Source organism: Roseomonas mucosa ATCC BAA-692 (genome assembly GCF_000622225.1).
GTDB lineage: Bacteria > Pseudomonadota > Alphaproteobacteria > Acetobacterales > Acetobacteraceae > Roseomonas > Roseomonas mucosa.
In genome coordinates this window covers 1-103,126 of sequence record NZ_JHWD01000009.1, presented here as the reverse complement: position 1 = coordinate 103,126, position 103,126 = coordinate 1, and the positions used below count along the sequence as shown (strand labels likewise).

At 71.5% G+C, this 103,126-nt stretch carries 91 protein-coding genes; 35 read left to right on the top strand and 56 right to left on the bottom strand.

Translation table 11 applies throughout. The annotated features are described in order from the left end of the window. Positions 1 to 99: 99 nt before the first annotated feature. On the top strand, positions 100 to 1,254 hold the full coding sequence (metX, locus tag BT98_RS0111380) for a homoserine O-acetyltransferase MetX (protein ID WP_026033184.1): 1,155 nt from the start codon (positions 100 to 102) through the stop codon (positions 1,252 to 1,254). A 356-nt stretch (positions 1,255 to 1,610) separates the two neighbouring features. Here the strand turns inward: metX and BT98_RS0111375 are convergent, their stop codons facing one another. Then, on the bottom strand, positions 1,611 to 2,510 hold the full coding sequence (locus BT98_RS0111375) for a pyruvate, water dikinase regulatory protein (protein ID WP_051004831.1): 900 nt from the start codon (positions 2,508 to 2,510) through the stop codon (positions 1,611 to 1,613). A 315-nt stretch (positions 2,511 to 2,825) separates the two neighbouring features. Here BT98_RS0111375 and hemE point away from each other — a divergent pair, with 315 nt between their 5' ends. From hemE to BT98_RS0111355, 4 genes are read left to right on the top strand one after another with little or no spacing between them, the layout of a single operon-like run. Continuing rightward, positions 2,826 to 3,875 (top strand): uroporphyrinogen decarboxylase, encoded by a 1,050-nt coding sequence (gene hemE, locus BT98_RS0111370; protein ID WP_019461113.1) that lies wholly within the window; start codon positions 2,826 to 2,828, stop codon positions 3,873 to 3,875. Further along, on the top strand, positions 3,875 to 5,581 hold the full coding sequence (locus BT98_RS24125) for a DUF4118 domain-containing protein (protein WP_019461112.1): 1,707 nt from the start codon (positions 3,875 to 3,877) through the stop codon (positions 5,579 to 5,581). The genes hemE and BT98_RS24125 overlap by 1 nt, the downstream gene beginning before the upstream one ends. 34 nt (positions 5,582 to 5,615) lie before the next feature. Beyond that, the gene (locus BT98_RS0111360) at positions 5,616 to 6,650 is read left to right on the top strand and encodes a trypsin-like peptidase domain-containing protein (RefSeq protein WP_037250599.1); all 1,035 of its coding nucleotides are present in this window, start codon (positions 5,616 to 5,618) and stop codon (positions 6,648 to 6,650) included. Between the two features lie 7 nt (positions 6,651 to 6,657). Continuing rightward, positions 6,658 to 7,650 (top strand): hydroxyacid dehydrogenase, encoded by a 993-nt coding sequence (locus BT98_RS0111355; protein WP_019461110.1) that lies wholly within the window; start codon positions 6,658 to 6,660, stop codon positions 7,648 to 7,650. A gap of 192 nt (positions 7,651 to 7,842) precedes the next feature. Here the strand turns inward: BT98_RS0111355 and efeO are convergent, their stop codons facing one another. The 4 genes from efeO to BT98_RS0111335 all read right to left on the bottom strand — a co-directional run bounded on the left by efeO (position 7,843) and on the right by BT98_RS0111335 (position 13,141). Next, complete coding sequence (efeO, locus tag BT98_RS0111350) at positions 7,843 to 8,706, bottom strand: iron uptake system protein EfeO (protein ID WP_019461109.1); 864 nt, start codon at positions 8,704 to 8,706, stop codon at positions 7,843 to 7,845. 41 nt (positions 8,707 to 8,747) lie between these two features. Then, positions 8,748 to 10,007: an iron uptake transporter deferrochelatase/peroxidase subunit gene (gene efeB, locus BT98_RS0111345; protein ID WP_019461108.1), complete on the bottom strand. Its 1,260-nt coding sequence runs from the start codon at positions 10,005 to 10,007 to the stop codon at positions 8,748 to 8,750. A gap of 33 nt (positions 10,008 to 10,040) precedes the next feature. Further along, complete coding sequence (gene efeU, locus BT98_RS27610; protein ID WP_019461107.1) at positions 10,041 to 11,903, bottom strand: iron uptake transporter permease EfeU; 1,863 nt, start codon at positions 11,901 to 11,903, stop codon at positions 10,041 to 10,043. A 161-nt stretch (positions 11,904 to 12,064) separates the two neighbouring features. Next, positions 12,065 to 13,141, bottom strand: a complete 1,077-nt coding sequence (locus tag BT98_RS0111335) for a hypothetical protein (protein ID WP_019461106.1) — start codon at positions 13,139 to 13,141, stop codon at positions 12,065 to 12,067. Positions 13,142 to 13,499: 358 nt separating this feature from the next. Here BT98_RS0111335 and BT98_RS0111330 point away from each other — a divergent pair, with 358 nt between their 5' ends. The 7 genes from BT98_RS0111330 to BT98_RS0111300 all read left to right on the top strand — a co-directional run bounded on the left by BT98_RS0111330 (position 13,500) and on the right by BT98_RS0111300 (position 21,125). After that, positions 13,500 to 14,447, top strand: coding sequence for an MYG1 family protein (locus BT98_RS0111330; RefSeq protein WP_019461105.1), 948 nt, complete (start codon positions 13,500 to 13,502; stop codon positions 14,445 to 14,447). A gap of 373 nt (positions 14,448 to 14,820) precedes the next feature. Beyond that, the gene (locus tag BT98_RS24115) at positions 14,821 to 15,819 is read left to right on the top strand and encodes a DNA/RNA non-specific endonuclease (RefSeq protein ID WP_019463099.1); all 999 of its coding nucleotides are present in this window, start codon (positions 14,821 to 14,823) and stop codon (positions 15,817 to 15,819) included. Between the two features lie 62 nt (positions 15,820 to 15,881). After that, positions 15,882 to 16,139: a hypothetical protein gene (locus BT98_RS0111320; RefSeq protein WP_019463100.1), complete on the top strand. Its 258-nt coding sequence runs from the start codon at positions 15,882 to 15,884 to the stop codon at positions 16,137 to 16,139. A gap of 177 nt (positions 16,140 to 16,316) precedes the next feature. Next, on the top strand, positions 16,317 to 17,480 hold the full coding sequence (locus BT98_RS0111315) for an ABC transporter substrate-binding protein (RefSeq protein ID WP_019463101.1): 1,164 nt from the start codon (positions 16,317 to 16,319) through the stop codon (positions 17,478 to 17,480). 83 nt (positions 17,481 to 17,563) lie between these two features. Continuing rightward, positions 17,564 to 18,601 (top strand): branched-chain amino acid ABC transporter permease, encoded by a 1,038-nt coding sequence (locus tag BT98_RS0111310; RefSeq protein WP_019463102.1) that lies wholly within the window; start codon positions 17,564 to 17,566, stop codon positions 18,599 to 18,601. Between the two features lie 2 nt (positions 18,602 to 18,603). Continuing rightward, positions 18,604 to 20,391 (top strand): branched-chain amino acid ABC transporter ATP-binding protein/permease, encoded by a 1,788-nt coding sequence (locus tag BT98_RS0111305; RefSeq protein WP_019463103.1) that lies wholly within the window; start codon positions 18,604 to 18,606, stop codon positions 20,389 to 20,391. Beyond that, on the top strand, positions 20,388 to 21,125 hold the full coding sequence (locus BT98_RS0111300; protein WP_019463104.1) for an ABC transporter ATP-binding protein: 738 nt from the start codon (positions 20,388 to 20,390) through the stop codon (positions 21,123 to 21,125). The genes BT98_RS0111305 and BT98_RS0111300 overlap by 4 nt, the downstream gene beginning before the upstream one ends. A gap of 10 nt (positions 21,126 to 21,135) precedes the next feature. Here BT98_RS0111300 and fabI read toward each other — a convergent pair whose 3' ends face one another. The 5 genes from fabI to BT98_RS0111275 all read right to left on the bottom strand — a co-directional run bounded on the left by fabI (position 21,136) and on the right by BT98_RS0111275 (position 27,377). Beyond that, positions 21,136 to 21,915, bottom strand: coding sequence for an enoyl-ACP reductase FabI (gene fabI / locus BT98_RS0111295; protein ID WP_019463105.1), 780 nt, complete (start codon positions 21,913 to 21,915; stop codon positions 21,136 to 21,138). Beyond that, on the bottom strand, positions 21,912 to 23,114 hold the full coding sequence (locus BT98_RS0111290) for an acetate/propionate family kinase (RefSeq protein WP_019463106.1): 1,203 nt from the start codon (positions 23,112 to 23,114) through the stop codon (positions 21,912 to 21,914). The genes fabI and BT98_RS0111290 overlap by 4 nt, the downstream gene beginning before the upstream one ends. Then, positions 23,111 to 24,514 (bottom strand): bifunctional enoyl-CoA hydratase/phosphate acetyltransferase, encoded by a 1,404-nt coding sequence (locus BT98_RS0111285; RefSeq protein WP_019463107.1) that lies wholly within the window; start codon positions 24,512 to 24,514, stop codon positions 23,111 to 23,113. Before BT98_RS0111285 ends, BT98_RS0111290 begins: the two co-directional genes overlap by 4 nt. Positions 24,515 to 24,518: 4 nt before the next feature. Then, on the bottom strand, positions 24,519 to 26,894 hold the full coding sequence (locus BT98_RS24110; RefSeq protein ID WP_019463108.1) for a DUF3141 domain-containing protein: 2,376 nt from the start codon (positions 26,892 to 26,894) through the stop codon (positions 24,519 to 24,521). A gap of 111 nt (positions 26,895 to 27,005) precedes the next feature. Beyond that, the gene (locus BT98_RS0111275; protein WP_019463109.1) at positions 27,006 to 27,377 is read right to left on the bottom strand and encodes a hypothetical protein; all 372 of its coding nucleotides are present in this window, start codon (positions 27,375 to 27,377) and stop codon (positions 27,006 to 27,008) included. A 220-nt stretch (positions 27,378 to 27,597) separates the two neighbouring features. Here BT98_RS0111275 and phbB point away from each other — a divergent pair, with 220 nt between their 5' ends. Together phbB and BT98_RS24105 are read left to right on the top strand one after the other, a co-directional pair. After that, positions 27,598 to 28,320 carry an acetoacetyl-CoA reductase gene (phbB, locus tag BT98_RS0111270; RefSeq protein ID WP_026033563.1) on the top strand — a complete coding sequence of 241 codons (723 nt, stop codon included), beginning with the start codon at positions 27,598 to 27,600 and terminating at the stop codon, positions 28,318 to 28,320. A gap of 111 nt (positions 28,321 to 28,431) precedes the next feature. Next, a complete protein-coding gene (locus BT98_RS24105) occupies positions 28,432 to 28,989 on the top strand; it encodes a TetR/AcrR family transcriptional regulator (RefSeq protein WP_051544276.1) in 558 nt (185 codons plus the stop codon). Between the two features lie 89 nt (positions 28,990 to 29,078). Here BT98_RS24105 and BT98_RS26120 read toward each other — a convergent pair whose 3' ends face one another. Further along, positions 29,079 to 29,663, bottom strand: coding sequence for a septal ring lytic transglycosylase RlpA family protein (locus tag BT98_RS26120; RefSeq protein WP_019463405.1), 585 nt, complete (start codon positions 29,661 to 29,663; stop codon positions 29,079 to 29,081). Between the two features lie 315 nt (positions 29,664 to 29,978). After that, positions 29,979 to 30,491, bottom strand: a complete 513-nt coding sequence (locus BT98_RS0111255; protein WP_019463404.1) for a YbaK/EbsC family protein — start codon at positions 30,489 to 30,491, stop codon at positions 29,979 to 29,981. Positions 30,492 to 30,650: 159 nt separating this feature from the next. Here BT98_RS0111255 and hemW point away from each other — a divergent pair, with 159 nt between their 5' ends. Further along, the gene (gene hemW / locus BT98_RS0111250; protein ID WP_037250582.1) at positions 30,651 to 31,814 is read left to right on the top strand and encodes a radical SAM family heme chaperone HemW; all 1,164 of its coding nucleotides are present in this window, start codon (positions 30,651 to 30,653) and stop codon (positions 31,812 to 31,814) included. 362 nt (positions 31,815 to 32,176) lie between these two features. Here hemW and ccmI read toward each other — a convergent pair whose 3' ends face one another. The 7 genes from ccmI to BT98_RS0111215 form a co-directional block, all read right to left on the bottom strand. After that, complete coding sequence (ccmI, locus tag BT98_RS0111245; protein WP_019462116.1) at positions 32,177 to 32,968, bottom strand: c-type cytochrome biogenesis protein CcmI; 792 nt, start codon at positions 32,966 to 32,968, stop codon at positions 32,177 to 32,179. Continuing rightward, the gene (locus BT98_RS24095) at positions 32,965 to 33,477 is read right to left on the bottom strand and encodes a cytochrome c-type biogenesis protein (RefSeq protein ID WP_019462117.1); all 513 of its coding nucleotides are present in this window, start codon (positions 33,475 to 33,477) and stop codon (positions 32,965 to 32,967) included. Before BT98_RS24095 ends, ccmI begins: the two co-directional genes overlap by 4 nt. Continuing rightward, complete coding sequence (locus BT98_RS24090) at positions 33,474 to 34,142, bottom strand: DsbE family thiol:disulfide interchange protein (protein WP_019462118.1); 669 nt, start codon at positions 34,140 to 34,142, stop codon at positions 33,474 to 33,476. The genes BT98_RS24095 and BT98_RS24090 overlap by 4 nt, the downstream gene beginning before the upstream one ends. Continuing rightward, positions 34,139 to 36,109 (bottom strand): heme lyase CcmF/NrfE family subunit, encoded by a 1,971-nt coding sequence (locus BT98_RS0111230; protein ID WP_027297215.1) that lies wholly within the window; start codon positions 36,107 to 36,109, stop codon positions 34,139 to 34,141. The genes BT98_RS24090 and BT98_RS0111230 overlap by 4 nt, the downstream gene beginning before the upstream one ends. A 383-nt stretch (positions 36,110 to 36,492) precedes the next feature. Next, positions 36,493 to 37,005: a cytochrome c maturation protein CcmE gene (ccmE, locus tag BT98_RS0111225; RefSeq protein WP_026033562.1), complete on the bottom strand. Its 513-nt coding sequence runs from the start codon at positions 37,003 to 37,005 to the stop codon at positions 36,493 to 36,495. A gap of 2 nt (positions 37,006 to 37,007) precedes the next feature. Further along, positions 37,008 to 37,154: a hypothetical protein gene (locus tag BT98_RS27265; RefSeq protein ID WP_155985201.1), complete on the bottom strand. Its 147-nt coding sequence runs from the start codon at positions 37,152 to 37,154 to the stop codon at positions 37,008 to 37,010. After that, on the bottom strand, positions 37,151 to 37,969 hold the full coding sequence (locus BT98_RS0111215) for a heme ABC transporter permease (protein WP_019463097.1): 819 nt from the start codon (positions 37,967 to 37,969) through the stop codon (positions 37,151 to 37,153). The genes BT98_RS27265 and BT98_RS0111215 overlap by 4 nt, the downstream gene beginning before the upstream one ends. A gap of 91 nt (positions 37,970 to 38,060) precedes the next feature. Here BT98_RS0111215 and BT98_RS0111210 point away from each other — a divergent pair, with 91 nt between their 5' ends. Genes BT98_RS0111210 through BT98_RS0111200 form a run of 3 tightly spaced genes read left to right on the top strand, consistent with a single transcriptional unit; the run spans position 38,061 to position 39,148 of the window. Then, positions 38,061 to 38,354: a YciI family protein gene (locus BT98_RS0111210; protein ID WP_019463096.1), complete on the top strand. Its 294-nt coding sequence runs from the start codon at positions 38,061 to 38,063 to the stop codon at positions 38,352 to 38,354. 1 nt (position 38,355) lies between these two features. Then, the gene (locus BT98_RS0111205) at positions 38,356 to 38,787 is read left to right on the top strand and encodes an EVE domain-containing protein (RefSeq protein ID WP_019463095.1); all 432 of its coding nucleotides are present in this window, start codon (positions 38,356 to 38,358) and stop codon (positions 38,785 to 38,787) included. 10 nt (positions 38,788 to 38,797) lie between these two features. Continuing rightward, a complete protein-coding gene (locus BT98_RS0111200; RefSeq protein ID WP_019463094.1) occupies positions 38,798 to 39,148 on the top strand; it encodes a Rieske (2Fe-2S) protein in 351 nt (116 codons plus the stop codon). 481 nt (positions 39,149 to 39,629) lie between these two features. Here the strand turns inward: BT98_RS0111200 and BT98_RS0111195 are convergent, their stop codons facing one another. The 7 genes from BT98_RS0111195 to BT98_RS0111165 form a co-directional block, all read right to left on the bottom strand. After that, on the bottom strand, positions 39,630 to 40,553 hold the full coding sequence (locus BT98_RS0111195; protein WP_019463093.1) for an ABC transporter substrate-binding protein: 924 nt from the start codon (positions 40,551 to 40,553) through the stop codon (positions 39,630 to 39,632). 74 nt (positions 40,554 to 40,627) lie between these two features. Next, positions 40,628 to 41,668, bottom strand: coding sequence for an ABC transporter permease subunit (locus BT98_RS0111190; RefSeq protein ID WP_019463092.1), 1,041 nt, complete (start codon positions 41,666 to 41,668; stop codon positions 40,628 to 40,630). Positions 41,669 to 41,700: 32 nt separating this feature from the next. Further along, a complete protein-coding gene (locus tag BT98_RS0111185) occupies positions 41,701 to 43,212 on the bottom strand; it encodes a sugar ABC transporter ATP-binding protein (protein WP_115359306.1) in 1,512 nt (503 codons plus the stop codon). A gap of 745 nt (positions 43,213 to 43,957) precedes the next feature. After that, entirely contained in the window at positions 43,958 to 44,704 is a 747-nt protein-coding gene (locus BT98_RS0111180) for a DeoR/GlpR family DNA-binding transcription regulator (protein ID WP_026033561.1), read from the bottom strand. A 145-nt stretch (positions 44,705 to 44,849) separates the two neighbouring features. Beyond that, on the bottom strand, positions 44,850 to 45,890 hold the full coding sequence (pdxA, locus tag BT98_RS0111175; protein ID WP_019463089.1) for a 4-hydroxythreonine-4-phosphate dehydrogenase PdxA: 1,041 nt from the start codon (positions 45,888 to 45,890) through the stop codon (positions 44,850 to 44,852). Next, complete coding sequence (locus tag BT98_RS0111170) at positions 45,887 to 47,212, bottom strand: four-carbon acid sugar kinase family protein (RefSeq protein WP_019463088.1); 1,326 nt, start codon at positions 47,210 to 47,212, stop codon at positions 45,887 to 45,889. The genes pdxA and BT98_RS0111170 overlap by 4 nt, the downstream gene beginning before the upstream one ends. A gap of 8 nt (positions 47,213 to 47,220) precedes the next feature. After that, positions 47,221 to 48,243 (bottom strand): 2-keto-3-deoxygluconate permease, encoded by a 1,023-nt coding sequence (locus BT98_RS0111165; protein ID WP_019463087.1) that lies wholly within the window; start codon positions 48,241 to 48,243, stop codon positions 47,221 to 47,223. Positions 48,244 to 48,642: 399 nt separating this feature from the next. Between BT98_RS0111165 and BT98_RS0111160 the strand changes: the two genes are divergently transcribed. The 5 genes from BT98_RS0111160 to BT98_RS0111140 all read left to right on the top strand — a co-directional run bounded on the left by BT98_RS0111160 (position 48,643) and on the right by BT98_RS0111140 (position 54,498). Further along, complete coding sequence (locus tag BT98_RS0111160; RefSeq protein ID WP_019463086.1) at positions 48,643 to 50,481, top strand: ABC transporter ATP-binding protein; 1,839 nt, start codon at positions 48,643 to 48,645, stop codon at positions 50,479 to 50,481. A gap of 105 nt (positions 50,482 to 50,586) precedes the next feature. Then, positions 50,587 to 52,146 (top strand): glutathione ABC transporter substrate-binding protein GsiB, encoded by a 1,560-nt coding sequence (gene gsiB, locus BT98_RS0111155; protein ID WP_237719424.1) that lies wholly within the window; start codon positions 50,587 to 50,589, stop codon positions 52,144 to 52,146. Next, a complete protein-coding gene (gsiC, locus tag BT98_RS0111150; RefSeq protein WP_019463084.1) occupies positions 52,146 to 53,066 on the top strand; it encodes a glutathione ABC transporter permease GsiC in 921 nt (306 codons plus the stop codon). Before gsiB ends, gsiC begins: the two co-directional genes overlap by 1 nt. Next, positions 53,063 to 53,959 (top strand): ABC transporter permease subunit, encoded by an 897-nt coding sequence (locus BT98_RS0111145; RefSeq protein ID WP_019463083.1) that lies wholly within the window; start codon positions 53,063 to 53,065, stop codon positions 53,957 to 53,959. The genes gsiC and BT98_RS0111145 overlap by 4 nt, the downstream gene beginning before the upstream one ends. 251 nt (positions 53,960 to 54,210) lie before the next feature. After that, positions 54,211 to 54,498: an SWIB/MDM2 domain-containing protein gene (locus BT98_RS0111140; RefSeq protein ID WP_019463082.1), complete on the top strand. Its 288-nt coding sequence runs from the start codon at positions 54,211 to 54,213 to the stop codon at positions 54,496 to 54,498. Between the two features lie 354 nt (positions 54,499 to 54,852). On the opposite strand, the gene BT98_RS24085 is transcribed toward BT98_RS0111140, so the two are convergent. Next, positions 54,853 to 58,194 (bottom strand): ABC transporter ATP-binding protein, encoded by a 3,342-nt coding sequence (locus BT98_RS24085; RefSeq protein ID WP_019463081.1) that lies wholly within the window; start codon positions 58,192 to 58,194, stop codon positions 54,853 to 54,855. Positions 58,195 to 58,528: 334 nt separating this feature from the next. Here BT98_RS24085 and BT98_RS0111130 point away from each other — a divergent pair, with 334 nt between their 5' ends. Further along, positions 58,529 to 59,440, top strand: a complete 912-nt coding sequence (locus tag BT98_RS0111130) for a LysR substrate-binding domain-containing protein (RefSeq protein WP_019463080.1) — start codon at positions 58,529 to 58,531, stop codon at positions 59,438 to 59,440. A 369-nt stretch (positions 59,441 to 59,809) separates the two neighbouring features. Here the strand turns inward: BT98_RS0111130 and BT98_RS0111125 are convergent, their stop codons facing one another. The 24 genes from BT98_RS0111125 to rpmI form a co-directional block, all read right to left on the bottom strand. Beyond that, positions 59,810 to 60,265 carry a flavodoxin domain-containing protein gene (locus BT98_RS0111125; RefSeq protein WP_019460485.1) on the bottom strand — a complete coding sequence of 152 codons (456 nt, stop codon included), beginning with the start codon at positions 60,263 to 60,265 and terminating at the stop codon, positions 59,810 to 59,812. A gap of 23 nt (positions 60,266 to 60,288) precedes the next feature. Continuing rightward, positions 60,289 to 60,882, bottom strand: coding sequence for a pentapeptide repeat-containing protein (locus BT98_RS26115; protein ID WP_019460484.1), 594 nt, complete (start codon positions 60,880 to 60,882; stop codon positions 60,289 to 60,291). Then, positions 60,879 to 62,141 carry an FAD-dependent oxidoreductase gene (locus tag BT98_RS0111115; protein ID WP_019460483.1) on the bottom strand — a complete coding sequence of 421 codons (1,263 nt, stop codon included), beginning with the start codon at positions 62,139 to 62,141 and terminating at the stop codon, positions 60,879 to 60,881. Before BT98_RS0111115 ends, BT98_RS26115 begins: the two co-directional genes overlap by 4 nt. 4 nt (positions 62,142 to 62,145) lie before the next feature. Next, complete coding sequence (locus tag BT98_RS0111110; RefSeq protein ID WP_019460482.1) at positions 62,146 to 63,621, bottom strand: aldehyde dehydrogenase; 1,476 nt, start codon at positions 63,619 to 63,621, stop codon at positions 62,146 to 62,148. 14 nt (positions 63,622 to 63,635) lie between these two features. After that, entirely contained in the window at positions 63,636 to 64,457 is an 822-nt protein-coding gene (locus BT98_RS0111105) for an aspartate dehydrogenase (protein WP_019460481.1), read from the bottom strand. A gap of 2 nt (positions 64,458 to 64,459) precedes the next feature. Continuing rightward, positions 64,460 to 66,160 carry a thiamine pyrophosphate-binding protein gene (locus BT98_RS0111100; protein WP_019460480.1) on the bottom strand — a complete coding sequence of 567 codons (1,701 nt, stop codon included), beginning with the start codon at positions 66,158 to 66,160 and terminating at the stop codon, positions 64,460 to 64,462. An 11-nt stretch (positions 66,161 to 66,171) separates the two neighbouring features. Beyond that, on the bottom strand, positions 66,172 to 66,957 hold the full coding sequence (locus BT98_RS0111095; RefSeq protein WP_019460479.1) for an SDR family oxidoreductase: 786 nt from the start codon (positions 66,955 to 66,957) through the stop codon (positions 66,172 to 66,174). Positions 66,958 to 66,962: 5 nt separating this feature from the next. Continuing rightward, positions 66,963 to 67,919 (bottom strand): VOC family protein, encoded by a 957-nt coding sequence (locus BT98_RS24075; protein ID WP_019460478.1) that lies wholly within the window; start codon positions 67,917 to 67,919, stop codon positions 66,963 to 66,965. Then, positions 67,889 to 68,713, bottom strand: a complete 825-nt coding sequence (locus BT98_RS24070) for an IclR family transcriptional regulator (protein WP_019460477.1) — start codon at positions 68,711 to 68,713, stop codon at positions 67,889 to 67,891. The genes BT98_RS24075 and BT98_RS24070 overlap by 31 nt, the downstream gene beginning before the upstream one ends. Then, the gene (locus tag BT98_RS0111080; RefSeq protein ID WP_019460476.1) at positions 68,710 to 69,498 is read right to left on the bottom strand and encodes an alpha/beta fold hydrolase; all 789 of its coding nucleotides are present in this window, start codon (positions 69,496 to 69,498) and stop codon (positions 68,710 to 68,712) included. Before BT98_RS0111080 ends, BT98_RS24070 begins: the two co-directional genes overlap by 4 nt. Continuing rightward, complete coding sequence (locus tag BT98_RS0111075; RefSeq protein ID WP_019460475.1) at positions 69,495 to 70,241, bottom strand: SDR family oxidoreductase; 747 nt, start codon at positions 70,239 to 70,241, stop codon at positions 69,495 to 69,497. Before BT98_RS0111075 ends, BT98_RS0111080 begins: the two co-directional genes overlap by 4 nt. Positions 70,242 to 70,245: 4 nt before the next feature. Beyond that, positions 70,246 to 71,295: an aromatic ring-hydroxylating dioxygenase subunit alpha gene (locus tag BT98_RS0111070; RefSeq protein ID WP_019460474.1), complete on the bottom strand. Its 1,050-nt coding sequence runs from the start codon at positions 71,293 to 71,295 to the stop codon at positions 70,246 to 70,248. A 29-nt stretch (positions 71,296 to 71,324) separates the two neighbouring features. Beyond that, on the bottom strand, positions 71,325 to 72,167 hold the full coding sequence (locus BT98_RS0111065; RefSeq protein WP_202801181.1) for an ABC transporter permease: 843 nt from the start codon (positions 72,165 to 72,167) through the stop codon (positions 71,325 to 71,327). Positions 72,168 to 72,169: 2 nt separating this feature from the next. Next, on the bottom strand, positions 72,170 to 73,174 hold the full coding sequence (locus BT98_RS0111060) for an ABC transporter substrate-binding protein (protein ID WP_019460472.1): 1,005 nt from the start codon (positions 73,172 to 73,174) through the stop codon (positions 72,170 to 72,172). A gap of 23 nt (positions 73,175 to 73,197) precedes the next feature. Next, on the bottom strand, positions 73,198 to 73,989 hold the full coding sequence (locus tag BT98_RS0111055) for an ABC transporter ATP-binding protein (RefSeq protein WP_019460471.1): 792 nt from the start codon (positions 73,987 to 73,989) through the stop codon (positions 73,198 to 73,200). Further along, positions 73,970 to 74,230 (bottom strand): recombinase-like helix-turn-helix domain-containing protein, encoded by a 261-nt coding sequence (locus BT98_RS24065; RefSeq protein WP_019460470.1) that lies wholly within the window; start codon positions 74,228 to 74,230, stop codon positions 73,970 to 73,972. The genes BT98_RS0111055 and BT98_RS24065 overlap by 20 nt, the downstream gene beginning before the upstream one ends. Before the next feature lie 455 nt (positions 74,231 to 74,685). Then, positions 74,686 to 75,675: a Bug family tripartite tricarboxylate transporter substrate binding protein gene (locus tag BT98_RS0111045; protein WP_019460469.1), complete on the bottom strand. Its 990-nt coding sequence runs from the start codon at positions 75,673 to 75,675 to the stop codon at positions 74,686 to 74,688. Between the two features lie 73 nt (positions 75,676 to 75,748). Further along, positions 75,749 to 77,359, bottom strand: a complete 1,611-nt coding sequence (gene mdlC / locus BT98_RS0111040) for a benzoylformate decarboxylase (RefSeq protein WP_019460468.1) — start codon at positions 77,357 to 77,359, stop codon at positions 75,749 to 75,751. A 43-nt stretch (positions 77,360 to 77,402) separates the two neighbouring features. Further along, complete coding sequence (locus BT98_RS0111035; protein ID WP_019460467.1) at positions 77,403 to 77,945, bottom strand: MarR family winged helix-turn-helix transcriptional regulator; 543 nt, start codon at positions 77,943 to 77,945, stop codon at positions 77,403 to 77,405. A gap of 140 nt (positions 77,946 to 78,085) precedes the next feature. Then, positions 78,086 to 79,570 carry a hypothetical protein gene (locus BT98_RS0111030; RefSeq protein WP_147292453.1) on the bottom strand — a complete coding sequence of 495 codons (1,485 nt, stop codon included), beginning with the start codon at positions 79,568 to 79,570 and terminating at the stop codon, positions 78,086 to 78,088. A gap of 409 nt (positions 79,571 to 79,979) precedes the next feature. After that, complete coding sequence (gene pheT / locus BT98_RS0111025; RefSeq protein ID WP_019461135.1) at positions 79,980 to 82,475, bottom strand: phenylalanine--tRNA ligase subunit beta; 2,496 nt, start codon at positions 82,473 to 82,475, stop codon at positions 79,980 to 79,982. 6 nt (positions 82,476 to 82,481) lie between these two features. Next, complete coding sequence (gene pheS, locus BT98_RS0111020; protein ID WP_026033190.1) at positions 82,482 to 83,567, bottom strand: phenylalanine--tRNA ligase subunit alpha; 1,086 nt, start codon at positions 83,565 to 83,567, stop codon at positions 82,482 to 82,484. Between the two features lie 204 nt (positions 83,568 to 83,771). Beyond that, positions 83,772 to 84,134: a 50S ribosomal protein L20 gene (rplT, locus tag BT98_RS0111015; RefSeq protein ID WP_019461133.1), complete on the bottom strand. Its 363-nt coding sequence runs from the start codon at positions 84,132 to 84,134 to the stop codon at positions 83,772 to 83,774. A 12-nt stretch (positions 84,135 to 84,146) separates the two neighbouring features. Further along, positions 84,147 to 84,353, bottom strand: coding sequence for a 50S ribosomal protein L35 (gene rpmI, locus BT98_RS0111010; protein WP_019461132.1), 207 nt, complete (start codon positions 84,351 to 84,353; stop codon positions 84,147 to 84,149). A 332-nt stretch (positions 84,354 to 84,685) separates the two neighbouring features. Here rpmI and BT98_RS0111005 point away from each other — a divergent pair, with 332 nt between their 5' ends. The 6 genes from BT98_RS0111005 (at position 84,686) to BT98_RS0110980 (ending at position 90,814) form a co-directional block, all read left to right on the top strand. Further along, entirely contained in the window at positions 84,686 to 85,975 is a 1,290-nt protein-coding gene (locus tag BT98_RS0111005) for a serine hydrolase domain-containing protein (protein WP_019461131.1), read from the top strand. A 105-nt stretch (positions 85,976 to 86,080) separates the two neighbouring features. Continuing rightward, positions 86,081 to 88,246, top strand: a complete 2,166-nt coding sequence (locus BT98_RS26110) for a glycosyltransferase family 4 protein (RefSeq protein WP_019461130.1) — start codon at positions 86,081 to 86,083, stop codon at positions 88,244 to 88,246. Continuing rightward, positions 88,243 to 89,277 carry an NAD-dependent epimerase/dehydratase family protein gene (locus BT98_RS0110995; RefSeq protein ID WP_019461129.1) on the top strand — a complete coding sequence of 345 codons (1,035 nt, stop codon included), beginning with the start codon at positions 88,243 to 88,245 and terminating at the stop codon, positions 89,275 to 89,277. The genes BT98_RS26110 and BT98_RS0110995 overlap by 4 nt, the downstream gene beginning before the upstream one ends. Positions 89,278 to 89,428: 151 nt before the next feature. Continuing rightward, positions 89,429 to 89,653, top strand: a complete 225-nt coding sequence (locus BT98_RS0110990; RefSeq protein ID WP_147292454.1) for a hypothetical protein — start codon at positions 89,429 to 89,431, stop codon at positions 89,651 to 89,653. Positions 89,654 to 89,786: 133 nt separating this feature from the next. Next, positions 89,787 to 90,338 carry an NUDIX hydrolase gene (locus BT98_RS0110985; protein ID WP_019461127.1) on the top strand — a complete coding sequence of 184 codons (552 nt, stop codon included), beginning with the start codon at positions 89,787 to 89,789 and terminating at the stop codon, positions 90,336 to 90,338. After that, on the top strand, positions 90,335 to 90,814 hold the full coding sequence (locus BT98_RS0110980) for a hypothetical protein (RefSeq protein WP_026033187.1): 480 nt from the start codon (positions 90,335 to 90,337) through the stop codon (positions 90,812 to 90,814). The genes BT98_RS0110985 and BT98_RS0110980 overlap by 4 nt, the downstream gene beginning before the upstream one ends. A 16-nt stretch (positions 90,815 to 90,830) precedes the next feature. Here the strand turns inward: BT98_RS0110980 and ftsY are convergent, their stop codons facing one another. The 5 genes from ftsY to BT98_RS0110950 form a co-directional block, all read right to left on the bottom strand. Further along, complete coding sequence (gene ftsY, locus BT98_RS28650) at positions 90,831 to 91,718, bottom strand: signal recognition particle-docking protein FtsY (RefSeq protein WP_051004832.1); 888 nt, start codon at positions 91,716 to 91,718, stop codon at positions 90,831 to 90,833. A 1,044-nt stretch (positions 91,719 to 92,762) separates the two neighbouring features. Further along, the gene (gene dapF, locus BT98_RS0110965) at positions 92,763 to 93,578 is read right to left on the bottom strand and encodes a diaminopimelate epimerase (protein WP_019461124.1); all 816 of its coding nucleotides are present in this window, start codon (positions 93,576 to 93,578) and stop codon (positions 92,763 to 92,765) included. Positions 93,579 to 93,716: 138 nt separating this feature from the next. After that, complete coding sequence (locus BT98_RS0110960) at positions 93,717 to 93,914, bottom strand: heavy-metal-associated domain-containing protein (RefSeq protein WP_019461123.1); 198 nt, start codon at positions 93,912 to 93,914, stop codon at positions 93,717 to 93,719. Continuing rightward, a complete protein-coding gene (locus BT98_RS0110955; RefSeq protein ID WP_019461122.1) occupies positions 93,911 to 94,294 on the bottom strand; it encodes a MerR family transcriptional regulator in 384 nt (127 codons plus the stop codon). The genes BT98_RS0110960 and BT98_RS0110955 overlap by 4 nt, the downstream gene beginning before the upstream one ends. Beyond that, positions 94,281 to 96,518, bottom strand: a complete 2,238-nt coding sequence (locus tag BT98_RS0110950) for a heavy metal translocating P-type ATPase (RefSeq protein WP_037250554.1) — start codon at positions 96,516 to 96,518, stop codon at positions 94,281 to 94,283. The genes BT98_RS0110955 and BT98_RS0110950 overlap by 14 nt, the downstream gene beginning before the upstream one ends. Positions 96,519 to 97,033: 515 nt before the next feature. On the opposite strand from BT98_RS0110950, the gene BT98_RS0110945 reads away from it, so the two are divergent. The 5 genes from BT98_RS0110945 (at position 97,034) to BT98_RS0110925 (ending at position 102,761) form a co-directional block, all read left to right on the top strand. Continuing rightward, entirely contained in the window at positions 97,034 to 98,080 is a 1,047-nt protein-coding gene (locus BT98_RS0110945; RefSeq protein ID WP_019461120.1) for an ABC transporter ATP-binding protein, read from the top strand. Positions 98,081 to 98,191: 111 nt separating this feature from the next. Then, entirely contained in the window at positions 98,192 to 99,493 is a 1,302-nt protein-coding gene (locus tag BT98_RS0110940) for an ABC transporter substrate-binding protein (protein WP_019461119.1), read from the top strand. Positions 99,494 to 99,624: 131 nt separating this feature from the next. Beyond that, the gene (locus BT98_RS0110935; RefSeq protein WP_019461118.1) at positions 99,625 to 100,911 is read left to right on the top strand and encodes an ABC transporter substrate-binding protein; all 1,287 of its coding nucleotides are present in this window, start codon (positions 99,625 to 99,627) and stop codon (positions 100,909 to 100,911) included. A gap of 36 nt (positions 100,912 to 100,947) precedes the next feature. Further along, positions 100,948 to 101,865: an ABC transporter permease gene (locus tag BT98_RS0110930; protein ID WP_037250551.1), complete on the top strand. Its 918-nt coding sequence runs from the start codon at positions 100,948 to 100,950 to the stop codon at positions 101,863 to 101,865. Beyond that, positions 101,862 to 102,761: an ABC transporter permease gene (locus BT98_RS0110925; RefSeq protein WP_019461116.1), complete on the top strand. Its 900-nt coding sequence runs from the start codon at positions 101,862 to 101,864 to the stop codon at positions 102,759 to 102,761. The genes BT98_RS0110930 and BT98_RS0110925 overlap by 4 nt, the downstream gene beginning before the upstream one ends. Positions 102,762 to 103,126: the final 365 nt, after the last annotated feature.

Genomic DNA, 103,126 nt, shown 5'->3' with positions numbered 1-103,126 from the left:
TGGAGCGGAACGGCCAAGGGAAACCGCCGGGGCGCATGGGACGGAGATGCGCGAGAGCATCCATTCCGCCGCCCGGCGATCTGGTCTAATCCATCGGCCGTGAGCGACACCCTGGCCCCTCTCCCGAGCGTGGAACACCAGCGCGCCGTCTTCGCGGACGGGCTGGCGCTGGATTGCGGCATGACCATCGCGCCCATGGCGGTGGCCTATCGCACCTATGGGCGGCTGAATGCCGACGCTTCCAACGCGATCCTGATCTGCCATGCCCTGACCGGCGACCAGTATGTGGCCGAGCCGCATCCGGTGACCGGCCGCGATGGCTGGTGGAAAGGCGTGGTCGGGCCGGGCGACGCGATCGACACGGACCGCTTCTTCGTCATCTGCGCCAATGTGCTGGGCGGCTGCATGGGCTCCACCGGCCCGCGCGAGGAGATGACGGATGCTGAGGGGCGCAGGCTGGGCCGGCCCTGGGGCACGGATTTTCCCGCCGTCACCATCCGCGACATGGTGCGGGCCCAGGCCAGGCTGGTCGAGCATCTGGGGATCACCCGCCTCCTCGCCGTGGTCGGCGGCTCGATGGGCGGGATGCAGGCGCTGGAATGGGCGGCGACCTTCCCCGGGCGCGTCTTCGCCTGCGTGGCCATCGCCACCGCCGCGCACCACTCGGCGCAGAACATCGCCTTCGACGAGGTGGGCCGCGCCGCCATCCATTCCGACCCGGACTGGAAGGGCGGCCGCTACTGGGAGGATGGCCGGATTCCGGCGCGTGGCCTGAGCGTGGCGCGCATGGTGGCGCACATCACCTATCTGTCCGAGGCCGCGCTGGCCCGGAAGTTCGGCCGCCGCCTCCAGGGCGCCAAGGCGCTGACCTTTCTGGAGGACGTGTTCCAGGTGGAAAGCTACCTGCGACACCAGGGTTCGACCTTCGTGCGCCGCTTCGACGCCAATTCCTACCTGACCATCACCCGGGCGATGGACTACTTCGACCTTTCCGCGGAACATGGCGGGGACCTGTCGCTCGCCTTCCAGGGCACGCAGACGCGCTTCCTGCTCACCTCCTTCACCTCCGACTGGCTCTTCCCGACCGAGGAAGCGCGCGAGATCGTGCGGGCGCTGAACAAGGCGGCGGCCAATGTCTCCTTCCTGGAGATCGCCTCCGACAAGGGCCACGACGCCTTCCTGCTGGACGAGCCCGAGTTCCGCCACACGCTGCGCGGCTTCCTCCGCGGCGCGGCGGAGCGGCTCGGCGTCTGATACGCCCGGCGGCCATCGCCTGCTGGCTTTGGCGTTGTACCCGTGGCGACCCCCGGGGGAGGCTCCGCCTGCCCCCGGAACCCCTACCGCTGGGGGAATAGTATTCCCCCAGACCCCGCCTTGGGTTGGCCCGGGGTGGCAAGGTGAGCCTTCCGCCCAATCCGTTGGCGCAGGTGGATCGGCGGGGCTCCCGAAAAGAGGAAAAGACACCGTGTCCGCGCTGGTGACACCGGCGTCAGACAGAACCAACGAAAACGGGTCCAGGGCACGCAGTGTCCTGGCGGAGTGGGGGTTTGGGGGCGAGGCGGAGCCTTGCCCCCGAAGGACGCCGGAACCCATGGCGAACCGGCCGAGGTTCAGCCTCCCGGCCGGCCCATGACCTCCGCCGCCGGGTCCTGCGGCTTGGGGGGCGTGGCGGCGGCCCGGGCGCGGCGGGTGTGCCAGGCTTCCATGAGCTGCATCACCGTGGCGGCGGTTTCCTCGATGGAGCGGCGGGTAACATCGATCACCGGCCAGCCGCGCGAGGTGCAGAGGCGGCGCGCCGCCAGGATCTCGGCCTTCACCGCCTCCTGGTCCACATAGTCCGTGCTGTCCTGCCGCACCCCGGCGCCGCCGATCAGCTTGAGGCGGTGGCGTCGGATCTCGATCAGCGAATGCACGTCTATGGTCAGGCCGATCACCGGGCAGGGCGGGTCGCCCAGCTCCTCCGGCAGGGGCGCGCCGGGGACGATGGGAACGTTGGCGGCCTTGATGCCCCGGTTGGCGAGGTAGAAACAGGTCGGGGTCTTGGAGGAGCGGGAAACGCCCACGAGGCAGACATCGGCCTCGTGGATGCCCGCCGTGCCCTGCCCGTCGTCATGCGCCAGCACGTAGTGCATCGCGTCGATGCGGCGGAAATAATCCGCGTCCAGCACGTGCTGGGCGGCCCGCTTCTCCCGCGCGTGCTCGCCGATCTCCGTCTGCAGGAGCTCCAGCGTCTGGTCCAGCACGGACAGGCTGCGCACTCCCAGCCGACCGCAGAACTCCTCCAGGCTGTGCCGGATGGAACGGTCGGCGATGGTGAAGAGCACCGGGCCGGGCTCGGCCTGGATGCCTTCCAGCACCTGTTCGAGCTGGAAGCGGGACCGGACCAGGAACCAGCGGTGCTGGAGGCAATGGGGGTCCTCGAAGCGTGCCAGGGTGGCGCGGGCCATGGAGGCCAGCGTCTCGCCGGTGCTGTCGGAAACCAGGTGCAGGTTGATGGCGCGGGTGGGCATGGACCCCACTGTGAAGCGGTGGAGGGAAGCGGGGAAGATGGTGCATCCGGTGGAAAACTTTCCGTTCCGACTCATGCCCTGGGAGAGTCGGGGATGGCGAGTCACATTCCATGCCGGGGAGGACGAATGAGTCAGAGGCGTGGTGTGACTCCGGGACCGAGTCAGCGACTCGCCCTGACTCGGCGAGTCACGCTGACTCGGCGGCTGTGGAAAACTCCGCCGTGAGTCTGTGGACGCCCTGCATCCCCTTTATCCACAGGCCCTACAGACCACCTCATCTCTTCTCTGACTCCTATTTTCGAGTGAGAAGGAGCCATGGACATGCCGGACAAGCCCTTCCTCCGAGCCCTGGCTGGCGAAGCCGTCTGGCCGCCTCCGCTCTGGCTGATGCGCCAGGCCGGCCGCTACCTGCCCGAATACCGGGAGGTCCGGGCCCTGGCCGGGGACTTCGTGAGTCTCTGCACCAACCCTGAACTGGCGACGGAGGTGACCCTCCAGCCGCTCCGGCGCTATGGCTTCGACGCGGCCATCCTGTTCAGCGATATCCTGATGGTGCCCTGGGCGCTGGGGCAGCCGCTGCGCTTCGCCGAGGGCGAGGGCCCGCTGCTGGAACCGCTGCGCGATGCCGAGGCGATCGCCGGGCTGCGGCCGGAAGGCTTCCTGGAGCGGGCGAGGCCCATCTTCGAGACGGTCGCGCTGCTCAGCGCCACCCTGGCGGTGCAGCACCAGCGCACCGCCCTGATCGGCTTCGCCGGGGCGCCCTGGACGGTCGCCTGCTACATGGTGGAGGGCCGCGGCGGCGGCGAGTTCGTCCATGCACGCCGCATGGCCTTCGGCGATCCGCTGCTGTTCGGGCGACTCATCCGCACCCTGACCGAGGCGACGGCGGAATACCTGCTGGCCCAGGTCCGGGCCGGGGCCGAGGCGCTCATGCTCTTCGACAGCTGGGCCGGCCTGCTGCCGCCCTCGCAGTTCCGCCGCTGGGTGATCGAGCCGACGGGCGAGCTGGTGCGGCGCCTGCGCAAGCAGCTTCCGCCCGGCTTCCCGATCATCGGCTTTCCGCGCATGGCCGGGCCGATGCTGGTGGAATACGCCGCGCGGGCCGGAGTGCAGGCGGTCGGGATGGACACGGCCATGGACCCGCGCTGGGCGGCGGCGAACCTGCCGCCGGGGCTGGCGCTGCAAGGCAATCTCGACCCGCAGGCCCTGGTCGCGGGCGGGGCGGCGCTGGAGGCTGAGGCGCGCTCCCTGATGGCGGCGATGCGGAACAGGCCCTTCGTCTTCAACCTCGGACATGGGATCGTGCCGCAGACGCCGCCGGAGAACGTGGCCGCCCTGGTGCGCATGGTGCGCGCCGCCGTCTGATGCCCGAACGGCTCCTTGTCCTGGAACGCTGGGTGCTGGAGCGCTGGCGTGGCCGGCCCCTGCTGGTCTGGGGCACCAGCCTGCTGCTCGTCGCGGCCGGGCTGGGGCTGCGGCTGGCGCTGAACGGCGTCATGACGCCGGGCAGCTATCCGCTCGTCACCTTCCTGCCGGCGGTGCTGATCGCCGCCATGATGGGCGGCTTCTGGCCCGGCCTGACCGCCACGGCGCTGTCCTGCCTGCTATCCTGGTTCTTCCTGCTGGACCCGGTGGGCAGTTTCCGGATCCTGGACACCGAGCACGTGCTGGGGCTGGTGCTGTTCTTCGCTGTTTCCCTGCTGAACAGCATCCTCGTAGAGCTGCTGCACCAGAGCCTGAGGACCGCGCAGGCGGCGCGGCGGAAGGCCGAGGCACTGGCGGCGGAACTGGAGCGCCGCGTCGCGGAACGGACACAGGCGCTGGAGGCCGAGCAGCAGGACAGGCGGCGTGCCGAGGAGGCTCTGGCCCAGGCGCGGCACATGGAGTCCCTGGGCCGGCTGACCGGCGGGATCGCGCACGACTTCAACAACCTGCTGACCGTGGTGATCGGACAGGCGGACCGGATCATCGCCGCGACGCCCGACGAGCGGCTGCGCGGCATGGCCCGCCTGGCCCGCCGGGCGGCCGAGCGCGGGGCGGATCTGACGCGGCAGCTCCTGGCCTTCTCGCGCCGGCAGGTGCTGCAGCCGCGTTCCCTCGACATGGCACAGGTCCTGCCGGCGCTGCGGGAACTGATCGCCCGCACCATCGGCGATACCATCGCCGTGACGGCGGAGGCGGCACCCGGACTCTGGATGGTGCGGACCGACCCGGCGCAGTTCGAGAGCGCGATCCTGAACCTCGCCATCAATGCCCGCGACGCCATGCCGGAGGGCGGCACTCTGCGCCTGCGGGCCGCCAACCTGCCGCTCGCCGCGCCGCAGGCACGGGAGCTCCGGCTGGAGCCCGGCAACTACGTGGCGCTGCAGGTGACGGATACGGGGCATGGCATGGACGAGACGACCCTCGCCCATGCCTTCGAGCCCTTCTTCACGACCAGGCCGGTCGGAAGCGGCAGCGGCCTCGGGCTGGCGCAGGCCTATGGCTTCGTGCGCCAGTCGGGCGGGTCGATCACCATCGAAAGCCTGCCCGGGCGCGGCACCAGCCTGACCCTCTACCTGCCGTGGGCGGACGGAACGGAGACAGCGGAACCTCCGTCCGGACCGGGCGAGGCCGGCCCGGCCCCAGCTGGGGAACAGGTGCCTGCCGCATCCCTCCAGCCCATGCGCGGCGGGCGCACCGTCCTGCTGGTCGAGGACCAGTCCGACCTGCGCCGGATGATGGAGGAAACCCTGCACGAGGCCGGGTGGCGGGTACGGGCCGTGGCCGATGGCGCCGGGGCGCTGGAAGCCCTGCGCTCCTTTCTCCCCGACCTGCTGCTGACCGATATGGCCCTGCCCGGCGGCGTCAGCGGGACCGAGCTGGGGCGCTATCTCTGCGGCCGCTGTCCCGGAGCCCGGGTGCTGCTGATGTCGGGCCTCCAGGACCGTGACGTGGAGGGCACGGGCTTCCCCTTCCTCCGGAAGCCTTTCGGCCGTGATGAACTACTCAGGGTTGTTTCTATTGTCTTGAATGACGCATTGCGGGAAACTCCCCCCAATGGGGATTTCTCTGCCACGACAGCCGATTGACCGTCCGGGCGGTGTGGATGACATCCTCGTCGCCATGCGAAACACCCTGCTCCTTTCCCTGGCGGGACTGGCCCTCCTCCTGTCCCCCGCCAATGCCCAGACGGGTTCCCAGCCGGCGGCCCCGGCCGAGGCCGGCTCTCCCTTCCGCATCGTCAACCGCACCGGCGCGGAGGCCACGCAGCTCTTCGCCGTCCGCTCCGGCCGTCCCGACTGGGGCGGCAACCTGCTGAAGGGGCCCCTGGCACCCGAGGCCGCCTATACGCTGCGCCCTGCCGCCGCTGCGGGCTGCCGCTTCGACATCCGGCTGGTGGCGCCCGATGGCCGGGAAGCGGTCCAGCGCGGCCAGGACATCTGCGCCGGCGACCGCACCGTCACCCTGTCCGGCCTCGCCAGGCCCGCCGCCCCGACCCCACCCGAGGCACAGCCCAAACCCGGCGCACGGGCCTCCTCCGGCACGGGCTTCCTGGTGGCACGGGAGCGGGTGATGACCAACCGCCACGTCATCAACGGCTGCGACCGCGTGCTGGTGCGCGCCCCCGACGGCCGCAACTTCGCCGCGGTGCCGCCAGCCAAGGTGGATGCGAAGCTGGACCTCGCGCTGATCGCCGTGCCGGGGCTGGACGGTCCCCCCATCCGCTTCCGCACCGAGCCGGTGCGGCGGGGGGATGGCGTCGTCGCCTACGGCTTCCCGCTGACCGGCCTGCTGTCCTCCGACCCCAAGCTCACGCGCGGCGAGGTCAACGGGCTGAACGGCCTGGGCAACGACCCGAACCAGTTCCAGATCAGCGCGCCGGTGCAGCCGGGCAATTCCGGCGGGCCGCTGCTGGACATGCGGGGCGAGCTGCTGGGCGTCGTCGTCTCCAAGCTGAACGCCGAGGTCGTGGCCAAGCGCACCGGCGACATCGCGCAGAACATCAACTTCGCCGTGAAGGGGGAGCGGGCGGCCGCCTTCCTCCAGGCTTCCGGCATCGAGCCCCTGCGCGGCGAGGGTGGCCCCGACCGCGGCGTCGCGGATGTGGGCGAGATCGCCAACCGTTCCACCGTCTTCATCCGCTGCGAGAAAGGCTAGAGGCAAGATGCCCCATGTGCTGATCATGCGTCCCATCCACGACGATGCCATCGCGCTGCTGGAAGCGGCGCCGGGCGTGACCGTGGAGGTCGTCCACAAGCTGACGAAGGAAGCCATGGACGCGGCGCTGCCGCGGGCCAACGGCATCATCGTCCGCACCAACGTGGTCGACGGGGCCATGGCGGCGCAGGCGCCGGGGCTGCGGATCGTGGCCCGCCACGGCGTGGGCTACGACCTGATCGACATCCCCGGCATGACCCAGCGCGGCGTGGTGGTCACCATCACGCCGGAGGCCAATGCCGGCAGCGTGGCCGAGCATACGCTGATGCTCATGCTCGCCTGCGCCCGCCGCACCGTGCAGTACGATGCCCGGGTGCGCGACCTGAACTGGGGCGTGGTGCCGGAACTGCCGACGCATGACATCGCCGGGCGCACCGTGCTGATCCTGGGCTTCGGCCGCATCGGCACCCGCGTGGCGCGGCTCTGCGCCGCCTTCGGCCTGAACGTGCTGGTCTACGATCCCTTCATCCCCGTCGGCACCATCCGGGGCTCCGGCTACGAGGCGGTGGTGGACCTCCGCGACGGGCTGGCCGTGGCGGATATCGTCACGCTGCACTGCCCTTCCTCCGCCGAGACGCGGGGCCTGGTGAATGCGGATTTCCTTGGCGCCATGAAGCGCGGCGCCTTCTTCATCAACGCCGCGCGCGGCAAGCTGGTGGAGGAAGCGGCCCTGGCCGAGGCCCTGCGCAGCGGCCAGGTCGCCATGGCCGGCATCGACGTGCTCTACGACGAGCCCGTCTCGGCCACCAACCCGTTGCTGGACGCGCCGAACTGCATCTTCTCGCCCCACACCGCCGCCAGCAGCCACGAAGGCACCCGCCGCATGGCCCTCTCGGCCGCCCAGAGCGTGCTCGACTGCTTCCACGACCGCCTGCCCGCCGACGTCATCGTCAACCCCGAGGCCCTGCAACGCCGCCCGGCCCTGGCGGTCGCGGGCTGAATGATCGGACCGGGGCCAGAGGGGCTCTGCCCCTCTGGACACCCCGCCAAGGGACATCAGTCCCTTGGCACCCTGTGAGCGCTCCGCGAGGAGGGGGAACAGGAGCCGGTCGCCGGATGGTATGACGGCGGTCGAAGCCCCCTCCTTCAGCAAAGGGTCCGGGAGGCAGCGCCCCCCGGTTCCCAGCTCCGATCACCCCAGCCCGAGCGTGCCGCGAAGGCGGGACAGGTCCTCGGCCAGGGTGGTGATGGGGGCCTGGAGGGCGTTGCGGTCGGCGGGGGTGAGTTTCTCGTAGTTATCGAAGCCGCCATCCTTGGTGCGGTACTTGGCGAGGATGGCTTCCACCTGCGTGAAGTTGGCATCGACCTTGGACAGCAGGGCGGGGTCGGCCTTCTTCAGCTGCGGCGTCAGCAGCTCCACGATCTTGCGGGCGCCTTCGACATTGGCGTTGAAGTCCCACAGGTCCGTGCCGCTGTAGCGGTCCTCCTCGCCGGAAATCTTGGTGGCCGCGACCTCCTCGATCAGCGCAGCGGCGCCGCCCACCACTTTCTCGGGCGGGGTGGTCAGGCCGCGGATGCGGGTTTCCAGCTCCTGCACATCGGCGAGCAGCTTGTCGGCGAAGGGCGCCAGCCCCTCGGTCGAGTTCTTCGCGAAGAGGCCGTACTCCAGGCGGTGGAAGCCGGTGAAGCCCGTGTCCTTCTCGCCCTCGTCATGGTCGTCGGCACGGGAATCGATGCTCTTGTCGAGGTCGTCGAAAAGCTCCGCGATCGGCTCGATGCGCTCGTAATGCGCGCGGGCCGGCGCATAGAGGGCGCGGGCCTTGGCGAGGTCCCCGGCCTTGATCGCCTCGGTGAAGCTGCGTGTCTGGCGGATGAGCTGCCGCACCTCGCCCAGCACATAGATCTTGTACTGCGCGATCGGCTCGGCGAGGTCGAGCGGCGAGGCCGGCGGGGCTGCCCGGGCGGCGTGCGACAGGCCCGGCAGGGCCAGGGGCAGGGCCAGCGCCATGGCGGTGGCAAGGAGGCGGCGCCGGGTGGGAACGGCGATGGGCGGCATGGTCCGGAATTCCTCGGTTGAGCGGGGGATGGATGGCGGCGTCAGGCAGCTTCGATCAGCCCCTGGCCGAGATACCGGCCGGGGTCCGGCACGCCGGGCAGGGCGAAGAAATAGCCGCCGCCGGTGGGCTTGATGTATTCCTCCAACGGCTCGCCGTTCAGGCGTTCCTGCACGGCGATGAAGCCGCGCCTGAGGTTGCGCTGGAAGCAGATGAAGAGCAGCCCCATGTCGAGCTGCCCGGCGCGCGTGACCCCCCGGTCATAGTTGAAGGGCCGGCGCAGGATCAGGCTGTCGGCGGTTTCCGGCGTGCGCGGATTGGCCAGCCGGATATGGGCATCGAGGGGGATGCGCTTCCCCTCGGCATCTGCGGCGTAGTCGGGGATGTCATGCTCCCGCTCCAGGCCGAGTGGCGCGCCCTCCCGCTTGTCGCGGCCGAAGATCTGCTGCTGTTCCTGCAAGGGGGTGCGGTCCCAGCGCTCCACGAAGTTCCGGATGATCCGCACCACCTGGTAGCTGCCGCCCCGCGCCCAGGCAGGCTCGCCATCCTCCGGCCCCACCCAGATATGGCGCTCCATGAGGGCGGGGTCGGTGGGATCGAGGTTGGCGGTGCCGTCCTTGAAACCCAGCAGGTTGCGCGGCGTCTGGCGTGGGGCCTGGCCACCGCTGGCGGGCGGCAGCGTGCCGTCGAGCCTCCAACGCAGGCGCAGCAGGTCGGGCGCCGCCTTGATGATGTCGCGCAGGGCGTGGATCGTACTCTGCGGCGTGTTGGCGCAGACCTGCAGGAGCAGGTCGCCATGGCACCAATCGCGTTCCAGCGCGTCATTGGGGAAGCGCCGCATGACCTCCAGATGCACGGGCTTCCGCGCGGCGAGGCCATAGCGGCCGTCGAAGAGCGAGGCACCCAGCGCCACGGTGACGGTCAGCCCATCCGGAACGATCTCCGGTCCCAGGATTCCGGAATCCGCCGGCGGAAAGCGTGGGTCGGCCTCGGGCGGCATGCCGCCTGCCATCAGGAAGGCGATCCGTCCCGTCAGCAGGCGGAAAAGGCGCTCCAGCCCGGCGCGGTCGGGTGCGAGCACGTCGAAGGCGGCAACCATGCCGGCGGCAGGCGGCGGGTTGAGGATGCCCGGCTGGTGCGACCCGTGGAAGCCGACGGCCTGCCGTGCCTCGGCCGCGTCGCGCCCGGGCGGCTCCTGCATCAGCGGTGCCGCGACAGCCGTGGTCGCGAGCCCGGCACCGCCCGCCAGCCCCAGAAGCAGGCCGCGCCGCCCGGCGGCAAAGGGGCAGGAATTCCGTGTCATGCCGGTCCCATCCGGTCTGCGTGAAACTGCATCTCAGTCGGTCTCCAGCTGCCGGCCCAGCCTTTCGAGATCTGCGGCCAGAATGGGAAAGGCGCTCCGGTTCCCCTTCCCCGCCTCGGCAAGCGAGCGGTCGAGGCTGGCCTGTAGCTCCGGGTCCAGCCGGATGGCGAGCGGCCGCAGCAGGGAAACGACGCGCCCGACACCATCCAGCGAGGCGGGTGTGATGGCGTCCGGACCGCGCAGCGACCGTGATGCTCCCGCCGCCATGGACGCGGGCGTGATGCGGGCGTCGCCGATCCGTGCGGAGAGGGCCTCGCTATCCGCTCGCAAGCGCGCCAGTGTTTCACGTGGGACATCGGCGCCACCCGATCCGGCAACCGGCAGTGAGGCCGTCAGCCGGGCAAGCCCGCTCGACACCGAGGCCAGAGCTTCCCGGGCCTCGGGCAGAAGCTGGAGGGCCGACAGGAGCTGGTCGCGGGCCTGGCCTGCCTCGGCGATCAGCCGCCCGGCCTGCGCCGTGTCGCCCTTGTCCAGCGCCTCGCCCAGGTCCTCCACAGCCTCCTGCATGGCCATGACCTGGAGGGTGACATGGACCTTGTACTCGGCCATGGGGGCGAGCAGGTCGCGGGGCTCCGGGCGCCAGGGTGCGCTGGCCGCGGCGGGCAGCGCGGTCAGCCGGCCGCGCGGATTGCTGAGGCGGCCGCAGGTGATGGCATAGGTGCCCGGCTCCAGCCGCGCCGTCAGCCCCTGGGTGAGCCCGGGAGCGATGTTCTCCCGCTCCTCCAACACCATCACGCCGTCCAGGATCTCCCATTCCAGGGCACGGTCGCTGCGGTTGACGATGCGGAAGGCAGTGCGTCCGGCGGGAATGCTGAACTCGCCGGGCTCGCAGCCCCGCTCCGTGATGGCCACGGTGATGCTGTGCGCCTCCCCTGCCCCGGCCTCGCGGCGTTCCAGCCGCAGCGAGGCGGCGCCGAGGACCAGCACCGCCAGGGCCAGCAGGGCCATGAGGCCCAGCACGGGCTTCAGCCGTGGCGGCGCCGGGGCCACGCCAGCCGGCACGGCCTGCCGCGCAGGCGAGGGAATGGCGGGAGCACCGGCCATGGGCCTCAGGAAGAGCGGCAGGGTGACAGCGAGGAAGACCAGATAGACCAGCACCTCTCCCAGGGCCGGGCGGTCGCTGTAGCCGAGCAGACCGGCCAGCACCGACCCTGCCACGCCATCGGCGGGCAGGATGTCGCTCAGGTCGAAGACCGTCGCCTGGAGGCCGTTCCACAGCCCGGCCTCGTGCAGCGCGCGCAGCGAGCCCGCCAGGAGCCCGGCCGCCACCAGCAGGATCAGCACGCCGCTCCAGCGGAAGAAGCGCCGCAGGTCGAGCCGCAGTCCGCCCCAGGTGATGGCGACGCCCACCGCGACGGCGAGCAGCAGCCCGGCCAGGGCGCCGAGGGGCGCGGCCGGGCCGGGGCTCTGCCGCATGACGGCGAGCAGGAAGACCGCTGCCTCCAGCCCTTCCCGTGCCACGGCCAGGAAGACCATGGCCAGCAAAGCGAAGCCACGCCTTTCCCCCATCAGCGCGGCGTCGATGCGATCCTGCATCTCCGCCTTCACCGAACGGGCGGCCCGCCTCATCCAGAAGACCATGGCGGTGAGCATGCCGACGGCGGCCAGGCCCACCACGGCCTCGAAGATCTCCTGACCGCGCTGCGGGAACTCGGCGCTCAGCAACTCCAGCGCCAGGCCCGCTCCCAGGCTGACCAGCACCCCTGCCCCGATGCCGAGCCAGACCAGGGGCAGCCATTCCCGCCGCCCCGTACGGCCGAGATAGCCGGCGACGAGGCCGATGATCAGGGCGGCTTCCAGCCCTTCCCGGAACATGATGAGGAATGGAACAAGCATGATGGTGCAGTCGAGCCCGGCGGAATGGCATCAGTTATCCGGCGCGGCAGGTACCTCGCATAGGGCCTGTCAGGCTCGGTTGCGCCGGATTATGCCATGATAAGAATGCAATTCATTATCATGTACGCATTTTAATCTCCGCGGGCCGCCGGCACCGGATCTCAGACCCGGATGCGGTTGGTCGGAACGACCCGCTTCCAGGCGGGCAGGAAGCGGCGCCACAGCAGCGCGTCGTGCTGGCGCTCCGGCAGGCCGGAAGCGATCCGCGCGATCTGCGCCCGGGTGAGCGGCGAACGCTCGCAGAAGAAAGGTGTCGGCGTGAAGCGCGAGAAGTAGCCGTAGTAGAGCGCCGAACGGTCGCTGCGCACCGGCGGGCGGCCGCGATGGTAGTTCTCCGCCGTCTCCGCGATCACCACCGTGCCGCGGCGGCCGGTGCAGGTGCGGATCGCCTTCTCCATCCCTTCCGGGCCGATACGGCGCTCCAGCTCCGCCTGGGGCAGGATGGCGGCCTGCCTGGGGCCACCCAGGCGCTCGCGGAAATCGGGGTGGACGATCTCGAAGGGGCCGTCCTGGGGGCCGACATCGCTGATGTAGACAGCGATCTTCAGCATGCGCCGGTCCTCGCGGTCGCGGTGCCAGATGCGCGGCCCGGCCTCGCGCCCATCGGCGGGGCTGTAGAAGTGGTCCGGCCCGTCATAGGCCACCGGGAGGCCCAGGTAGTTCTCCACCAAGTCCAGCAGGCGCGTGCCGAGTCCCCATTCCAGGATGGCCGGGAAATCCAGCAGGTCCTGCGCCGTCGCGGTGACGGTATGGCGGTGTGCGTGTTCCGGCTGGCGGCGCCGTGCCGCGAGCCGGTCGGTCAGGGATGTGGCGCTGGCCAGCATCGCAGCCGTGCCTGGCAGGCCCAGTTCCTCCAGTGAGGTGACGCAGACGCCGTCCCGCAGGAGGGCTCGGAGAAGGGCCGCGTCCGCTGCGGAAAGCGCGGGAAGCTCGGGGAGATGAGCGGCACGCACCCTGGCCTGCGCATCGCCCACGAGGCGGTCGGACCAGGGCAGGCGCAACGCGCGGGCGGCGAGGTTGGAAGGCAGGCTCAGGCCGTGCTGCCGTGCCTTGTCCAGCCACCGGTGGATCCGGCCATGACCCCAGGGGCGGGAAATGCCGGCCTCTGCGGCACCGTTGGGGGCGGGGCTGAAATCCGCGTTCGGAAAGGCATGGCGCGGGCTCTGGACGAAACCCATTGTGGCAACCCCTGGTTGAAGCCTTTTGGCTTAGGAACTGCCTACTGATATACGACGTCCGAGATTTATATCAATATTTATACTATGTAATAAAATTCATGCGAACCTGAAAGAAGGCAGGGAAATCCTCGGAAAGCGACACGTCCACCGTTTGGAACGCGTGTCACTTTCCCGCGATGAACCACAGGCAAGCTCCCAGGGCCTTCTCCAGACCCCATCCAGGGCCGGCGGAGGGGGCCAGCCTGCACGCCGTGTCCCAGGAATTCCCCGTATCCCGGGAAGCGGGGTGCCGTTCCATCATGGCCGGAAAGACGGATCGCCCCTGCCGCCCTTGGCCAGGGACGGCTACAGAGCCGGCATGTCCGAACCCCGCCTCCCCCTTCTCGTCACCCATAGTGGCAGCTTCCATTGCGACGAGGCCTTCGCCTATGTCGCGCTGCGCCTCGCGCTGGGGCTGCATGCTCCGGGCCACGACCATGTCCTGTTGCGCACCCGCGATGCGGGCCGCATCGCCGAAGGCGACGTGGTCTGGGATGTGGGGCTGGTCTATGACACGGCGGCGCAGCGGTTCGACCACCACCAGCGCGGTGCCCCGGTGCGGCCGGACGGCACGCCCTTCAGCTCCGCCGGGCTGGTCTGGCAGACCCATGGTGAGGCGGCGGTGCGCGCCCTGTTGCGGCCGGAGGATTCCGGCTTCGCCAAGGCCATCACGGCGGATCTCGATGCTTCCATGGTCCGCTTCATCGACGAGGTGGACAACGGCGTCGCCACCTCGCGCGGCAGCATGGACCTCGCCAGCCTGGTGAGCGACTGCAACCCGGCCTGGGACACGCCGGGCGCGGAGGACCAGGGTGCCGAGGACGCCGCCTTCCTGGAGGCCGTCGCCCTGGTCGAGGCAGTGCTGCGCCGCCGGGTCGAGGCCCAGCGCGCCCGCCTCGCCGCCGATGCCCAGGTCGTGGCGGCGCACGCGGCCTCCACCGACCGGCGCATCCTGGAACTCGACCGCCGCATGCCCTGGAAGAGCGCCGTCTTCCACCACGACCTGCCGGTGCTCTACGCCATCTATCCGGTGAACAACGGCAACTGGATGGTGGACACCATGCCGCCGGAGCCGAAATCCTTCGCCCAGCGCCTGCCCCTACCCGAGGCCTGGGCCGGGTTGCAGGACAAGGACCTCGCCGAAGCCTCAGGCGTGCCTGATGCCGTCTTCGTCCACCTGCGCCGCTTCATCGGCGCCGCCCGCTCCCGCCCCGGCGCCCTCGCCATGGCCCGCCGCGCCGTGGCCCTCGGGATGCCGGATGTCTGAACGGATCAGGCGTGGCGCTCCGGGAGGCTCTGCCTCCCGGACCCTTTGCTGAAGGAGGGGTAGCTCAGAGGATGGTATCCCCCCGAGACCCCGCCATGAGCGCTCCGCGAGGAGGGGGTTGTTCCGCCGGTATGCCATCCGGCGACCGGTGTCCTGCCCCCCCTCCTCGCGGAGCGCTCACAGGGTTCCAAGGGACTAACGTCCCTTGGCGGGGTGTCCAGAGGGGCGGAGCCCCTCTGGCCCCGGCCTGATCATCCATATCCCGCCAGGGAGCACCGGGTGGTTTCACGGGAAACAGCGGCACGCTTCCGGCCGGCTGGAAGGCGGTGCTGCCGTCTGTTCAGGGCGCGTTGAACATGGGAGTGGATGCATCATGTCCCGTCCCGTGATCCGCCGCTGGCGCCCCCTGGTCCTGATTCTTCTGCCTGCGCTGGTGCTGCTGCTTGGCGCGCCATCTGCCCATGCATCCGAGGCCTGTACGCGGCATCACCCCGATGGCGTCGCGCCGTCGGTCACGCGCCCGGCGCTGGAGCGGGACACCAGCCGCCTCTGTTTCGAGGGTTTCGCCGTCCTCTACAGCGGCGTCTCGCGCACGCCGCTGGCGGTGTCCGAACATCTGACCCGCGACCGCATCCAGCAGGCGCGCCGGGTGCCACGCGACGACGCCTTCCATGCCGAGGACCAGTTGCCGGAAGAGCAGCGGTCGCGGCTGTCGGATTACGCACGCTCCGGCTTCGACAGGGGGCATATGGCACCCTCGGGCGACATGGCCACGCCCAGCTCGCAGCATGAGAGCTTCTCGCTGGCCAATATCGTGCCCCAGGCGCCGGAATCGAATCGCTGTCTCTGGGAGGGGGTCGAGAGCACGGTGCGCGACCTTGCCACGGAGGATGGCGAGGTCTGGGTGGTGACCGGACCGGTCTTCCAGGGTGAGAACCTGCGCCGCCTGAACCGCCGCGTGCTGGTGCCGACCTCGCTCTACAAGGCCATCTACCTGCCGGATCGGGGGGTGGCCGGGGCCTATCTGGCGCCGAACGGGCCGGGCCTGTCCTGGCGGGCCGTGTCGCTGGACGAGTTGCGCGACATCGCCGGGATCAACGCCTTCCCCTCCCTCGCCCCCGCGATCCGCGCTCGGGCCATGGCTCTGCCGGAGCCGACGCCGAACAACATCCGCGGCAGTTGCGAAGGCCAGACCGGCGGACAGGTGGCGAGCAGCGGCACGGCATCGAACCGCAGCGTCGCCCGCCGCGACACGTCCGTGGCATCACCGGCCGGCCCAGGCATCATGGGCAGCCGCATGGCGCTGGTCATCGCGGCGGTGGTGGCCGTGGTGGTCATCCTGCTGCTGGTCCGCGTGCTGGGACGCCGCTGATGGCCGGCCGCGCCGGCGGGCCACCGGGAACACCCGCCCGTGCCGCTGAAAGGAGTTGCCGCATGACGAAGCTCAAGCCCTTCGCCGACGATGCCGCCGCCGCCGAGATCGGCGGCCTGAAGGTCGAGAACGGCCAGGACCGCATCGCCCTCTATGGCAGCCTGGACCTGACCCGGGACAAGCAGGGGCTGGCCCTGGCGAAGGAACTGCACGCGCTGCTTTCCGCCGCCCTGGCGGTGCTGGAGAGCGAGGCGGAGAAGCTCCCGGACAAGGTCGCCACCGGGGGGAATGTGGACGAAACGAAGAACCCCTTCGCCTGATCGCCGGACCGGCCCTGCCGGACCCATGGAAAAGGTTGATTTGACCGGCTGGTTGGTCAATTCTTTTCTCCGATCACCGTTCCGCCGCTGCCTGCTTCCGTCAGGGCCGGGTCCGGCGTAGGGACGGGAATGACGAGGCACGGGACCAGAGAATCCCGGCCACAGGGAGCGTAAACGATGTGGAAATATGCCGCCGGCCTCGCGCTGGTGCTCGGAGCTTCCCTTTCCGCTGCCTCGCCCGCCTCGGCGGCCGATCCCGTCCGCATCGGCGTCACCCTGTCGGAGACAGGGCCGGGTGCCTCGCTGGGCATCCCCGAGGGCAAGTCGGTGCGCCTGCTGCCCAAGGAGTTCGGCGGCCAGCCGGTGGAATGGATCATCCTCGACGACGGGTCCGACACCACCCGCGCGGTCGCCAACATGCGCAAGCTGATCGCCGAGAACCGGGTGGATGCGGTGGTAGGCTCCAGCGTCACCCCGGCCTCCATAGCCATGGTCGAGGTCGCGGCGGAGCAGAAGGTGCCGATGATCTCGCTCGCCGGCTCCTCCGCCATCGTCTCCCCGGTGGATGAGCGGCGCCGCTGGGTCTTCAAGACCGCGCAGAACGATGCGCTGATGGCCCAGGCCGTGGCCGACCACATGGCCAAGGCGGGGGTGAAGACGCTGGGCGTGGTGGCCTTCAGCGATTCCTACGGCGATGGCTGGATGGGCGTGATGAAGCCCCTGCTGGAGGAGCGGAAGATCCGCGTCGTGGCGGAGGAACGCTATGCCCGCTCCGACACCAGCGTCACCGGGCAGGTGCTCAAGGTGGTCTCCGCGAAGCCGGACGCCGTCTTCATCATCGCCGCGGGCACGCCGGCGGCGCTGCCGGCGCGCGGGCTGAAGGAGCGCGGCTTCCGCGGCGCGGTGTACCAGACGCATGGCGTGGCCAATGCCGACTTCCTGCGCGTGGGCGGCAAGGATGTGGAGGGCGAGATCCTCCCCGTCGGCCCGGTGGTGGTGGTGGACCAGCTCCCCGACAGCCATCCCTCGCGCGAAACGGCGCGCAAGTACCGCGACGCCTACGAGGCGGAGAACGGCAAGGGCAGCGTCTCCACCTTCGGCGCGCACGCCTATGATGCCGGCATCCTGCTGAGCCACGCCATCCCCGTCGCCGCCGACAAGGCGAAGCCCGGCACGCCCGAGTTCCGCGCCGCGCTGCGCGATGCGCTGGAGGGGCTGAAGGGCGTCGTCTACGTGAACGGCACCGCGACCATGTCGCCGACCGACCATGTCGGCCAGGGCGAGCCCTCGCGCGTGATGGTCACCATCCAGAACGGCACCTGGAAGCTCCTGCCGCAGTAGCGGCACGCGGCCCTTCCCTGCCCCGCCGGGCATGGCCCAAATGGGCGGGGAAGGGCCGGTCCTCCCTCTGACGGAACACGGTCGTGGATCTCTCCATCCTCCTGGTGCTGCTGCAGGACGGGGTCGTGAGCGGCGCCATCTACGCGCTGATCGCCCTTTCCCTGGTGATCGTCTTCACCGTGACGCGCATCGTCTTCGTGCCGATCGGGGAATTCGTGAGCTTCGGGGCGCTGACGCTCGCGGTGCTGGAGGCCGGGCAGATGCCGGGCACGGTCTGGCTGCTGATGCTGCTGGGCCTCGCCACCGCCCTGCTGCGGCTCTGGACCGGGCGCGGCCTGCCCCCGGCGCAGCAGGCGCGGCGCCTCGCCATGCCCGTGCTGCTGCCGCTGCTGGCCTGGGGGCTGGGGCGCGCCGCCCTCGCGCTGGGCGCGCCGCCGCTGGCGATGGTGGCGCTGACATTGCTGATCGTCGTGCCGATGGGCGTCTTCCTCTACGACATCGTCTATCGCCCGATGATCCAGGCCAGCGTGCTGGTGCTGCTGATCGTTTCCGTCGCCCTGCACCTGGCGCTCACCGGGCTCGGCCTGGTCTTCTTCGGCGCCGAGGGCTTCCGCACCGAGGCGCTGTCCGACGCGGTGATCGAGATCGGGCCGCTCCTGGTTTCCGGCCAGTCCATCGCCGTGGTGCTGATGACGCTGCTGCTGATCGCGGCGCTGTTCCTGTTCTTCGAGCAGAGCCTGCTGGGCAAGGCGCTGCGCGCCACGGCGGTGAACCCGCTCGGCGCCCGGCTGGTGGCGATCTCGCCCGATCTCTGCGGCCGCACCGCCCTGGGCCTCGCCGCCGCGATCGGCACGGTGAGCGGCATCCTGGTCTCGGCACTCACCACGATCTACTACGACACCGGCTTCCTGATCGGGCTCAAGGGCTTCGTCGCCGCCATCGTCGGCGGGCTGGCCAGCTATCCCCTCGCCGCGGCGGGGGCGCTGCTGATCGGGCTGGTGGAAAGCTTCGCCAGCTTCCAGGCCAGCGCCTTCAAGGAGGTGCTGGTCTTCATGATCATCATCCCCGTGCTGCTCTGGCGTTCCTGGCGCATGCCGCAGAGCCTGGACGAGGAGCACTGAGCATGGCCTCGCGCCTCCTTCCCCTCGCCGCCCTGCTGCTCGCCGCCGCGCTGCTGCTCTGGCCCGGCCTGCCGGGCTTCTGGGCGGTGCTGGCAGGCTATATCGGCATCGCCTCGCTCACCGTGCTGGGCCTCGTCGTGCTGTCCGGCATCGGCGGGCTGATCTCCTTCGGCCAGGCGATGTTCGTCGGCATCGGCGCCTACACCACCGCGATCCTGACCACGGAACACGGCGTCTCGCCCTGGCTCACCCTGCCGCTCTCGGTGCTGGCGGCCGGGCTGCTGGCCTGGGGGATCGGCGCGATCACGCTGCGGCTGCGGGGCCATTACCTCGCCGTCGCGACCATCGCCTGGAACGTCTCCTTCTTCTACCTGATCGGCAATCTCGACCTCTTCCACCGCTATGACGGCATCAGCGGCATCCCGCCGGTCTCCCTGTTTGGCGTCCCGCTGATCGAGGCGCGGCATTTCGCGCTGCTGGTGCTGCTCTTCCTGGCGGCGGCCATGCTGCTGACCCGCAACCTGCTGCGCTCCCGCGCCGGGCGCACCATCCGGGCGCTGCGCGGCGGCGCCATGGCGGCGGAATCCTGCGGCGTGAACACGCTGAACGCGCGCATCCTGGCCTTCGTCTATGCCGGGCTGCTGGCGGGTCTCGCGGGCTGGCTCTACGCGCATTTCCAGCGCACGGTGAACCCCTCCCCCTTCGGCCTGAACACCAGCATCGACTACCTGCTGATGGCCGTGACGGGTGGGGTGCAGCATATCGGCGGCGCGGTGCTGGGCGCCGCCATCGTCACCCTGCTGCGCGACCAGTTGCAGACGCTGCTGCCCGCGCTCATCGGCGCCCAGGGGAATTTCGAGACCATCGTCTTCGGCGCGCTGCTGATCCTGCTGCTGCAATTCGCGCCGGACGGTCTCTGGCCCCGCTTCGCGCGCCTCTTCCGCCTCGCCGCGCGCCGGGCTTCGGCCCCCGCCCCTGTCCCGCTTCCCACGGAGGCCGGACCCCTGCCGGTGCGGCGGCAGCCGCGCCGGGGCGAGGAGGTGCTGCGCGCCGAGGGGCTGCGCAAGGTCTTCGGCGGGCTGGTGGCGGTGAACGATGTCGGCTTCGCCCTGCGCGCCGGGGAGATCACCGGGCTGATCGGCCCGAACGGCGCCGGCAAGAGCACCACCTTCAACCTGCTGACCGGCGTGCTGGCCGCGACGGGCGGCCGCGTCGCCTTCCTGGACCGCGAGATCGGCGGCCTGCCGGCGCGCGGCGTCGCGCGGCTCGGCATCGCCCGCACCTTCCAGCACGTGAAGCTGGTGCACGGCATGACCGTGCTGGACAACGTGGCGCTCGGCGTCCACCTGCGCGGCGCCGCCGGGGCGCTGCGCGGCGCGCTGGCGCTGGACGGGGCGGAGGAGGCGCGGATCTTCGCCGAGGCGCGGCGGCAGATCGAGCGTGTCGGCCTCGGCGCCGTCGCGCACCTGGTGGCGAGCGAGCTTTCCCTCGGCCAGCAGCGGCTGGTGGAGATCGCCCGCGCGCTCTGCCTCGATCCCGTGGTCCTCCTCCTCGACGAACCCGCCGCCGGGCTGCGCCACATGGAGAAGGAGGCGCTGGCACGGCTGCTGGACGGGCTGCGCGACGAGGGCATGACCATCCTGCTGGTGGAGCACGACATGGATTTCGTGATGAACCTCACCGACCGGCTGGTGGTGATGAGCTTCGGCGCCGAGCTGGCGCAGGGACGCCCCCGGGAGATCCAGGACAACCCGGCGGTGATCGACGCCTATCTGGGCAGCGCGGCATGACGCCCATTCTCGCGGTGCGCGACCTGCACGTCGCCTATGACAGCGTGCCCGCCGTGTCCGGCGTGTCGCTGGCCGTGCCGCAGGCCAGCATCGTCACCATCCTGGGCCCGAACGGCGCGGGCAAGAGCACGCTGCTGAACGCCATCATGGGCGTGTTGCCGTCGCGCGGCGAGGTCGCCTTCGCCGGGCACAGCCTCGCCCGGCAGGGCATCGAGGAACGCGTGCGCGACGGCATCAGCCTCGTGCCGGAGAAGCGCGAGCTCTTCACCAGCATGACGGTGGAGGACAACCTCCGCCTCGGCCGCTTCCGCCTGCGCCGTTCCGGCAGCGCCGAGCCCATGCTGGAGGAGGTCTTCCGCCTCTTTCCGCGCCTGAAGGAGCGGCGGCGGCAGGAGGCCGGCACGCTGTCCGGCGGCGAGCGCCAGATGCTGGCCATGGGCCGCGCCCTGATGGGCGAGCCGCGCCTGCTGATGCTCGACGAGCCCAGCCTCGGCCTCGCCCCCCTGGTGGTGCGGGAGATCCTGCAGAGCGTCGCCGACCTGCGCGGCAACGGCGTCTCCATCCTGCTGGTGGAACAGAATGCCCGCGCCGCGCTGCGCATCGCCGATTACGGCTACGTGCTGGAAAACGGCTCCGTCGTGCTGGAAGGCGACCCGGGCGCGCTCCAGGCCGACCGGCGCATCGTCGAGGCCTATCTCGGCATCCGCTCGGCCTCCGCCGCCGCGGCGGCGTGATCGGCGCCCCTCAGCCCATGATGTTGTAGCCGCCGTCGATGTAGAGCGTCTGCCCGGTGACGAGCTTCGCGGCATCGGTGGCGAGATAGGCGGTGGCGAGGCCAACATCCTCGATGGAGACGAGGCTGCGGGCGGGGGCGGTGCTCTGGGCGCGTTCCAGCATCTCGTCGAAGTCGTTGATGCCGGAAGCGGCGCGGGTCTTGAGCGGGCCGGGCGAGATGGCGTGGACGCGGATACCCTGGGGCCCGAGTTCGGCGGCGAGGTAGCGCGTGGCGCTTTCCAGCGCGGCCTTCACCGGCCCCATCATGTTGTAGTGCTCCACCACGCGCTGGGAGCCGTAGTAGCTCATGCAGAAGAGCGCGCCGCCGCGCATCATCAGCGGCTCGGCGAGCTTTGCCATGCGCAGAAAGGACCAGCAGGAGATGTCCATGGCGCGCAGGAAGCCGTCGCGCGAGCAGTCCACCACGCGCCCGTGCAGATCCTCGCGGGGGGCGAAGGCGATGGAATGCAGCAGGAAGTCGAGCTGCCCCCAGTCCCGCCCGATGCGCTCGAAAACGGCTTCGAGCTGGCCCGGCTGCTCCAGGTCCAGCGGCATGAGGATGGGCGCCTCCAGCTCCCGCGCCAGCGGCTCCACATGCGGCCTCGCCTTGTCGTTCAGATAGGTGACGGCGAGCTCCGCGCCCAGGCCACGGAAGGCGCGGGCGCAGCCCCAGGCGATGGAACTGTCATTGGCGATGCCGGTGACGAGGCCGCGCCGGCCTTCCAGCGTGACGCGTTCGCGCGGGATCATGCCGCTGTTCCCCCGGCGCGGCCCCGCAGCACGTCCAGCGTGTGGCGGGCGATCATGCGTTCCTCGTTGGTCGGGATGACATAGGCGCGCAGCCAGCTGTCCCCGGTGGAGATCAGCGGGCCATGCGCGGCGTTGCGGACGGGGTCGGGTTCCACCCCCATCCAGGCGCAGTGGTGCAGGATCGCCTCGCGCACCGGGGCCGCGTTCTCGCCCACGCCGGCGGTGAAGACGATGCCGTCGATCCCCCCCATGGCGGTGGCCAGCGCGGCAATCGCCTTGGCGGTGTGGTAGCAGAAATAGTCGATGGCCAGCCGGGCGGAGGGCACGTCGCTCGCCAGCAGCTCCCGCATGTCGCTGCTGAAGCCGGACAGGCCCTTCAGCCCGCAGTCATGGTAGAGGAAGTCCTGCAACGCCGCCGCATCCATGCCCTGGGAGGCGAGGTGGACGACGACCCCGGCATCGAGGTTGCCGGGGCGCGTGCCCATGGGCAGGCCGTCCAGCGCGGTGAAGCCCATGGTGCTGTCCATGCTGCGCCCGTCCGCGATGGCGCAGGCGGAAGCGCCGTTGCCCAGATGCGCCACCACGACGCGGCCCTGCGCGATCTCCGGCGCCACCTCCGGCAGGCGCCTGGCGATGTATTCGTAGGACAGGCCGTGGAAGCCGTAGCGCCGCACGCCCTGCCGGTAGAGGGATTCCGGAATGGCGAAGCGTTCCGCCACCTCCGGATGGCCACGGTGGAAGGCGGTGTCGAAGCAGGCGACCTGCGGCAGGTCCGGCCGCCGCGCGCGGATGGAGCGGATCGGCGCGAGGTTGAAGGGCTGGTGCAGCGGCGCCAGCGGCACCAGCGCCTCCAGCGCCGCCAGCACCGCGTCGTCCACCAGCACGGGCGCGGCGAAATCCGGGCCACCATGCACCACGCGATGCCCGACGGCGACGGGCGGGGTGCCCAGATGCGCCATCAGCCAGCCGCCCAGCGCCGCCTGGCCTTCCTCCATCGTGTCGGCGGCCTCGGCCTCCATCGCCTCGTCCACCAGCACGCGGTCTTCCGCGTCCACGGCGTGGAGGCGCGGCGCCGCGCTGCCGATGCCGCCCATCTGCCCCTTGAAGCGGCGCCGCAGGCTCTCGCCCTCGCCGATCTCGTAGAGCTGGAACTTGATCGAGGAACTGCCGGCGTTCAGGACAAGGACGGTCTCGCTCATGCGGGGGCTCCGGTCGCGGCGGGCTTCTTGGCCAGGGCCTGGGCATAGAGCGCCGCCACGGCGCAGGAGGCCAGCCGCGCCCGCACGCTGTCGGCCCGGCTGGTCAGGATGATGGGCACGCGGGCGCCGAGCACGATGCCCGCGGCCTCCGCCCCGGCCAGGAAGGTCAGGTTCTTGGCCAGCATGTTGCCCGCTTCCAGGTCCGGCACCACCAGCACCTGGGCACGGCCCGCGACCTCGGACCGGATGCCCTTGATGCGCGCGGCCTCCATGCTGATGGCATTGTCCATGGCCAGCGGCCCGTCCAGCAGCGCGCCGGTGATCTGGCCGCGATCGGCCATCTTGCACAGCGCCGCCGCGTCCAGCGTGCCGGGGATGGCCGGGTTCACCGTCTCCACCGCCGAGAGGATGGCCACGCGCGGCGCGCCGAGGCCCAGGCCGCGATGCAGGTCGGCGACGTTCTGCACGATGTCGGCCTTGGTCTTCAGGTCCGGCACGATGTTGATCGCGGCATCGGTGATGAAGAGCGGCTCCGGATAGGTCGGCACGTCCATGATGAAGACATGGCTGAGCCGGCGGGCGGTGCGCAGCCCGGCCTCCTTGTCCAGCACGGCGTGCAGCAGCTCGTCCGTGTGCAGGCTGCCCTTCATCAGCAGCGCCGCCTGCCCGCCGCGCACCAGCGCCACGGCCTGGGCGGCGGCGGCATGGCTGTGCGGCGCGTCCTGGATCTCCACGCCGCCGAGGTCGAGCCCCGCCTCCTCCGCCACGGCGCGGATCTTCGCCACCGGTCCGACCAGGATCGGGCGGATGATGCCCTCCCGCCCCGCATCCAGCGGCCCCTCGAGTGCCGTGTGCTCGCAAGGATGGGCCACGGCGCAGGGGATCGGCGTGCCATGGCCGGCGACGCGGCGGATCAGCGCCTCGTAGTGCCGCGCGCGCTTCAGGATCAGCGCCGGCGTCTCGCTCATGCCCGGGCTGCTGGCGCGCTCGGCGGGGGCGGAAACGGTGGCCGTGCCGGTCAGCACCACCTCGCCATCGCCGCGCCGGCAGTCGCAGTCGAGCAGCACCAGCCGATGGGCGGGCTGCTTGTCCTTCACCGTCACCCGCAGCACCAGCGTGTCGCCGGCCAGGACCGGCGCGCCGAAGCGCATCTCCTGGCCGAGATAGACGGTGCCCGCGCCGGGCAGCTCGTTGCCCAGCAGGTTGGCGATCAGCGCCCCGGCCAGCATGCCGTGCGCCACCGGCTTGCCCGCCTGCCTCGGCGCGCCGGAGGCCGCGGCATAGAGCGCGACCACCTCCGGCGAGACCGTGCGCGTCAGGCTGGCGCTGTCGCCGACGGCGATCTCGTCGAAGAGCCGGTTCTGGATCGGGCCGCCCCCGGCCGCGGATTCCACGGTCACGGGCTCAATCCCCTCTGGGGCGCCGCCGCCGCGCGGAGGCCGCTTCCCTGTGTCCCTCCGGATGTCCCTCCGGGTGCCTTTCCGCCGGGCGCTCCTTTTCCGGGGAGGCCGCGACGGTGTCCTTGTCGGGTGCCTGCTCCGCGATCCCGGTGCTGTCCTCGATCGCCCGCGCGGTCTCGTCGGGCGAGGGCAGGGCATGGCGCCCCTCCCCCGCCGCCGTGCGGAAGATCCGCTCGATCGTCTCCAGCCGCCCCGCCGCGCGGCTGGACAGCGGCTCGCCCGCGGTCAGCACCGCGCGCAGCTTCTCCATCGCCTGCTCCACCACGTCGCCGGGCGTGCCGGAAAGCATGCGCGGCAGGGCGGCCAGCGCCTCCTCGGGGTCCAGCAGCAGCATGAAGAACTGCATCCGCACCACGGCCTTGAAGGTCGGCAGGTCCATGCCGGAACCGTTCTCCCGCCGCATCTGCCGCAGCAGCTCGAAGCTGCGCTGGTCGGCGGCGCGCTCCGCCAGGCCGACATAGAGCATGGAGCGGATCAGCGCCTCCGGCAGTCCGCCCTCGGCGATGCGATCGTGCAGCGCCGCCGCGCGCTGGCGCACCAGTTGCCGGCGTTCCGGCTCCAGCCCCGGCCGGCGGCGCGGCGGGCGGTTGTCGGCGCGCATGCCCAGCGCCGCCTGCACGGCAGCGGAGCCGTAGAACCCCTCGAAGAAGCGCTCGCAGGCCGTGTCGCGCATCTCCCGGTACAGGTCGAGCGAGCGCACGACCTCGTCGGAGAAGCGCTGCTGCATCGCCAGGAAGGGATTGTCCGGCGCGGCGGGCCGGCGGTTCTCCCGCACCTGCTCCGCCAGCGGCTCCAGCATCCGCAGGAAGGGGTTGTGGTCGGAGAACATCTCGTAGCCGAGGCGCAGCGGATGCATCCGGCGCAGCCAGTCCGCCATGGCCTCGTTGCTCGCGGCCCGCACGGCGGGCTGCACATAGGTGCGGTAGAGGCCGAGATTGATGCGCGAAAGCTGCGCCACCGCGGCGAAGCGCCGGTCCTCCTCCTCGCCGCCGCCCACGATCACGCGGATGTCGTCCAGGTCGCGGCCGGCGAAGCGCGAGATGTAGTCCGTCCGCGCCAGCTCCGCCCCCGGCTCGTCCGGCAGCCGCCGCTCCAGCTCCGCCTCGTAGAGCCCGGGCGGCAGCACGTCGATCAGGTCGATGTTGGTGGCGAACTGCTGGTGCTCCTTGCGCGCCACCGAGCCGGACACGAAGATCCCCAGATGGCCGACGCTTTCGTGCACGGCATAGACGATGGTCTGACCGTTGGCGCGGATCTCCTCCAGGCTGCCATAGAGATCGGTGATCCAGCCCAGCGCCTGCTGCGGCGGGGTGATGTTGTCGCCCTTGGAGCAGAAGACGATGACCGGCGAGCGGATGTTGCGCAGGTCGATCACCGTGCCGTCGCTGGTGGTGATCTCGGCCGTGGAGAGCCTGTTGCCGACGAAGAGGTCATCGACGATCGTCTGCATCTCCCCCGCATTCATCAGCACGTGGCTGCCCCACCACCGCTCGAACTCCAGGTAGCGCGGCGGTTCCGTGTCGATGTTGGCGTAGACGTGGTACTGCTTGGTCCAGATCGTGTTGGCGGGGTTCAGCGCCTCGAAGTTCTGCACCAGATAGGCGCCGTCGAAGATGCCGTTGCCGAGATCGCCGGCCAGCGCCGTCATCCAGCTTCCGCCCAGCACCCCGCCCAGATAGCGCATCGGGCTGCCGCCCGGCGCGCCGGCCCAGTAGGAGAGCGGCGTGCCGGCGATGATGATCGGCCCGAACAGCTCGGGCCGCATCGCCGCCGCCATCATCACCTGCCAGCCCGCCTGGCAGTTGCCGATCACCACCGGCTTGCCGTCGCTCCCGCTGTGCAGCTCGCCCACCCGCTCCACGAAGAGCGTCCCGGCGACGACCACGTCCTCGATCGTCTGGCCCGGCAGCGGCCAGGGCAGGAAGCCGACGAAGTAGCAGGGGTGGCCCGCGCGCATCGCCACGCCGAGTTCGCTGTCCGCCTTGAAGCCGCCGATGCCGGGCCCGTTGCCGGCGCGCGGGTCGAAGACGATGAAGGGGCGCTTCAGCGGGTCGATCTCGACGCCTTCCGGCGGCAGGACGCGCGTCAGACCGTAATTCACCGGGCGTTCCAGCTTGTGCCCGTCCAGCAACAGCTCGGTCTCGTAGCGGAGCACATTGGGCGCCTGCTGGGCCATGTGCTCATGGTACTGGTTGCCGCGTTGGCGCAGCACGTCCAGGAACAGCACGCCGCGTTGCCAGGCATCCACCGCGTAGTCGACGGCGAGCGAGTAAGGCGCCGGAAGAAGGTCCAGACCCGTTGGGGATTGATCGGTACGCATCGTAAGGGGCCCTTCTCTCTCGCTTGCGGTAACGCTGCACCGTGAAAAGCCTGCCCTCCGGCCAAGAACAGACATCCGTCTGCCGGAGAGTGGGCCCTGGCGATTTCCGCCCTACTGTTCCGTGGGCTGCACTGAGGCCCCTGCCGTGGTCATGGTCAACATCCGAATACCCGTGTTCTGCAGCCGCTCGGCCAGGTCCAGCATGTTCCGGGCGCGAAGCTCCAGGCTGTGAAGGATCGCCAGCGTGATGTTGGACTGTATCTGAGGAAGCTGGCCAGCCTCCGGGCTCGTATGCAGCTTCTGCAATGCCGTGCCGACCTGCTGCTGCGCGTCCATGGCGATCCTCATCTCACAGCGGATCGCGTCATGGATGGCCCGGTTCCCTTCCTGTGCTGCCTGGAGCATGACCTTGCAGCCGGGTGTCAACAGTTCGTGAAACATGCCCGGTGTCGGCAGGGTATCCGTGAAAGAAGACGAGGACATTTCAGATTTCCTTCAAGCTGTGGTCACGCTCCACGGGCCAGGGAACATCTCCGGCGGAGCGTGCCGGGGGGGGGATCGCCGGTGGCTAACCACGTGAATCCGCTTCCAGGCGGACCTGTGCGGCTGCGGGAGCATCCATACAAACCGTCTGGTCGGTTTGTAAAGCCGCCGGGCCCGTGATATGCGCCCGGGCTTCGAGGAAAGTGAGGAGCGCCAGAGCATGGCACGCGTCGCACTTGTCACCGGTGGTCAGCGCGGCATCGGGGCAACCATCAGCGAGAGACTGAAGGACCATGGCCGCACGGTGGTGGCCTCCTATGCGGGCAACGAGGAGGCCGCGAAGGCCTTCACGGAGCGCACGGGCATTCCCTGCATCCGCTTCGATGTCGGCGATTTCGAGCAGTGCAAGGCCGCGGTGGCCGGGATCCGGGAGAAGTACGGCCCGATCGAGATCCTGGTGAACAACGCCGGCATCACGCGCGACGGCACCATGAAGCGCATGGACCGCAGGATGTGGGACGAGGTGATCGACACGAACCTCGGCTCCTGCTTCAACCTGTGCAAGCTGGTCTGGGAGGACATGTCGGGCCGGAAGTTCGGCCGCATCGTCAACATCGGCTCGATCAACGGCCAGGCGGGCCAGTACGGGCAGGTGAACTACGCCGCCGCCAAGTCGGGCATCCACGGCTTCACCAAGGCGCTGGCGCAGGAAGGGGCGCGGTTCAACATCACGGTGAACGCGATCGCGCCGGGCTATGTGGACACCGAGATGGTGCGCGCGGTGCCGCCCGACGTGCTGGAGAAGATCATCGCCCGCATCCCCGTCGGCCGGCTGGGCCGGGCCGACGACATCGCGCGCGGCGTCTGCTTCCTCACCGCCGACGATGCCGAGTTCATCACAGGCTCGACCATGTCCATCAACGGTGGACAGCATATGTACTGAACCGGAATCGCTCAGGGGACACAGGCCCGGCGGTGCGGCCGAGGGGACTCTTCCTTCCTCCGGATGCCAGGATCCGGAATCCGGCAGGTGAAGTGGAATCAGGAGGCTGGGTTGATCGACAACCGCACGCGTTCACATCGTTCCAGGGTCGCTATCATCGAGGCAGCCCTTCATGTCCTGGCGCGCAACGGCGCCGGGCAACTGACGCTCGATGCCGTGGCGCGGGAGGCCGGGATCAGCAAGGGTGGGCTCATGCACCAGTTCAGGACAAAGGAAGCGATCATCAAGGCCCTGCTGGAGCACCACATCACCTATATCGAGACGTTCCAGAAGGACTACCTCCTGGAGAATGGCGACGGCCTTCCCCAGCCCGAGCTCAGCGCCGAAATCGCCGGTGACCGCGAGGCGACGACGATGCCCCACTCGATCGCCCTGGCGGTCTTCGGCGCGATGGCCGAGGACCAGCATCTTCTCGCACCCGTGCGGGAACACGCGAAATGCCGGACAGCGCTGCTGCGATCCGAGGCGGAAGACCCCGACGAGGCGATGATGAAGTGGTTCGCCGGAAAGGGAATCCTGTTCTGCAGCCTGCTGGGGATCAATCCCCTGGATGACGAGGGCGTCGACCGCCTGTTCCGGCAGCTGGAAAAGACCGGGGAGCGGGGCTGAACGACCGCATGACGGGCCCGGGCAGGGCCAACCCCCATGGTGCGGCCCGCGGGCCCGGCGGCGATCCCCGCCAGCCCGCGGCTGTCCGATCAGCCGGGCTCGCGCGGCCTGTCGCTGAGAGCCGGCGCCGCCCGTTGGCCGGCGAGGCCCGTGCCGGCGCCCAGGCGGATGCTGCCATCGGCCTGCGGCACGGCGAGCGGCGCGATCTGGACAGCCGCTCCGGCGGTGGTGAGGCCGATGGCGCGGGCACCCTGGTTGCTGAGGTCGATCAGCCGGTCGCTGCCCTGCGGCGTCACGTCGCGCACCTGCACCATGGTGATGCGGCCATTCTCCAGGTTCTTGACCCGCAGCGTGGAGCCGAGGGGCAGGACGCTGCTGGCGGCGATGTAGTCCGAGGGGTCGTAGGGCATGCCGTTGGCCATCGGCTCCCCGGCGATGCGGAAGGTGATCAGGCCGGCGGTGCCCTGCCGCAGCTCGCCGGTACGGTCCTCGCCCGGGTTGCCCATGGGGGGGCGGATGCCGGGACGCGTGAGCTCCACCACCGAGCCGTCGCTGCCCGCCAGGGCGGCGGGCGAGGCCGCGAAAACCCCGGGCGCGTCCGTCAGGACCGCGGTCCCGAGCGCCAGCGTTCCGAGACACAGACCCAGAAACGCCCGATTCCACGTCGCCAGCATGGGGTTCGACCTCCAACTCACCGATTATAGCGGATGGCGCGGCCAATCGGGTGATTCGTTGCGCGAAGTTTCCGCTTCAAGCCTTTGGGAGCGCAGTGATAGTGGCGCCCCCGCAACGCTTTGGCCATGGCGACGGCACAATCCGGGGGGCAGGTCCGCGCAGCGGGGATGGCCACGCGCGGCGCCGTGATGCACGGGCCGAGTCGGCCCACGGTCCGGCCTGTGGCCGGGAAGGCCGGCGCGCCTCTGGCCCGGGGGAATCGGACAAGCGTTCCGCGCCTTCCGCCACCACCGGGCCGGGCGCGGAGCCGCCGGTCAGGCGGGCGTCTCCTCCCGGATCGCGGCCCGTTGCCCACCGCTCAGCCGCAGCAGCGCCCCGGCCTCGGTCTCGAAGACATGGCTGGGGCTGCCGGCGGCGGCCCAGAGGCGCGGCAGGCGGAACAGGTCGTCGTCCAGCAGCACCAGCGGCGGGGTCAGATGGCCGACCGGGGAAACGCCGCCGATGGCGAAGCCCGTCACCTCCCGCACCCAGCGCCCCTTGGCCGGCTCGACGCGCAGCCCGGTCGCGGCCTCGACCTTCGCCGGATCGACCCGGTTGGCGCCGGAGGCGATCACCAGAACCGGCCGGTCCCCGGCGCGGAAGACGATGGACTTGGCGATCTGCGCCACGTCGCAGCCCACCGCCGCGGCAGCCTCGGCGGCGCTGCGCGTGCCCTCGGGAAAGCCGCGGATGGTGTCCGGATGCCCGGCGGCGAGCAACGCCTGCCGCACCCGCTCCACCGAGCCGCCCGCTTCCGCCTGCCCGTCCCGGCTGTCCCGCTGGCTCATGCCTGCCATCTTTCCCGTCATCGCCTGTCGCAGTGCCGGGCTGGATAGACCATCTTGCGCCGGTGCGGGACACCCCCGCCCTCGCCGACTGCCTGACTTCCGGACCCGCCCCGCTTGCCCGAGACCCTCGCCCCCGACCGTCCCGCCCCCCTGCCCGGCATCGCCCCGGCTGCCGAGCCGCTGGCCCTCTATGTCCACTGGCCCTTCTGCTTGGCCAAGTGCCCCTACTGCGACTTCAACTCCCATGTGCGGGACCGGGTGGACGCGGCGCGCTTCGGCCGCGCCCTGCGGGCGGAACTGTCGGCCGAGGCCGCGCGCAGCGGGCGGCGGCGGCTGCTCTCGGTCTTCTTCGGCGGCGGCACGCCCTCGCTGATGCCGCCCGAGCTGGTGGCGAGAATCCTGGAGGATGCCCGCCGCCTCTTCGACGCGCCCCCGGATCTGGAGGTGACGCTGGAGGCCAACCCGACCTCGGTGGAGGCCGCCAAGCTCCGCGCCTTCCGTGAGGCCGGGGTGAACCGCCTGTCCCTGGGCGTGCAGTCGCTGGAGGAGGAATCCCTCCGCTTCCTGGGCCGCCAGCATTCGGCCGGCGAGGCGGTGGCGGCGCTGGAACAGGCCCGCGCCACCTTTCCGCGCCTGAGCTTCGACCTGATCTATGCCCGTCCCGGCCAGTCCGAGGATTCCTGGCGTGCCGAGCTGCGCCGCGCCCTGGCGCTGGCCGCCGACCATCTCTCGCTCTACCAGCTCACCATCGAGCCCGGCACGCGCTTCGCCACGGAACATGCCCGCGGCGCCTTCGCCCTGCCGGCGGATGACGATGCGGCGGCGATGTACACCGCCACGGCGGAGGAGGCCGCGCGCTTCGGCCTGCTGCCCTACGAGGTCTCGAACTACGCCAGGCCGGGCGCGGAGAGCCGGCACAACCTCGCCTACTGGCGCTATGGCGACTATCTCGGCATCGGTGCCGGGGCGCATCAGCGGCTGGAACTCGGCGGCGCGCTCCTCGCCGCCCGCCGCCACCGCGCGCCGGAATCCTGGCTCTCCCTGGTCGAGCGCGAGGGCCATGCCCGGGTGGAGGAAATGGCCCTGGCGCCGGAAGAGCGCGGGCGCGAGGCGCTGCTGATGGGGCTGCGCCTCGCCGAGGGCATCGACCCCGCCCGTGTCGAGCGCCGCAGCGGCCGGCCCTTCGCCGATCTGGTGGAGCCGGCGGTGCTGCAAGCCTGCCTGGAGGAGGACTACCTCCGCTGGTCGCCCGAGGGGCGGCTGGTCGCCACCACCGAGGGCCGCCTGCGCCTGGACGCGATGCTGCCCGCCCTGCTGCGCTGAGGCGCTTTCTCGCGGCCGAGACCGGCCTTGCGCCCCTTGGCCCGGGGGGAAGGCTCCGCCTTCGCCCCCGTACCCCCCATCCGCCAGGACCCTGCGGGCCCTGGACCCGATGCGTTGGCTCCCGCTGACGCCGGATCATGCCGGAGAGCCATGCTCTCCGGCGACGGCCGGTGCCACCAGCGCGGACAAGGTGTCTTTCTTTTTCCCCGGGCGTCCCGCCTTTCCATCAGCCCGCAGGCTGACGGCAACTGCGAGCGCCAACGAAAGGCGGGGTCCGGGGAGATACTATCTCCCCGGCGGAGAGGGGGTCCGGGGCGAGAGGCAGCGCCTCTCCCCCGGCGGCCCGCCACGAAGCCCCCCGATCAGGGCAGGCGCTGGAGCTGTTCCGCCAGAGGCGCACGCCAGGGCGCATCGGGCGGGCCGGAATCGAGCAGGGCCTGCCAGATGGCCTTGCCTTCCGCCGTGCGGCCCTGGCGCAGGGCCAGGGCGCCGGCGAGGTAGCGCAGCCGCACATCGGCCGGCCGCTCCGCCAGGGCGCGCTGCACCAGGGCACCGGCCTCCGCCGGGCGGTCGAGTTCGGCCAGCAGCTCCGCCGTATCCCCGGCGAGATCGGGGTCGAAGCGCGCCGCCAGGGCCTTCTGCCAGGCCCCCACGGCCTCCGGCAGATGGCCGCGGGACCGTTCGGCATTGCCGAGCAGCAGCCAGCCCTGGCGGGCGGCGGGGCCGGCGGGGTCCAGCGATTCCACGCGGGCGCGGAGCTGCGCGAGCAGCGCCTCCTCGCGCGCATTGGCCTCGCTGCGCTCGGCGAGGGTGGCGGAGGGCAGGCCCGGCTTGCCATGCCAGAGATAGAGGCCGAGCCCCAGGGCCGGGATCAGGAAGAGCGCGGCCCAGAGCGTGGCCTGGCCGGAACCCGGGCGCGGCGCGGCCTCGGCGGGGGCGGCCAGGATGCGGCGCTGCAGCTCCAGCAGGGCGGTGGCATGGCTGCCCTGGTCGAGCCTCCCTTCCGCGAGCTGGCCATCCAGCTCGGCGCGCTGGGCCTGGTAGAGGGCGAGATCGGCCTCGCGCCGGCCGCGCGGCGCGGCGGGGCGCCAGAGGGTCACGAGGAAGGGCGACAGGCAGAGCAGCGCGGCGATGCCGTAAAGGGTCCAGCTCATGCGGCGCCTCCTTCGCGGGGGGCCGGCCTGCCGGCCTGCGCCTCGCCCTCGATCTCGGCGAGGCGCCGCCGTTCCGCCTCGCTCAGTTGCGGCAGGGTCGCGGGCCGGCGGCGGCGCAGCAGCAGCACCGTGCCCACCCCCAGCATCAGCGCCAGGGCGGGCGTGGCCCAGAGCAGGAGGGTGGCGCCGTTCACAGGCGGGCGGAGCAGCACGAAATCGCCATACCGGTCGTGCAGGAAGCGCACGATATCCTCGTCGCTGCGCCCCGCCGCGACCTGCTCCCGCACGATGTGGCGGAGCTGGTGGGCGAGGTCGGCGTCGCTGTCCTCGATGGACTGGTTCTGGCAGACCATGCAGCGCAGCTCGCGCCCGATCTCGCGCGCGCGTTCCTCCTGCGCCGGGTCGGGCAGCAGGTCCTCCGGCCGGTCGATGGCCCAGGCGGGTGACAAAGCGGCGGGGAACAGCAGCAGCGCCAGCAGCGGCAGGGCGGGAAGAAGCCGCCGGATCATGCGTAGCGCCGCAGCAGCGGCCGGAGGTCCTGCTCCACCACCTCCGGCGTCACCGGCCCGGCCCAGCGCCAGCGGATGATGCCCTGCCGGTCCACGAAATAGGTCTCGGGCACGCCATAGACGCCCCATTCGATCCCCACCCGCCCCGTGGCATCGGCGCCGAGCCGGGCAAAGGGGTTGCCGCGCCGCTCCAGGAAGGCGCGGGCCTCCGGCGCCTTGTCCTTGTAGCTGACGCCATAGACGGGCACCCCGTCGCGGGCGAGCTGCATGAGCTGCGGATGCTCGATGGTGCAGGGCACGCACCAGGAGGCCCAGAAATTCACCAGCACCGGCCGCTCCATGCCGCGCAGGCTGGCCACGTCCAGCGGCGGGATGTCGCCCAGCCCCTCCACCGTCCCGAGCGGCATGGCGGGCACCGGCCTGCCGATCAGGGCGGAGGGCACGCCGGTCGGGTCATAGGAGCCGTCCCGCAGCCCCCGCAGCATCCCCCAGAAGCCCAGCCCCGCCGCCGCCGTGACGCCGAGCGGCACGGCCAGCAGGGCACGGCGACCCCAGTTCGGGCGCTTCCCGGCTGGAGGCGTGCCGGCCTGCCGCGCGGCCCCGGCAGGCGTGCTTCCCGTGAAACATGCCCCGCCCGCATCGGGTCCACCCGCCTGCCCGCTCATGCGATGGCCTCCTTCTCCGCCGCGACAGGCTTCCGGGCAGGCGCGGCGACGCGGGCGCGCCGATCGGAAAGCGACAGCCCGCCGCCCAGCGCCATCACCACCGCCCCGAACCAGATCCAGGGCGCCAGCGTGTTGTGGTGCAGGCGCAGCACCACCCGGCCCATGCCCTCCTCCCCCATCACGGCATAAAGGTCGGTCACCGCATTGGTGCGGATCGCGGCCTCCCCGGTTGTGGTCTGGGCCAGCGGAAAGAAGCGGCGCTGCGGCGTCAGGACGGTGACCGCCTTGCCGTCGCGCAGCACCTCCAGCCGTGCCTCCCGCGCCGTCCAGTTCGGGCCGGTCACGTCGCGCAGCGCGTCGAGCCTCCATTCATAGCCGGCGAAATCCGTGGAGCCGCCGGGCTTCAGCGCCACCAGCTTGTCGGTGGCCAGCCCCATCCCCGCCAGCCCGGCCAGCGTCACGCCCAGCCCGGCATGGGCCAGCGCGGCGCCCCAGGCGGCGCGCGGCAGGCGCGCGGCCCGGGCCAGCGCTCCGCCGGGGCGGGAGAAAAGCCCGACGCGCCCGGCGAGGTCGGCACAGGCGCCCAGCACCAGCCAGGCGGCACCGGCGAAGCCGATCGCCGGGCCGATCCGCTCCCCCGCGATCCAGAGCGTCACCAGGAAGGCCCCCAGGGCACAGAGCGCCGCCCACCAGAGGCGCTCCACCACCGGCCAGAGCCGCGCCCGCTTCCAGGCCAGCACCGGTCCGGCGGCAGTGGCCGCCACCAGCGGCACCACCAGCGGCAGCAGGGCGGTGTTGAAGAAGGGCGGGCCGACCGAGATCTTCGCGTGCAGCACGAGGTCGGCGAACATCGGATAGAGCGTGCCGACCAGCACCACCGCGGTGATCGAGCAGAGCAGCAGGTTGTTCAGCACCAGCGCCCCCTCCCGCGACAACGGCGCGAAGCGCCCGGCGGGCGCCATGGCCGGGGCGCGGAAGGCGAAGAGCGCCAGCGCCCCGCCGAGATAGAGCGCCAGCAGCACCAGGATGAAGATGCCGCGCTGCGGGTCGCTGGCGAAGGCATGCACGCTGTTCAGCACGCCCGAGCGCACCAGGAAGGTGCCCAGCAGCGACATGCCGAAGCCCAGGATCGCCAGCAGCACGGCCCAGATCTTCAGCGCCTCGCGCTTCTCCACCACCACGGCGGTGTGCAGCAGGGCGGTTCCGGCCAGCCAGGGCAGCAGCGAGGCGTTCTCCACCGGGTCCCAGAACCAGAACCCGCCCCAGCCCAGCGTGTAGTAGGCCCACCAGGAGCCCAGCGCGATGCCGAGCGTCAGGAAGCTCCAGGCCGCCAGCGCCCAGGGACGCACCCAGCGCCCCCAGGCGGCATCCACCCGCCCCTCGATCAGCGCCGCCACGGCGAAGGCGAAGGTGACGGCGAAGCCGACATAGCCCGCGTAGAGGATCGGCGGATGGAAGGCGAGGCCGGGGTCCTGCAGCACCGGGTTCAGCCCCTGCCCGTCCATCGGCGCCGGCCAGACCCGGGTGAAGGGGTTGGAGGTGGCCAGGATGAACAGCAGGAAGCCGGCGCTGACCATGCCCAGCACCGCCAGCACCCTGGCCCGCAGCGCCCCCGGCAGGCTGCCGCCGAACAGCGCCACGGCGCCGGAGCAGAGGCCCAGGATCAGCACCCAGAGCACCATGGAACCCTCGTGGTTCCCCCAGGCGCCGGAGAGCTTGTAGAGCATCGGCTTGGCCGAATGGCTGTTCTGCACCACCGCCAGCACCGAGGTGTCGTTGCTGGCGAAGCACCAGAGCAGTGCGCCAAAGGCGGCGGCCACCGCCAGCAGCCCCGACAGCGCCAGGCCCGGCGCGGCGGCGATCAGCCGCGCCTCCCCCCGCTGCGCGCCCCAGAGCGGCAGCACCGACTGCGCCAGCGCGATGGCGCAGGCCAGCGCCAGGGCGAAGTGTCCGAGTTCGGCGGTCATGGCTCTCCCTGGCCGGGGCTCTGGCGTTGCGCTTCGTGGCTGCCCCCGGGGGAGAGGCCCTGCCTCTCCCGCCGGACCCCCTCTCCGCCGGGGACCGGAGCCGGTCCCCGGACCCCGGGCCTGAGCTGGCGCCGGTGGTGGCCGTCAGCCCGGCGCCCGATCCTCGGGAGCAGGTGGAGAAGCGGAGCTCCCGAAAGAAAGGAAACACCCTCCCCGCGCTCGTGGCACCGGCAGTCCGCCGGAGCGCATGGCGCTCCGGCGCGATCCGGCATCAGGCAGCGCCCACGAACCGGGTCCAGGGCCCGCAGGGTCCTGGCGGATGGGGGGGCCGGGGGGAAGGCAGCGCCTTCCCTCCGGGACAGCGGCCGTCCGACCATCATTCCCTATCCGCCACTCTTCACGGGGCTGGCGGAAAGCGTGTTCCAGGAGGCCGCCGGGGGCGGGTCGCCCTTCTTCGGGTCCCAGTGGCCGGAGCGTTTCAGCGCATCCGCCACCTCGGGCGGCATGTAGCTCTCGTCATGCTTGGCCAGGACCTCGCTGGCCAGGAAGCTGCCATCGGCCTGAAGCCTGCCGAGCGTGACCACCCCCTGCCCTTCGCGGAACAGGTCCGGCAGCACCCCGGCATAGCGGACGGCCACCGTATGCTGCCCGTCGGTCACGCGGAAGCTGACATGCGGGACGTTGTCCGCGCTGGTGTCGCGATGGAGGCTGCCGGCCTCGACCAGCCCGCCCAGGCGGAAGGCGCGGCCGGGCTCGGGATGCGTCGCCGCCACGTCGCTGGGCGAGCGGAAGAAGACGATGTTGTCCTGGAAGGCCGAAAGGGCCAGGGCCGAGGCGGTGCCGATGCCCAGCGCGCAGAGGGCCAGGATCCAGAGGCGGCGCGACTTGCGGGACAGGCTCAAGACTTGGCTCCCCTTGCCCCTTCCAGCGCCGCCAGCCGTCGCCGTGCCTGCCCCTGCCGCCACAGCGCGCCGAGGGACAGCCCGCCCAGCAGGAGCGCGGCCGCCAGCCAGGCCAGCGTCACATGCCACCAGTGAAGGCTCACACCATCTCTCCATCGAGGCGCCGCGCCTGCGCCAGGGACAGGGCCCGCACCCGCCGTTCCAGGATCGCCGCGCGGCTGCGCGTCAGCACGATCGCGGCGAAGAGCAGGGTGAAGCCCAGCGCATTGGCCAGCAGCGGATAGAGCAGGTCCACATGCAGGCCGGGGGCGCCGAGCCGGGCCACCGAGGCGGGCTGGTGCAGCGTGTTCCACCAGTCCACCGAGAATTTCACGATCGGCAGGTTCACCGCCCCGACCAGGGCCAGGATGGCGCCCATCCGCGCCCCGCGCTCCTCCTCCTCGAAGGCGCGCACCAGCGCGGCATGGCCGACCCAGAAGAAGAACAGCACCAGAACGGAGGTCAGCCGCGCATCCCAGACCCACCAGGTGCCCCACATCGGCTTGCCCCAGAGGCTGCCGGTCAGGAGGCAGAGGCCGGTGACGGCGGCGCCGACCGGCGAGATCTCCCGCGCCACGATATCGGCGAGCGGATGCCGCCAGACCAGCCCGGAAAGCGAGGCCAGGGCCAGCGTGGCATAGCCGCTCATCGCCAGCCAGGCCATCGGCACATGGACGTACATGATCCGCACCGTCTCCCCCTGCTGCCAGTCCGGCGGGGAGAAGACCAGCGCCCAGGGCACGCCGATGGCGAGCACGAGCGCGGCCAGCGCCCAGAGGACGGGCGTCGCGCGCTCGGTCAGGCGCAGGAAGCGGCCCGGCTGGGCGAAACGGTGCCAGCCGGCGGCCCGTCGCGCGGGAAGCGGAGCCGGGGCCGGCGCCTGGGCAGGGGCTGGGGTGGGGGCGGAAGAGGCGCTCACCCCGCCTCTCTACGCCCTCGGGCCGATGGATTGAAGCGCCCGTTGATCCGGGCTTGAGTGCGCGCTCGAAAAGCTGAACGGGGACTCCGCCATGCTGTTTGCCATTCGTTGCGAGGACAAGCCCGATGCGCTCGACAAGCGCGCGGCGACGCGCCCGGCCCATCTGAACTGGCTGGAAAGCCACCAGAAGGACCTCGTCCTGGTCGGGCCGCTGCTGGATGGCGATGGCAAGCCCAGGGGCAGCCTGCTGGTGGTGGAGATGCCCGACCGGGCGGCCGCCGAGGCCTTCGCCGCCGCCGACCCCTATGCCTTCGCCGAGGTCTTCGCCTCCACCACGGTCGAGCCCTTCCGCCTCGTCTTCAAGGACGGCGCGAAGGTCGGCTGAGATGCGGCACTGGCTGGTCAAGAGCGAGCCCGACGCCTTCTCCTGGGACCAGCAGGTCGCGAACGGGGTGGAGCCCTGGACGGGGGTGCGCAACGCCACGGCGGCGCGCAACCTGCGGGAGATGGCGCTGGGCGACCAGGCCTTCTTCTACCATTCCAACATCGGCAAGGAGATCGTCGGCGTGGTCGAGGTGGTGCGAACCGCCTACCCGGACCCGACCGACGCCACGGGCCGCTGGGTCTGCGTGGACGTGAAGGCGCTGGGCCCGGTGCCGCGCAAGGTCACCCTGGCCGGGATCAAGGCCGATCCGCGCCTGGCCGGGCTGGCGCTGGTGCGGCAGTCGCGCCTCTCGGTCATGCCGGTGGGCGCGGAGCACTGGGCCATCCTCTGCGACATGGCGGGCTGGAAGGACGAAGCCAGCCGCGCTGCGTGACGCGGGCGGCATGGCGGAAGGCGAGCGCCTGCTCTGCCGTCTGGAGGACATCCCGGATGGCGGCGCGCGGGGCTTCCCGGCATCGCCCGGCGGCTTCATCGGCCTGGTGGCGGTGCGGCGCGGCGGGCAGGTCTTCGTCTACCTGAATTCCTGCCCGCATCTCGGCGTGCCGCTGGAGGTGCTGCCCGACCGCTTCCTCGACGGGCGGCGGGAGCACGTCGTTTGCGCCCTGCACGGCGCCCGCTTCCGGATCGAGGACGGCTTCTGCGTCTCCGGCCCCTGCGCCGGGGACGCGCTGGAGGCCGTGCCAGCGGGAATCCGCGACGGCGCGGTGATCGTTCCGGCCGGGGCGGGGCTCTGATCCGGACGGCGGAACGCACCGGCACGGGCCTGCAAGGGTCCGGGCGTCACGCTCCGTGGCCATCCCCCGGGCCACGCGCGCCCCGCCGCACGGGGCGACCACGGCCCCCAAACACCCCTTGCTTCCCGGACCCACCCCAGGCTATAGGAATAAAATCAACGCCACGCGACCCGCAGTGCCGCCGGCGGAGCGTCCCGGGTGATCTCCGCCTGACCAAGCATCGCCCGGCATGGCCCGTAGCATTGGCTCTCGCCATCCGGCATCACCGGCCCTTGGGGCGGAAGCCTGGGCCTCACCCTTTCGCCACAAAGCCGGATAAAAGAGTAAAATCCTAAAACACTAAAGCTGGAAACGGCGTGCATGGTAAAAGGCCGTGGCCGGAGGGGCCAGGCCCTCCGGCGAATTCACATCACCGGGACCCGCCTGCGGGCAGCGGGTCCGGAAATCCCGGGCATCCCCGGCACGGGGAAGGCGTGAACCCTCAGCGCGTCCAGCCCGGATACTCGCCGACATTGTCGCGGGTGACGAGCTTGGGCTGCATCAGGATCATCGGGCTTTCCGGCTTCTTGCCGGCCAGGATGTCCCGCCCCGTCTCCACCGCCAGCTTGCCCATGGTATAGGGGTCCTGGCTGGCCGAGGCCTGGATCTGGGTCTTGCCCTTCAGCGCGCCGACGATGTCCGGCGCGCCGTCCACCGAGGTGATGACGATGCCGGTGCGGTTGAGCTGCCGTGCCGCGAGGTCGGAGCCGATGGCCTGCGGGTCGTTGATGGCAAAGACGCCCTGCACATCGCTGAAGCGGGTCAGCAGCGCCTGCATCACGTTCAGCCCGCCGTCGCGGGAGCCCTTCGCATCCTGGTCGGAGGACAGCAGCTTCACCTCCGGATGCTTGGCCAGCACCTCCTTGCAGCCCTTCACCCGGTCGGTCACCGCCGAGACCTGCGGCCCGTTCTGGATGATCACGTTCCCCTTGCCGCCGATCTTGTCCACCATGTAGTCGCAGGCGATCGCGCCCGCCTTGACGTTGTCCGTCTGCACCGTGGCGTCCGCGCCTGCGGCGGTCACGTCCACCGCGACGACGGTGATGCCGGCGGCCTTGGCGCGGCGGATGGCGGGCAGCAGCGCGTTGGGGTCCACCGCGTTCACCAGGATCAGGTCGGTGCCGGAGGCGATGAAATTGTCGATCTGGCTCGCCTGCTTGCTCAGGTCGTAATCGGCCGAGGTGGTCGTCACCTTCACGTTCGGACCGATGGCATGCGCGGCATCGGCAACGCCCTTGCCCACCGCCACGAAATAGGGATTGCCCAGCGAGCCGACACTCAGGCCGATGGACGTCACCTCCTTGGCCATGCCCAGCCCGGTGGAAAGCAGCACCGCCGCGCCGGCGAGCAGGATGGTCTTCAGCATTCTGGCGTTCTCCTTCTTCTCAGCCCTTGTTGTCGCGTGGCGGCGGGGCGGGCGGCGGCCCCGCCGCGATCCCGTCAGGTCCGCGCGCTGCCCTGCAGCCGGAACCGGTCCAGCGCCACGGCGCCGATGATCACCAGGCCCTTGATGATGAACTGCCAGATGTCGGAGACGCCGGTGAGGATCAGCCCGTTGGTCAGCACGGCGATGATCAGCGCGCCGACCAGCGTGCCCCAGATCGAGCCGATGCCGCCGACGAAGCTGGTGCCGCCCAGGATCACCGCCGCGATGGCGTCCAGCTCATAGGACTGGCCGAGCTGCAGCCCGTTGGCGGCAAAGAGCCGCGCCGCCGCCATGGCGCCGCCGAGGCCCGCAAGCAGGCCGGAAGCGGCATAGACGAAGAGCAGCACCGCCCAGACCTTGATGCCGGAAAGCCGCGCCGCGGCGGCATTGCCGCCCACCGCATAGATCCGCACGCCCAGCACCGTGCGGCGCAGCACGTACCAGGAGAGGACGATCACCGCGAAGGCGATCACCGCCAGCACGGGGATGCCGATGCCCGGGGCGACGGGGATGCTGGCATCGCCGATGAAGGCGAAGGGCAGGTCCGGGTTGAAGATGGTGGTGTCGCCGCCCATCAGCCGCGCCAGGCCCCGCACCGCGGTGAGCGAGCCCAGCGTGACGATGAAGGCCGGCAGCTTGCCGAAGGCGATCAGCGCGCCGTTGACCAGCCCGAAGCCGAGCCCGGTGAGCAGCGCCGCGGGCAGGCCGAGCCAGCCCAGGTCCGGCAGCAGCGAGACGATCAGCGCCGACATGGCCGAGGCCGCCAGCACCGAGCCCACCGAAAGGTCGATGCCCCCGGTCAGGATCACGAAGGTCATGCCGGCGCCCAGCACGCTGTTGATCGAGGCCTGCTGCGCCACGATCGACAGGTTCTGCACGCTGAAGAAGCGCCCCTCGCTCAGCACATGGAACAGGATGCAGAGCAGGATCAGCACCGGCAGCATGCCGATGGCCTGCAGCACGCTCCAGAGCTGCGCCCGGCGTGCCGAGAGCCCGGCGCCGCCCGGCATGACGGGGGCACCGGATGGCAGGGGCGCCTTCCCGGTCTCGCTCATCCGTGTTTCCTCCCTGGCCTCATGCCCCGGTATCAATGTGCGCCGGTCGCATGGGCGATGATGGCTTCCTGGGTGATGTCGGGGCCGCGCACCTCGCCGGCGATGCGCCCTTCGCGCATCACCAGGACGCGGTCGCAGATGCCGATGATCTCCGGCAACTCGCTGGAGATGACGATGATGCCGATGTCGCGCTGCGCCAGCTCGTCGACGATGCGGTACATCTCCGACTTGGCGCCGATATCCACGCCGCGCGTCGGCTCGTCGAGGATCAGCACCTGCGGATGGGTTTCCAGCCAGCGCGACAGCAGCACCTTCTGCTGGTTGCCGCCGGAAAGGCCGCCGACCGTGACCTGCGGGCTCGCGGCGCGCACGCGCAGCGCGCCGAAGGCCTGGGCGGCGCGGCGGCGCCCGGCGGCGAGGTTGAGCAGCCCGCCCGGCAGCGCGTCGCGGGCGATGACGCCGAGATTGATGTTGCCGCCGCAGGACATGTCGAGGAAGAGGCCCAGCCCCTTCCGGTCCTCGGTCAGATAGGCGATGCCCGCCTCCAGCGCCTCGCCCGGGGAGCGGATCTCGGCGCGCTTCCCGTTCAGCCGCACCTCGCCGCCCGCGCTTGGGTCGGCGCCGTAGATCAGCCGCGCCAGCTCCGTCCGCCCCGAGCCGACGAGGCCGGCGATGCCCAGGACCTCGCCGCGATGCAGGGTCAGGTCGCAGGGGTGCACGCGGCGGCCGCCATCGGTGAGGCCTCGCACCTCCAGCACCACGGGGCCCTTGCCGCCATGCGGGTCGTGCGCCTTCTTGTAGAAGCTCGACAGGTCGCGCCCGACCATCATCCGCACCAGCGAGGGCGCGTCGATCTCCCCGCGTTCCAGCGTGCCGACATAGCTGCCGTCGCGCAGCACGGTGACACGGTCGGCGAGCTCGTAGATCTCGGCCATGCGGTGGCTGATGTAGATCAGCGCGATCCCTTCCGCCCGCAGCTGCCGCACCAGGGCGAAAAGCCGCTCCGTCTCGCGCGAGGACAGCGCGGTGGTGGGCTCGTCCAGCACCAGGATCTTGGATTCCGCCTGCAGGGCGCGGGCGATCTCGACGAGCTGCTGCTCGGCGATGGAGAGCGTGCCGACCAGCGTATCGGGCGTGAAGGGCGCGCCGAGGCGTTCCAGCACGGCACGGCAGCCTTCGCGCATCGCGCGGCGGTCGATGCGCCCGGCGCGGGAAGGTTCGCGGCCGAGATAGATGTTCTCCGCCACCGTCAGGTTCGGCGCGAGGGCGAGCTCCTGATAGATGATCGCGATGCCCAGCCGCCGCGCGGCGATCGGATCGGCGATCGAGACGGGCTGCCCGTCGATCAGGATCTGCCCGCCCGGATCGGCCTGGTAGGCGCCCGACAGGATCTTCATGAGCGTGGACTTGCCCGCGCCGTTCTCGCCCATCAGCGCGAGGATCTCGCCGCCCCAAGCCTTCAGCCGTACCTTGTCCAGCGCCTTGACACCGGGAAAGCTCTTGGACACGTCGCGCATTTCCAGGCGCGGCGTGGCTTCGCTCATCTGCTCCATCCACTCTCGTCTCGCGCTGGTGTTCCGTGCCCGGCCATCCGCATGGGGGTGAGGCGCGGCCGCGAAGCAGGCGCGCCGGACCTGCCGTACTTCAGGAAAGCCGGACCCAGGTCACGAATCGGCTCGGACGTCGCGCAAGGGCGGAGGGATGCTCGCGTTTCCGCTGGCCATGGCCGCCGGATGCGGAAAGGAAGCGCCGGGACCGCGCGTGGAACGGGCGGCCAGGACGACAGGACACGGTCGCAGGCATGGCCGATACTCCCTACTTCTTTGTTCCGGCAGGATCATGAACGGTTTCGCACCGCTTGCGCCAGCCTCATCTTGGTCACGCTTCGTCCATCCATGACGGCCCCGTAAAACCTCCGGGGTGCGGGGCGTCGCTCTTGTGGCGACCCCCGGGGGAGGCCCCGCCTGCCCCCGGAGCCCCCACCGCTGGGGGGATAGTATCCCCCCAGACCCCGCCTTTCGTTGGCTCGGGCTGGCAAGGCCGGCATTCCGCCCGATCCCTTGGCGCAGGTGGATGGGCGGGGCTCCTCCCGGGAAGAGGAAAGACACCCTGTCCGCGCTGGCGGTACCGGCAGTCCGCCGGAGAGCATGGCTCTCCGGCGCGGTCCGGCCACAGGCAGGCGCCAACGAACGGGAGGTCCAGGACCCTCAGGGTCCTGGCGGAGTGGGGGTTTGGGGGCGAGGCGGAGCCTCGCCCCCAGGGACACACCGGACCGTTCCCGCTCCGGGTTCAGCCAGCGCGGATGACCTCGGCCTCGCCAAAGGCGGCGCAGGCGGCGGGCGGCGCATCCGTGACCAGCACCCAGCGCGGCGGCAGGGGTGCGCGGAAGGGCTGCGTATCCTGGCCAAGCTTGGAGGCATCGGCCAGGACGAAGACCGCGCGGGCCTGGCGCATCATCAGCGACTTCAGCGAGACCTGCTCCAGCGTTGCCTCGCAGAGCCCCTCGCCGGGCAGCAGCCCGTCGCCGCTGGTGAAGAGCCTGTCTGCATGCATGTGCCGCAGGGCCTGCTCGGCCAGGGCGCCGGTGGTGCCCATGCTGATCGGGCGCACCGTGCCGCCGAGCACGATCAGCTCCATTCCCGGCGCATCCGCCAGGATGGGGATCAGCGGCAGGTTGTTGGTGATGACGCGCAGCCGGCGGCCGCGCAGCCGGCGGCCCAGCGCCTCGACCGTCGAGCCGCCGTCGAGGATCAGCGTCTCGCCATCGGCGATCCGCGCCAGCGCGGCCTCGGCGATGGCGGCCTTGGCGGCGCGGCTCTGCCCGGCGCGCGCCGAAAGGCTCTGCTCGATGCCGGGCCGCGCCAGCATCGCGCCGCCATAGGTGCGCGCGATGGCCCGGCGGGAGGAAAGGTCCTGCAGGTCGCGCCGCACCGTGGAGGCGGAGACGCCGAAGCGGGCGGCAAGCCCATCCACATCCGTCTCGCCATCCTCGATGGCCTTCAGGATGGCGTCGAGTCGTTCCCGTCTGCGCTGCATGGCTTCAGGATAGAGCGGATTGCCGCGGGACGGCATCGTCCGGAAGCGTGAATCCGCTCTTCCGCCGAAAGGCCGATCCCGGTGCGAAACCGCGCCGGGCGGGACGGGCCCTCGGCATGGGAGGCCCCCCGATGCTCCGGCACGATCAGGCGGCGGAGGCGGCGTGCTGCCGGCGCGGGGCGAGGTCGGCGGCCTGGCGGAGCGCCTCGACAAGGCTGCCATCGTCGGCGATGCCCTGGCCCGCGATGTCGAAGGCGGTGCCGTGGTCGACCGAGGTGCGGATCACCGGCAGGCCGATGGTGATGTTCACCCCGGCCTCCAGCCCCATCACCTTCACCGGGCCATGGCCCTGGTCGTGGTACATCGCCACGACGAGGTCGAAGTCGCCCCGCGCGGCGCGGAAGAACAGCGTGTCGGCGGGCAGCGGGCCCTCGACCTTCCAGCCCTTGGCGCGGCAGGTCTCCACGGCGGGGATGATCTTCTCCTCCTCCTCGCCCTGGCCGAAGAGCCCGTTCTCGCCGGCATGCGGGTTGATGCCGCAGACGCCGATGCGCGGCTCCGCGATGCCCGCCTTGACCAGCGTGGCGCGGCCGCGGGCGATGACGCGCCCGACCAGGCCCGGCTCGATCCGCCGGATCGCGTCCATCAGCCCGATATGCGTGGTGACGTGGATCACGCGCAGCTTCGGCGCCACCAGCATCATCGACACCTCCGGCGTGCCGGTCAGGTGCGCCAGCAGCTCGGTATGGCCCGGGTACTTGTGGCCGGCGGCGTGCAGCGCCTCCTTGCTCAGCGGCGCGGTGCAGATGGCATCCGCTTCGCCTGCCTCGACCAGGCGCGTGGCGCGCTCGATGTAGCGGTAGGCGCCCTCGCCCGAGAGCGGCAGGACCTTGCCGAAGGGATGGCCGGCCGGGATGATCCCGAGGTCGATCACATCCACCGTGCCGGGCTCGTAGCGCGCCCCGGAAGGCTCGCTCAGCGCCCGCACGGCGAGGCCGGACTTCGCGATGGCGCCGGCCTCGCGCAGCCGGGTCGCCTCCCCCACCACCAGCGGGCGGCACATCGCGTGCACCTCCGGCCGGGCCAGGGCCTTCATGATGATCTCCGGCCCGATGCCGGAGGCATCGCCCATGGTGATGGCGACGATCGGGCGCTCCTGGATGGAGCTGTCCTGGTTCTGGGTCATGTCCGTTTTCCGAGAAGGTCGTGCAGGCGGGCGAGGCTGTTCAGCAGGCTGCGTTCATGGCCGAAGGCGCCGGCCTTGGTCATCACCGGGACGCGCAGCGCCCCCCGGGTGATGCCGAGCGGCACGCCGGGCTCCACCTCCTCCAGCAGGCGGATGCCATGCACGCCGAGGCCGGTGAGCAGGGCGCAGGCGGTCTCGCCGCCAGTGGCGAAGAGGCCGGCCATGCACGCTCCGGCCGGGGCCAGGAGCAGGGCCAGGGCCTCGGCCAGGGCCGCGCCCTGGCGCAGGTCGGCGGCGGGATCGGAGGCGATCTGCACCAGCGTGTCGCGCCCCTGGGACAGGGAGCCGGCGATCTCCGCGGCCAGCGGTGCCCAGCCCGGATCGGCGGGACCGGCACGCAGCAGGGCGGGGGCGACGGTGAAGGGGGTCACGGCGCCTTCCGCCACCAGCCGCGCGGCGGCGTTGCGGGAGGCCTCGGCGACGCTGCCCACCACCAGCAGCACGCCGGCGCCGCTGCGCGGCAGGGCCGGCACGGGGGCGGTGTCCCGTGCCGGCAGGACCCCGGCCAGGGCGGCGGCGATGCCGCCCGAGCCGACCCAGAACAGCGCTCCGGCCAGGGGCAGGCTGGCACGGGCGAGGCGATCCAGATCCTCGGGCGTCTCGGCGTCGCAGACCACCGCTTCCAGCCGCCCGTCCAGGGCCTCGTCCAGGGCCTGGCGCAAGGCGGCGGCCAGGGCGGCCTCGTCGCGCAGCACGGCCAGCGACAGGGCGGCGTTGCGCAGCCCCGCGGCGCGCAGCACTTCCGGCAGGTGCGCGCTGGGATAGCTGTGGTCGCGCGCCCAGAGCGGCGTCTGCTCCAGCGGCGTGCCGTCCAGGTGGATGCGCCCGTCGCGCGTCGTGCGGCCGGTGCCGGGAAAGGCCGGGGCGACGACGGCCAGCCGGGGGCCGGAGACGGCGCGCAGGGCCCGCAATGTGGCCGCGAGTTCCGCCACCGGCTGGCCGCGCAGGGTGGAGTCGATCTTCTTGATCAGCCCCGGCGCGGGCAGGGGTCCCGGGCTGTGCAGCCGCGCCAGCAGGGCCGTGTGCCGGGCGGCGGCCGCCCCGGGGGACAGGCGGCGGCTGTCGGCATCCACCGCCAGCACCCTGCCGCCCGCCTGCTCCGGATCATCCGCCCTTTCCGGCGCGGCCTGGTCCAGGCTGGCATGCCAGCCTACCCCAGCCTCCAGCCCGCGCCGCGCGAAGGCGATCGCGCAGTCCGCCGCTCCCGTCAGGTCGTCCGCCAGGATCAGCCAGCGCGAAGGTGGGGTGGGCGTGCCGTCCATGGCCATCCTCAGCCGTGCCGCGCCCGCAGCGGCGCCGTCCGTCCGGCTCCGCTTTCGGCCGATGCCGTGTCCGGCGCCGGCGGGCGGCCGGTGCGCCGGGCGGTCCAGGCGGTCAGCAGCGGCACCAGCACCGTGGTCACGATCACCGCCGCGGCGACCAGCACGGTGGCATGGGCGGCGGCCTCGGCATAGACGGGGTTGGCGGAGGCCACGATGGCTGGCACCGCCGCCGCGTTGCCGGCGGTGGAGGCGGCCGCGACACCGGCGACGCCCGTGCCGCCGATGGCGCGGTCGGCCAGGAAGAGCGGGATGCCGGTGACCACCACCACGGCGAGGCCCAGGCCCAGGCCGAGAAGCCCGGCCTGCCAGACCTTGGCCAGGTCGAGGCCGCTGCCCAGCGCGAAGGCGAAGAAGGGGATCATCACCGGGATGGCGCGGCTGAGGAAGCCGCGCATCTCGCGGTCGAGGTTGCCCAGGATCATGCCCACCACCAGCGGCAGGATGGAGCCCACCAGGGTCGGCCAGGGAAAGGCCGAGAGGCCTGCCACGCCCAGCGTCACCATGGTCAGGAAGGGGCCGGATTCCAGCGTCATCACCGTATAGGCGCCGACATCGCGCGGCTCCCCGTACTGGCCCATCAGCGCCATGTAGAGGCCGCCGTTGGTGTCGTTCATCGCCGCCACGATGGCCAGGGTGGAAAGCCCCGCGAAAAGGCCGGAGCCGACCGGCGCCTCGCCCAGGAAGTGGCCGAAGACCACGCCCATCAGCATGGCCATGCCGATCTTCACCGCGAACAGGGTGCCGCCTTTCTTCAGGATATAGGGCGTCGCCTTGAAGTCGATGCTGGCACCCATGCAGACATAGAAGACCGCCAGGATGGTCAGCGAGCCGGTGAAGAGCGCACCGGTGAAGGAGCCGAAGAATTTCGACGTGTCCGGGAAGAAGGTCGCGATGACGGCGCCCAGCGCCAGGGGAACGACCATCATGCCGCCCGGGACCTTCTCGATGGCACGCTTGATGGGCAGTTGCATGGGTCCTCCCCTTGCGCCCCAGGGCGCCGGCATTTTGCGTGGAACACGCAGTCGATGAACCGCAATTCGGCGCCGACCGGCGGAGAGTCAACCTGTTTCTGCGTGATTTGCCGAAAAACCGAAGCCGTCCCTTGTGCGTCGCTGAAATTCCCCCTGGTTTTCGCGCGAAATACGCAACCCCTTGCCTGCCTCTGGTCGAACCGGCCGCGGGAAGCTAGAAGGCGGCGCTTGTGGGCTGGGGAGCCGGGGCTGGGAGGTTCCGGCCGCTCCCTTGTTCCCGCTTCCAGGCCGGACAGGCCAGACTTCCGCGTCGCCCCCCGCTCTGCCTGGGATATGGCGGTGCGGCCCGATCCGACCATGCCGTTCTTTGCGCCTCTTCCCCTGAAGGAACCCGCCCTTTTGGCTTCCGCCCCCTCCCCCGCCCCCGACGTCACGCTGCTCCGCATCTCCGGGCTGAGCGTGGGCTTCGGCGGCTTCACCGCCGTGAAGGGGCTGGACCTGTCCGTGGCGCCCGGCGAGACGGTGGCGCTGGTGGGCGAGAGCGGCTCGGGCAAGTCCGTCACCTCGCTGGCCGTGACCCGGCTGATCGACCATGCGGGCGGGCGGATCACCGGCGGGCGGATCGCGTTCCGTGACCGCGAGGGCCGGCTGCGCGACCTGGCGGCCGAGGCGCCGGAGGCCATGCGCCGCCTGCGCGGCCCGGAGATCGCGATGATCTTCCAGGAGCCGATGACCAGCCTGAACCCGGTTCTGAAGGTCGGCGACCAGATCGCCGAGGCGATCGAGCTGCACCAGGGGCTGGACGGCACTGCCGCCCGGGCGGAGGCGAAGCGGATGCTGGACCGGGTGCGCATCCCCGAGGCGGAGCGGCAGCTGGGGCGCTATCCCTTCCAGATGTCGGGCGGGATGCGCCAGCGCGTGATGATCGCCATGGCGCTGTCCTGCCGCCCGCGCCTGCTGATCGCCGACGAGCCGACCACGGCGCTGGACGTGACGGTGCAGGCCCAGGTGCTGCGGCTGATCCGCGCCCTGCAGAAGGAGACGGATCTCGGCATGATCTTCATCACCCACGACATGGGGGTGGTGGCCGAGATCGCGGACCGGGTGGTGGTGATGCGCCGCGGCGAGCAGGTCGAGGAAGGCGAGGTCGGGCGCATCTTCGCCGCGCCGAGGCACCCCTATACGCAGCGCCTGCTGGCCGCGGTGCCGGTGCTGGGCAGCCTGGCGGCGAAGCCCCTGCCCGAGCCCTTCGCGATGCCGGACGCCCCGCCGCCCGAGCCGCAGGACACGGTGCGCCCCGGCGCCGAGCCGGTGCTGGAGGTGCGCGACCTGACCACCCGCTTCGACGTGAAGCGCGGCTTCTTCGGCCGGCTGGCCGGGCGCATCCATGCGGCGGAGAAGGTGAGCTTCGCGCTGCGCCCCGGCGAGACGCTGGCGGTGGTGGGCGAGTCCGGCTGCGGCAAGTCCACCACGGGACGCTCGATCATCCGGCTGGAGCAGCCGATCGGTGGCGAGATCCGCTTCGCGGGCGAGGACATGACCCGGCTCGACGACGCCAAGGAGGCGCGGCTGCGGCGCGGCGTGCAGTTCGTCTTCCAGGACCCCTTCGCCTCGCTCGATCCGCGCCTGACCGTGGGCTTTTCCGTGGCCGAGCCGATCCTGACCCACAGGCTGCTGAGCGGCCGCGCGGTGCAGGACCGGGTGGCGCAGCTTCTCACCCAGGTGGGGCTGGGGCCGGAACACGCGCGGCGCTATCCGCACGAGCTTTCCGGCGGGCAGCGGCAGCGCGTCTGCATCGCCCGCGCCCTGGCCTCGGAGCCCCAGGTCATCATCGCCGACGAATCCGTGGCGGCGCTGGACGTGTCGATCCGCGCCCAGGTGGTGAACCTGATGATGCGTCTGCAGCGGGAGATGGGGCTGGCCTATCTCTTCATCAGCCACGACATGGCGGTGGTGGAGCGGATCAGCCATCGCGTGGCGGTGATGTATCTGGGCCAGGTGGTGGAGATCGGCCCCCGGCAGGCGGTGATGAACGACCCGCAGCACCCCTATACGAAGCGCCTGCTGGCCGCCGTTCCGGTTCCCGATCCGGCGCGGCGTGGCCATGACCGCGGCCTGGACGACAGCGAGGTGCCGAGCCCGCTGCGCCGCCCGGACGACCCGCCCGAGGTGGCGCCGCTGGTGCCGGTCGGGCCTGACCATTTCGTCGCGCGGCACCATGTCGGCGGCCTGTACTGATCGCGTGAACCGAGGCCTCCGGCCGGCACGCCGCGTGTTTGTTCGCGTGATCCGGACCTCCGGCCGTTCCGGCTTGTGGTCATCACGCTTGAAGAGGAGGATTTCGTGACCGACTTCCCCGCCATCCGCCGCCGCGCCCTGATGGGCGCGCTGGGCGTGAGCGCCGCCCTGCCCTGGCTGGGCCAGGTGACGCCGGCCCAGGCCGCCGCCAACGACCTCGTGGTCGGCGTGCCCGACAACCTGACCGGCCTGGACCCAGCCGATGTCAACGACACGCTGTCGCAGTCGGCCTGCCGGCTGATGCTGCAGGGCCTCTATGGCTTCGATCCGGAGATGAAGCTCATCCCCGTGCTGGCCGAGAGCTACACCGCCGACGACAGCGCGAAGGTCTTCACCTTCAAGCTGCGCCAGGGCATCTCCTTCCACGACGGCACGCCTTTCGATGCCCAGGCGGTGAAGGCGAATTTCGAGCGCGTCGCCAATCCGGAGAACCGGCTGAAGCGGCAGAGCCTGCTCGCCATGCTCGACCGGGTCGAGGTGGTGGACCCGCTGACCGCGCGCGTGATCCTGAAGGAGCCCTTCGGCGCCTTCGTGAACACCATCGCGCACCCGGCCGGCATGATGCTGAGCCCCAAGGCGATCGCGCAGTTCGGCAAGGAGATCGGGCGCAACCCGGTTGGCACCGGCCCCTTCACCTTCGTGTCCTGGAACGCCGACACGCTGAAGGTGAAGAAGAACACCGGCTACTGGAAGCCCGGCCTGCCGAAGGTGGAGACGGTGACCTTCCGCTCCGTGCCGGAGAACGGCGCGCGCATCGCCATGCTGCAGACCGGCGAGGCGCATTTCATCTACCCGCTGCCGCCGGAGATGGCCGCGGTGGTGCAGCGCAGCCCGAATGTCGAGATCGTGGACAGCCCGTCGATCATCGCGCGCTATGTCTCGATGAACTGCATGAAGAAGCCGTTCAGCGACGTGCGGGTGCGGCAGGCGCTGAACCATGCCGTGAACAAGGAGGCCTATGCCAAGGTCGTCTATAACGGCTTCGCGCAGCCCCTCGACGCGCCGATCCCGCCGAAGCTGGGCTTCTACAGCCGGCAGGAGCCCTATGCATACGACGTCGCCAAGGCGAAGCGGTTGCTGGCCGAGGCCGGCTACCCGAACGGCTTCGAGACGGAGATGTGGGCGCAGAACAACACGCTGGCGCAGCGCGGCATGCAGTTCATGCAGCAGCAGCTCGCCGCCGTCGGCGTGAAGGTGAACGTCATGCCGATGGAGACCGGCGTGCTGCAGGACCGCATCTGGTCGGTGCAGAAGCCGGAGGACGCGCAGATTCAGACCTATTATGGCGGCTGGTCCTCCTCGACCGGCGATGCCGACTGGGGACTGCGCCCGCTGCTCTGGGGCCAGGGCTTCCCGCCCAAGCTCTACAACACCGCCTATTACAGCAACCCCGATGTCGACAAGGCGCTGGAGGCCGCCATCGCCACCGCCGACCCGGCGAAGCGCGAGGCGCTGTACAAGGATGCCCAGGTGAAGATCTGGAAGGACGCGCCCTGGATCTTCCTTGGCGTCGAGAACGTGCTGTCGGCCAGGAGCAAGAAGTTGACCGGGATGTACCGCATCCCTGACGGCGGCCTGCTCATCGAGGAAGCGGCACTCTCCTGATGCTCGGCTACGCCCTGCGCCGCCTGCTCGGCGCCGTGCCGGTTCTGGTCGCGGTGTCGATCTTCGTCTTCGCCTTCGTCCGCCTGCTGCCGGGCGATCCGGCGCGGCTGGTCGCCGGGCCGGATGCGACGGCGCAGGACGTGGCCCTGGTGCGCGAGGAGATGGGCCTCGACCGGCCCATCTGGAACCAGTACCTGCGCTACATGGGGAACACGCTGCAGGGCGACCTCGGCCGTTCCACCAAGACCAAGCGTCCGGTGGCGGAGGAGATCGGCGAGCGCTTCATGCCGACCTTCTGGCTGACGGTGGTGGCCATGGCCTGGGCCACCGTCGTCGGCGTGCTGATCGGCGTGGTCTCCGGCGTGAAGCGCAACCGGTGGCAGGACCGGCTGGGAATGGTCTTCGCCGTTTCCGGCATCTCCTTTCCCTCCTTCTGGCTGGGCCTGTTGCTGATCAACGTCTTCTCCGTGCGGCTCGGCTGGCTGCCGACCGGCGGCTACGAGGGCTGGACCAGCTTCATCATGCCGGGCTTCACCCTGGGCACCACGGTGGCGGCGATCCTGGCGCGCTTCTCGCGCTCCGCCTATGTCGAGGTGGCGTCGGAGGACTATGTCCGCACCGCCCGCATGAAGGGCGTGCCGGAGCGGCGCGTGGTCTGGCACCACACGCTGCGCAACGCGCTGATCCCGGTGATCACCATGACCGGGCTGGAATTCGGCACGCTGCTCGGCGGCGCCATCGTGATCGAGACGGTCTTCGCCTGGCCCGGGCTGGGGCGGCTGCTGATCGACAGCGTCTCCTACCGCGACTATCCCGTGATCCAGGCGCTGATCCTGCTCTTCGCCCTGGAATTCGTCCTCATCAACCTCGTCGTGGACCAGCTCTACGCCGTGGTGAACCCGGAGATTCGCCTGAAATGAGCGACGCTCCCCTCGACGACATCGCCGGCACGGGCACGACGGCGCCGCTGGAGATCCAGTCTCCCTGGGGCGAGTTCTGGCGCCGCTTCCTGCGCCAGCGCGTGGCCATGGTGGCGGGGGGCCTGATCCTGCTGGTGGTGCTGGCGGCCATCGCCGCGCCCTGGATCGCGCCCTACGACCCGGCGGAGCCCGACTACAACAACATCCTGGCCGGCCCCTCCGCCCTGCACTGGGCGGGTACGGATGCCTATGGGCGCGACATCTTCAGCCGCATCCTCTGGGGCGCGCAGATCTCGCTCTCGGTCGGCTTCCTCTCGGTCATGCTGGGCGGCGTGCTCGGCGTGGCGCTGGGCCTCGTCAGCGGCTTCTTCGGCGGCTGGGTGGACAGCCTGGTGATGCGGCTCTGCGACGTGATGCTGGCCTTTCCCGGCATCCTGCTCGCCATCGCCGTGGTGGCGCTGCTGGGGCCGGGCGTGGCGAACGTCATCTATGCCGTGGCGGTGTTCAGCATCCCGATCTATGCCCGCGTGGTGCGCGGCAGCACGCTGGCGCTGAAGCAGACGCTCTATGTCCAGGCGGCACGCTCCATCGGCGTGAAGCGCCTGCCGCTGGTGCTGCGGCACATCCTGCCCGGCACGCTGCCAGGGGTGATCGTCACCACCTCGCTGCGCATCGGCACCGCCATCCTGGTGGCGGCGGGGCTGAGCTTCCTGGGCCTGGGGGCGCAGCCGCCCTCGCCGGAATGGGGGGCGATGCTGGCGGATGGGCGTTCCTACCTGGGCGTGGCGGACCACCTGACCTTCTTCCCGGGCCTCGCCATCTTCCTGACGGTGCTGGCCTTCAATCTTTTGGGAGACGGGCTGCGCGACGCCCTGGACCAGAAGCTGCGCTGAACCGGACGGGAGCGGCGCTTGTCCGCTGAAATTCCAGGCCCATCGCCACGCCGTGGCGATGCGGCTTGCCAGAGGCGGCGGGTTTCGCCAGCATCCCGTGCATTGCCGCCATTGGTTGCGGGGGCCCGTCCCATCCGCCACAGACGGGTCAACGGCCCTGGCCGGGGTGACGGGCGCAACCCTCGCCTCCCTGAACTGCTTGTGCAACAAGCCGTCGCGTATCTCGGACGGAACGGATTCGGAGTGACTTGATGAGCACCAAGACCACGGAAAAGAAGCCGGCGGCCAAGAGCGACAAGCCGAACGCGCTGCAGCAGCCGCTCCAGCCCTCCCCCGAGCTGGCCGCCGTTGTCGGCGAAGGCAAGCTGGCGCGCGGCGAGGTCGTCAGCAAGGTCTGGGAATACATCAAGGCCCATGACCTGCAGAACCCGAAGGACAAGCGCGAGATCCTGGCCGACGACAAGCTGAGCAAGGTCTTCGGCAAGGACAAGGTCACCATGTTCGAGATGAACAAGTACCTCGCCCAGCACCTGAAGTAAGTCCGGGGGTCAGTTCCGGCCGTCTTGGGGGCAAGGCTCCGTCTCGCTCCCAAACCCCCACTCCGCCAGGACACTGCGTGCCCTGGTCCGGTGAGTGGGCGCTCGCTGAGGCTGGCCGCGCGGGAGAGCTGTGCTCTACGGCGGCTGTGGGTGCCATCGGCGCGGAAACCGTGCCTCTGATCTTGTTTTCGGAAGCCCCGCTGGCACACCCGTTCCGGGGGATCGGGACAGGAACTATCCTTGCCACCGGCACCAGCGAAAGGCGGGGTCCGGGGACATACGATGTCCCCGGCGGTGGGGGTTCCGGGGGCAGGCGGAGCCTCCCCCGGCGGTGACCACTGGTACTCCGCGGGATCACCCCGCCACCGCATCCATCTGCCACGACACCAGACGCGCATAGGCACCCCGCCGCGCCAGGAGTGCCGCGTGGTTGCCGGCCTCCACCACCCGGCCGCCTTGCATCACCAGGATGGTATCGGCGTTGCGGATGGTGGAAAGCCGATGGGCGATCACCAGCACCGTCCGGTCGCGCATCAGCGCCTCCAGCGCCGCCCGCACCTGGGCCTCGCTGATAGCGTCGAGATGCGAGGTCGCCTCGTCCAGCACCAGGACCGGCGCATCCTTCAGGAAGGCGCGGGCGATCGCGATGCGCTGGCGCTGCCCGCCGGAAAGCTGCACGCCGCGCTCCCCGACCGGCGTAGCGAGGCCCTGGGGCAGGCCCGCCACGAAATCCGCCAGCGCCGCCTGTTCCACGGCGCGTTGCAGCGCCGCCGGACTGGCCTCGGGCCGGGCGAGGCGGATATTAGCCTCCAGCGTGTCGTTGAACAGGTAGGTATCCTGCGCCACCAGGGCGACATGGCGGCGCAGCCCGTCCAGCGTCAGTTCCCGCAGGTCGGTGCCATCCAGCAGGATGCGCCCCGCCTGCGGGTCCCAGAAGCGCAGCAGCAGGCTGGCGACGGTGGACTTGCCCGCGCCGGAGGGGCCGACCAGCGCCGCGGTGCGCCCGGCGGGCAGGGCGAGGTCCAGCCCGGTCAGGGCCGGGCGGCTGCGGCCGGGATAGGTGAATCCGACGGCCTCGAACGCCACTGCCGACCCGCCCTTGGGCGAAGACGGTTCCATGGCGCCGCCCACCACCGCCGGCAGCTCGCGTTCCACCACGCGCAGCCTTCGCGTGGAGGCGATGGTGTCGGCGAGCTGCCGCCCGACCTGGGCGATCTCGGAAACCGGCAGGAAGGCGGCGATGGCGAGCAGGATCAGCATCGGCAGCAGCGACGCGTCGAGCCGCCCGGACGCGGCCAGGGCCGCGCCCACGGCGCCGACCGCCAGCCCGCCCAGGCCGGTCGCGACATCCAGCGCCGCCCCGGCGCGGGACTGGTCCTGCATCAGGGAAAGGCGCCGGTCCTGGTAGGCCGCCACCCGGGCCAGGAAGGCCGCGCGCCGCGCGCCCACGGCCCGGAAGGCCAGCAGGTCGCCGAGGCCCTGGATGGTCTCGGTCACATGCGCGCCCAGCTCGCCCAGCGCGGCGCGGGATTCCGCGCCCAGGACATCGATGCGCCGCCGCGCCAGGGTGGGGGCCAGCCCGGCGTAGAGCAGGAAGGGCAGCAGGGCGAGGGCCAGCGGCCAGGCGGCCCAGGCCAGCACGCCGAGCACGGTCAGCGGTACTAGCAGGGCCACCACCGCCGGGGCCACGGTATGGGCGTAGAAATACTCCACCGTCTCGACATCCGTGGTGGCGAGGGAAACGAGGTCGCCCGTCCGACGCCGCAGCAGATAGGCCGGGCCCAGCCTATCCAGCCGGTCGAAGAGCGCGATCCGCATCTCGGCGAGGAGGCGGTAGGCGATGTCGTGCGCCAGCCAGGATTCCAGCCAGTGCAGCCCGCCGGCCACCGGCGCGGCGATGACCAGCGCGATGGCGAGGCCCGTCACCGGCGCGCCGTCGCGCAGCGCCGCGATCAGCAGCGCGCCGAGCACGCCGACGCCGATGAAGGCGGCGACGCGGCCGATGCCGAAGAGCACGGTGAGCGTCATCCTGCCGCGCCAGGGGCGGATGTAGCGGATCAGGCTGGACAGGGTCTCGCCCCAGCCGACCGAGGCGGCGGCGGCGTTGAGGTCCTCGGGCTCCGGCGCGGCCTCGCTCTCCGCCGCCGCATGGCTTTCCGCGGCGGGGCGCAGCGCATCGGCCAGCGCCCCCTGCCCTCTTTCCTCGGCCTGGGCGCCCATGAGCTGGCGGTAGATGCCGCCCTGGCGCATCAGCGCAGCATGGGTGCCGCTTTCCGCCACCCTTCCGCCGGACAGCACCAGGATGCGGTCCGCGCCGATCACGCTGGACAGGCGGTGCGCCAGGATCAGCACGGTGCGGCCCTGCATCAGCCGGTCCAGCGCCTGCTGGATCACCGCCTCGTTTTCCGCATCCACGGCGGAAAGTGCTTCGTCCAGGATCAGGATCGGCGCGTCGCGCAGCAGGGCGCGGGCGATGGCCAGCCGCTGCCGCTGCCCACCGGACAGCCGCGCGCCGCGCTCGCCAATCAGGGCGTCGTAGCCGCCGGGCAGGGACTGGATGAAGTCATGCGCGTTGGCGGCGCGGCAGGCGGCCTCCAGCTCGGCCTGGGTCGCCTCCGGACGGCCCAGGCGGAGGTTTTCCGCCACCGTGCCGTGGAAGAGCGTGGCGTCCTGCGCCACGATCGCCACGTGTGCGGCGATGCCGGCGGGGTCCAGCGTCGCGACGTCCTGGCCGCCGATCAGGATGCGGCCCGCCTGCGGGTCGAACTGCCGCAGCAGCAGCCGGATCACCGAGGACTTGCCGGCGCCGCTGGGGCCGACGAGGCCGACGCGCTCGCCGCCGCGGATGGTGAAGTCCAGCCCGTCATGCGCCGGCTGCCGCCCGCCGGGATAGGCGAAGCGCACGCCCTCGAAGCGGATCTCCGGCGCCGCCTCGCCCAGCCGCAGCGCGGTGCCGCCCGGCGCGATGGCGGGCTCAGCCTCCAGCAGCGCGTGCAGCCCGGCGGCGGCGGACTGGCCGATCATGCCCTGGTGCAGCACGGAGCGCAGGTCGCGCAGCGGGCGGAAGATCTCGGTGCCGGCCATCAGCACGACCAGCAGCGCCTCCAGGCTCATCTCGCCGCTGGCGACGCGGTGCGCGCCGAGGATCAGCGCGATGGCGGAACCCAGCGCCATGCCGGTGTCGGTGATGCCGCGCGTCATCACCGAAAGGCCGAGGACGCGGAAGGTGGTCCGGTAGAGGGCGCGGGCCTTTGCCGCGAGCTGGCGGCCATAGGCGGCGCTCTGCCCGAAGGCCTGCAGGGTCGGCAGGCCCTGCACCGCGTCGAGGAACTCCCCGCCGAAGGCCTTGAAGGCCTTCTGCCGCTCCAGCGCCGCCCGCTTGTCCCAGCCATGCACCAGGGCCGGCAGCACCAGCGTCAGCAGCGCCGCCGTCAGCAGCACCAGCGCCACCGGCACGTCCCACCAGGCGATGAAGAGGAAGATCGCCACCGGGGCGCAGGCGGCAATGGCGAGCTGCGGCAGGTACTGGCCGAAGAAGGTCTGGAGCTGCTCCACCCCGTCGATCATCGAGAGCATGACGCCGCCGGTGCGTTCCCCCGCGAACCAGGCGGGGCCGAGGGCGGCGATGCGGTCGAAGAGCGCGGCGCGCAGCTTGGTCTGCACCGCGGCGGCGGTGCGCCAGGGCGGCGCGGGCATGGTCGAGGACACCGCGCAGCAGCACCGCCAGCACCGCCCCGGCCAGCGGCCAGGCGGCCCCGACCAGCCCCTCCCCGGCGAAGACCCGGGCCAGGGCCACGCCCAGGAAGGCGAAGCGCGCGATGCCCGCCGCCAGCGCCAGCAGGCCCAGCACGACGCCGAGCAGCATTCCGGGGCGCAGGCCCCTGGTCAGGCGCCACAGGCGCGCATCAAAATACATGCCGAATCCTCGAAGCCCGTGACCGCCTGGTGCGGCCCTGCCGGATGCTGGGCCGGTGGCCCAGCGCCGGCAAATGCAAGCTTTTCATCCGCTGTTGAGCTATTTCGAACGGCCATGACTGCCCATCTGCCTTCCCTCCCCGCCCTGCGGGCCTTCGCCGCCGTGGCGCGGGAGGGCAGCTTCGCCCAGGCCGCCGAGATGCTGCATGTCAGCACCAGCGCCGTCAGCCACCAGATCCGCCAATTGGAGGAACAGCTCGGCACCCCGCTGCTGAGCCGCGCGCGCAACGGCAGCGGCCATAGCCGCACCGCCCCGACCGATGCCGGGCGGGAGCTGCTGCTGGTGGTGGAGGAAACGCTGGACCGTCTCGCCAGCGCCTGCGGCGCCATCCGCGACAAGGCCCGGAACCCGCGCCAGAACCTCGTGGTCTCGGCCAGCGGCTCCTTCGCCTCGCTCTGGCTGGCGCCTCGCCTCGCCCGCTTCGCTGCGCTGCATCCCAGCATCGCCTGGCACATGCGCGCGGTGGAAACGAATGTGCCGGACATGGCGGCGGAGGGGCTGGACCTCGCCATCCTGCGCGCCCGGCCCGGCCGGGTCGTGCCGCCGGACCGGCTGCTCTTCGCCGAGACGGTCTTCCCCGTCTGCAGCCCCGCCCTGGCCGCCATCGCCACCCCGGAGGAACTGCTGCGCCGCAGCCTGCTGGAAGAGGATGGCGACAGCCCGGAGAAGGACTGGTCCACCTGGCTGCCGATCCTGGGCCAGAAGCCCGGCACCGGCCATGTGCTGCGCTTCAGCAGCTACAACCAGGTGATCGGCGCCGCTTTGGCCGGGGCCGGGGTGGCGCTGGGGCGCTCGCCGTTGCTGGATGCGGAACTGGCCACCGGGCGGCTGGTGCGCCTCTTCGCGCCGCTCTCCCTGCCCGGCACCTGGGCCTTCGTCCTGCGCGCCCGCCCGGACGCCGCCCGCGACCCGCATGTGGTGCAGCTCTGCGACTTCCTGCTGCAGGAAGCCGGCTCGATCCTGTGAGGCGCGGCGCCTTCCGGCCAACCCCGGGGCGGAGGCTCCGCCTCCCCCCCGGCCCCCCCTCCGCCGGGGACCGAAGCCGGTCCCCGGACCCCTGGCTTGAGTGGGTGCCTGTGGCAGCCGTCAGCTTTCCTGCCTGATCCTTGGGAGCAGGCGGAAAGGCGGGGCTCCTGAACAAAGACGAAGACCCCTTGTCCGCGCTGGCGGCAGCGGCAGTCGCCGGAGAGCCACGCTCTCCGGCGCGATCCGGCCGGCAGCGGAAGCCAGCGAATGGGGTCCAGGGCGCGCAGCGTCCTGGCGGATGGGGGGACCGGGGGTGAAGGCAGAGCCTTCCCCCCGGGATGCGCAACGCAGGACGGGGCGCGCGGCAGCTCAGGCGGTGGCGCCGGCTTCGGCGGTGAGGGCGTCCCGCCAGTCTTCCAGCCATTCCCGGGCCTTCTCCTCCGGCATGTCGCCGGAGCTGGCGTCGCAGCACAGGACCTCGCCGATGCGGCGGGCGCCGCGCACGGCAAGGGCCTTGTCGAACAGCTTGCCGCCTTCGCAGAAGGTCTCGTAGCTGCTGTCACCGAGCGCGATCACGCCGTAGCGCAGGCCGGACAGGTCGAGCGCGGAGGCGCGGAGCGTGTCGTAGAAGGGCCTGGCGCCATCGGGCACCTCGCCGTCGCCATAGGTGGAGGTGCAGAGGATGCAGGCCTCCGCGCCCTCCAGCACGGCGGGGTCGCCGCCATCCATGGCCACGATCTCGGCGCCGTCCAGCGCGGCGGCCAGTTCGTCCGCCACCATCTCCGCCGTGCCGGTCATGGTGCCGACCAGGATCAGGAGCTTCATCGCAGGGTCTCCTCGGTGGGATATCAGGTCCAGGAAAAGCCGTAGGCGGTGATCTCGCGCAGCAGGGCCTCGGGGCCCTTCTCGCCCGAGGCGCCGCGCAGCCAGGTGCGGCCATGCACCTCCAGCCCGCGCAGGTCCACGCGGCCATCGAAGCGCGCGGCGTTGCACCAGAAGCCGCCCAGGCATTCAGTGTCCTGCAGCGTCACGGCAGCCTCGAAGCGGGCGCTGTCGCAGGAAAGGTTGCCGAAGGCCACGGCGTGGTCGAGTTCCGCCAGCGTGGCGAAGCGGGCGCTGTCGAAGCTGGCGGTGCCGCGGAACTCGGCGCCGGAGAAGCGCGCCTGGCGTTCGAAGACCGCACCGTCGAAGCGGGCATCGCGGTCGAAGCGCGCGCCGGAGGCGTCGATGCCGGCCTCGAAGCGGCAGTCCTGGAACCAGGCCAGCCCCTCGAAGACCGTGCCCGCGAGGCGCAGCGGCGCGGCGAAGACGGTGCCGCGCAGGTCGAGATGTCCGAGCGCGCGGCCGGACAGGTCCAGCGGCACCTCGATGCGGCGGCCGCGCAGCTCCACCACCTCGCCGGGGCGGAGCGGGGCGGCGATGGCGAACGGGATGTCGCTCATGCCTCGGCCAGCTCACGGCACAGGGCCAGCAGGGCGTCGCGGGTGGCGCCCTTGCGGCGCACCCGCCCGGCGCTGGCTGCGGCCTCCTCGGCGGCGCGAATGCGCAGCCAGTCGGCGAAGCCCACCGGCTCCACGCCCCGTTCCCGCAGCAGGGCGGCCAGCCCTTCCCGGCCCGGCTTCGCGCCCGTGGCGGTGGCGAGCGCTGCGCGCGCCGCATCGGCGACGAGCCGCGCCTCGGCACGGGCCTCCGGGATGGTGCCGCGCGGGCCACGGCGGAACCAGCCGGCGGCGTAGAGGCCGGGCGAGAGTTCCGGCGGCAGGGCCACGCCCGGTGGCAGGCCGCAGGCCGCGCGGTGCAGCGCCTCGGCCGGGCCGGGCTCGAAGCCGATGGCGGTCAGCACCGTGTCGGCGGGGATCTCCTCCACCGCGCCGCTGCGGCGGTCGCGGAAGCGAACCGCCTCCACGCGTTCGGTGCCGAGCACCGCCTCGGGCACGAGGTTGAAGCGGAAGCCGAGGCGGCGGTCGCCGCCGCCCGCGCCGTCCAGCGCCCGCAGCGCGGCGAGGCGCGCGGCGGAAGGCGCATCCTCCGGTGCCGGGCCGTCCGCCGGCGGCACGCTGATGCGCGTGCCGGCGAGCCTGCCGAATTCCTTGATCATGGCCACATCGAAGCGCGCCGCTTCCGGCGCGCCACGGCCCGCCACCGTGACCTCGCGCACGGCGGACAGCACGGCGGCATGGTCCGGATCGAGGTCGCTGCCCGCCAACTCCGCCTCGTCCTTGCTCAGCATGCGCGCGAGGTCGAGCGCCACGTTGCCGTTGCCGATCACCACCACCCGCGCGCCGAGGGCAGGCACGCGCCCGGCCTCGTCCGGATGGCTGTTCAGCCAGCGCGTCACCCAGCCCGAGCCGTGCACGCCCGGCAAGTCGTCGCCGGAAATGCCGAGGCGCCGGTCGCCCGAAAGCCCCAGGGCCAGGAAGACCGCATCGTAGAGCCCGCGCAGCGCCTCCAGCGTCACGTCGCGGCCGATCCCGACATCGCCCCAGAAGCGCACGCCCTCGCGCTCGAAGAGCCGGTCGAACTGGCGCGACACCGCCTTGGTGCCCTGGTGGTCGGCGGCCACGCCATGGCGCAACAGCCCATAGGGCACCGGCAGGCGCTCGATGATGTCGATCTCCGCCTGCGGCCAGTCCCGGCGCAGGGCCTGGGCCAGGAAGCAGCCGCTGGGACCGGAGCCGATGATGGCGATGCGCTGGGTCATGATGTCACGCAGCCCAGGGATGAGGACGGCCGGGCAGGTCCACGTAGAAGGATTTCTGCGCCATCCAGGCGCGGATGCCCTCGCGCCCCTTCTCGCGGCCCAGCCCGCTGTCCTTCACGCCGCCGAAGGGGGTGGAGATGGAGAACTGCTTGTAGGTGTTCACCCAGACCGTTCCCGCCTCGATGGCCCGCCCGACGCGCCAGGCCCGGGGGAAGTCGCGCGTGTAGATGCCGCAGGCGAGGCCGTAGTCGTTGTCGTTGCCCATCGCCACGACCTCCTCCTCGCTGTCGAAGGGTAGCACCACCAGCACGGGACCGAAGACCTCCTCGCGGCAGATGCGGGCGTTGTTGTCCGCCCCCGCCAGGATGGTGGGGCGCAGATAGACGCCCTCCTCCATCCCTTCGGGCCGCCGGCCACCGGCCAGGATCTCGGCGCCCTCGGCCACGGCGTCGCGGATCATCGCCTCCACCGAATCCCGGTGGTCGTCATGGATCAGCGGCGCGACCTGGGTGCGTGGCTCGAAGGAATGGCCGACGCGCAGCGCCTCCGTGGCGGCGACGAGGCGGGAGACGAATTCCTCGTACACCGCGCGCTGCACGAAGAGGCGCGAGCCGGCGATGCAGGACTGGCCGGTGGAGGAGAAGATGCCGAACAGCACCCCCGCCAGCGCCACGTCCAGATCCGCATCGGCGAAGACGATGGTGGGCGACTTGCCGCCCAGCTCCAGCGAGACGGGCATCAGCTTCGCCGCCGCCTTCTGCGCCAGGGCGCGGCCGACCTCGGTGCCGCCGGTGAAGGAGACCTTGCGGATGGCGGGATGCGTCACCAGCCGTTCCCCCACCACGCCGCCCGCGCCGGGCAGGACGGAGAAGAGCCCCGGCGGCAGGCCCGCCGCCTCGACGATGCGGGCGAGCTCCAGGCAGACCAGCGGGCTCCAGGAGGCGGGCTTGAGCAGCACGGCATTGCCGGCGGCGAGCGCGGGCGCGACCTTCTGCGCGTCCGAGGCGATGGGCGAGTTCCAGGGCGTGATCCCCGCCACCACGCCCAGCGGCTCGTGCACCGACAGGGTCAGCGCATCGCCCCGCTGCGGCGTCAGCGCCTCCTCCGAGGTTTCCAGCAGCGCCGCCATGTAGCGGAAGGTGCCCGCGGCGCTCATCGCCAGGGCGCGCGTCTCGGCCAGGGTCTTGCCCGTGTCGCGCGATTGCACATAGCTGATCCGGTCGGCCTCGCGCGCGATGCCTTCCGCGATACGATAGAGGTAGCTGGCGCGCTCGTGCGGCCGCAGGTTGCGCCAGGACGGGTCGCGCTGCGCCCGCTGCGCCGCCTCGACGGCGAGGTCCACATCCTCCGCCGAGGCGCCGCGCAGCACCCGGTTCAGCGAGCGGTCGGCGGGAAAGGTCGAGGTGATCTCGGCACCCCGCCCCTCCCGCCATTTGCCGGCGAAATAGAGCTTTCCCTCGGGCAGATCGAACGGCCGCATGAGTCTGGCCTCCCTCAGATGACGGTGGCGGATGCGCGGTTCAGCAGCTCGCGCGCCACGCTGTACCCCGCAGTCAGCGAGGTCTTCGGATTGGCCGGCGAGGGACGCCCCTCCAGCCTGATGGTGAAATCGGCGCAGCCGGAGCGCACCGCGACCTCGTGGACGTTGCGGCCGATGCCCGGATCGGCGACCAGCTTCACCCGCACCGTATCGAAGCCGCCCGCAGCCAGCGCCACGGTGGCGGCGACATTGGCGTTCTGCGGATAGTCCCGCGCCGCCTCGCGCGCCGTGCCCTCGTAGAAGGCCGTGGGTTCCGTCAGCGCGTCGAGGTCCAGCAGGGTCTCGGCCTGCGTGCCCTTCCAGGCGCGCGGCGGCTTGCGGCCGAGATAGGTGACCTCCTCCAGCCCCGAGAGCCGCGCCGCGCCCAGCGCATCGATGCCGCCCACGGCACCAGGGGGCAGGACGAGCTTCGCGCCCCCTGCCCGCGCCGCTGCCTCCAGGCGCGCATGCAGTTCGGCATCCGCCAGGGCGCCGATGGCGATCACCACGAGGTCGCGCCCGCCGCGCAGCACGGCCTCGCCATGGTCGCGCACCGCGCCATGGCCGGCGCATTCCGCCACCACATCCGGCGCATCGGCCAGGAAGCCCGCGATGTCGCCGCGCACGCTGCCGGTCTCCGCCACGCGGTGCGCGGCGAGCAGCGCCTCGGCCTTCGCCTCGCTGCCGGGGCGGACCAGGATGGTGACATGCTCCAGCGGTGCCGGAAGATGCGCGGCCAGCGCCTCCAGCACCGTCGCCGCCATGCCGCCCGCGCCGATCAGGCCGAGGCGCCGCATGGTCAGCGCGCCCCGCCCGCGGCGCCCGCCGGCGGGCCCGCGAAGGCATTGGCGAAGGGGCCGATCTCCGTCATGTCGATCTCCAGCACCCGCGGCCCTTCCTCGGCCAGCGCCGCGTCCAGGGCGGAGGCGAAGTCCTCGACATCGGCGATGCGGGTGTGCGGCATGCCGATGGCGGCGCAGAGCAGGGCGAAGTCCGGGGTGCGCAGGGCGGAGTAGTGGTGCCGCCCGCCATACTGCGCGTCCTGGATGTTCCTGATCACGCCATAGGCCTTGTCGTTCATCAGCACGAAGGCGATCGGCGCCTTCTCCTCCACGGCGCTGATCAGCTCCGCGATGCCGAGCTGCGCGCCGCCGTCGCCCATCAGCGCCACGGTCTTCTCCGCCGCCGCGAGGGAGGCGCCGATGGCCATGGCGATGCCCTGGCCGATGCCGCCGCCCAGCGCGTGCACGCCGAGATTGGGCGCCGCGATCTGGACGTAGCGGTTGCCGAAGGTGCTGTTGGAAATGGTGACGTCGCGCACCCAGGGATGGCGGCCGGCCGGCACGCGCTCCAGCAGCGCATCCGCCACGACCTGGTAGGGGCCGAGATTGGCGCGCAGCGCGCCCTCCGCCTGGGCTCGGGCGATGGTGACGTCGTGCAGGAAGATCCGGTCGGTGTCGAGCTGTTCCGGCAGGCGCTCCAGCAGGCCGCGCAGCGCGGCGCCGGCATCGGCGTGCAGCAGCAGGTCGGCGGCGTAGTTGCGGCCGCCCTGCGCGGCATCGGCGTCGATCTGCACCAGCGGGCGTGGCAGGCGCATGGCGTTGTTGCGCGTCTCGTTGCCGCGCAGGCGGGAGCCGATGACGATCATCAGGTCGCTGCGGTCGTAGATCGCCTGCGCCTCCGGCCCCATGTTGAAGGCGCCCAGGCTGTGCGGGCTGCTTTCCGGCACCACGGCGCGCCCGTTGGTGCTGGTGACGACAGCGATGCCGCGCGCGGCGAGCGCAGTGGCCTCCGCCTCCGCCCCGCGCGCGCCGCCGCCGAGCCAGAGCACCGGGCGCTTCGCCGCGCACAGCAGGTCGGCCACGCGGTCCAGCAGCACCGGGTCGGGCTGCGGCCGGTTGATCATCGGCGCGCGGAAGGCCTGGAGCGAGGCGCCGCCTGCCTTCTGCCGCTGCACGTCCACCGGGATCTCCAGCGAGACCGGGCCGGTCGGCGGCGTCAGCGCGGCGCCGGCGGCGGCCTGCAGCATGCCCAGCGCGGCATGGCCGTCCCAGATGCGGAAATAGGCCTTGCTCACCGCCTTCAGCATGTCCGGCTGGCGCGGCACGTCATGGATCGGCGCGCGGTCGCGGTCGGCGAAGGGCAGGTCGATCTGCGTGGTGATGTGCAGCACGCGCGAGCCCGCGGTCAGCGCCTCGGCCTGTGCCCCCGCCGCATTGCCGGCGGCGGTGCCGGTGCTGGTGATGGCGACGCCCAGCCCGCCGGAAACGCGGGCATAGGCGTCGGCCATGTTCATCGCCCCGGCCTCCCCCCGCGCCGGCACGAAGCGGATGCGGCCCTGGGTGGCGAGCGCGTCCAGGATCGGCATGTTGTGGATGGAGATGACGCCGAAGACGATCTCCACGCCGATATCGGCGAGGTAGCGCGCCACCAGCTCGCCCACCGTTTCCGCGAAGGTGGTGGTGCCGGCCGGCTGGGGCGAGAGGGCGGTCTGTGACATGGGAGGCGTCCTCAGAGGAAGCGCGACACGCCGCCCGAGACTTCGAGCTGGGCGCCGGTGACGTAGGAGGCGGCTGGGGAGCCGAGGAAGAGGATGGCGCGGGCGGGCTCCTCCGGCTGGCCGAGGCGGCCGGCGGGGATGCCCTTCTTCGCGGCGAGGCTGGCGAACCAGGCCTCGCGACCGATGCCGGTCTCGGCATGGGCGGCCTGCCAGCGGCGCTGCCACTGGCCGGAATCCACGAGGCCCAGCAGGATGGAGTTCACCCGGATCGCGGGCGCCAGCTCGGTGGCCAGCGACTTCAGCAGGTTCTGCACGCCCGCCCGCGCGGCGGAGGTGCAGACCATGTGCGGCTCGGGCTGCAGGGCGAGCAGCGAGTTCACGCCGACGATGGCGGCGGCGTCGCTTGCCCGCAGCAGCGGCAGGAAGGCGCGCAGCGGGCGGATCTGGCTGAAGAACTTCAGCTCCAGCTCCTCCCGCCAGGCCTCGTCGGTGGTTTCGGCGAAGGTGGAGACGCGGCCCTGGCCGGCATTGTTCACCAGCAGGTCGCAGCGCCCGCGCCAGCCGCGCACGGCCTCGGCGAAGCCCGCCACCTGCGCCCCGTCCAGCACGTCGCAGCGATGGGCGAGGAGGCTCTCTCCGCCGCCCAGCGCCTCGCGCGCCGAGGCCAGGCGTGCCTCGTCCCGCCCGCAGATGGCCACCGAGGCGCCCTCCGCCAGCAGCAGCCGCGCGCAGGCGAGGCCGATGCCCGAGGTGCCGCCGGTCACGACCGCGACGCGGCCCGCGTAGCCCAGGTCCATGGCGCTCAGCCCGCCTTCGCCAAGGGGGCCACGGCAGGGGCTGCGGTGGCGGGCGCGGCCAGCGCCGTCTCGGCGAAGCCCGGGTCGGGGCGGCCCTGCATCACCGCGCGCATGGCGGGCGTCGGCGGGCCGGCGGTCATCCACTGGTCCATCGCATCGGGGCGGTCGCGCGGCCAGACCTGCGGCTGGTGCGTCGCCTCGTCGATCTGCTGCACCTCGGAGGTGAACTCGATCACGAAGCCGGAGGGCGAGACGAAGTAGGCGAAGGGGTTGTTGCCCGGCCCGTGCCGCCCCGGACCCCAGGCCGCCGCCTGCCCCGCCACGCGCATGCGCCCGATGCCGCGCATGAAGCTGTCGATGCTCGGCATCTCGAAGGCGACATGGTTCACGCTGGCATAGGGGGCGCGGTTCAGCGCGATGGAATGGTGGTCGCTGGCGCAGCGCAGGAAGACCATCTGGTTGGCCGAGTAGTCGGAGACCTTGAAGCCCAGCAGGGCCTCGAAGAACTCCTGCGCGCGCTCCATGTCCGGCGTGTTCAGCACGACATGCGAGGCCTTGCGTGGCTTGCCGGTGGCATCCTCGGTGTCCGGGTTGCGCGCCACCTCCGCGCTGATGCGCAGGCGGCGGCCATCCGGGTCCAGCAGCTCGAAGCCCAGGCCGCCGCCGGGCGTCGCCAGCGGCACGATCGCCGTCAGGCCGCGCGCGCCCCTCTCCTGCAGCGAGCGGTGCAGCGCCTCCAGCCCGGCGCGGTCGCGCATGCCGAAATGCACGTAGTCCACGCCGAAGACATTGTCGTCGCGCAGCCCGTAGATGAAGGGCTCCGGCCCGGTGCCGCGGAGATAGACGGTGCCGTCCGCCTCCGCCGAGACGGTGAGACCCCAGTTCTTCTCGTAGAACTCCCGGGTCGCGGTGATCCCGGGGGCGCGCATCACTATGCCGCGGAGGAAATCGACGCCGACCATGGTGCGTTCCTGTCCTTGTTGTTGAAGCCGAGCCGCGAGGAGATGTCGGCCGCCGCCCGGGCCAGCGCGCGGCCGATCGCCTCGCGCCGTCCCTGGTCGTTGCCGAACCAGTCGGCATGGCCGGTGACGTTGATCGCCCCGGCGCAGTGGCCGGTGGCATCGAAGACCGGTGCCGCGACGGAGCTGACGCCGGTCTCGAAATAGCCGGCGCTCCAGGCCAGCCCGGCCTCGCGGTCCTGGGCGAGCTGGGCCAGCAGCGCGTCCACCGTGGTGGGGGTCTGGGCCGTCACCTTCTCCAGCGCCGCGCCGGCAAAGAGCACCCGCACCCTCGCCTCGGGAAGCTGCGCCAGGATGGCGCGGCCCATGTTCGTGGCATGGGCCGGCAGGCGGCTGCCGACGCGGACATTGCTGACCAGCGGCATGTCCGGCGTCAGGCGCAGCAGGTAGACGATGGACAGCTCGTCCAGCACCGCGAGATGCGCGGAAAGGCCGATCTCCTTCACCAGCGCCTGCAGCACCTCGGTGCTGACGCGCACGATATCCTGCTGCGCCAGCGCCTCCGCCGCCACGGTGAAGGCGCCGAGGCCAAGCCGCCAGCCCACGCCGTCGGGGCGCCGCTCGATGAAGCGCTCGGCCTCCAGCGTGTGCAGCAGGCGGATCAGCGTGGTGCGGTTGATGCCGAGCGCGGCGGCGCTGCGGCTGACATTGATCACCGGGTCGCCGGCGCCGATATGGCGCAGCAGCTTCAGCGCGCGCTCCACCGGCGGCACGGCATAGGTGGTGCTCTCGCTCACGACAGCGCCTCCCGCAGCAGGGCGGCCACCGTTTCCGGCTTCTCCTGCGGCAGGGCATGGCCCGCGCCGGGCACGAGGCGGGCCTCGATGCCCAGGGCCGCGGCCAGCTTCTCCGCATTGGCAGGCGGCGTCACCACATCCTCGATGCCCGCGGCCACCAGCGAGGGCACGCGGATCGCGGCGGCATCGGAAAGCACGTCGGCCCCGGCCAGGAGCAGGCTGGCGCGGCGATAGCCCGGCGGGCGGACCCGGCCCATGGCGCCACGCACCGCGTCCAGCACGGCGGGGCGCTTCTCCGGCTCGAAGACCAGCCGTTCCGCCCGCAGCGCCGCCATGCCCTCGGGACCCAGGCGGTCCAGGTCGTCCAGCCGCGCCTGGATGCCCTGCGGCAGCGTGCCGCCGCGGGGCACGCCATAGCCGAGTGCCGGGGAAAGGGCGGCGAAGAGCGCCACGCGCTCCGGATGCAGGCGGGCGAAGCGCGCCGCCGTCACCACGCCGAGCGAATGGCCCAGCAGGATGCAGCGGGCGATGCCGGTCTCATCCAGCAGCGTGGCGAGGGCGGCGGCATAGTCCCCGGCATCGGGCCATTCCGGCGCGAGGTCCACGGAGCCGCCATAGCCCGGCATGTCCCAGGCCAAAACCGGAGCGTTCCCGCCCAGGGCCCCGACCAGAGGCAGAAAGCTTTCCGGCGCGCTGCCGATCCCGTGCAGCAGGACGAAGGGCGCGCCCTCACCGCCGCGCCGCAGGGCGCCGATGCCGCCGAGGCGGATGCGTTCCAGCTTCATGTGAAGACGAAGCCCCGGTTCACCGGCAGCACCTGCCCGGTGAGCGCCAATGCGCCCGGCGTCAGCAGGAAGGCCACGGTGGGGGCGATGTCGGCGGCCTCCTGCACTCCCGGCACGGCGCGGCCTTCCTCGTAGAGCCGGTGGCGGGCCGGCGGCACGTACTCGGTGGATTCCGTGCGCAGGATGCCGGGCGCCACGGCGGCGATGCCGATGCCATCCGGCCCCAGCTCGCGGGCCAGGGAACGGGTCATGGAGATCACCGCCCCCTTGCTGGCGGTATAGGACAGCAGGCGCGGCGCGCCCCAGAGCGCGGTGTCGGAAGCGACATTGACGATGCGCGCGTCCCGCCCCCGCCGCAGCAGCGGCGCCAGGGCGCGGATCACCAGCCAGGTGCCGCGCACGTTCACCGCCATCACCCGGTCCCAGCTTTCCTGTCCGATCTCCTCGAAGGTGACGCCGCCGATGCCGGTGGCGATGGCGGCGTTGTTCACCAGACCGTCCAGCGCGCCCTCCTGCGCCGCGACATCCGCCGCCATGGCGAGGATGGCGTCCGGCTCGGCGAGGTCCACCGGCACGAAGCGCGCGCCCAGCTTCTCCGCCGCCGCCACGCCGGCCTCCGCATCGCGGTCGGCCAGCACCAGCCGTGCCCCGCAGCCGCGCAGCGTCTCGGCCAGAACCAGGCCCAGCCCGCGCGCCGCGCCGGTGACGAGGATGGTGCGGCCGGAGAGCATCACGTCTGACATGCGCTCAGCCCGCCGCCCGCGTCAGCGCCGCGTCCTCGGCGGCGATCTGCGCCTTGGCCTGCCGGTTCAGCAGCTGCCGGATGCGCGCCACGCCGATATCGTGCTGGTAGAGCATCTCCCGCTTGCGGGCGTCGTCCGGCATGCCTTCCAGCATGACGCGGTCCTGCTCCAGCACCGCCCAGTGCCGCGGCTCCAGCGTGGTGCGGTACATGAAGCGGAAGACCTCCCGCGCCAGGCCCTGCACCTTCCGCAGCCGCCAGAAGAAGACCATGCAGTGCGTGTCGTCCACGGGGGTGGTGAAGCCGATGATGCGGAACACGCCGCCCGGCCCGGCCGCCTTGGGGTAGGGGATGTCGAGGCGGCAGTAGCTGCCGTCCGGCGTCACCACCATGTCCGTCCAGTCGAAATTCTCGCCGGCCTGCTCGACGCGGGAAACGAGGAAGCCGTCCTCCCGCTGCTCCAGCTTCATGTGGTCCTGCTTCGCGCCGAAGGCCAGGGTGAAGCTGTTGGCGTGCAGGTAGCAGCCGTGCATCGGGTCGGCGAGGTTGTCGAGCGCGTAGCGGTAGTTGCAGGCCCAGTGGGAATAGCAGAGGAAGCCCGTCCATTCCGGGTCCGCCAGCTCCGGCGGGGTCGGCAGCTCGGGCGCCTCCGGCTTCTCCACCGAGGCGAAGTAGACGAAGACGCAGTCCGCCAGCTCGCGCACCGGATAGCTGGCGAGCGCCTTCTTGCCCTCCAGCGAGCATTTCGGCATGGCCGGCACGCGCAGGATCCGCCCGTCGCCATCCAGCACCACGCCGTGATAGCCGCAGGCGATGTTGCCCTCGTGCACCACGCCATAGGACAGGCGCGCGCCGCGATGCGGGCAGTAGTCCTCGATGCAGCGGATGGCGCCGTCCTTGTCGCGCCACAGCACGAGGTTGCGGCCCAGCGCCTTCACGCCATGCGGCTTGCCGGGTCGGACATGGCTGGACTTCGCCACGGCGTACCACTGGCCGAGGATGCCGCTGTTGACGCGGTCCTCGATGCGCTCCTTCAGGGTGATGGCCTCGTTCATCGTCGGGGATTCCCTCGTCTTCCGGCGCGTCAGGAACGGGCGCGGGGGATGTAGTGGAGGACGCGCTTCTCGACCGCGGCGACGGCGGCGTAGAGCGCGATGCCGATCGCGGTCAGCAGCAGGATGGCGTTGAACACCATGGCCGCGTTGGCCTGGCCCTCGCCATAGGAGATCAGGTAGCCCAGGCCGGTATTGCCGCCGACCAGCTCGCCCACCGTGACGCCGATCACCGCCAGCGTGGCGCCGATGCGCAGGCCCGCCATCAGCGAAGGCATCGAGGCCGGCAGCTCGATCTTGAGGAAGATCTGGAAGCGGTTCAGGGAATAGGCGCGGGCAAGGTTGATCAGGTCCCGGTCCACCGTCTTCATCGATTGCAGCACGTTCACCAGGATCGGGAAGAAGACGACCAGGATGGTGACCAGCAGCTTCGGCCAGGCGGTGTAGCCGAACCACATGATGAAGAGCGGCGCGAAGGCCACCTTCGGTGCGATCTGCAGGGCCAGCAGGAAGGGCGAGAGCGCCTGTTCCCAGAAGCGCGACATGCCGAGCAGGTAGCCGCCCGCCGCGCCGCAGAACCCGCCCACCAGGAAGCCCAGGATGGTCATGCTGAGGGTGGAGAGGAAGTTCGCGAGCAGATCCTCCTGCGCCCACATCCGCGCCATCTCCGCCATCGTGTCGGAGAGCGGCGGCAGGATGTAGGGCGGGATCGCCAGGATCGCGGGCAGCCACTGCCAGGCGGCGAGGAAGGCGGCGAAGATGCCCCCCATGGCGGCCCAGCGCAGCGCATCCGCCGCCGGCACGATGCGGGGCGCGACTGGCGTGGGGGAGGGGGCGAGGGCCGGGGACACCGCGAGCTGTTCGGTCGCCGACATGGTCACTTGGCCACGAATTCGTTGGTGTAGGTGTCCTCGACCGGCACCGCCTTCTGCACGATGCCGTGCTCGAGGTAGAACCTGCCCACCGCCGCGATGCGCGCCGGGTCGAAGCTGCCGAAATCCGGCCTGTCGTTCACCGCGTAGATCAGCGTGGCATAGCGCCGCAGGATCTCCTCGTTCGCGGCGAGGTTCTCGGCCTGGCTCGGCACCGCCTCGACATAGGTGCGCGCGGCGGCGACCGGATCGGCGGCTATCTCCTTCACCGCCCGCAGCGTCGCCTGCACGAAGCCGCGCACCACGGCCGGGCGCTCGGCGATGATCCTGTCGGAGGCCAGGATCGCCTGCGCCATGGCGGGGAAGATCCTGTCGATGGCCATGACGTTCACCGGCACGCCGGCGCGTTCCACCGTCACCGCCCATTCCGGCACGCCGGACATGGCGACGATGCCGCCCGAGCCCATCAGCTGCACGAGGCCCGCCGGGCCCAGCGCCTGGATGTTCGCGTCGGTGCGCCGCATCCCCGCCGAGGCCATCACGGCGAGGAGGTTGTAGTAGGTCGTGTCCTGGAAGGCGATGACGCCGATGTTCTTGCCGCGCAGCCCCTGGATGTCGGTGATGCCGCTGTCCTGCCGCACGATGATCTGGCTCAGCGGCCGGTTGCCCAGCAGCGCCACGCCGCGCACCGCCAGCCCGTTGGGCCGCACCACAAGCGGCGTGTCGCCGATGCCGCCGCCGAGTTCGGCATTGCCCACCGCGACCTGCTTCGCCACGTCGGCGCCGCCGCGTCCGGTCTGGAAGACCGGCTCCAGCCCGGCCTCGCGGTAGTAGCCCTTGTGCCGCGCGATCTGGAAGGGCGCGAAGGCCGGCAGCGTGTCGGGCGCCGGGAAGAGATAGGTCAGCTTCTCCGGGCCTTTGCCCCCCTGGGCCCGCACCGCGGGCGCGGCCAGCAGGCCGGCCAGCAGCGGGGCGGTGCGGAGCATGGTACGGCGGGTCACGGGGTGCATGGGCGGTGGCCTTCTCGCGGGTCTCAGGCGGCCTGGTCGGCCAGATGCAGCTTGTCGAAGAGATAGGCGGCGTATTCGCCGCTGCGCGGATGGGCGCGGCGCGCGGCGGGCTCGTCGCGGGAGGGCAGGTCGAGCACGATCTCCTCCACGATGCGGCCCGGGCGCTCGCTCATCACCAGGATGCGGTCGGACATGGCCACCGCTTCCGCCAGGTCGTGCGTGATCAGCACGGTGGTGATGCCGGAGGCCGCGATGGTCTGCGCGAAGCTCGCCTGCAGCACCAGCTTGGTCTGTGCGTCGAGGGCGGAGAAGGGCTCGTCCAGCAGCACGATGTCGGGCTCGATGGCCAGGGTGCGCGCCAGCGCCGCGCGCTGCCGCATGCCACCGGAAAGCTGGTACGGATAGCGGTCCGCGAAATCCCCCAGCTTGCACCGGGCCAGCTCGCGCAGCGCCCGCTCGCGCCGCTCGGTACGGGAAACGGGGCGGGATTCCAGGCCGAACTCGACATTGCGCAGGATGCTGCGCCAGGGCAGCAGAAGGTCCTTCTGCAGCATGAAGCCGACATGCTCGTTTGGCCCGGTCACCGGCACGCCGCTGACCGCGACGGAGCCCTCGCTCGGCCGGTCGAGGCCGGCGGTCATGTTCAGGATCGTGCTCTTGCCGCAGCCCGAGGGGCCGATCACCGACACGAACTCGCCCGGCCGCACGGCGAAGGTGACGTCCTGCACGGCGGTGAAGCTGCCGCCGCCCGAGGCGAAGCGCCGCGTGACGTGCCGGAATTCCAGCGCGGGGGCGTCAGGCGTCGCGGCGGGCATAGGCATCGTCCAGCGAGGCGTTGATGGCGGACAGCTCGGCGCCGAGCTTCTCCAGCGTCCAGGGCGAGGCCTCGCCCGAGGGCGCCGGCACGCCGTCCCGCTGCAGCCAGTCCGCCAGGGCCGCGAAGTCGTGGACGCCTTCGGCGAAGGCCCGTTCCAGCGCGGCCGCCAGCGCCACCTCAGCCTCGGTCAGCGGTCGGGCAAGGCTCTGGCGGGCCAGGGTGTCGTGCGAAGGGTTCACGTCGGATGTCCACGCTGTTTGGGGTGGATGTTCAAATAAGAACTTTGTGTTCAAAATTCTTGCGCAATACGTCTGGGCCTTCAACAGGAATCTGCGAACTTCAGGAATTCTACTGTGCAACTGCGAAGAGAAGGCCTTCGCGACAGGCTCATTGCCTGTTCAGTGAGCTTCTTTGCCGGGAGTTGTGCGAGAAAGTGCTCAGGACTGCCCAGCGATGCCTGCTGGCGCCGTGCCTGTGGCGGTCCCCGGGGGAGAGGCGCTGCCTCTCGCCCCGGCCCCCCTCTCCGCCGGGGACCGAAGCCGTTCCCCGGACCCCGGGCTTGAGTGGGCGCCTGTGGTGGCCGTCAGCCCGTGGGTTGATCCCTGAGAACAGGTGGAGCAGCGGGGCGCCCGAAAAGAAAACAGCACGATGCCCGCGCTGGTGGCACCATCGGTCCGCCGGAGCGCTGGCGCTTCTACTCCGCGCGGATGCCGGCGGCGCGGATCACCGGCTCCAGCGTGCTGCGTTCCTGTTCCACCACGGCGGCGAACTGTGCGGGGGTGCCGCCGCCGATCTGCGCTCCCTGTTCCACGAAGCGTCCGCCGATCTCCGGGTCGTGCAGCGCCGCCGTGACCAGGGCCGCCACGCGTTCGGTGATGGCGGGCGGCGTGCCCGCCGGCGCCGCCATGCCGAAGGCGGTGCCGAAGACGAAGTCCACGCCCTGTTCGCGCATGGTGGGGACGTCCGGCAGCTGCGGCAGGCGCTGCGGGCTGGCCGCCGCCAGCGGGCGCACGCCATGGCCGCGGATCTGGCCCAGGATGTTCGGCACGTTGTCGATGACCATGTCGATGTTCCCGGCGACGAGATCCGTCACCGCCGGGGCCGCGCCGCGGTAGGGGATGTGCTGGATGTCCACGCCGGTGCGCTGCCTGAACAGCTCCAGCGCCAGGTGGAGGCTGCTGCCCGCGCCGGCGGAGCCGGCGGTGAGCCGGCCCGGCGCCGCCTTCGCCGCCGCGATCACCTCGCCCACGCTGTGCCAGGGGCGCACGTTGGCGACGCAGAGGACCTTGGGCGTATGGGCCAGCAGCACGATCGGCGCGAAGGCGGTCTGCGTGTCATAGGGCATGCTGCGGTAGATGTACTGGTTGACGGCGAGCGGCCCGAGCGCGCTGGCCAGCAGCGTGTGGCCGTCGGGCGGCGACTTCGCCACCACGTCGGCGCCGATATTGCCGCCCGCGCCGGCACGGTTCTCCACCACCACCGGTTGGCCGAGCTGCGCCGTCATCCGCTGCGTCACGGCGCGCGCCAGCGTGTCCACCAGCCCGCCGGGCGGGAAGGGCACGATGACGCGCACCGGCCTGGTGGGCCAAGGGGCGTTGGCCGTATCCTGGGCGCGGGCCGTGCCAAGCAAGGGCAGGGCGAGGCTGCCGAGGGCGAGCCCCCGGCGGGTGACAATCCCGGACATGGATTTCCTCCTCGTGAAGCGCCGCCTCGCTTCTTCCGGCGGGCGGTCTGGTTTCCGGCGAGCCGTTCCCCGGTCAGGACTTGTGGTAGAGGGTGGGGATCGCCGGATCGACCGCGACCTCCACCAGCATCGGCCCCTCGGCATGGCAGGCGGCGCGCAGCGCCTCGTCCAGCGCGGCGGGATGCGTCACGCGCTGCCCGGGGCAGCCCAGCCCGCGCGCCAGGTCGACGAAGCCGATGCCCGGCAGGTCGATGCCCGGCACGTCGCGCACCTGCATCACCTGGCTGAAGGAGCGCATGGCGCCGTAGCCGCCGTTGTTGATCACCACCACGGCGATCGGCAGCCGGTGCTGCACGGCGGTCCAGAGCGCCTGGAAGGAATACATCGCCGAGCCGTCGCCGATCAGGCAGACCACGCGCTGCCCGGGCTTCGCCAGCGCGATGCCGACCGCCGCCGGCAGGGAATAGCCGAGCCCGCCGCTGGCCATGGTGAAGAAGCTGCCCCAGCGGTTGCGCGGCATCTGCGCCTGGATGGCGGGGCGGTGCGAGGGCGCTTCCTCCACCAGCACCGCATCCTCCGGCATGGCGGCCTGGAGGCGGTGCAGCAGCCAGCCGGCGGGGATCGGCTCGGCGGGCAGGGGCGGCGCGGGGCGCGGGCGTGGGGGCGCCGAGCCGCGCTCCGCCGCCGGCAGGGCGGCGGCCAGCGCCGGCAGGCCCAGGCGCAGGCTGCCCAGGATGGCTGTGCCGGCGGGGGCGGAGGCGGCGGCCTCCCCATCCATGGTGAGCTGGAAGAGGGGGATGCCGCTGTGGAAGAAGGGCGCGTCGCCCTCGATGTGGAAGGTGAAGACCGGTGCCCCCACCACCAGCACGAGGTCATGCGCCATCAGCCGGTCGGAGACCGCCTGGGGCGCCGCGGGCAGGAAGCCGTCGAAGAGCGGATGCTCCTCCGGGAAGGCGATGCGCGAGGCGAAGGGCGCGGTCATCACCGGCGCGCCGAGACGCTCGGCCAGGGCGACCAGCGCCTCGCCCGCGCCCTCGGCATCCACCTCCGACCCGGCCACGATCAGCGGCCGGCGCGCCGCCGCGATAGCCTGCGCGGCCGCCGCGATGGCGGCGGGATCGGGCGCCATCTCCGCTGACAGGCGGCGCGGCTGCACCGGCTGGCAGGTGGCCGACCAGTCATCGGCCGGGATGGAGACGAAGCAGGGGCCGAAGGGGCGCTGCATGGCGATGCGGTGCGCCTGGGCGATGGCCGCCGGCACATCCGCCGCCCGGGCCGGTTCGATGCTGAACTTCACATAAGGCCGGGGGAACTGCGCCGCGTCCGTGGCGCCGAGGAAGGGCAGGTTCGGCAGCAGCGAGCGCGCCTGCTGCCCCGCCGTCACCACCAGCGGCGTCTGGTTGCGCCAGGCGGTGAAGAGGTTGCCCAGCGCATGGCCCACCCCGGCGGCGGAATGCAGGTTGACGAAGGCGGCCCGCCCCGTGGCCCGGGCATGGCCGTCGGCCATGCCGACCACGCTCGCTTCCTGCAGGCCCAGGACATAGCGGAAATCCGCCGGCCAGCGGTCGAGCAGGCCGAGCTCGGTGGAGCCGGGATTGCCGAAGACCGTGGTCATGCCGAGGTCGCGCAGCAGGTCGAGCACCGCCTGCCGCACGGTGGTCGTGGCGCCGGAATGGACAGACATGGGGTGGCGTTTCCTCCTCGTGTTCTTTTCTGGTCTGCCGGCCTCAGCCGATCCCGGCGGCGATGCGCCGCAGGATGGCCAGGAACACTTCCCGCTGCTTCGGCCCGACCAGAGCATCGAGCGCCGCGTCATGCGCCGCCGCATGGCCGGAAAGCTCCCGCAGCACGGCCTCCCCCTCCGCCGTGACGAAAAGGGCGTAGCTGCGCCGGTCCTGCGGCGCGCGGCGGCGCTGGATCAGGCCGCGCTTCTCCAGGTCGGTCAGGGCGGGGGTCAGGGTGGACTTGTCGCGCCCCGCCGCGGCGCTCAGCGCCGTCTGCGACAGGCCGGAATTCGCCGCGATGATGCGCAGGATCGCGAAGCGGCCGGGCCGCAGGTCGCTCTGCCCGGTGCGGCGCGCGAAGGCGGCGAAGGAGGCCTCCTGCGCCAGGCGCAGGTTGAAGCCCAGCATGTTCTCCAGCCCGCCCAGGCCGGTCTCGCTATCCGGGCGGCCAGGGGACGGGGGAGCGGGCGGCGAATCCCCGGAGGTGGCGGCCTCCTCCGCCGCAGGCATGGGCGCACCGGGCCGCGAGGCTCGCAGCGGGGCCATGAAGGTCGCTCCTTTCCCTGGGCGGCGGGCTCTGGTGGCCTGCCTGCCGGGCCCACGGGTCCGGGGCCTTATTGGTAGGATATCCAACCTTTCACCGGCAGGACAAGCGAAATGCAGCGAGGGCCGCCTTTCCCCGGCCGCTATCCCGCCCGCCGGAAGCGGAGCCAGCGCATGCCCGGCCCGACCTCCAGGGCCGCCTGCCGCCCCCGCGCGCCGTCCGAGAGCGTGACCCCGTCCTCCCGCCAGAAGCCGCCCCGCAGCGCATCCCCCAGCGCCACCGCCTCCATCCCCCCGGCGACGGAGACGGTGATCTGGCGGGGCCGGGGCGCCTCCAGCCGGCGCTTGGCCACCACGTCGTAGAGCGGCGCGCCGAGCTGCATCCCGTAGAAGAAGGTTCCGGCGGAATCCTGCAGCAGGCAGGTCACCACGCCATCCGTGACCTCCTCCGCCCAGGGGTTGGACAGGTCGCCGGACAGGGCGAGGTCGAGCGTGGCGGGCGTGAAGCCCGACGCCTCCCGGCCGTCGTCGCGCAGCAGCGCCAGGGTGTTGCGCAGGGCGTGGAATCCGGGCTTGCGGCTGCCATCGCCGCGCACCAGGCCGAAATACGCCTCGTTGGAGCGCCCGCGCGACAGCGGCTCGTCCAGCAGCTCGTAGAAGTACCAGCGCTCCAGCCCGTTCTTCAGGCAGTAGGCGCCGTAGCCGGTCATGTAGAGGGCGGCGATGTCCTCGGGGCAGGGGTGGTTGCCCTCGTCCAGCCCGGTCGGGTCGGTGTTGTAGCCGAGCTCCGTCGCCCAGAAGGGCCTGCCCGGCGCCAGCGGGTTGGCGGCATAGGTGGCGCCGTAGCGCAGGCTGCCATAGCGCAGCGTCTCGCCCCCCCGCGCCAGGGGCGCGCCCTGTCCCCGCAGCCAGGGCGGCCGCCCGCCGGGATAGGGGTGGAAGGTGCCGCGGTCGTTGAAGGGGATCGAGCCCGCGATGCGCCAGGACTGGCGGAAGTCGATCACCGTCGGCGCCCCGATCGGCAGGCCGGCGAAGCGCGGATCGGCATCCCGCGCCGCCCGCAGCTCCCGCTGCCAGCGCACCGCCTCGGCATCGCCGTCGCGGTTCTGGTGGCGCATGAAGCCCTGGTACCAGCCGTCGATCTCGTTGGAGCCCTCGAATCCGTCCACTGCGCCCGGCACCAGCTTGCGCGCGATGGCGATGCAGGTCGCGGCGGGAAAGTCGTTCGCCCCGGCATGGCTCAGCAGGGTGATGCCGTGCCGCTCGTGCAGCGTGTTCACCCAGCCGATGGGTGCCGGACGGTCGGGCAGGGAGGCGCGGATGCGCCCGACCCCCAGCTCCGCCAGGGCCGGGCGGACGCGCCCCTCGAAATCCTCGTAGTCGCGGCTGTTCTGCAGATGCACGTTGATGCCGTGCCCGCGATGGAAATCCGCCACCCGCAGCGGGGTGACGCGTCCCTGCATGGGCTGCGGCGGCGGCAGGGGACCGGCATAGAGGTCCCGGGGCCGCTCCGCCCTGGCGCCCCGGATGGCCGGCGCGGCGATCAGGCCCGACAGGGCCAGCCCGGCCAGATGGCGGCGGGCAATGGGGGTGGCGATGGGTCGTCTCCCTCCTGGCATCGGAGCCATGCTCCCGACCGTGCCCGTGGCGTCAAGTCTGGTGGTCGGACCCCATCTCCGACGTTGCTCCGTCCCCGGGGGACAAGGCTCCGCCTTTTCCCCCGGACCCCCTTATCCGCCAGGACCCTGCGGGCCCTGGACCCGATGAGTTGGCTCCGGTTGCCGGCCGGATCGCGCCGGAGAGCCTGGCTCTCCGGCGGACTGCCGGTGCCGCCAGCACGGACAGGGTGTTTTTCCTCTTTTCGGGAGCCCCGCGTCTCCACCTGCTCCCAGGGATCGGGCGACAAGAACACCGGAAACCACAGGCGCCAACGCAAGCCCGGGGACCGGGGACCGGCTTCGGTCCCCGGCGGAGAGGGGGTCCGGCGGGAGAGGCGGAGCCTCCCCCCCGGGGGGGGCCGGGCGCCGCGGTGCCGCCTCAGCCCCGCAGAGTGGCTCCGGTGGCCTTGGTCACCGCCGCCACGACCTTGGCCGCCACGGCCTCGATCTCGGCATCGGTCAGGGAGGCATCGCGCGGCTGCAGCACCACCTCGACCGCCAGCGAGACCTTGCCGTCCGGCAGCCTGTCGCCGGCATAGCGGTCGAAGATCGTCGCATCGGCGATCAGGTTCCGCTCGGCGCCGCGCGCGGCGCGCAGCACGTTCTCGGCCGGGACCGTGGCATCCACCAGGAAGGCGAAGTCGCGTCGCACCGGCTGCAGGGCGGAGAGGGCAGGGGCGGACTTCTTGCGCCGCTTGGGCTCGGGGATGGCGTCGAGGAAGACCTCGCAGGCCACCACCGGGCCGGCGATGTCCAGCGCCGCCAGAACCTTCGGATGGATCTCGCCGAACTGGGCGAGCACCGCCTTCGGCCCCTGGCGCAGCACGCCGGAACGGCCTGGGTGGTAGTAGCCCGGCGCATCCGCCGTCACCGTGATCCCGGCCAGCGGCGCGCCCAGGCTGCCGAGCACGGCGAGCGCGTCGCCCTTGGCATCCATCGCGTCCACCGGGCGGGAGGGCTCGCTCCAGTGGCGCGGCGTGGCACCGGCGCGCAGCGCGGCGGCCACGGCGAGCTGCCCGGCGGGCGAGGGATCGCGATAGGCGCCGCCCACCTCGCTCAGCGCCACGTCCGGATAGCCCCGCGCGGCGTTGCGCCCGGCGGCGAGCAGCAGGCTGGCCACCGGGGTCGGACGCATCTGGTCGAGGTCGGAGGCGATCGGGTTCAGCAGCCGCAGCGATTCCGGCGCCTCGCCGAACAGCGCCGCCACGTCCCGTGCCAGGAAGCCGAAGCTCACGCAGTCCAGCGCCCCGCGCGAGGCCAGCACGCGGCGGGCCAGCGTGGCGCGCGACTGCGCCGGGGTCAGCGAGGGCAGCGGCACAGGGGAGGAGACGGGCAGCGACACCGCCGGGATGGCGTCCAGCCCGGGCAGGCGCAGCACCTCCTCCAGCAGGTCGCACTCGGCCTCGATCCGCTCCACGCCCTCGGCGGCCAGCGCCGCGCGCTCCGGTGCCAGGGCGGCGAACTGGTCGAGGTCGGTGCCCCCGGCGCGATAGGCGGAGGCCGAGGAGGCGATGTCGTTGCGCCAGGAGGGGACGGCGACCGTCACGCTTTCCGCGTCGCGCGCCACCGTGGCGAAGCCCAGCCGCTCCAGCGAGGCCACGGCCTCATCCGCCGTGATGGCGGAGTTGCCGAGGCCCCGGATGCGCTCGAAGCGCAGCGACGCCTCGCGCCGCCACGCCGGCTCGGCACCGGCGGCGACCACCTCGCTCGCCTCGCCGCCGCAGAGCTCCTGGATCAGCCGCGTCGCGGCCTCCAGCGCCTCGGGCAGCAGGGCCGGGTCCACGCCGCGCTCGAAGCGGGCGCGGGCATCGGAATGCAGCCCGTGGCGGCGGCCGGAAAGCGCGATCCGCACCGGGTCGAACAGCGCGCATTCGATGAAGCACTCGGTGGTGTCCGCGTCGCAGCCGGAATGCTCGCCGCCCATGATGCCGGCGAGGCTCTCCACCCCCTCCGCATCCGCGATCACCAGGTCCTCCGGCGTGACGGCGATCTCCTTGCCGTTCAGGGCGAGGTAGCTCTCGCCCTCGCGCCCGCGCCGCAGGGTCAGCACCTCGCCCGCGACCTTGCGCGCGTCAAAGACATGCAGCGGCCGGCCGAGGTCGAAGGTGAACCAGTTGGTCACGTCCACCAGCGCCGAGATCGGGCGCAGGCCGATGGCGGCCAGCCGGTCCTGCAGCCATTGCGGCGAGGGGCCGTTGCGCACGCCGCGCACGGAGCGCCCGAGCACCCAGGGGCAGCCCTCGGCATCCCCGATCACCCAGCGCAGCGGGGAGGGGAAGCGCCCGGCCACCGGCTCCGCCTTCCAGGGCTTCAGCGTGCCGAGGCCCGCGGCGGCGAGGTCGCGCGCCACGCCGCGCACGGACAGCGCGTCGCCCCGGTTCGGCGTGATGCCGATGTCGAAGACCGGATCGTCCATGCCGAGCCACTTCGCATAGACCTCGCCCACCGGCGCGTCGGCGGGCAGGTCCAGGATGCCGTCATGGTCCTGGCCGAGCCCCAGCTCGCGCGCGGAGCACATCATGGCCTCGCTCTTCACGCCGCGGATCTCGCCCGCCTTCAGCGTGATGCCGGTGCCGGGGACATAGGCGCCGGGCAGCGCCACCACCGCCTTCATGCCGGTGCGCGCATTCGGGGCGCCGCAGACCACGGAACGGATCGTGCCGTCGCCCACATCGACCTTGCAGGCGCGCAGCCGGTCGGCATTCGGGTGCTGCACGGCCTCCACGACATAACCGATGCGGAAGGGCGCCAGCGCGTCGGCGCGGTTCTCGACGCTTTCCACCTCCAGCCCGATGGCGGAGAGGGTGGTGGCGATCCGCTCGACCGAAGCCTCGGTCTCCAGGTGGTCGCGCAGCCAGGACAGGGTGAACTTCATCGCCGGTCAGCCCGCATCATGGAGGGTGTAGGGGGAAAGGACCGGCGCGCCGTAATGGCGCAGCCAGCGGACATCGCTCTCGTAGAAGGGGCGCAGGTCGGCGATGCCGTGCTTGAGCATGGTGATGCGCTCGATCCCCATGCCGAAGGCGAAGCCCTGCCACTGGCGCGGGTCGATGCCGCAATTGGCCAGGACCTTTGGATGCACCATGCCGGAGCCCAGGATCTCCAGCCAGTCGGAGCCCTTGCCCAGCTCGCCGGTCCTGCGGTCCCAGCCGATATCCACCTCCATCGAGGGCTCGGTGAAGGGGAAATAGGAGGCACGGAAGCGCACCGGCAGCTCGGCGATCCTGAAGAAGGCGCGCAGGAAGTCGATCAGGCAGCCCTTGAGGTGGCCCAGGGTGATGTCGCGCCCGATCACCAGCCCCTCGACCTGATGGAACATCGGCGAATGCGTGGCGTCATGGTCGGCGCGGTAGGTGCGGCCCGGCACGATCACGCGGATCGGCGGCTCCTGCGACAGCATGGTCCGCGCCTGCACCGGGGAGGTATGGGTGCGCAGCACCGTCTCGAAGCCCGCGCCATGGGCGGGGGGCAGGTAGAAGGTGTCCTGGTCCTGCCGCGCCGGATGGTGGCCGGGGATGTTCAGGGCGTTGAAGTTGTACCAGTCGCTCTCGATATCCGGCCCCTCGGCGACGGCGAAGCCCATGGCGCCGAAGATCGCCGTCAGCTCCTCCACCGTGCGGGCGATGGGATGGATCGCGCCGCTTTCCGCCCCGGCGGGTGGGTGCGGACGGGGGGGCAGCGAGACATCGAGCCGCTCGGCGGCGAGTCGCGCCTCCAGCGCCGCTTCCTCCAGCACCGCCTTGCGGGCTTCCAGCGCCCGCTCGACCGCCTGCCGCACCGCGTTGACGGCGCCGCCGCGCGCCTTGCGCTCCTCGGCAGGCACGGCGCCCAGCCCCTTCAGCAGCGCGGTCACCTGGCCGCTCTTGCCCAGCGCGCCCACGCGTACCGCATCCAGCGCGCGCAGGTCGGCGGCGGCCGCGATGGCGGCTTCCGTCTCCGATTGCAGCGCGGCGAGGTCGTCCGACATCCCGATCTCCGAGAGGAATTGCGATTTGCGGAACCGGTTCGCGCCTCCGGGCATCCGCCCCCCGGCGACCGGTTCCGGGCCGAAAGCAGAAAGGGCCGCCTCGCTCCCGGGGGGTGTCCCGAGAGGCGAAGGCGGCCCCATCTGCCGAAATCCGGATCGGAGCGCCGGCGGGCCTGAGCCCGCCCGGTGCCCCGGTATGCGGCTTTACGCCGCGGGCAGGGACGCCTTGGCCTTCTCGACCAGGGCGCCGAAGCCGGCCGCGTCCTCATAGGCGATCGCGGCCAGGACCTTGCGGTCCAGCTCGATGCCCGAGGCCTTCAGCCCCGCGATGAAGCGGGAATAGACCAGCCCATGCTCGCGGCAGGCCGCGTTGATGCGCTGGATCCACAGGCCGCGGAAATCGCGCTTCTTGTTGCGGCGGTCGCGGTAGGCGTACTGCAGCGCCTTCTCGACCCGCTCCAGCGCGGGGCGGTAGGCGGTGGAGGAACGGCCGACATAGCCCTTGGCGAGCTTGAGGACCTTCTTGTGACGGGCGTGGGCGGTGACGCCGCGCTTGACACGAGCCATCTGTGCGCTCCCTTACCGATCCAGCCCGTAGGGGGCCCACTGCTTCACCGTCAGGCCGTCCTGGTGCCGCAGCACCTGGGTGCCGCGGTTCTGGCGCTTGGCCTTCTGGGGACGGGCGGACAGGTTGTGGCGCTTCTTGCCCGGACCGGCGAGCACCTTGCCCGTCGCCGTGATCTTGAACCGCTTCTTGACCGCGGACTTGGTCTTCATCTTGGGCATTTCGGACCTCCTGTGGTTCAGGCCGGCGTGTCCCGGAAGCCCGCGCCGGAAACCCGGCCCAGGCAGGCACCACACCATGCGGCGGGGACACGCTTCCACGGCCAGGCAGCCCAACACGGCCCGGACGCGCGGAGAGGAGCGGCCTATAGCGGGGCAGCGTGGCGGGGGCAAGGGTCCGTTGCCGGTGCCGGGCGCATGGCTGGCGGGCGCCGGGCATTTCCATGCCGGCCGGGGAATGAAACCGTCCTTGCGGCCTTGTGCGGGGGGAAGCGGGCGGCCCATCCTCCCCGCGCCCTTCCTGACCGGGCCGAACGAGAAGAATCGGAGGAACCATGACCCAACGGCATCCCGTGCCGCGCCGGCGAGCCCTTGCCTTCGTCCTGCTGCCGAGCCTGGGCCTCTTCGCCTGCGCCGCCCCGCAGACCGCGGCCCCGCCGGCGCGGCAGGCCACGCTCGACGCGGTGCTGCGCCGGCAGGTGGAGAGCGGCAAGGTCGGCGCCATCGCCGCCCTGGTGATGCGCGACAATGGCGAGGTGCTCTACAACGGCAGTGCCGGCACGCGGACCCCGGGTGGTGGCGAGGCGCTGCGGCCCGACAGCCTGTTCCGCCTGGCCAGCATGACCAAGCCCTTCACCTCGGTCGCGGCGATGCAGCTGGTGGAGCAGGGGAAGATCGGGCTCGACGATCCCATCGGGCGCTGGCTGCCGGAATTCCGCCGGCTGCGGGTGGTGGCGGGGGAGGGCCGCACCGTGCCCGCGCAGCGCCAGCCGACGGTGCGCGACCTGCTGCGGCACACCTCGGGCTTCAGCTACACCTTCCTGAACATCCCCGGCGTGGTGGAGGAGTACCGGCGCCTGGGCGTGGATGACGGGCTGGCCGCGCCGGACCGGACGCTGCGCGACAACATGGGCCGCCTCGCCCGGGCGCCGTTGGCGATCCAGCCGGGCAGCGGCTGGCGCTATTCCCTTTCCACCGACGTGCTGGGCGCCATCGTGGAGCGGGCGGGCGGGATGCCGCTCGACCAGTACATCATCCGCAACATCGCCGCGCCGCTGAAGCTCGACAGCTTCGCCTTCCATGTCCCGGAATCCGCCCGGCCGCGCATGGTCACGGCGATGTACCCCGATCCCTCGGGCGTCCTGCGCCCGATGGCCAGCCCCCAGACCGTGCCCTATCCACTCTCCGGCGGGACCTGGACGGCGGACCCGGAGCGGGCCTTCAGCGCCACCGCCTATCCCTCCGGCGGGGCGGGGGCGACGGCCACGATCGGCGACTATGCCCGCTTCGCCCGCATGCTGCTGAACGGCGGGGAACTGGACGGTGTGCGGATCCTGAAGCCGGAAACGGTGGCGGAGATGGCGAGGCCGCAGACCGGGGGCTACCCGATCAACCTGCGCGGGGCGGGCTATGACTTCGGCTACGGTTTCTCCGTGCTGACCGACCCGGCGGCGGCGAAGACCAGGCAGGGCCGGGGCACCTATGGCTGGGGCGGCATCTACGGCACCGGCTTCTTCGTGGACCCGGCCAACCGCATCGTCACGGTCGTCATGACGCAGACCGGGGTGAATGGCGGCCCCGCCGGCAACGAGGTGCGGGAGGCGGTCTACGGCACCCTGCCCTGACCGGGGCGCGCCGCGGCCCTGGCCGGGGCCGCGGCGCCACTTCCCCCTAGCGCAAAGGGACGGCTCGCCATACGCATAGGTTGTGCCACAAGGGCGGAGAACCGGATGTCGGGCGATCGGACGAGCGGGGCGGCGCTTCTGGCGGAGGCGGATGCCAGGCGCGATGCGGGAGACTGGCTGGCCGCGGCGGAAGCCTATGCGGGCGTGATCCGGCAGCGGCCCGATGCCTGGCCGCTGATGCTGCAGCGGGGCCTCTGCCTGCTGGCGGCGCACCTGCCGGAGGAGGCGCTCGACAGTTTCCGCGAGGCGGAGTCCCTTAGCCCGCGCGACCCGGAGATCCAGCGCCAGATCGCCGCCACGCTGCGCCACCTGGGCCGCCCCGTCGCCCTGCAACCGGCGGTGGAGGACGGGTTCCCTGCCGCCGGACCGGAGGAAGCGTGGCACGGCCCGTCCGGCGCGCCGTTTTCCGCTCCCCGGCCAGAGGACCAGGATGCGGCGGCGGGAATGGACGTGGCCTTCGACGTCACCGACCTGCTCGACTATTTCCGCGGCAAGCGCACGCCCACCGGCATCCAGCGCGTCCAGTGCGGCATCGTCGGCGCCACGCTGCGCGGCGGCAATCCGCCGGGGACCCGCATCGCCTATGTCTCCTACGACCTGCGGGAGGCCTGCTGGCGCGCCGTGCCCGCCGCAGCCCTGCGCGGGGTGATCGAGGCCTCGCACACCGGCGCCGAGACCGACGATCCCGCCTGGATCATGGCGCTGGAGCGGGTGGACGAGGCCCTGGCCCAGGCCCCGCGCCACCTTTTCCCGCTGGGCGGGCTGCTGGTGAACCTGGGCAATTCCTGGGGCCTGCCGGACTATTTCCGGGGCCTGCGCGCGGCGCAGCGCGACCGCCGCATCCGCTACATCCCCTTCCTGCACGACTGCGTGCCGCTGGTGGTGCCGGAGCACTGCCAGGAACAGATGGTGCGCGACTATGCCCGCTGGTTCGCCGCGGTCGGCGTGCATGCCCATGGCTTCCTGTGCAATTCCGAATGCACGCGGCGCGACGGGCGGACGCAGCTCGACCGCCTGCTGCCGGAGCTGGACCTGCCAATGGAGGTGGTGCGCCTCGACGCCGATCCGATGTCGGACGGCACCGAGCCCGACCCGCTGGCGCTGGAAGGGCTGCGCGGCTTCCGCCCCGGCCAGCCCTATGCCCTCTTCGTCGGCACGATCGAGAGCCGCAAGGACCATCTCCTGGTCTTCCGCGCCTGGCTCTCGCTGATCCGCCGCCTGGGCGCCGGGCGGGTGCCGCGCCTGGTCTGCGTCGGCCAGCCCGGCTGGCACGCCCAGGGGGCGCTGGAGCTGCTGGCCAACAGCGCCGAGCTGCGGCGCCATGTGGTGCTGCTGCACGGCGTCTCGGACGCGGCGCTGGCCGCGCTCTACGCCGGCTGCCGCTTCACCGTGTACAACTCCTTCTACGAGGGCTGGGGCCTGCCGGTCACCGAGAGCCTCGCCCATGGCAAGGTGCCGGTGATCCCGGAACATTCCGCCCTGCCGGAGGCCGGAGGTCCCGCGGCGGTGTACTTCGCCCCGCAGCACGAGCCCGATCTGGCGGCGAAGCTGGAGCGCCTGATCGCCGACCCCTCCTTCCTGGCGGAGCGCGAGGCGGCGGTGCGCCAGCATGCCGGGCTGCGCCGGTGGGAGGCGCTGCGCGACGAGGTCCTCGGCCATCTCCAGGCCATGGCCGCCCGCACCACGCCGGCGCTGGAGGAAAGGCTGGCGCTGCAGCCGGGCCAGCCCTACCGCATGGTGCTGGGCGACGAGATGCGGCCGGACGCGGCCATGGCCGTGCGGCAGGTCCTCCGCGATGGGCCGAACTGGCACATGCCGGAAGTCTGGGGCGTCTGGACCAAGGGCGGCGCGGCGACGCTGCGCCTGCCGGTGCCGCCGGGCCCGGCCGCGCCCTGGCGCCTGTACATGGAGCTGGTGGCGCCCCCCGGCGGCGGCGAGGTGCGCCTGCGGGCCGAGGCGGAGGGCAACGAGCTCGCCGCCGGCAGCCTCTATCTGGAGGCCGGCGCCCAGGGCGGCTGCGCGCTGCGCCTGGAGGTGCCGGAGGGCTGCCGCCTGCTGCGCGCCGATATCGAGAGCACCCCCGTCCATCCGGAAGGCGACGAGCGCGTCCTCGGCGCCGCGCTGGTGCGGGTGATGCTGTGCCGGGAGGACGACCTCGCCGGGCGACTGGGCTGGATCGAAGGCCAGCGCCTGCGGGAACTGGCGGCGTGAGCGGCGGCGGTGCGGTTTCCGCCCTGGCCGGGGCGCGCATCCTCGTCACCGGGGCGGCGGGCTTCGTCGGCGCGCACCTATCGCGCCGCCTGCTGGAGGAAGGGGCGGAGGTCCTCGGCCTCGACGACCTGAACCCGTATTACGATCCCGCGCTGAAGCGGGCGCGGCTGAGCGCGATGCTCGACCATCCGCGCTTCCGCTTCGCCGAGGCCGACCTCGCCGAGCCCGGCCTGCTGGCGCGGCACTGGTCGGGCTTCGCGCCCGACATGGTGGCCCATCTCGCCGCCCAGGCGGGGGTCCGCTATTCGCTGCAGGCGCCGCGCGCCTATGGGCGGGCCAATCTGGACGGGTTCCTGGAGGTGCTGGAGTCGGCCCGGGCGCATCCGGTGCGCCATCTCGTCTATGCCTCCTCATCCTCGGTCTATGGCGCCAGCACGCGGGTGCCGTTCCGCGAGGACGATCCGGTGGACCGGCCCTCCTCGCTCTATGCCGCGACCAAGCGGGCCAACGAGCTGATGGCGCATTCCTATGCCCATCTCTTCGCCCTGCCGCTGACGGGGCTGCGCTTCTTCACCGTCTATGGCCCCTGGGGGCGGCCGGACATGGCCTACTGGGGCTTTACCCAGGCGCTCTACGAGGGTCGTGAGATCAGGGTCTTCAATCACGGGCAGGTGTGGCGCGACTTCACCTATGTGGACGAGGTGGTGGAGGCCATCGCCCGCCTGCTGCCGCAGCCACCCGCCGCCCCCGACGAGCCGGGCCGCCCCGTCCCCGAGGCGCCGCACCGCATCTTCAACATCGGCAACCACACGCCCGTTCCGGTCGGCGAGATGATCGACATCCTGGAACGGCACACCGGCCGCACCGCGCTGCGCCGCCCGGTGCCGATGCAGCCGGGCGACGTGGAACGCACCTGGGCCGATGTCTCGGCGCTGAAGGCGGCTGTGGGCTTCGCGCCGCGCACGCCGCTGGAGGAAGGCCTGGGACGCTTCGTGGACTGGTATCGGCAATACCACCGGATCAATTGCTGATCGCTGTCTCAAAAATACATCTTCTGGTTGCTGGAGAGTTAACGGCTTCCCGGGTGATGCCGGGGGCATGCGGATCTCCCCTGCCCGTCCTTCCTGCCGCCGGCCCCTGCCGTTCACCGATTCTTCGGAACTGTCGGCGACGATCCTGCGCATGATCGCGTTCAATTCCCTGGCCGCCTTCTCGCAGAGCCTCGCCCGTGGCGAACCCGCCGCGAGCGTCCCGGCGGTCTCGCCCGGCCGTGGCACCGGTGTGGAACAGGCCACCCCGGTGCAGCGGCGGATGGCGGAGTCGCGCGGCGTGGAGGCGGGCAGCGGTGCGGCTTCGCCCCAGGGCGGGACGCCGCCGCGTGGCAGCCTGCTCGACCTGCGGGTCTGACGCCGGGTTCCACCACCAGCGCGGGCAGGACCGGTGGTGCCCCTGGCCGGACCTTCCCCAAGGGCCAACACAGCTTCCGGCGTGAGGCCCGGCCTGCCTTGCCGAGGCCGGGGCCGGGCCACATGATTGCGCCATGACCGGCCGTTTCGAACGCATCCGACACGAGGGCGATGAGCACGACCGCCTGACCTGCGCCGATTGCGGCTTCATCGCCTACGAGAACCCGAAGATCGTGGTCGGGGCGGTGGTGGCGCTGGACAGGGATTCGGTGCTGCTCTGCCGCCGGGCCATCGAGCCCCGGCGCGGCTTCTGGACCATCCCGGCCGGCTACATGGAACTGGGCGAGACGGCGGCCGAAGGGGCGGCGCGCGAGGCCTGGGAGGAAGCGCAGGCCCGGATCGCCCTGGAGGGCATCCTGGCGGTCTATTCGATCGCCCGGATCGGCCAGGTGCAGATTCTCTTCCGGGCCCGCCTGGCCGAGCCGGGCTTCGCGGCGGGACCCGAGAGCCTGGAGGTCCGCCGCTTCGGCTGGGAGGAGATCCCCTGGAACGAGCTTGCCTTCCCCTCGGTGCGCTGGGCGCTGCGGAGCTGGCACGCGACGCGGCTGGGACCCCTGCCCATGGCCGTCCAGAATCCGCCGGAGGACCCGCGCGGCACAGCCGGCCTGCCGGGAGACGCCGCATGAGAGGCGTGGCGCGCGGCATCCTGCCGCTTCTCCTTCTCGCCATGCCGGTGCTCGCCTGGGCCCAGGCGCCCGAGGGAGGGGCCGCGCCGCCGCCGCCTCCGGCGGCAGCCAGCGGGGTCGCGCCCGAAAGGCCTTCCGCCACCCAGCCCCCCGCCGCACCGCGCCGGAAGCCGCCGCCGCGCCGCGCCCCGAGGCGCCGGGCACCGCCGCCCGCGCAGGAGGCACTGCCGCCGGCTCCTCCGCCCGCCACGACCCGGCCCTACGACATCGCGCCGATGCCGAATCGCGACATGGAGGCACCGCGCCCGCGCGACCAGGGCGCCGACAACCGCCCGTCCTTCGGACCCGATCTCTTCGAGCCGCAGCGCGTGCCTGGCAGCAATCCCAGCATCGACGAGGACGACCTGGCCCGGCGCAGGGACCAGTTCCGGGACATCGTGCCCGGCGCCCGGCTGCGGGTGCCCTTCAGCTACTGAAAGGGCTGGGGGCGGCTCAGGCCAGTCCGACCAGCGAGCGGGCGAAGTCGCGCGGATCGAAGGGGCGGAGGTCGGCGGCCTTCTCGCCCACGCCGACCGCGTGGACGGGCAGGCCGAATTCCTGGGCCAGGGCCACCACGACGCCGCCCTTGGCCGAGCCGTCGAGCTTGGTGACCACGAGGCCGGTGATGTCCACCATCTCCTGGAACACCTTGCACTGCTGGATGGCGTTCTGGCCGGTGGTGGCGTCCAGCACCAGGATGGTGGCGTGCGGCACGGCGGGGTCCTTCCGCTTCAGGACGCGCACCACCTTGCGCAGCTCCTCCATCAGCCCGGCCTTGTTGTGCAGCCGCCCGGCGGTGTCGATCAGCAGGACGTCCATGCCCTCGGCCACGGCACGGTCCAGGGCCTCGTGCGCCAGGCCGGCGGCATCGGCGCCGGGCTTGGCCGGGGCCACCACGGGGGCGCCGGTGCGGTCGCCCCAGACCTGAAGCTGCTCCACCGCCGCGGCGCGGAAGGTGTCGCCCGCCGCCAGCATCACCCGCCGGCCCTCGCCGCGCCACTGCTCGGAGAGCTTGGCGATGGTGGTGGTCTTGCCGGTGCCGTTCACGCCGACCATCAGCACCACAAAGGGCCTCGTGCCCGCCGCCGGGACCAGCGGCGTGGCGACCGGGGCGAGGATTGCGGTGATCTCCTCGGCCAGGGCGGATTTCACCTCCTCGTCGGAAACCTCCTTGCCGAACCGGGTGCGGCGGAAGCCCTCGACGATGCGGCGGGAGGCAGCGACGCCCAGATCCGCCGTGATCAGCGTGTCCTCCAGGTCCTCCAGCGCCGCCTCGTCCAGCGGGCGCTTGGTGAAGAGGCCGGTGAGGTTCTCCGTCAGCCGCTGGGTGGAACGCTGCAACCCGGCCTTGAGCCGCCCGAAGAAGCCGGCGGGCGGCTCGCGGACCGGCGAGGGGGTAGTGGGCTCCTCTGCCGGGGGGAGGTCGGGGATGTCGGCGGGAGGCGGTTCCTCCACATCCGGCTCCTCGTCCGGCGGGACGGGGATGGGCGGCGGCGGTTCCCGGACCGGCGGCGGCACCGGCACCGGGTCGCTGGCCCGCGCCACGGCGGGCGGTGGGACGGGTGGCAACAGGAAGCCGGGAACCGGCGGCGAAACCGGCGTGGCAGGACGGGCGGCCGCGCCAGGCGGTGCGAAGGCGGATGGCGGGGCGGCCGCCGCCGGAGCAGACGGCGCGGCAGGCGCGGGCGCGGGCGCGGGCGCCGGCACGGCGGCGGGTGCCGCGGGCGGCACATAGGCCATGGGCGGGGCGGGAGGCGGCGCGGCAACGGCCGGGGGCGGCGGTGGCGCATAGGCCACCGGAACGGAGGCCGGCCCGGCCCCGGGGGCTAGGCCAGAAGAGGTTGGGCCAGAGGGGGTTGGGCCAGAGGGGGTTGGGCCAGAGAGGGTGCCGGGTGCCGCCGCTCCTGGCGCGAAGGCCGTGGGCAAGCCGTGGTCCGGATGAGGGCCCAGGGGTGGCGGGGTCTGCGCCAGCCTGGCCTGCGCCTCCTCCTCGGCCGCGGCGGCCGGGTCCAGTGCCTCCAGCGGCACGCCGCCCTCCGGCGCCACGGCGGGGAGGGGGTTGGACCAGACATCGATCCCCACCGCATCCGGGGGCGGCGGAGGCTCGAAGGGTTCCGGCAACCCGTCATGCGAGGGGGTCTGGGGCGGGCCCTCGGGCGGGGCTTCCGTGGCCGGCGCGCGGCCGGTCAGCCGGTTCCAGAGATCCTTCAGCGCCATGCGATTCTGCCTCCCCTGCCGCCCCGGCCCTTGGGCCTGGAAAGGGGCGGTGTCTCGATGATGGCCCCGGACAAACGGGCCCGGAGGACGGGACCGGCTGCCCGGGCCGTTGGAACGACGGGAAGCGACCCGGTCGCTTCCGCCGGGACCGTTCCCGGCGGGGCCGCCTCAGATCTCGATCTCGCCGCGATAGGCGGTCTCGGCCGGTCCGGTCATCAGCACATGCCCATCCTCCCGCCAGGCGATCCGCAGGTCGCCGCCCGGCAGCGACACCGTGGCCTCCCGCCCCGTGAGCCCACGCCGCGCCGCGTTCACCAGCGTGGCACAGGCTCCGGAACCACAGGCCAGGGTCAGCCCTGCGCCACGCTCCCAGACCACAAGGCGGAGGCGATCCGGAGCCAGGACCTGAGCGAAGCCGATATTGGCCCGCTCCGGGAACCAGGGATCGTGCTCCAGCGCCGGGCCCAGGGCCGCCGGGTCGATCGCCGCCAGATCCTTGACGAAGAAGGTGGCGTGCGGGTTTCCCATGGAACAGGCCGCGGGCCCGGAAACCGGGCCGAGGGAGAGCGGCAGGCGCAGCGTGTCGGCCTCCCGCGCCAGGGGCACGTCCCGCCAGCCGAGGCGCGGCGGGCCCATGTCCACCTGGATCAGCCCGTCCGGCAGCGCCTTCGCCGGCAGGGCGCCGGAGATGGTGCGGATGGTGACGTGTTCCTGCCCGCTCTCGGCCATCAGCAGGCTGGCGACGCAGCGCGTGGCGTTGCCGCAGGCCCCGGCCTCGGAACCGTCCGGGTTGGCGATGCGCATGAAGACGTCGCTTCCCTCCGGCGCAGGCTCCAGCACCACGAGCTGGTCGAAGCCCACGCCCCGGCGGCGGTCGCCGATGGCGACGATGCGCGCGGGCGTCAGGGGCAGGGGCTGCTCACGGCCATCGAGCACGACGAAGTCGTTGCCGAGTCCGTGCATCTTGCGGAAGGGAATAAGCACGGCAGCGATATAGGCTTGCGCGCCGCGCGGCGGAACCCTGGGGCATCGCGCTTCCGGCCCATGGGCGGAGCCGGACCGGGAAGGCAGCGCCGCCCCGGGAATAGGCCGAGCGGCGATGCCCGCGGAATGTTCCCCGGATCAGCCTTCCGACACCTCGTAGCCTTCGGCACGAATCGCCTCGGCGAGGCGGGCGCGGCCAGCCTCGGTTTCGGCGCGGACGCGGCCGGTCGACAGGTCCACCTCGACCTTGGCGGCGGGGTCCACGCTCTTCACCGCCTCGGTCACGGACTGGACGCAATGGTTGCAGTCCATGCCCTTCACGGTCAGTTCGATCATTTTGCCAGTTCCTCCAGGATGGGGCAGTCGGGGCGGGAATCACCCCGACAGCAGGAAACGAGTTGCCGCAGGCTGCCGGCGATGGCCTGCAGCGAGGCGGCCTTGGCCTCCAGCGCCAGGATATGCTCCTGGGCAATGGTGCGGACATCGGCGCTGGCGCGGCTGCCGTCGCTCCAGAGCTCCAGCAGGCGTTTCACCTCGACCAGCGGGAAGGCCAGTTCCCGCGCGTGGCGGGCGAAGCGCAGGGCGGCGACATCGCGCTCGTTGTAGCTGCGGTAGCCATTGGCGAGGCGGCGCGGGCGGATCAGCCCGGCCTCCTCGTAGCGGCGGATCGCCTTGGCGCTGAGGCCGCTGACGGCGGCCGCCTCACCGATGTTCATGCGCGGTCTCCCCTTCCGGCTTCCAGCGCGTCAGGCGCAGCGCATTGCCGAGCACGGTCAGCGAGGACAGCGCCATGGCGCCACCCGCCAGGGCGGGCGACAGGCCGCCCAGCGCCGCGGCAGGGATGGCCAGGGTATTGAACGCGAAGGCCCAGCCGAGGTTCTGCGCGATGGTGCGCCAGGTGGCATGCAGCACGGAAAGGGCGGCGGGCACGAGGCGCGGATCGGGGCGCAGCAGGGCCAGGTGCGCGGCGGCGAAGGCGGCATCGGTGCCACCGCCCATGGCGATTCCGAGATCGGCGGCGGCGAGCGCCGGGGCGTCGTTCACCCCATCCCCCACCATGGCGACGCGGCGCCCCTCGGCATGCCAGGCGGCGAGGCGGGTGGCCTTGTCCTCCGGCAGCAGCCGGGCCGCGACCTCGTCGATGCCGAAGCGGCGCGCGGCCTCGCGGGCGGCTGCCTCGTTGTCGCCGCTCAGCATGGCGGTGCGCAGGCCCAGGGCGTGGAGGCGCGCCACCGCCTCGGCGGCACCGGCGCGGGGGGCATCCTCGAAGCCCAGCAGGGCCAGCACGCGCTCGCCCTCCGGCCCGGATTCGATCAGCCAGGACTGCGAATAGCCGTGCGCCGCCTGTTCCGCCGAGGCGGCGGCCAGGGGCTCCGGCGCGCCAGCCTGGGGCAGCAGCCGGTCGCTGCCCAGGCGCAGGCGGCGGCCCTCGGCCACGCCCTCCACCCCGCGTCCGGGCAGGGCGCGGAAGGATTCCGCCGGCCGCGGCGTGCCCCCGGCCTCGTCCAGCACGGCGCGGGCGAGGGGATGCTCGCTGCCCGCCTGCAGCCGCGCGGCGAGGCGCAGCGCCTCCTCCCGCGCCACGCCTTCCGCCGGAACCAGCGCGGCAAGGCGCGGCCGGCCCTCGGTCAGCGTGCCGGTCTTGTCGAAGGCGACCACGGAAAGGCCCCGGGCGCGCTCGATCGCCTCGGCATCGCGCAGCAGGATGCCGGCGCGGGCGGCGGCGCCAGTGCCGGCCACCACGGCGGCGGGGGTGGCAAGGCCCAGGGCGCAGGGGCAGGCCACCACCAGCACCGCCACCGCATGCAGCAGTGCCACCTGCGCCGCCGCCCCGGCCAGCAGCCAGCCCAGGAAGGTGACGGCGGCGATGCCCAGGACCACCGGCACGAAGACGGCGCTCACCCGGTCGGCCAGGCGCTGGATCGGGGCGCGGCTGCTGCCCGCCTCCTCCACCAGCGCGGCGATGCGGGCGAGGCGCGTGTCCTTGCCCGTGGCGGTGACGCGGGCCACCAGCCGTCCGTCCAGCACCACCGTCCCGGCGGCCAGGGCGTCGCCCGGGCTCTTGGCCACGGCGCGGGACTCGCCGGTCAGGGCGGATTCGTCCACCCCGGCCTCGCCTTCCTCCAGCAGCGCATCGGCGGGGATGCGGGCGCCGGGGCGGATGGCGATGCGGTCGCCCTGGCGCAGCCGGGCGGTGGGCACCTCCTCCTCCCGCCCCTGGCCGTCGAGGCGCAGGGCGGTGTCGGGGCGCAGCTTCAGCAGCGTTTCCACCGCCCCGGCGGCGGCGTTGCGGGCGCGTTCCTCCAGGAAGCGGCCAAGCGAGACGAAGGCCAGGACCAGGGCCGAGGCCTCGAAATAGAGATGGTGCCCGTCATTCAGCATCAGCACGGTGGAAAGCGCCCAGGCCGCCGTGGTGCCGATGGCGACCAGCAGCTCCATGTTGCCGGTGAGGTCCCGCACCGCGCCCCAGGCCTTGCGGTAGATCCCGGCGCCGATGCCGAACTGCATCAGCGTGGCCAGGACGAACTGCGCCAGGGGGGGCGGCATCCAGTCGCGGCCCAGCCCCATGCCGATCATGCCGATAAGGAAGGGCAGGGCGAGCAGCCCGGCCAGGGTGGGGCGCAGCCAGCCCATCCGGTGGCGCGGAGGCGTGGCGCCGGCGGCTTCCGGCTCCGGATGCAGCACGGCATAGCCGGCTTTCTCCACGGCCCGGTCCAGCGCTTCCTCCAGCGCGGCGGGGTCGGCGCCGGACTGGAGACGCACCCGCGTATGGCCAGTGGCGAAGTTCGCCTGGGCCGATTCCACGCCCGGAACCTTCGTGAGCGCGCGTTCCACCCGCCGCACGCAGGAGGCGCAACTCATCCCCTCCACCAGGAGGTCGAGGCCGGGTCCGGTGCCCTGGGACGTGCTGGCCGTGTGGGCGGAAAGGTTGTCTGGCATGGCCAAGAGGTGGGGCTTCCCTCTCCGGGAAGGTCAAGCCTCTTCCCGGGATGCGATGCATACTTGCCTTGCGCAGGCGTCATTGCGGCAGGAATTGCCTAAGAAATGTTCAATGCGCCGGCAGGGTTTCGCTTCCGGGACCCCTGTCCGCCAGGACAGCGTGTGCCCTGGAATCATCGTCGCTGGTTCCCGCTGCCGCCGGATCGCGCCGGAAGCGATGCTCTCCGGCAAGCCGCGGATGCCGCGAGTGCGGACAAGGTGTCCTTCACTTCTTCCGGGCGACCTCCTGATCCACCTGCTCCCTGGGATCACGCCACCGGCTGACCTTGCCACCTCACCCACTCAAGGCGGGGCCTGGGGACATACGATGTCCCCGGCGGTGGGAGTTCCGGGGGCAGGCGGAGCCTCCCCCGGGGGTGGCGGCAGGCGCAACGCCCAGGGTTCTCCGGAGAATGATGACGGTGGCACGGGCCTTGCGTTCCTCGCGGCGGGGACATGGATCGGTCTGGGGGCTCATGCGCGGGGCGAGTGTCGAGCTGGTGAAGGTGACCAAGCGCTACCCCAACGGGGCGGTGGCGGTGGACGGGATCGACCTGCGCATCCCGGCGGGGAGCTATTGCTGCCTGCTCGGCCCCTCGGGCTGCGGCAAGACCAGCACGCTGCGGATGATCGCCGGGCATGAGGACATCAGCGACGGCGACATCCTGATCGGCCCGCGCAACGTCGGCGGCCTGGCCCCGGCGGCGCGGGGCACGGCGATGATGTTCCAGAGCTACGCGCTTTTCCCGCACCTGAACTGCCTGGACAACGTCGCCTTCGGCCCGCGCATGCGCGGCATCGGCAAGGCGGAGCGGCGGGCGAAGGCCGAGGCCATGCTGCGCCTCGTGCACATGGAGAAATACGCCACCCGCCTGCCGGCGCAGCTCTCGGGCGGGCAGCAGCAGCGCGTGGCCCTTGCCCGGGCGCTGGTGACGGAGCCCTCGGTGCTGCTGCTGGACGAGCCGCTCTCGGCGCTCGACCCCTTCCTGCGCATCCAGGTGCGGGCGGAGCTGAAGCGGCTGCAGAACGAGCTCGGCATCACCTTCATCCATGTCACCCACAGCCAGGAGGAGGCGATGGCGCTCTCCGACCTCGCCGTGGTGATGAATGCCGGGCGGATCGAGCAGGCGGACGACCCGCGCACGGTCTTCTCGCGCCCCGCGACACCCTTCGTGGCGCGCTTCATCGGCGGCCACAACGTCATCGACCTGCCGGGCGCGGGCGGGCCCTTCGCGGTGCGCACCGACCGGATGCAGGTGGCGCGTGGCTGGCCATCCGAGAACGGCAGGGACGGGCTGCCGGCCCGGGTCGCCATGGTCGAGTACCAGGGCAGCTTCGTGCAGCTCCGCCTCGCCGGGGAGGGCGCCTATCGCGACACCCTGCCGGAGATGACCGCCATCCTGTCCGACGATGCCTTCGAGGCCGCGCCGCTGAGCCAGGGCGAGGCGGTGACGGTCGGCTGGAGCGGCACGGACGCGCACCGGTTGAGCGTGCCCGCCCACGGCCAGGCGCTTCCGGCCTGAGCGGCGCACGCTGAAGGCGGCGCGATTTCTCCGCCATCCCGGCCAAGCGGTCCGGGTGGCCCCGATGCAGACACGGTGGCGGGCAGCCCCCACCCTGGAGGAGCAAGGCTCATGAGTGAAAGCAAGAAGAACGGGGCGAACCCCCACGGCGCCCTGGGGACGCTGGGCCGGCGCACGCTGTTCGGCGCCGCGAGCGGCCTGGCCGCGGCCGGCGCCTTCCGCCTGGCCGCCCCGGCAGTGCATGCGCAGGAGCCGGTGACGCTGCGCTACCTGGGCACGGCGGTGAACCAGAGCGCCGAGATCGCCGCCAAGGTGAAGCAGGACCTGGGCATCACCATCGAGTACATCCCGGTGGTGACGGATGACGTGATCCGCCGCGCGGTGACGCAGCCCAACACCTTCGACCTGCTGGACATGGAGTACTTCTCCGCCAAGCGCGTCGCGCCCTCGGGCAACCTGCAGGGCATCGAGGCGAAGCGGATCAAGGAGTTCGACAACATCACCCCGGTCTTCACCAAGGGTGAGATCGACGGCAAGAAGATCGGCGAGCAGGGCACCGCGCCGAAGAAGGTGCAGTTCATGAAGGGCCGCAACTCCAAGGAGTTCGCCGACGGCCCGACCGAGTGGATGAGCCTGATCCCCACCACCTACAACGCCGACACGCTGGGCATCCGCCCCGACCTGATCAAGCGTCCGGTCGAGAGCTGGAAGGAGCTGCTGAACCCGGAGTTCAAGGGCAAGGCCTCGATCCTGAACATCCCCTCCATCGGCATCATGGACGCGGCGATGGTGGTGGAGGCGATGGGCGCCCACACCTATGCCGACAAGGGCAACATGACCAAGGCCGAGATCGACAAGACCCTCGGCATCCTCACCGAGGCCAAGAAGGCGGGGCAGTTCCGGGCCTTCTGGAGCGACTTCAACGAGAGCGTCAACCTGATGGCCTCGGGGGAGACGGTGATCCAGTCGATGTGGTCGCCGGCCGTGACCAAGGTGCGCTCGCAAGGCATCCCCTGCGTCTTCCAGCCGCTGCGCGAGGGCTACCGCGCCTGGGCCTCGGGCTTCGGCATCCCGCGCACGCTGGAAGGGCGCAAGCTGGATGCGGCCTATGACTTCATCAACTGGTTCCTGTCGGGCTGGGCCGGCGCCTTCCTGAACCGCCAGGGCTACTACTCGGCGGTGCTCAGCACGGCCAAGGCCAACATGGAGCCCTATGAGTGGGCCTACTGGATGGAGGGCAAGCCGGCGGCCCAGGACATCAAGGCGCCGGACGGCTCGCTGCTGGAGAAGGCGGGCACGGTGCGCGACGGCGGCTCCTACGAGCAGCGCATGGGCCGGGTCGCCTGCTGGAACGCGGTGATGGACGAGAACACCTACCTCATCCGCAAGTGGAACGAGTTCATCGCCGCCTGACCGGGCGGCGTGGGCTGGAGCGGGGCGGCCTGCCGGGCCGCTCCGTCCGACAAGAAATCATTGGGGATGGGGTCCGGTTCTCACGGCATCGGCGCGCGGCGATCGGGCCGCGCGGCTGCGGGAGATCTGCCATGGATGACGTGAGCCAGATGAAGCATGCTTCCGGCATCGGCCGGCGCCCGGTGCTGCGGGGCCTGCTGGGGGGTGCCGCGGCGCTTGGCGCCCCCCTGGGCGCCCCGGCGGTGCATGCGCAGGAGCCGGTGACGCTGCGCTACCTGGGCCTGGGGGTGAACCAGAGCCAGGCCATCGCGCAGCGCTGCAAGGAGGAGACCGGGATCACCCTCGAATACACCACGGGGGTGCATGAGGACATCGTACGCCGGGTGGTGACGCAGCCCAGCACCTTCGACCTGGTGGACACCGACTTCTCCGCGGTGCGGCAGCTGATGCCCTCCGGCAACATGGCCGGCATCGAGGTCAAGCGGGTGAAGATGGCCGAGAGGATCGCGCCGCTCTTCACCCGGGGCGAGGTGGCCGGGCGCAGGATCGGCGACCAGGGCAGCGCGCCGAAGAAGACCGCCTTCCTGACCGGGGTGCGCAGCAAGGGTTTCGCCACGGGGCCGACCGAATGGATGTCGCTGATCCCCATCAACTGCAACGGCGATACGCTGGGCATCCGCCCCGACCTGATCGGCCGCTCCATCGGAAGCTGGGCCGAGCTGCTGAATCCGGAGTTCAAGGGCAAGGCTGCGCTGGTGAACAGCCCCTCGGTCGGCATCATGGATGCGGCGATGGTGGCGGAGGCCATCGGCAAGGTGACCTATGCCGACAAGGGCAACATGACGAAGGCCGAAATCGACGCCACGCTCGGCCTGATGACGGAGGCGAAGAGGGCGGGGCAGTTCCGGGCGTTCTGGAGCGATTTCAACGAGAGCGTGAACCTGATGGGCTCCGGAGAGACGGTGATCCAGTCGATGTGGTCGCCGGCCGTGACCAAGGTGCGCTCGCAGGGCATCCCCTGCGTCTTCCAGCCGCTGAAGGAGGGCTATCGCGGCTGGGGGCTGGGCCTCGGCATCCCGCGCACGCTGGAAGGGCGCAAGCTGGACGCGGCCTATGACTTCATCAACTGGTTCCTGTCCGGCTGGGTCGGGGCCACGTTGCTGCGCCAGGGCTACTATCCTTCCGTGCCCGAGACGGCGCGCCAGCAGATGGAGCCCTACGAATGGGCCTACTGGATGGAGGGCAAGCCGGCCGAGCGGGACGTCAGGTCGCCGGCCGGCGTGGTGGTGGAGAAGGCGGGCACGGTGCGCGACGGCGGCTCCTACGAGCAGCGCATGGGCCGGGTCGCCTGCTGGAACTCCGTGATGGACGAGAACGCGTATCTGATCAGGAAATGGAATGAGTTCATCGTGGCCTGAGCCGTCAGCGGCTCGCGGGGTGGCGTGATGGATGCCATGGCTCCCGAGGCGGGTCTGTCCGGGGCGAAACCGCCCCGGAACGCGCGCCGACGCAACATTGCCTATTGGCAGGCGGCGCCCTTCGCGCTGCTCTTCCTGCTGTTCTTCGTCGTGCCGCTGGTGCTGACCGTGCTGGTATCCTTCTGGACCTATGACGAGTACCAGATCACGCCGGACCTGACGCTGCAGAACTACCGCGACGTCTTCGATGGTTGCCTCGCGCGGCTGCCGGACCTCTGCGTCACCTTCGCGACCTATCTCTCGACGCTGAAGTTCTGCCTGCTGGCCTGGGGCACGACGCTGCTGCTGGGCTTCGGCATCGCCTATTTCCTGTCCTTCCACATCCGCACGACCACGGTGCAGATGGGGCTGTTCCTGCTCTGCACCGTGCCGTTCTGGACCTCCAACGTCATCCGCATGATCGCCTGGGTACCGCTGCTGGGCCGCAACGGGCTGGTGAACCAGGGGCTGATGGCGCTGGGCATCGTCGATACGCCGCTGGACTGGCTGCTTTATTCCGAGTTCTCGGTGCTGCTGGCCTTCGTCCATCTCTACACGCTGTTCATGATGGTGCCGATCTTCAACTCCATGGCGCGCATCGACCGCTCGCTGATCGAGGCGGCGCGCGATGGCGGGGCGAGCGGCTGGCAGACCCTGGTCCATGTCATCCTGCCGCTGTGCAAGCCGGGCATCGTGATCGGCTCGATCTTCGTGCTGACCATCGTGATGGGCGACTTCGTGACGGTCGGCATCATGGGCGGGCAGCAGATCGCCTCGGTGGGCAAGGTGATCCAGGTGCAGATGAGCTACCTGCAATTCCCCATCGCCGCGGCCAATGCGGTGGTGCTGCTGGCGGTGGTGCTGATGATGATCTGGGGGTTGACCAAGCTGGTGGATGTGAGGCGCGAACTGTGAGCGGGCCCGCCGTCAGGGAGAAGCGGCCGGCGGCCTTCTGGTGGCTGGCCGCGCTTTTCGCCCTCTTCGTCCTGTTCCTTTACGGGCCGATCCTGACCATCGTGATCCTGAGCTTCCAGGGGCCGCAGGGCGGGCTGACCTTCCCGATGAACGGGTTCTCCACCTACTGGTTCTCCCGCCTCTGGCAGGGGGTAGGGGTGGTGGATATCTGGGCGGCCTTCGGACGGTCCTTCCGCCTGGGGCTGGTGGTGATGCTGCTCACCGTCGGGCTGGCGCTGCCGGCGGGGCTGGCCTTCCGCAAGCGCTTCAAGGGCCAGGACGCCCTGTTCTATGTGGCAGTGGCCAGCCTGATCATGCCCTCCATCGTGGTCAGCCTGGGGATCGGGCTGGAGTTCCGGCTGATCGACGACCTGGTGAAGGCCCTTGCGGAGCGCTGGGACATCGCCTGGCTGCGGAACTACGAGACCGCGGCGGGCCTCTATACCTCCGCCCTGGGGGCGCACCTGACCTGGACGCTGCCCTTCGGGCTGCTGATCCTCTTCGCCGTCTTCAACCGCTTCAACCCGGCTTATGAGGAGGCGGCGCGCGACCTGGGCGCCTCGCCGCGGCAGGTGCTGCGGCATGTGGTGATCCCGATCATCGCGCCCTCCCTGGTGGGCGTGGCGCTGTTCGGCTTCACCCTGTCCTGGGACGAGGTGGCCCGGACCAGCCAGGCGATCGGTGGACAGAACACCCTGCCCCTGGAGCTCCAGGGGCTGACCACCACCGTGACCACGCCGGAAATCTATGCCCTGGGCACGCTGACCACTGGCATGTCCCTGCTGGTAATCGTGCTGGCCCTGGGGACGGTGCTCCTCCTCCAGCGACGGCGCAGCCGGCGGGCCAGGAGGGGCTGAGGAGGGGCCACCGGGAGGGTGCAAGAAATCTGAAAAGATTCTGCGCCGAGGGGCTTTGACAGCTTTCTTTATGGCCCGTATAAGCCCGTTCACCGGCGGCGAGGTGCTGTGAAGTGCTTCTGACGCGGGTTTCCTGCCGACAGGTTGGATGTTCACTGGAGGGGATGCTTCCTGGCGAGGGGGTATCTCTGAGGGTGGATGTTCTGTCTCTGAGGTGTGGAATTGTTCCTTGAAGGTGTGAATAGGGGTTTTACTGTAGGAAGCCTGGATGTTTTGCTTGAGTGATTTGGCACGAGGTTGCTGGATGACTTGAGTGGGACCGTGGCTGATCTGGCGGTGGACTGGCGGGCCTTGAGAGGCTGGGG

Bases quoted from the DNA above. Each gene is read 5' to 3' on its own strand.
- BT98_RS0111375 (WP_051004831.1), bottom strand. From the start codon at position 2,510: ATGCCCACCCGCGCCATCAACCTGCACCTGGTTTCCGACAGCACCGGC.
- hemE (WP_019461113.1), top strand. From the start codon at position 2,826: ATGGACATGCCGGACAAGCCCTTCCTCCGAGCCCTGGCTGGCGAAGCC.
- BT98_RS24125 (WP_019461112.1), top strand. From the start codon at position 3,875: ATGCCCGAACGGCTCCTTGTCCTGGAACGCTGGGTGCTGGAGCGCTGG.
- BT98_RS0111360 (WP_037250599.1), top strand. From the start codon at position 5,616: ATGCGAAACACCCTGCTCCTTTCCCTGGCGGGACTGGCCCTCCTCCTG.
- BT98_RS0111355 (WP_019461110.1), top strand. From the start codon at position 6,658: ATGCCCCATGTGCTGATCATGCGTCCCATCCACGACGATGCCATCGCG.
- efeO (WP_019461109.1), bottom strand. From the start codon at position 8,706: ATGCCGCCCATCGCCGTTCCCACCCGGCGCCGCCTCCTTGCCACCGCC.
- efeB (WP_019461108.1), bottom strand. From the start codon at position 10,007: ATGACACGGAATTCCTGCCCCTTTGCCGCCGGGCGGCGCGGCCTGCTT.
- efeU (WP_019461107.1), bottom strand. From the start codon at position 11,903: ATGCTTGTTCCATTCCTCATCATGTTCCGGGAAGGGCTGGAAGCCGCC.
- BT98_RS0111335 (WP_019461106.1), bottom strand. From the start codon at position 13,141: ATGGGTTTCGTCCAGAGCCCGCGCCATGCCTTTCCGAACGCGGATTTC.
- BT98_RS0111330 (WP_019461105.1), top strand. From the start codon at position 13,500: ATGTCCGAACCCCGCCTCCCCCTTCTCGTCACCCATAGTGGCAGCTTC.
- BT98_RS24115 (WP_019463099.1), top strand. From the start codon at position 14,821: ATGTCCCGTCCCGTGATCCGCCGCTGGCGCCCCCTGGTCCTGATTCTT.
- BT98_RS0111320 (WP_019463100.1), top strand. From the start codon at position 15,882: ATGACGAAGCTCAAGCCCTTCGCCGACGATGCCGCCGCCGCCGAGATC.
- BT98_RS0111315 (WP_019463101.1), top strand. From the start codon at position 16,317: ATGTGGAAATATGCCGCCGGCCTCGCGCTGGTGCTCGGAGCTTCCCTT.
- BT98_RS0111305 (WP_019463103.1), top strand. From the start codon at position 18,604: ATGGCCTCGCGCCTCCTTCCCCTCGCCGCCCTGCTGCTCGCCGCCGCG.
- BT98_RS0111300 (WP_019463104.1), top strand. From the start codon at position 20,388: ATGACGCCCATTCTCGCGGTGCGCGACCTGCACGTCGCCTATGACAGC.
- fabI (WP_019463105.1), bottom strand. From the start codon at position 21,915: ATGATCCCGCGCGAACGCGTCACGCTGGAAGGCCGGCGCGGCCTCGTC.
- BT98_RS0111290 (WP_019463106.1), bottom strand. From the start codon at position 23,114: ATGAGCGAGACCGTCCTTGTCCTGAACGCCGGCAGTTCCTCGATCAAG.
- BT98_RS24110 (WP_019463108.1), bottom strand. From the start codon at position 26,894: ATGCGTACCGATCAATCCCCAACGGGTCTGGACCTTCTTCCGGCGCCT.
- BT98_RS0111275 (WP_019463109.1), bottom strand. From the start codon at position 27,377: ATGTCCTCGTCTTCTTTCACGGATACCCTGCCGACACCGGGCATGTTT.
- phbB (WP_026033563.1), top strand. From the start codon at position 27,598: ATGGCACGCGTCGCACTTGTCACCGGTGGTCAGCGCGGCATCGGGGCA.
- BT98_RS26120 (WP_019463405.1), bottom strand. From the start codon at position 29,663: ATGCTGGCGACGTGGAATCGGGCGTTTCTGGGTCTGTGTCTCGGAACG.
- BT98_RS0111255 (WP_019463404.1), bottom strand. From the start codon at position 30,491: ATGAGCCAGCGGGACAGCCGGGACGGGCAGGCGGAAGCGGGCGGCTCG.
- ccmI (WP_019462116.1), bottom strand. From the start codon at position 32,968: ATGAGCTGGACCCTTTACGGCATCGCCGCGCTGCTCTGCCTGTCGCCC.
- BT98_RS24095 (WP_019462117.1), bottom strand. From the start codon at position 33,477: ATGATCCGGCGGCTTCTTCCCGCCCTGCCGCTGCTGGCGCTGCTGCTG.
- BT98_RS24090 (WP_019462118.1), bottom strand. From the start codon at position 34,142: ATGAGCGGGCAGGCGGGTGGACCCGATGCGGGCGGGGCATGTTTCACG.
- BT98_RS0111230 (WP_027297215.1), bottom strand. From the start codon at position 36,109: ATGACCGCCGAACTCGGACACTTCGCCCTGGCGCTGGCCTGCGCCATC.
- BT98_RS0111210 (WP_019463096.1), top strand. From the start codon at position 38,061: ATGCTGTTTGCCATTCGTTGCGAGGACAAGCCCGATGCGCTCGACAAG.
- BT98_RS0111205 (WP_019463095.1), top strand. From the start codon at position 38,356: ATGCGGCACTGGCTGGTCAAGAGCGAGCCCGACGCCTTCTCCTGGGAC.
- BT98_RS0111200 (WP_019463094.1), top strand. From the start codon at position 38,798: ATGGCGGAAGGCGAGCGCCTGCTCTGCCGTCTGGAGGACATCCCGGAT.
- BT98_RS0111195 (WP_019463093.1), bottom strand. From the start codon at position 40,553: ATGCTGAAGACCATCCTGCTCGCCGGCGCGGCGGTGCTGCTTTCCACC.
- BT98_RS0111190 (WP_019463092.1), bottom strand. From the start codon at position 41,668: ATGAGCGAGACCGGGAAGGCGCCCCTGCCATCCGGTGCCCCCGTCATG.
- BT98_RS0111185 (WP_115359306.1), bottom strand. From the start codon at position 43,212: ATGAGCGAAGCCACGCCGCGCCTGGAAATGCGCGACGTGTCCAAGAGC.
- BT98_RS0111180 (WP_026033561.1), bottom strand. From the start codon at position 44,704: ATGCAGCGCAGACGGGAACGACTCGACGCCATCCTGAAGGCCATCGAG.
- pdxA (WP_019463089.1), bottom strand. From the start codon at position 45,890: ATGACCCAGAACCAGGACAGCTCCATCCAGGAGCGCCCGATCGTCGCC.
- BT98_RS0111170 (WP_019463088.1), bottom strand. From the start codon at position 47,212: ATGGACGGCACGCCCACCCCACCTTCGCGCTGGCTGATCCTGGCGGAC.
- BT98_RS0111165 (WP_019463087.1), bottom strand. From the start codon at position 48,243: ATGCAACTGCCCATCAAGCGTGCCATCGAGAAGGTCCCGGGCGGCATG.
- gsiC (WP_019463084.1), top strand. From the start codon at position 52,146: ATGCTCGGCTACGCCCTGCGCCGCCTGCTCGGCGCCGTGCCGGTTCTG.
- BT98_RS0111145 (WP_019463083.1), top strand. From the start codon at position 53,063: ATGAGCGACGCTCCCCTCGACGACATCGCCGGCACGGGCACGACGGCG.
- BT98_RS0111140 (WP_019463082.1), top strand. From the start codon at position 54,211: ATGAGCACCAAGACCACGGAAAAGAAGCCGGCGGCCAAGAGCGACAAG.
- BT98_RS24085 (WP_019463081.1), bottom strand. From the start codon at position 58,194: ATGCCCGCGCCGCCCTGGCGCACCGCCGCCGCGGTGCAGACCAAGCTG.
- BT98_RS0111130 (WP_019463080.1), top strand. From the start codon at position 58,529: ATGACTGCCCATCTGCCTTCCCTCCCCGCCCTGCGGGCCTTCGCCGCC.
- BT98_RS0111125 (WP_019460485.1), bottom strand. From the start codon at position 60,265: ATGAAGCTCCTGATCCTGGTCGGCACCATGACCGGCACGGCGGAGATG.
- BT98_RS26115 (WP_019460484.1), bottom strand. From the start codon at position 60,882: ATGAGCGACATCCCGTTCGCCATCGCCGCCCCGCTCCGCCCCGGCGAG.
- BT98_RS0111115 (WP_019460483.1), bottom strand. From the start codon at position 62,141: ATGACCCAGCGCATCGCCATCATCGGCTCCGGTCCCAGCGGCTGCTTC.
- BT98_RS0111110 (WP_019460482.1), bottom strand. From the start codon at position 63,621: ATGCGGCCGTTCGATCTGCCCGAGGGAAAGCTCTATTTCGCCGGCAAA.
- BT98_RS0111105 (WP_019460481.1), bottom strand. From the start codon at position 64,457: ATGCGGCGCCTCGGCCTGATCGGCGCGGGCGGCATGGCGGCGACGGTG.
- BT98_RS0111100 (WP_019460480.1), bottom strand. From the start codon at position 66,160: ATGTCACAGACCGCCCTCTCGCCCCAGCCGGCCGGCACCACCACCTTC.
- BT98_RS0111095 (WP_019460479.1), bottom strand. From the start codon at position 66,957: ATGGACCTGGGCTACGCGGGCCGCGTCGCGGTCGTGACCGGCGGCACC.
- BT98_RS24075 (WP_019460478.1), bottom strand. From the start codon at position 67,919: ATGGTCGGCGTCGATTTCCTCCGCGGCATAGTGATGCGCGCCCCCGGG.
- BT98_RS0111080 (WP_019460476.1), bottom strand. From the start codon at position 69,498: ATGAAGCTGGAACGCATCCGCCTCGGCGGCATCGGCGCCCTGCGGCGC.
- BT98_RS0111075 (WP_019460475.1), bottom strand. From the start codon at position 70,241: ATGTCAGACGTGATGCTCTCCGGCCGCACCATCCTCGTCACCGGCGCG.
- BT98_RS0111070 (WP_019460474.1), bottom strand. From the start codon at position 71,295: ATGAACGAGGCCATCACCCTGAAGGAGCGCATCGAGGACCGCGTCAAC.
- BT98_RS0111065 (WP_202801181.1), bottom strand. From the start codon at position 72,167: ATGTCGGCGACCGAACAGCTCGCGGTGTCCCCGGCCCTCGCCCCCTCC.
- BT98_RS0111060 (WP_019460472.1), bottom strand. From the start codon at position 73,174: ATGCACCCCGTGACCCGCCGTACCATGCTCCGCACCGCCCCGCTGCTG.
- BT98_RS0111055 (WP_019460471.1), bottom strand. From the start codon at position 73,989: ATGCCCGCCGCGACGCCTGACGCCCCCGCGCTGGAATTCCGGCACGTC.
- BT98_RS0111045 (WP_019460469.1), bottom strand. From the start codon at position 75,675: ATGTCCGGGATTGTCACCCGCCGGGGGCTCGCCCTCGGCAGCCTCGCC.
- mdlC (WP_019460468.1), bottom strand. From the start codon at position 77,359: ATGTCTGTCCATTCCGGCGCCACGACCACCGTGCGGCAGGCGGTGCTC.
- BT98_RS0111035 (WP_019460467.1), bottom strand. From the start codon at position 77,945: ATGGCCCCGCTGCGAGCCTCGCGGCCCGGTGCGCCCATGCCTGCGGCG.
- BT98_RS0111030 (WP_147292453.1), bottom strand. From the start codon at position 79,570: ATGGCTCCGATGCCAGGAGGGAGACGACCCATCGCCACCCCCATTGCC.
- pheT (WP_019461135.1), bottom strand. From the start codon at position 82,475: ATGAAGTTCACCCTGTCCTGGCTGCGCGACCACCTGGAGACCGAGGCT.
- pheS (WP_026033190.1), bottom strand. From the start codon at position 83,567: ATGTCGGACGACCTCGCCGCGCTGCAATCGGAGACGGAAGCCGCCATC.
- rplT (WP_019461133.1), bottom strand. From the start codon at position 84,134: ATGGCTCGTGTCAAGCGCGGCGTCACCGCCCACGCCCGTCACAAGAAG.
- rpmI (WP_019461132.1), bottom strand. From the start codon at position 84,353: ATGCCCAAGATGAAGACCAAGTCCGCGGTCAAGAAGCGGTTCAAGATC.
- BT98_RS0111005 (WP_019461131.1), top strand. From the start codon at position 84,686: ATGACCCAACGGCATCCCGTGCCGCGCCGGCGAGCCCTTGCCTTCGTC.
- BT98_RS26110 (WP_019461130.1), top strand. From the start codon at position 86,081: ATGTCGGGCGATCGGACGAGCGGGGCGGCGCTTCTGGCGGAGGCGGAT.
- BT98_RS0110990 (WP_147292454.1), top strand. From the start codon at position 89,429: ATGATCGCGTTCAATTCCCTGGCCGCCTTCTCGCAGAGCCTCGCCCGT.
- BT98_RS0110985 (WP_019461127.1), top strand. From the start codon at position 89,787: ATGACCGGCCGTTTCGAACGCATCCGACACGAGGGCGATGAGCACGAC.
- BT98_RS0110980 (WP_026033187.1), top strand. From the start codon at position 90,335: ATGAGAGGCGTGGCGCGCGGCATCCTGCCGCTTCTCCTTCTCGCCATG.
- BT98_RS0110960 (WP_019461123.1), bottom strand. From the start codon at position 93,914: ATGATCGAACTGACCGTGAAGGGCATGGACTGCAACCATTGCGTCCAG.
- BT98_RS0110955 (WP_019461122.1), bottom strand. From the start codon at position 94,294: ATGAACATCGGTGAGGCGGCCGCCGTCAGCGGCCTCAGCGCCAAGGCG.
- BT98_RS0110950 (WP_037250554.1), bottom strand. From the start codon at position 96,518: ATGCCAGACAACCTTTCCGCCCACACGGCCAGCACGTCCCAGGGCACC.
- BT98_RS0110945 (WP_019461120.1), top strand. From the start codon at position 97,034: ATGCGCGGGGCGAGTGTCGAGCTGGTGAAGGTGACCAAGCGCTACCCC.
- BT98_RS0110940 (WP_019461119.1), top strand. From the start codon at position 98,192: ATGAGTGAAAGCAAGAAGAACGGGGCGAACCCCCACGGCGCCCTGGGG.
- BT98_RS0110935 (WP_019461118.1), top strand. From the start codon at position 99,625: ATGGATGACGTGAGCCAGATGAAGCATGCTTCCGGCATCGGCCGGCGC.
- BT98_RS0110930 (WP_037250551.1), top strand. From the start codon at position 100,948: ATGGCTCCCGAGGCGGGTCTGTCCGGGGCGAAACCGCCCCGGAACGCG.